The sequence below is a fragment of the Pseudomonas sp. URIL14HWK12:I5 genome, from assembly GCF_900176445.1.
GTDB classification, from domain to species: Bacteria; Pseudomonadota; Gammaproteobacteria; order Pseudomonadales; family Pseudomonadaceae; genus Aquipseudomonas; species Aquipseudomonas monteilii.
The window spans coordinates 1-115343 of the sequence record NZ_FWXQ01000010.1 but is presented as its reverse complement, the minus strand read 5'-3'; the positions used below and the strand labels follow the sequence as shown (position 1 = coordinate 115343).

Here is a 115343-nt window from a genome sequence, read left to right as displayed (position 1 = left end):
CAGCGTACTGATGTCATAACGGGCGCGGCTGTACGTGGTTTCGTTACTCAGGGTGCTGCGTTCGGTAACCGCCTGGCTCCAGTTGCCGGTCAGCGTATACAGCTTTTGCGTACCGTCGGTGGTGATCACGCCAGTGTCCAGCACGGTTCCCGACAGGGTCGAGCTTTCGTTATAGCGAGCCACCAGGCCAAAACGCCCACGCTCGGTCGTGCGCTGCCAGCCCAGGCTCAGGTCAGGGTCTTCCCGGTCATCGACTATGTCCGTGTCGGATGAGCGCAACACATGCATGCCCAAGCCCAACCTCAGTTCGTCACGGTCGAAGGTACCGATCAGGGTGTAGTCCGGCGCAATGATCGTGCGCGTTATGCCCTTTTCCCCCGACGTGAGCAACAAAGGGTTGCTGTCGTATTCGACGGATGTCGGTACCACCACCGTGGACTGCCAATTTGCCGCCAGGACCGCGTCCGTGAACGGCAACACCAGAATTGCCGTTGCAATGCGTGTTGTTTTAAGAAGATGCATTAAATGTTCTTATTAAAGGCAAGATCAAGGAACGACCAGCGTGTCGCCAGCCTGAAGTTGGATGTTGGTGGACATGTCCCGCCCAGACACCAGGTCCTTATATCGCACGGGCAGGATCTTTTGGGAAGCGCCAGTGCCACGGACCACCTTGATTTCGCTTTCGTCCGCAAACTTGTCCAGGCCGCCCGACATGCTCAGGGCCTGAAGCACCGCCGTAGGGCCTGCCATTTGTACAGGGCCCGGCTTGATCACTTTGCCTTGGACATAGACCAGGTTGCCGGCGATGCTCTTGACGACAACGCTGACGTTCGGGTCGGGGAGGAACTTTTCGAGTTTGGCAGCGACTTGCTTTTCAACCGCCGTGACATCCAGCCCGGCAACATTGATGCGCCCGGCCAGGGGGAAGGTAATACTGCCATCGGGAAGTACGGTGGCTTCTTGACGCAGGCTGTCTTCCTGCCACACCGAAACCATGACGACATCGCCGGGGCTGAGCAGGTAAGTCGCACTGCTCTGGTCGGCGTTGCCCACGCCAGACCACACAGTCAGCATGCAGAATGCGGCAATCAACGAACGCTTCATGAGGGTCCCTCCGGCCAAATGGCCCGACAAAGAGCACTGAATGAGAACAGCACACCAACTCTCGCTCCGCTTCGCGACCGACATCCGCCGCGATGGCCCCTACCTTCCTGGAGGCCTTTACCTTGACGCTGTATACGAGGGCTGCAAGGTGCTGCAACCGTGGGCCTCATGGGCTAATGGGAATATAGCAACGGTTGGGGAATTCACAAGCCAGGCCCAAGGCTTGGGGCAACGCGTTGTACTTTATAAACGTGCCGAGCAGGTTCAAATCTTTCTTCTGTTAGCCACCAGCACAAAACCCACAACAGCAAAAGCCAACAACCAGCCTGCGGTTGAAACAGGAATGATACTGTTTTGATTTACATACGAATCTGCTGCGCGAGCGGCACCACTCAGCAACACCAGCAAAAACATCGATTTGATAATCAGAGTCGTGCGCATACGCCCCTCCAAAAAACAGGAAAATCAATTAGTTATTTGCGTGGTGTGGCGGGAGTTGTTTCGCTGTTGAATTGAGCTTATGGGCACAATGACACTACGTCAATGATCCGACACCATAATAAAATTCAATGGACGATGGGCGCTATCGTCAAAATACCGACATGCAGAATGTGCAACCGTACACTGTCGGAATGGAGGCTGTGCATCACGGTCGAGAAGGCATGGGGCCGTGCCACACGCCCCTGGCTTTTCATTCGTCCGCGTGGTGAACCACGACCAGCAGCTGCGCCGGTTGCGCACCCAACGAGCGCAGTCGGTGGGGTGTCTGGGCGTTGAAATGCAGGGCATCGCCCTGTGCCAGCAGCACCCGCTCGTTCATGAAATCCACCTCGACCTGGCCGGCATGCACGAACAGGAACTCCTCGCCCTGATGCTCCTTGAACGTGGGGTCACTGAATTCGGAAGGCGGCTGGATCAGGAACGGCAACAGGCTGCGCTGCCCCACCTGGCTGGTGAGGGCCGCGTACCCCGGCCCTCGCCCATCGCCGACCAAAGCCTGGCGTTCGCCATGGCGCACCAGACTGTAGCGGCTCGGCCCTGTCTGTTCTTCGGCGAACAGCTCTTCAACATTGACGTTCAGCGCCCGCGCCAGCTTCAGCGCGGCTGCGATCGAGGGTGTGTTGAGACCACGCTCGACCTTGGACAGGTAGCTTTTGGTCATGCCGGTCTTTTCGGCCAGCACTTCCAGAGTCATCCCCAGTTTCTTACGCAGCAGTTTCAATCGGATAGACATGTGACGCGGGTTTCCCAGGCTGAGGCAGCCATGATACGCGTCTGAAAGCTGACGCCAAGCCTGAGAGCCCCTTTAACTACGGCATTACCGGCGGCACATACTGCAGCGTCGTACCTAGCGCCCACAGCAACACCAGCACCAGCGGCACATGCACCAGCAACTGGACGAAGGAAAAACCGATCAGGTCGCGCGCCTTGAGCCCTAGCACGCCCAGCAGCGGCAGCATGTAGAACGGGTTGATCAGGTTCGGCAGGGCTTCGGCAGCATTGTAGATCTGTACCGCCCAGCCCAGATGGTACTGCAGGTCGTTGGCCACCAGCATCACGTAAGGCGCTTCGATGATCCACTTGCCACCGCCCGAAGGGATGAAGAAGCCCAGCACCGCCGAATAAACGCCCATCAGCACCGCATAGGTGTCATGGGTGGCGATCTGGGTGAAGAACAGCGAGATGTGGTGCGCAAGGGTCTGCTCATCCACACCTTTGACCTGGGTAAGGATGGCAGCAATCGAGCCATAAAGCGGGAACTGGATCAGCACCCCGGTGGTGGTCGGTACCGCTCTCGCTACGGCGTCAAGAAAGCTGCGCGGGCGCCAGTGCAACAAGGCACCCAGCATGATGAACAACAGGTTGTAGGTGTTCAGCCCGGAAATCGCCGTGATCGCAGGTTTAGTGGCGAACTCCTGGTACAGCCAGCCAGCAGCCAGGGCCACCAGCAGCAGAATCAGGATCGGGCTGTGCTCCAGCCACTCCCCCGGGCGCGTACGTTGCGGTGCCGGTGGCGCGGTGAAACTGGGGTCGACACCGCAGTCTTCGGCGCTGCGTGCACTGTTTGGCCCAGGGGCCGTGGCGTAGGCAATCACCAGCGACAACACCACCAGCGCCGCCAGCATTACGCCGGATTGCCAGAGGAAAATGGTTTCGGTGAACGGGATGACCCCGGTAATCGACAGGATCGAAGGGGGCAGGCTGGCCGGGTTGGCTTGCAGTTGAGCAGCCGATGACGACAGGCCCAAAGCCCATACCGCGCCCAGGCCCAGGTAGGCAGCAGCACCTGCGGCACGGTAGTCCATTTTCAGCTCGGTGCGCCGTGCCAGGGCGCGTACCAGGAGGCCACCGAATACCAGCGACAGGCCCCAGTTGAGCAAAGAGGCCAACATCGAGATCAGCGCGACCCAGCACACTGCCGAGCGACCATTGCCAGGGATGCGCGCCAGGCGGTCGATCAGCCGTGCAGCAGGCGGCGAGCTGGCCACCACATAACCGCCGATAACCACGAAGGCCATCTGCATGGTGAACGGAATCAGGCTCCAGAAGCCATCGCCAAAGGCTTTGGCGGTGTCGGTCGGCTTGGCCCCCATGGCCAGCGCGCCGATGCACACCAGCAGCACCGCCAGCGCGGCGAACACCCAGGAATCGGGGAACCAGCGTTCCGCCCAGTTGGAACAACGCAAGGCAAAGCGGGCGGAGCGGCTGTCTTGGATTTCAGCGGCCACAGTTGAATTCCTTTTATTGGTTTTATCGGATAAAACAGCAAAAACACAAAACCCCTGTAGGAGCAGCTTTGTGTCGCGAAAGGGCCGCAAAGCGGCCCCTGATCTCAGCGTCGAGGCCGAAATCGCGGGGCTGCTTTGCAGCCCTTTCGCGACACAAGGCCGCTCCTACAGGGGGCGGTGTAAAGCGAGTGATTAGAAGGTCATTTCCTTCACATCATCCGGCACGATCAGCTTGCCGGCGGTTTTCTCGATGATTTCCTCCACGCTCACCCCTGGTGCGGTCTCGCGCAGGATGAAGGCGCCGTCTTCGATTTCCAGGTAGGCCAGGTCGGTCAGCACCTTGCGGATGCAGCCAGCGCCGGTGAGTGGCAGGCTGCACTGCGGCAACAGTTTGGACTCGCCGTCCTTGGAGGCGTGGGTCATGGTGACGATGATGTTATCGGCGCCAGCCACCAGGTCCATGGCACCGCCCATGCCCTTGACCAGCTTGCCCGGGATCATCCACGAGGCGATGTTGCCCTGCACGTCCACCTCGAAGGCCCCCAGTACGGTCAGGTCGACGTGGCCGCCTCGGATCATGGCGAACGACTGCGCCGAATCGAAGATCGAGGCACCGCGGCGGGCGGTGACGGTTTGCTTGCCGGCGTTGATCATGTCGGCATCAATCGTACTTTCGGTCGGGAATTCGCCCATGCCGAGCAGGCCGTTTTCCGATTGCAGCATCACATCCATGTCGGCGGGGACGTAGTTGGCCACCAGGGTCGGAATGCCGATACCCAGGTTCACGTAGTAGCCGTCCTTCAGTTCGCGGGCAACGCGTTGCGCCATCTGTTCGCGGGTCAGTGCCATGATCAGGATCTCTTTGTTGTTCTGGTGGATGGCACTCAGGCCTTGACGGTGCGCTTTTCGATACGCTTTTCGAAGGTGCCGACGATAACCCGGTCCACATAGATGCCCGGGGTATGGATTTCGCTGGGCAACAGGACGCCTGGCTCGACGATTTCTTCCACTTCGACCACGGTGATCTTGCCGGCGGTGGCTGCCAGCGGGTTGAAGTTTTGCGCCGTGTTGCGGTACACCACGTTGCCGTAGTGGTCAGCCTTCCAGCCCTTGACGATGGCGAAGTCGCCTGTGATGGACTCTTCAAGGATGTACTTGCGGCCCTTGAACTCGCGCACCTCCTTGCCGTCGGCAACCGGGGTGCCGTACCCGGTGGCGGTGTAGAACGCCGGAATACCGGCACCTCCTGCGCGCATTTTCTCGGCGAGGGTGCCCTGCGGAGTCAGCTCCACCTCCAGCTCGCCGCTGAGCAGCTGGCGTTCGAACTCGGCGTTTTCGCCCACGTAGGAAGCGACCATCTTGCGGATCTGCCGGTCTTCCAGCAGCACGCCCAGACCAAAGCCGTCGACGCCGCAGTTGTTGGAAACCACGGTCAGGCCCTTGACGCCGCGCCGCTTGATTTCGCCAATGAGGTTTTCCGGGATGCCGCACAGGCCGAAACCACCGGCCAGTACCGTCATGTTGTCGGTCAGGCCTTCAAGGGCCTGTTCATAGGTTGCAACGCGCTTGTCCAGTCCGGCCATGCTGATCCGCCTTTTGTAGTTGTTGAACCGACGAAGCTGTCGGTGAGCGTGTGCAGACATCTTCACCGCAAGCGACTGATTTGTTAATTTTGTTTTCGTCATCGATTGATAACTTTTACAAAACAAAAAATAGGCCCGTCATGAACGTCAAGCAACTGCGTGCTTTTGTCGCCGTGGCCAAGTACCAGAGCTTTGCCCAGGCCGGAGAGCACCTGCATGTCTCACAGCCCGCCCTCAGCCTGACTATCAAGGCCCTGGAAGAAAACCTCGGCGGTGCCCTGCTCAGCCGCACCACGCGCAGTGTCAGCCTGACCGCCGAAGGCGAAGTGCTGCTGCCACTGGCACGGCGGCTTCTGGCCGATTGGGACGACACCGAGGAGATGCTCCGCCAGCGCTTCACCTTGCAACTGGGCCGCGTGGCGGTGGCAGCCATGCCGGCCTTCGCCGGCAACCTGTTGCCCCACTCGCTCAAGGTGTTTCGCCAACGCTACCCCAAGGTCAACGTCACCGTGCATGACGTGATCAATGAACAGGTGCAGGAACTGGTGCGCCATCGCCGCGTCGAACTGGGCATCGGCTTCGAGCCGGACAACATCGACGGGCTGGACTTCCACCCGTTGTACATGGACCGTTTCGTTGCGGTGGTACCTGCCGACTCGCCCTTGGCACTGCTGCCGGAGGTGAGCTGGGCACAGCTGATGGCCGAAGACTTCGTCGCCCTGCAACGTCCTTCGGCAGTGCGCCTGCTGATGGAGCAGAATGTGGCCCCCCAGCACGGCAAACTGGCCGTGGCCTTCGAAAGCCACCAGTTGGCGACCATCGGCCGCATGGTCGCCAGCGGCCTGGGAGTCAGTGCCGTACCGGCGCTGTGCATCAACCAGATGCAAGAGCTGGGCGCCCGTTGCGTGACCTTGGTGGAGCCCACGGTCGAGCGGCGTATCGGCGTGATTGCCCTTAGCGAACACAAGCTTTCCACCGCAGCGCAGGCGCTGCTTGAGGTTCTGCATTCCAATACCCGGATCCCGGAGGTGACATGCGTTACGTGAAACTGGCAGGTTCGAGCGTTCCGGCCATTGGCCAAGGCACCTGGTATATGGGGGAAGACCCTGGCCGCAAAGCGGCAGAAGTGGCGGCCTTGCAACAGGGCATCGAGCTGGGCCTGACCCTGCTCGACACGGCAGAGATGTATGCCGAAGGCGGGGCAGAAGCCGTGGTTGGCCAGGCCATTGCGGGGCGTCGCGATCAGGTGTTTCTGGTCAGCAAGGTATACCCGCACAATGCGAGTGCGCGCGGTATGGCAGCTGCCTGTGAGCGCAGCCTCACTCGTTTGGGGACTGACTGCATTGACCTGTACCTGCTGCACTGGCGTGGCCAGCACCCACTGGAAGAAACGGTCGATGCTTTCGAGCGCTTGCGCGAGCAAGGCAAGATCAAACGCTGGGGCGTGTCCAATTTCGACGTGGACGACCTGCGCGAACTGCACAACCCTGACTGTGCCACCAACCAGGTGCTGTACAACCCGGCTCAGCGTGGCATCGAGTTCGACCTGCTGCCGTGGTGCGAAAAACGTGCGCTGCCGACCATGGCCTACTGCCCGCTGGCTCAGGCCGGGCGCCTGTTGCAGCACCCCGTGCTGGCAGAAATCGCCGAGCGCCATGGTGCTACACCCGCCCAGGTCAGCCTGGCCTGGGTGACCCGCAACGACGGGGTGATCGCCATCCCCAAAGCCGTGACACCTGAGCATGTGCGGCTGAATGCTGCTGCGGGTTTATTGACCTTGAACAGTGAAGACCTGCGAGCGATAGACCGGGCGTTCCCGACACCGACGCGCAAGCAGCGGTTGGCGATGGTGTAAGCAGCCAGCCTTGAGCATCCTGGGGTTGCTTTGCGGCCCCGATCATTCAATGGAAGTCGCGGCTGCGCACATCCAGCCCCTGCAACAGTGGGCTCACATCCTCCAGTCGCCGCGCAATCAGGTGCCTCACGCCCTCCTCCTGCTCCAGCCGCCCACTGACCTTCAGTAGCTGCGACCCCACCAGCGCCCGCCGTTGCCGCTCGGCGAGCTCCCGCCACACGACCACGTTGACCATCCCGTGCTCATCCTCCAGCGTGACGAAGGTGACCCCACTGGCCGTCTGCGGCCGCTGGCGCCCGACTACCAACCCGGCTACGGCAATCGTGTCGCCATGCGCGACACCTTGCAGCTCACTCGAACTGCGACACCCCAACGCCCTCAGGCGTGAACGTAACAAGGCCAGCGGATGCGGCCCGAGCGTGGTGCCCAAGGTTTGGTAATCGGCCATCAGGTCCTCCCCCACGCTTGGCACAGGCAAATCAACTGCGGCTTCAGGCGCCGCTTCCACCTCTGCGAACAAGGGAAGCTGCGGCTGCACCGCCGCCACCTGCCAGCGTGCCTGATGGCGGTCGCTGGCCAAGGTACGCAACGCCCCGCCATCAGCCAGACGGGCACGGGCGCGTTGGTCGAGGCCAGCACGCAGGCAAAGGTCTTCGACGTCGCGCCACGGCCGTTGCGCCCTCGCCTGCTGCACGCGCCTGGCATCGGCTTCGGCCAGGCCACGCACCAGCCGCAAGCCCATGCGAATGGCCAACGCACCTTGAGCATCAGGTTCGAGGGTGCAGTCCCAGTCGCTGTGGCAAACGTCGACGGGTCGCACCTCGATACCTTGGCGGCGCGCCTCCTGCAGCAACTGGTCCGGGCTGTAGAAGCCCATGGGCCAGCTGTTGACCAGCGCGCAGGTGAAAATTGCCGGCTCATGGCACTTCAGCCAGCTGCTGGCATAACACAGCAAGGCAAAACTGGCCGCGTGCGACTCCGGGAAACCATAACTGCCAAAGCCCTTGATCTGTTCGAAGATGCGCTCGGCGAACGCCAGTTCGTAACCATTGCGCAGCATGCCTTGCAGCAGCCGCTCGCGGTGCGGCTCCAGGCCACCGTGGCGTTTCCAGGCCGCCATGCTGCGACGTAGCTGGTCGGCCTCGCCCGGCGTGTAGTCGGCTGCGACCATGGCCAGTTCCATCACCTGTTCCTGAAACAACGGCACGCCCAAGGTCCGTTCGAAAACTGCCTTGAGCTGCGGCGACGGGTAGGTCACGGGCTCCTGCTTCAGGCGCCGGCGCAAGTAGGGATGCACCATGTCACCTTGGATCGGCCCGGGGCGAACAATGGCCACTTCGATGACCAGGTCATAGAACGTTCGGGGCCGCAGCCGAGGCAGCATGGCCATCTGCGCACGCGACTCGATCTGGAACACCCCCATGGTCTCGGCGCGGCTGATCATCGCGTAGGTGGCCGGGCATTCGCTGGGGATGGTCGCCAGGGTCAGCTGCCGGCCACGGTGGTGTTGCAGCAGGTCGAAGCAACGGCGCAAGGCACTGAGCATACCCAGTGCCAGCACGTCGACTTTGAGCAAACCGACCATGTCCAGGTCGTCCTTGTCCCACTGGATCACCGTGCGTTCGGCCATTGCCGCATTCTCCACCGGCACCAGCTGGTCGAGCGGCTGCTGGGAAATGACGAAACCACCCGGATGCTGCGACAGGTGCCGAGGGAAGCCGATCAGCTCACCCGCCAGCACCAGCACCCGGCGTAGCGAAGGGCTGCCGGCCTCGAAGCCGGCTTCCGCCAGTCGCTGGTCGTCGGGTATGCGGTCGCTCCAGCGGCCACAGCATTTGGCCAGGGCATCCACCTGATCCATCGGCAAACCCAGCACCCGCGCCACATCCCGCACCGCACCCGCTGCATGGTAAGTGTTGACCACCGCAGTCAGCGCGGCACGGTGCCGGCCATAGCGGCGGAATACGTACTGGATCACTTCTTCGCGCCGGTCGTGCTCGAAGTCCACGTCGATATCGGGTGGCTCGTTGCGCTCGCGCGACAGGAAACGCTCGAACAACAGGTGGTGCTCCATGGGGTCGAGCTCGGTAATACCCAGCACGAAACACACCACCGAGTTGGCAGCAGAGCCACGCCCTTGGCACAAGATGCGCTGGCTGCGGGCGAAGGCGACGATGTCGTGCACGGTCAGGAAGTAACTCTCGTAACCCAGCGCTTCGATCAGCGCCAGTTCCTTGGCCAGCACATCACGTACCTTGTCACTGGGCCCCTGCGGCCAGCGCAACGGCAGGCCCTGCTCGCACAGCGCGTGCAACCAGCTTGCCGGGGTGTGGCCCTGGGGCACCAATTCCCGGGGGTACTGGTACTTCAACTCGCTGAGGTCGAATTGGCAGCGCTGGGCAATGGCCAGGGTTTCGGCCAACAGGTCGAACGGGTACAGCTCGCCCAGTTGCGCCAGGCTACGCAAGTGCCGCTCGCCATTGGCAAACAGAAAACGCCCGGCTTCGGCCACCTGGCAATGCTGGCGGATGGCAGTCATGCAGTCCTGCAAGGCACGGCGGCCGCGCACATGCATGTGCACGTCGCCACAGGCCACGGCGCGGATCCCCACATCAGCCGCCAGTGCCCGCAAGCGTTGCAGGCGCATGGCATCGTCGTGGCCCCGGTGCAGGTGCACCGCCAGCCACAGGCGCTCATCGAACACATCGCGCAGCCACTTTCCGGTGGCCGTATCGTCACTGTCATCGGCCACCCACAAGGCCAGCAGGCCCTGACCGTGCAGCTGCAGGTCGTCACGAAAAAGCTGGTACTCACCCTTTTCTGCCCGCCGACGGGCACGGGTGATCAGTGCGCACAAGTTCTGGTAGCCGGCCAGGTTTTCGACCAGCAGCACCAGCTTGGGGCCGTCGTGCAACTGCACCTCGCTGCCGACGATCAGCCGCAACCCATGCGCCTTGGCGGCCTGCCAGGCGCGCACGATACCGGCCAGGGTACATTCGTCAGTGATCGCCAACGCCTGGTAACCCTGTTCAGCTGCGCGGCGGAACAGCTCCTCGGCACTCGAGGCACCGCGCTGGAAGCTGAAGTTGGACAAGCAATGCAGCTCGGCATAACCCGGCGTGCTCATGCAAACCAGCCCTGCAACCACAGCGGGCCGGCCTGGCCCAAGTCACGGTAGGCCCAGCCACGCAGGCCCTCACGGGTTTCGATGCGGTAGTAGTCGCGGCGCACATCGCCGCCATCCCACCAACCCGATTCGATGCGTTCGGCATGCCCCTGCATCCGATAGCCGGCATCATCCAGCGCCATCGGTGCAGGCAGTAGCCAGCCTGGGCGGCTGCCCGGGGCAACCGGCATGTTGCCTTGTGCGCCCTGCTCTGCCAGTTGCCAGGCGCATTCAGGGCGGTGATCTGCAGCCGCGCTCAGCCCCTTGACGGCCTCATCACCCAGGCGGGCGCGCAGCCGCTCACGCAATTGCGCCCAGGGCTGCGCCTGTTGAGCACGCGGGTCGAACAAAGGCTGATGCTGCGGCACGAAGGGCGGCAGGTCTTCGGCGACCAACCGCAGGTTGCGCACCGGTGCAGGTATACGCAGTGGCTCCAGGCGCCCACGGGCCAGCTCGAACAGCATCGCGGCATCGCGCTCAGCCGCCAGCAGGCCCACCTTGAGCAGGGTATCCGGCCCTTCGGCATGTTCCAGATGCAGGCAAAAGCGCTGTACGCCACAGTCGCGCCCGGCGAGAAATGCAGCCAGGTCGTTGAGCATGCGCCGCAGCGGGAACAGCAGCGCCTGGTGTGATTCAACGTCGAAATTCAGTTCCAGCCGGGTTTCGAAACGGTCCGGTGGCTGGTAGAAGTCCAGCCCCAGGTTGCGCAGGCCGAGCAACTGGTCGAGGTGCAGTTGTACCTGGGCCGGAAAGCGCCTGGCCAAGGTATCGCGCGGCAAGGCCAGTACCTGGCCCAACTGACGCAAGCCCATGCGGGCAAAGGCTTCGGCAGCCTCTGCCGGCAAGCCGATTCGCGTGATGGGCATGGCCAGCAACGCTGCGCGAGTTGCTTGGGCATCACTCACCGCCAAACCGTCGTGGCCATTGGCGAGCATACGCGCCGCCACCGGGTTGCTGGCCAGGACAATGCGTTGGCGCAAGCCCAGGTTTGCCAGTTCCTGGCGCAGACGCGCCTCGAACAAGGGCCACGGGCCGAACAGTTGCAGGCTGGAGCCTACTTCCAACAACAGCGCCCGAGGGTAATGCACGCTGACCTGGGCGCTGAAACGGTAGGCCCAGGCCGCCAGCAACTGCTGCACCTGCTCGATGCGCTTGGGGTCGCTTTCGACACAGATGAAGCCATCCGCCAGGGCACGCGCTGCGGTCAGGGTTTGCCCGGCCCGCAAGCCAAGTGCCGCGGCAGCCGGATTGACGGCCTGCACCACACGCCGCTGGGTAGGCCCGCCAACAAGCACCAGCGGCGTATCAGGGTCGTCACGCTCACGCAGGACGGTGTCCAGCGCCAGCTGCGGCAGCAGGATGCAGGCCCAGAGCATGGTGCATCAGCCCCGGCCCGGGCAGGCGATGGGCAGCGCTGGCGGCATGCCGCCACGGCTCTTCAGCACACGCCATTGCGCCGGGCGCGTGTCAACGGCAATGCGCAATGCTGCAGGTGAAGGGTTGTGCGCCGCCTGCTGCGGCCTGCAGGCGAATGCCAGTGCCTGACCGGTTTCAGCAGCCACCTGCAAGCGCCTCAGGGCGCGGTCATCGGCACGTTCAGGCCAGCATAGCACCGCCGCACAACTGCCCGAGCGCAGGCACTGTTCGGCGGCCCACAGGGCATCGGCGGGCTCGGCATCCACCTGTACCAGCCAGCGCAGGTCCACCCCCGCCGCCTGCCAGGCCGGTGCATACGGAATGAACGGCGGTGCCACCAGCACCACGCGGCTGGCGTCAGCGCTTAGCCGGGCCAGGGTTGGCCACAGCAACTGCAATTCGCCACAACCGGGGCTGGCCAGCAACAGCTCGCTAAGTGCGGCCGCTGGCCAGCCACCTTCCGGCAAGCGCTCGTCGAGGGCCGCATGGCCGGTGGGCTGCAACCCGAGTGGCCGCGCCTGGGCCTGCCGCCCGCGCCATACCCGGCGTTGGTCGAGCAGCCTGTCGAGGTCGACCACCGCGCCCATCAGTCACGCCTCAGCAGGCCGCAGAACACGCCTTCGATGAAGAACTCCTGTTCAGGCTTAACATCGATGGGCGCGTAGGCCGGATTGCGGGGCAACAGCCGGTAATGGCTACCTTTGCGTTGCAGGCGCTTGATGGTGACTTCACCGTCCAGGCGTGCAACCACGATCTGGCCATCGCGGGCGTCGGCCTGCTGAAGAATGCCGACCAGATCACCGTCGAAAATGCCGTCGTCGATCATCGAGTCGCCACGCACCTTCAGCAGGTAATCCGGTGTACGGCGGAACAGGCTGGGGTCGAGCAGCAATTGTTCGTGAATGCCCAGGTCCGGGCCGATGGGAGCACCTGCTGCCACCTGGCCCAGCACCGGTACTTCGAGGATTTCGGGCCGGCGCAACGGTTCAGCCAGGCGGATGCCCCGCGCCTGGTTCGGCGTGACATCGATATAGCCGGCCTGGCACAGGGCAGTGATGTGCTTGCGCGCAACGCTGCGCGAGGCAAAACCGAAGCGCGTGGCGATATCGGCCAGGCTTGGCGGCTGGCCATGGTCGGCAATGCGCTCACGAATGAATTCGAAAATGGCGCGGCGTTTGGGGGTTAGATTGTCCATGGAGCACATTTGTACTCCTTTCGGAGCACGCTGAACAGCCCCCTTTGTCGCCAGCTTTGAGTGACCTGAACAGAAAAGCCGCCCGAAGGCGGCTAGCCAGTGATTTATGAGCGCTTCCCCAATTCATTGGGCGCTTCAATCAGCTCAAATGTTCTACTTCACGACTTTCGCGGATCATTTTTGACATCTTTCTCAGCAACCTTGTCGTGCCGACTATAGAGCTCTGCCTTTGAAGCCCGCTCGGTGTTGGCACCCTTACTACCCTCCGTCCTTGGGCCTTGGGGAGGTGTATTTTCGCCAGAACTTCTTTCACCTTGGTGCGATGTTTTATCTGTCATATAAACCTCTGATGAGCCCGGTATCCGAGCTCAAATAAATGAATTACTCAGCGAATGATCCATCATGTGTACGCCTCTGCCTCCGGTCACTCTCCGGACCTTTATCAAGGCCTGGCTCGTCATCATCTGGGGTGTAGCCCAGAGGATCATCAGCTTCAATGCGCGTATGGGGCGGAAGAGCGGTCTTTGGTTGGGCGCCTCTACCAACGACGCCCAGGATAAGTCCAACCAGCCTGCTGATTACTGAACGTTTCCTTATTTGAAGCTTTTTGACGTTCAGGGGGCTCAGGATTTTGTTCAGGCGTAGCGTCGGGATCGATATAATCGTCCCTATCCTCTGGGCTAGCTTTATCCAACCCCTCACGCTTTTCTGTACCTGATTCAACTTCCCATTCAAGCCCCGGAGATCCATCTGGCTTGGTAGTGTCACTAGACATAAGTACCTCTCAATAACTCAGAAAATCTGAGCTAAATCGAGTATGCGCCCTAAGTTTGCCACAGGGTGAAATACCAGACCACCGGGACAATTAATAAGACTGGCGCAGCGTTGGGACGCTTGAGCCCCTCTTCGGGCAAAAAAACCGGCTCGGTGGCCGGGTTTTGTTTATCACGCCTCAACATGCGCAGGAATGACAGGATGAACGCACATTGGCTTATTGGTTCAGTCGCAGTCAACCGACATTTGCGACCCAATGGCCTTCATGGTCGAGAATGTGCTGCGCTTCCAGCAACGCGGCCTCTACCTCAAGCTCCAGAGCGCGCAGGATGTCTCTCCTCCAGCGCTCCTGAGTTTTGATTGGGTGCGCGTCAGCTGCTCGATAGAGAGATTTCACTCATCGTCCTCATTCAGGATGAAGAAAGCGTGCGACACACGCTGGGTAAAGCATCTAGCCACGAGGGTTAGCGTCGTTACGCTGACGTGTATCCGTTATCAGCGCTGTGAAGCTGCCGGTAAAGCCATAACGAAGCTCCCTGGGCATTTCATAGGAAAAGTGAACAAGCCAGGCGCCCTCGTTAAGTCGAACCGTTTCCCTTCGGTACCGCTCAACTTGAGCCTCGCCAATTCCAACTGCTGCAGCGACTTCTTGATTGGTCGGTTCGGTATTCAAGGGTTTTTCTCCAGCCCCAGTAAGGGGTGAGCCGCATCATTACGCTCGTTAATTGCAAATAGCCATGCAAATTGTGATTAACACGCCCTCCAGGCATGCCCGTTCGTGGCTCGTCACGACCTGCTCGGCCATCCCCCATAACTCCGGATACAAGGCTATCGGCTCGGCATCTACGCCAACACCTGCGTAGTACTGGGCATCTGTAGCACAGGCTAGGGCGAGGTTCTGGGCATGTGAGATCGAACCCACCACGCCGAGCGGAACACCTTGCGAAGCTTTTGCATCTGCGGTTTCGATGGCAGCTTGCGTCGCTTATGCTTCTCCGTATGCCCCTCACTGTCGCGGTGAATCATCTGGCCTTCGAGAAGGTAGCTGAGCGTCGATAGGCCTAGCTGGTCGGTCGCGCTTGCGCCTTCAGAAAGTCCAAAGCGCAAGCAAAGGTGTTTGATAGAGGGTGATCTGGGTTCGTGCCTGCATAGATTTGAGAAAATGTCACACTGAAAGTGGTGCCATCCTGTTGTGTCGAAATGACTGATACGCCTCCCGCGTGGGCCTTTGCTATTTGGCTGACTATGAATAACCCAAGCCCTGCATGACGCATTTCAACAGGCTGTTTCTGCCCACGTACCAGAGGCTCGAATAAACGCTCTAAAAGTTCAGCGGGAATTGGAGCGCCCATATTGTGGACGGTGATGACGACGATCTTATCTTGGTTACAAGATTTCACACTCACCGGTGACTGTGGGTCGCCATACGCAATGGCGTTGGCGACAAGGTTTCCAATGACTTGGAAAAGGCGGTCCTTATCGAACAGGGCGAGACGCTGGCCAACGTGATTGTATGTTAATTGATGACGGGGAAATACCAGACGTAATTCCTCCAGGCATCCTTCCACGGCGCTCGGTAGATCCGAGACTGTAGGGTGAATGGGAACACCTCGCCCAGACTGGATAAGCCAGCAGCCGGGCAGTGAGCAGCTCACGTATGTACCTTTGCTCCTCGGTGTTGAACAAGGTCAGCTCATGAACGATGGCCTTTGAATGCGTGCAGGTAATGGCACTCGATATCATCGGCAGTATGAAGCCCGCATGGTGCACGAGATCGAACTTGACATTCGCCACCGCCCCCTGGAGCGCCATCAAGGGTAGCCAGTACATCTGATGAAAGGTCCTGGCCTCCACACTCAACAGTTGCTGAATTCGCATACCGTGGAGTTCTTCGAATGTGTAACCGATCCACCGACAAAACGTAGGGTTGGCGCTCTCGATGCGCCCGCTTTCTGCCGTCAACAGCACGCCATGATCGGATTCGTCCAAATATATTTGCGAAGCAAGGTCAGGGCTCTTTCTGCAGGTCGATATAGCGGTAGGGTTCCAAAGAGTGTTCAATACTCAAGCTCCTGCGATCAAACACCACGCCCCTGCCGGATAGGGAGGGGTGATAGCACCCTTCCAGGTTTTGGAGCGGTGCATAGGAGCAGGATGAGCGCGATGCCATGACAGGTCTGTTCGCTACCGAACAGACCTCCTTTGCGCCTCCCCTCAAACTGAGTGCTGACCGGCCAGATCTCGGTACTCCAGGACACCATGGACAATCCTTGGCTTCGCGCGCTCGCCTTCGTTAAACGCCTGCCTGGCCATGCGCGACCCTGGCGATCGCCCCGCCATTCGTTCACCTACGAGAGCCTGCTCCGGTCTGAGCTGTATAGCGCCAAGCAAATGGCGGAACACGGCACCTGGCTTGCTAGCCAGCATCGTTTGAGCCAACTGCCCGCAGATGATTCGCTGCTCGACCGTCTGGCTGACAACGAGCGGATGCTCTCCACCTGTTGTACCTCCCTTGCTGGCGCTCTGCCCAGCTCGCGCCCAGCGCTGCCAGCGGCGCAATGGTTGCTCGACAACTTCTACCTGGTCGAGACCCATATCCGCATCGCCAAACGTCATCTGCCGACAGACTACAGCCTGCAACTGCCGCGGCTGGACAACGGCCCCTCGGCCGGCCTGCCACGGGTCTACGACATCGCGCTGGAAACCATCTCCCACGGCGATGGCCGGGTCGACGCCGAGAGTCTCAGCCTTTTTGTCGAGGCCTATCAGCAGGTCGGGACACTGACCCTTGGAGAACTCTGGGCAATCCCGATTATGTTACGGCTGGCGCTGATTGAAAATCTGCGCCGGGTGGCAGCACGGGTCATGGCCAACTTGGCTGACCGCGATCTGGCCAATGCCTGGGCCGACCAGCTCGGGGAAACCGCCGAGCGCGACGCCAAGAGCGTAGTGCTGGTGGTGGCGGACATGGCCCGCTCGGAACCACCGATGACCCCCGCCTTTGTTGCCGAACTGGCAAGGCGTCTTCAAGGCCACAGCACTCTACTGACGCAACCGCTTGCCTGGGTCGAACAGATGCTCAGCGAGTCAGCACTCAGCATCGAACGCAATGTGCAACTCGATGCCCAGCAGCAGGCCATCGACCAAGTGTCCATCAGCAACAGCATTGGAAGCTTGCGGCTGTTGTCGACCATCGATTGGAAGCTGTTCGTCGAAAACCTGAGTCATGTCGAACAGATCCTGCGTCAGGACCCGGCCTCGGTATACCCAGCGATGGACTTTGCCAGCCGTGATCACTATCGGCATGTGGTCGAACAGGTGGCACGCCATAGCGCATTCAATGAGAAAGAAGTGGCGCAGGCGGCTATCGAGCTCGCTCAGGCCGCAGCCCCCCGGCCTGGAGACCAGGCCGAGCATGTTGGTTTCTACCTGGCAGGGGGCGGCCTGCCATCGCTGGAGCGACGGCTCGCGGCCCATATTCCACTTGCCGAGCGGTGGCAACGCCTGTTGCACCGAGCGCCGCTGGTATTCTACCTGGTGCCTGTGATTCTGCTGTCGTGCCTGTTGGCCTGGGGCTTCATACGGTCCATTGACGTTGAGGGCTGGCCCACATGGGTACTCACGGTCATGGCCCTACCGATAGTGCTGACGACCAGCCGCCTGGCCATTGGCCTTGTTAACTGGCTGGTGACCCTGACCGTGAAACCTTCCTTCCTGCCACGGCTGGACTACTCGTCCGGGATTCCTGCTGACGCCAGGACATTGGTCGTGGTGCCCACCATGCTAGCCACTGCCAGCGATGCAGAAGAACTGGTCGAGGGGCTGGAAGTGCGCTTTCTGGCAAACCGTGATGAGCACCTGCATTTCGCGCTGTTGAGCGATTTCATGGATGCCCCTGAACAGACATGCCCTGAAGACATGGCCCTCCTCGACCTGGCCAGCGAAGGTATCCGGGCGCTGAACCACAAATACCCAAGCCCAGGCTGCGAACGCTTCTTTCTGTTGCATCGGCCACGCGCGTGGAACGGAACCGAACAGTGCTGGATGGGGCGTGAGCGCAAGCGCGGCAAACTTGCCGAACTCAATGCCCTCCTGCGTGGCCACGGGGACGGGTGCTTCATGCGCATCGTCGGCGATCTGCAAAAGCTCGAGCGCGTGCGCTATGTCATCACCTTGGACACTGACACCCAGTTGCCGCGCGGTGTAGCCCAGAAGCTCGTCGGGGCCATGCAGCATCCATTGAACCGCGCACGCTTCGACGCACAGACCGGTCGCGTGCGCTCTGGGTACGCGATCCTGCAACCGCGGGTAGGTATCAGCCTACCCAGTGTGTCGCGCTCGACCTACGCTCGGCTGTTCGGCAGCGAGGCCGGTGTCGATCCCTATACCCAGGCCGTTTCTGACGTCTACCAAGACCTGTTCTTGAGCGGTTCCTTCATCGGCAAAGGCATCTACGCGGTGGATGCCTTCGAACAGGCACTGGATGGCCGCTTTGCCGACAATCGCGTGCTCAGCCATGACCTGATCGAAGGCTGCTATGCCCACTCCGGCCTGCTCAGCGACGTGCAGTTATTCGAAGCATATCCGGCGCGCTACAGCGTCGATATCAAGCGCCGCCACCGCTGGATACGGGGGGACTGGCAACTGCTGCCGTGGCTTGTACCGTGGCTGCGCACAGGCACCCACGGTCTCGCGCAAAGTCCGCTAAGCGCACTGTCGCGCTGGAAAATCCTCGACAATCTGCGCCGCAGCCTGGAGCCGGCAGCCCTGTTAACGGTGCTGCTGTGGGGCTGGCTGGCCAGCGCCTCGGCATTGCCCTGGACGCTTGCACTGCTGGGGTTGCTGCTGACTCGCCCACTGTTGGATTCATTGCTCGAGGTGTTGCGCAAAACTACCGATGTACCATTTTCCGAACACTTGCTTGCGGCCCTGCGCACCTCGGGCACCTTCTTCGTTCGTGCCGGCCTGTCACTGGCCTGGTTACCGTTCGAGACCAACTACAGCCTGGATGCCATCCTGCGCACCCTTTGGCGGTTGGTCGTCAGCAAACATCGACTGCTTCAATGGAACCCCTCGCGGGAGGAGGAGCGCACAAGCGCCGATACGCTCCAGGCGGTTTATCGCGAGCAATGGATGCAACCAGCCCTGGTACTGGTGCTGGCCAGCGTGTTGTCGATGCAGCCTAGGGTGTTGCTGCTTGCATCACCCATCCTCGCCCTCTGGCTGCTCGGGCCGGCACTGGCCTGGTGGCTCAGCCGTCCGCGTGGTCAGGTCACGTTCACACCGTTGGCTGAGGATCTGCGCTTTCTGCATCGGCTGGCCCGCAGCAACTGGGCGTTCTTCGACCGTCATGTCGGCCCTGAGGATAACTGGTTGCCGCCCGATAACCTCCAGGAGCCGCCCTTCGCCAGCATCGCTCACCGCACGTCGCCGACCAACATGGGCATGGCCCTGCTCTCACACCTGGCGGCCCATGACTTCGGTTATCTGAGTGCCGGCCGCCTGTTCGAACGCCTGGCGCATATACTCGACAGCATGAGCCGCCTGGAGCGCTACAGGGGGCATTTCTACAACTGGTACGACACCCAGACCCTCAAACCACTGTCACCACAGTATGTTTCGGCGGTGGACAGCGGCAACCTGGCCGCTCTGCTCCTGACGCTGAGACCCGGGCTTCTGGAAATGGCAGATACCCCCATGCTGGACCAGCGCCTGACCCTGGGGCTGCTCGACACCTTCGACACCCTGCTCGACGCCTTCAGCCGCTCAGGCCGTGACGCAAGGGAGATAGAAGCTTTGCGTGAACAGGTGCAGCAAGCCCATGAGCGATCAGGCAACCTGCCAGTCACCCAGATGTCGCTGCTGGCCGAGCAACTGCCAGGTTTGATTCCCCCATCACCTGGGGCCGAGGAAACCGATGACTGTGTGTTCTGGTTGCAGGCCCTGCATACGCAGTGCCTCGACCTGTGCACGGAGTTGCAGGGTTTCCAATTACCCCCTGGCAACAACCTAGCGCCCCAGACACCGTTGAGTTGGCGACAATTGGCAGAGCTCGATCCGGGCCAATGGCCGCTCTCCGAACAGCTGGCAGTGACCAACGTTCGAGCGCTGGCCCGCCAGCGCATCGCTCAAGCGCAAGCCTTGGCAAGGCGCATTACAACCTTGGCCACCATGGACTTCACCTTTCTCTACGACACCCACCGGGATCTTTTCGCCATCGGCTACAACGCCGATGAGCATCGACTGGATTCAGCATTCTACGACCTGCTGGCGTCGGAGATGCGCCTGACCAATTTCGTGATCATCGCCCAGGGACAGGTACCCCAGGACAGTTGGTTCGCCCTTGGCCGACTACTCACCAGCAATGCTGGCGTACCGGTTCTGCTGTCCTGGTCCGGTTCGATGTTCGAGTATCTGATGCCTCTGCTGGTGATGCCCAGCTATGAGGGGACCTTGCTCGACCAAACCTGCCAGGCCGCCGTCGACCGGCAAATCAAACATGGCAACCTGTTGGGCATTCCTTGGGGGGTTTCAGAGTCGGCCTACAATGCGCTGGATGCTCACTTCAACTACCAATACCGTGCATTCGGTGTTCCCGGCCTTGGCCTGAAGCGCGGTCTGGGCGAAGAGCACGTGGTTGCCCCTTACGCCAGCGCGCTCGCCTTGATGGTGGCGCCCACTGCCGCCTGCCATAACCTGCAGCGCCTTGGCAGGCTCGGACTTGCCGGACGTTTCGGGCTGTACGAGGCGGTGGACTACAGCGAGACACGGCTACCCCCCGGGCAGGACTCTGTGGTGATCCGCTCGTTCATGGCCCATCACCAAGGCATGAGCTTTCTCGCCCTGACCTCCCTACTACTTGGCAAGCCCATGCAACGGCGCTTCGCCTCGGACCCACAGTTCCAGGCCAGCATGCTGCTGTTGCAAGAGCGAGTCCCGAAAACGGCAGCCCCGTACCTTCATTCACTTCAGGCATCGGCCGTGGTGGCCGCAGACTGCACCGCCGAAACACGACTGCGCCTATTCAGCGAACCGAACCGGCAACACCCCGCCGTCCAACTGCTCTCCAATGGCCACTACCACGTAATGGTCAATCACGTGGGTAGTGGCTACAGTCGGCGTAACGACCTGGCGGTCACCCGTTGGCGCGAGGACGCCAGCCACGACGACTTAGGAAACTTCTGCTATCTGCGCGACGTCGCCAGCGGCGCGTACTGGTCCAACACCTACCAGCCGACCCACCACCGAACCAGAAACCAGGAGGCAATTTTCAGCGACGGCCGGGCGGAATTCCGCATTCGCGAACGAAACTTCGACTGCCATACTGAAATTGCCGTCTCCCCCGAAGACGACATCGAATTACGTCGCCTGCACCTGACCAACCATGGCGACGAGCGCCGCATCCTGGAACTGACCAGTTATGCCGAAGTGGTGCTGGCGCCGGCACTGAGCGATGCGTTGCACCCGGCCTTCAGCAAGTTGTTCATCCAGACCGAACTGATTCAGCCGTTGCAGGCCATCCTCTGCACCCGGCGGCCCCGCTCGCTGCAGGACGCCGTGCCGTGGATGTGTCATGTTCTGGCCGTGCATGGCGCCGATATCGATGCCGTGTCCTATGAGACAGATCGGGCCCGCTTCATAGGCCGCGGCCGTACCCTCGTGGCACCGGCAGCACTGGACTATGACACTGAGACGTTATCCGGCAGTGCGGGGGCGGTGCTCGATCCGATCGTGGCGATCCGCTGCCGCATAACCCTGACGCCAGGCCAGACAGTAACAGTCGACCTGGTCACTGGCGTCGCCGACAGCCGCGACGCCTGCCTTCAGCAAGTCGCCAAGTACCGCGACCGCCACCTGGCCGACCGGGCCTTCGACCTCGCCTGGCCGCATAGCCAGGTCCTGTTGCGCCAACTCAATGGTTCGGTGGCCGATGCGCGACTGTTCGAGCAAATGGCCGCATCGGTGATCTACCCCAATGCCGGCCTACGCGCTAGCGGGGCCCTGCTGGCCAGCAACGGGCGCAACCAGTCCGGCCTGTGGAGCCAGGGACTGTCGGGGGATCTACCAATCGTGCTGGTACAGATTGGCGACCTCGCCAACCTTCAATTGGTCAAGCAGATGGTGCTTGCCCATGCCTACTGGCGTCAGAAGGGCCTGACACTCGACCTGGTGATCTGGAACGAAGACCAGGCCGGCTACCGTCAGCAGTTGCAGGAGCTGATCATGGGTATTGTCGCCTCCGGCAGCGAGGCAGCCCTGCTCGATCGCCCCGGTGGGATATTCGTACGCCCTGCACAACAGTTGTCCGAAGAGGACAGGATCCTGACGCTTTCGGTAGCGCGGCTGGTGCTCAACGACAGCCATGGCACGCTGGCCGAGCAACTGCATCGGCGCCGTCAGCCTCCTGTACCACCCGCCTTCCAGCCGAACCCGGCCTACACCCGACCCGAGCCCACCAACCACCTGCCAACGGGCCAGCTCGCGCTGATGCTTGCCAACTCCTACGGGGGGTTCAGTGCCGATGGTCGCGAGTACGTCATCCCTCTGATCCCCGACAAGCCGCCACCGGCACCGTGGGTCAATATCCTGGCCAACCCACGGTTCGGCAGCGTGGTCTCGGAGGCTGGCAGCGCCTACACCTGGTACGAGAACGCACACGAGTATCGGTTGACGCCCTGGCACAATGACCCCGTCACCGACCCCAGCGGCGAAACCTTGTACCTGCGTGACGAGGACAGCGGGCACTACTGGTCGCCGACTCCGCAGCCCTGTCCTGGCCCTGGCCGTTATTGCACCCGGCATGGCTTTGGCTACAGCGTGTTCGAGTATACCGAGGATGACCTGCGCAGTGAGCTTTGGGTGCATGTAGCGCTGGATGCCCCGGTCAAGTTCAGCCGACTCAAATTGCACAACCACTCTAGGCGAGTACGACGGTTATCTGTGACCTGCTTCGCCGAGTGGGTTCTTGGCGACCTGCGCAGCAAGTCTGCTATGCATGTGGTCAGCGAGACCGACCCGGTCAGCGGTGCCTTGTTCGCCCGTAATACCTATGCCGTAGAGTTTTGCGGACATGTGGCGTTTCTCGACTGCGACCTGCCTTTTGATAGCATCACCTGCGATCGCAGCGAGTTCCTCGGCCGCAACGGCGATTCTCAAGCGCCGGCCGGCATGCGCCAGGCGCGGTTGTCGGGGCGCACGGGCGGAGGGTTGGATCCCTGCGCGGCGCTGCGGGTCAGCGTGCTGCTGGAGGCCGGCGAAAGCCGTGAGGTGGTGTTCCGCCTGGGGGCCGAGCAGGATGCCAAGACCGCTACCCGGTGTGTGCAGCAATACCGCGGCCTACGGGCAGCCATGGAAGCGTTCGAAAAGGTTCAGATCTACTGGCGCCAGACCCTGGGCGCCCTGCGGATCGAAACCCCCGAACCCTCGTTGGATGTCTTGGCCAACGGCTGGTTGATGTACCAGGTAATTGCCTGCCGTTTCTGGGCGCGCAGCGGCTTCTACCAGTCCGGTGGTGCCATCGGTTTTCGCGACCAGTTACAGGACAGTATGGCAATGCTGCACGCTGCCCCGGCGGCGGCGCGCGAGCACCTCCTTGCGTGTGCCGCGCATCAGTATGTCGAAGGCGATGTCCAGCACTGGTGGCACCCACCCATGCAGCGCGGTGTCCGTACCCGCTGCTCGGACGACCTGCTCTGGCTGCCGCTGGCGACCAGCCGCTACGTGGAGATCACGGGAGACAAAGCGGTACTGGACGAGCCGGTCGGCTACCTGGAAGGGCGTGAACTCAATGTCGGCGAAGAATCCTATTACGACCTGCCAGCCCACTCGCACCTGGTCGAGAGCCTGTACCAGCATTGCCAGCGTGCACTCGGGCACGCCCTACAGTGTGGAGTCCATGGCCTGCCGTTGATAGGCAGCGGCGACTGGAATGACGGTATGAACCGCATCGGCGAACAAGGTCGGGGCGAAAGTGTATGGTTGGGCTTCTTCGGTCATGAGGTGTTGCGGGCGTTCGGCGACCTCGCTCTACGCCATGGTGACACTGGCTTCGCAGTGCACTGCACCAGGCAAGCCGCCGTCCTTGCCGAAAACCTTGAGCAGCACGCTTGGGATGGCGGTTGGTACCGCCGCGCATGGTTCGACGATGGCCAGGCACTGGGATCGGCAAGCAATCAGGAGTGCCGCATAGACTCGCTCGCACAAAGTTGGGCGGTGCTGTCCGGGGTCGCGTCGGCCGAGCGCGCACGCGCCGCCATGGGGGCGCTGGATCACCACCTGGTAAGACGCGATATCGGTATCGTGAAACTGCTCGATCCTCCCTTCGACCAGGGCGATCTGGACCCTGGCTACATCAAGGGCTACCTGCCTGGCGTGCGTGAGAATGGCGGACAATACACCCATGCGGCGATCTGGGCGAGCATGGCATATGCCCACCTAGGAGACGCAGACAGGGCCTGGGAGCTATTGCGCTTGATTAACCCAATACGCCAGGGTTGTAGCGCACTGATCGATACCTACAAAGTAGAACCCTATGTCATGGCCGCCGACGTCTACGCCATAACCCCCCACGCAGGGCGGGGAGGCTGGAGCTGGTACACGGGCTCCGCGGGCTGGATGTATCGCCTAATAACCGAAAGCCTGCTGGGCCTGCAACGTAGCGGTGACACCCTGCGGCTACGCCCGCTGTTACCGGCAGGCTGGCCAGGTTGTGTACTGCACTACCGTTATGGAAATACCTACTACCGCATTGAAGTGCGCAACAGCGCCAGCGCCGAACGGACCCTCCGCCTGGATGGCCAGTTGCTTGCCCATGCCACACTGCAACTGAAGGATGATGGAAAGCTGCATCAGGTAATCGCCCAGTGCCAAAGCTGCCTCTTGCCTACGAACTGAACCGTTCGACAGCGCGCGGACCTGGGTGAGAAACTGCAGTCCTGCTGGGCTAATCTTGTTTTGACAAAACCTGCCCTCGACGGTCCCGAACATGCAACCCTCGCCCCCCCCACAACAGAATCATCTGCTGGCTGCATTATCAGTGCAGACGTTCAGCCGGCTGGAGCCTCACTTGGAACGGGTGAGCCTGCCACTGGGCAAGGCACTCTACGAGTCTGGCGACGCAATGCGCCATGTCTACTTTCCTACCGACTCAATTGTCTCTTTACTTTATGTCATGGAGAACGGCGCCTCGGCCGAAATCTCGGTAGTGGGCAATGAAGGACTGGTCGGGATTGCGGTGTTCATGGGCGGTGAAAGCACGCCCAGCCGAGCGATCGTGCAAAGCGCAGGGCATGCCTATCGCCTGCCGGGGCAGCGACTCAAGGACGAGTTCAATCGCCATGGCGAACTTATGATGCTTATGCTGCGCTACACCCAGGCACTGATTACCCAGATGGCTCAAACAGCGGTGTGCAACCGCCATCATTCCATCGACCAGCAACTGTGCCGCTGGCTGCTGCTGTCGCTAGATCGCCTGCCGGGAGATCGCCTGTGCATGACCCAGGAACTCATCGCCAACATGCTAGGCGTACGCCGTGAAGGGGTGACCGATGCTGCGGGCAAATTGCAGCGTCTAGGTGTGATCGAGTACAGCCGGGGAAACATCAGGGTGCTGGACAGAGCACACCTGGAGCGGCTCAGTTGCGAATGCTATGCCGTGGTGAAGAAAGAAACTGAACGGCTGCTGCCCTACCTGTCGCCCGAGCCCCCTGCCATTTGACAGCCGGCGGTGGGCCTGCGTCTGTGCGCCCGGGCACCGACGCGGCGGCGCGTATTCCTCTGGCACAGCGACGTGAATCGGCTGCTGAACGTTATTCCTTCCGTGACAACAGCGAGGCCGCCGTCGGCAAACCCTGTCCGCGGGAAATCATGCTTGCCTTCTTCTCGCTCGTCTCGGCGGGGTGACGCCTATGCCTTCATCTTCGACCAGCAGGGGCTTATGGCCGGAGTCAGCATCGAGGGAACCAAGATATCCAGAATCAAGCGCTGAGCAGTGTGACGCTTCGTCATGGCTTGCGAGCAAGATCATGGATCCGGGGATTTCGAACTGAGCCGACGTGAAAAGCAAGGTAAGCCAGTACAGCGTAGCCAGGCCTGGCTGCGCTGTACTCATGGACTAGATGTACGGCTGGCCACTGAAGCCTCTTGGGAGACGCTGCAGGCCGGGCATTTTAGCAAGTCTTTCCAACCAAAAAGCACGCCAGCCAAGCTTCTCATGGGGTTTCAGCAACTTCCGGGCGGCTCTGCGCGCAGCGTTTCGCATGTCCTTACGGGCACTCTGGAATACCTCGGTGACTCTGCAGTTGCGGCACTTCACGCGGCCGGGCTGGTCAGTGCAAAGGAGGTTGGTGCCATGGCGGCCGCAGGCCAAGTGGCCGTCGACTTTGAAGTGAGTGATCATGGGCTGATTTCCTGGTCGCTCGGATGTGGCACTGTTGTGCCTCACCAAGCGCGCTATAGGGTGTTTGACGACCTCCGCCCCACAGGGATCATGGGGCGCGGGTCGGAACCTGCTCGTTACCTCATCGCATACCTGCTGGCCTGCTCCTGCCATAAAGTCATGGCTAGCCTCCCTTCTTGATTTCCTCCTTGATGTCACCAGTACATTCCTGGAACTCTCCGATCACCTTTTGCATCTTGCCCTTGTTCTCCAGCGATCTGTTTCCGAGCAGCTTCCCAGTGCTTTCCTTGATTTGGCCGGAAACCTGTTTGACTTTGCCTTTCACTTGATCTTCGTTCATGGGGCACGCGCCAACGGTAACGAGAATGAACGGCCGCTGGATGGTGGAACCGGTACACACCGTACTCGTAGCGGTCGGAGTAGGTACTTTGTCAGCAATTGGGGCAGCCGTCAGTGCGTTAGCGCACCCTTCTTTAGCAATAGCGAAATGGCATTTCGGGTGTTGCGACAGGCTACCGCGCTGCCGATTGCACGAAAGAAGCAAAACTCCGACAGGCAAAGCAAGGTCACCAGAGAGTCGCATGTCAAAAAGAGAGAAATTGGCACCGTCGAAAGCGACAACCAATTCCTGACTTGGAGACATCAAAATGACTGACTTCATCCCAACCCCAAACGAAGTGGCAGGCAAAGTGGTGCTGGTAACCGGCGCGGCTAGCGGCATCGGCAAGGCCATCGCCGAGCTCCTTCACAGCCGTGGAGCGAAAGTCATTGCCGAGGATATCGACCCGAAAGTCAACGCGCTTGAGCGTCCCGGCTTGGTTCCTTTCGTCGCCGATATCACCGTTGACGGTTCTGCCGAGCAAGCGGTGGCGTTGGCGGTAGAGAAGTTTGGCAAGCTGGACGTCCTGGTCAATAACGCCGGTCGCATCCTGTACAAGCCGCTCGTCGAAATGACCCGTGAAGATTGGGAATGGCAGATGCAAACCAACGTGACGGGGGCGTTTCTTCACTCCCGAGAGGCGATGAAGGAGATGATGAAGAACAAGAGCGGCGCGATCGTGAACATCGCCTCCTACGCGTCCTACTTCGCATTTCCCGGTATCGCGGCCTATACCGCGTCCAAAGGCGCCTTGGCACAGTTGACTCGTACCCAGGCGCTCGAAGCGATTGAGCACGGCATCCGGGTCAATGCCATTGGCGTGGGGGATGTGGTTACCAACCTGTTGAACCACTTCATGGAAGACGGTCGAGGGTTCCTGCAAGAGCATGGCAAGTCCGCGCCGATCGGTCGAGCTGCAGCACCGGAAGAGATCGCCGAGATAGTCTCTTTCCTGGCTTCCGAGCGCGCCAGCTTTATTGTCGGTTCGGTGGTCATGGCCGATGGCGGCATGAGCGTCCCGGTAGGTTAATCCTTCGCCTTGTCCGCGTTGTGCTGCATTGGCAGCACAACGCGTTTTCTTGCTACCAGACCTGTTCAACGGAGCCGTCATGACCGCACTTCGAAAATCCGACTTCCCTCTCATCGACGTTCGCCAGCATCTTGAAACCGGGCCCATAGTGCTCGTGACCTCAGCCTGGAACGGCGAAAGCAACATCATGACCATGGGCTGGCACATGATGATGCAATTCGATCCAGCCCTTTTTGGCTGCTACATCTGGTCGGGGAACCATAGCTATGAACTGATTCGCAACAGCCAGCAATGCGTGATCAACGTACCCACTCTGGAGCTGGTTGATCAGGTAGTCGCGGTGGGCAACAGTACGGGCGGTGACGTGGACAAGTTTGGTCAGTTCGGTCTTACCGCGACAGCAGCGACGCGGGTTGCAGCGCCGTTGATAGGCGAATGTTATGCCAGCTTCGAATGCCAGCTGTACGACTCGAAGCTGATTGGCGATTACGGCTTGTTCATCTGGGAAGTCGTCAAAGCGCACGTAGATCGCTCCGTGGAGCAGCCCAGAACGCTGCACTACAGGGGAGGCGGTCAATTCATGGTGGCTGGGGAAACCTTGGATTTTCGCCAGCAATTTCGTCCCCAGAACCTCTGACTGGCGTAGCCCACTCACTATTTACGGTATTGAGTGGGCGTGACGCCAACCTCACGTTTGAACACCTGCGAAAAATGGCTTGGGCTGCTGTATCCGATCTCCAAGCCTATATCGATCACGCTCCGATCCGTTTCGACCAGGAGCTGCCGGGCGCGTGCCATCCTCAGTCTGATAAAGAACTGCGACGGGGAATAACCAGCGGCTTTTTTGAACAGCCGGCTGAAGTGGTACTCGCTCATCCCAGCTATTTCGGCCAAGTGCCCGAGATTGAATTCCTCAGCCAGATTCGCCTCCATCGCCGACAGCACGCGGCGCAGCTTGTAAGCAGGCAATGCGTTGCGGCGCACGATATCGTCCGCTGAGCTGTCCAGGTAGCTGCGGGCAAGGTGAATGGCGATGCACTGGGCCAGACCTTGCAGATAAAGAGGACTAGCCCTGTGCCCCGTCAGCTCCAGGCGAACTTGCTCCAGTAGAACGGACAACCCATCGTCACGCCCGCCTGAGACCTCACGTAGTCGAACCGCTTCCACAGACCCGCCCAAGACCTCATGGATGGCTTTTTCCAAAAGCGGGATGCCGAGGTAGATATGCATGACTTCAAATGGTTCTGCACCGACTACGTTCCAGCGCATCTCGTAAGGCTGTGCCGAGGTAGTCAAGAAGAAATCACCTTTGGACACCTGGCTACATTGCCAGTCGCCGTCAAGCTCACGCTCCTGAACGGCAGCATTCCCGGAGATGATCCACACGAGCAAGGGCTCAGCTACGGCGGGCACGATAAAGCTCTCTTCCTTACGCTCCCGGTTAAAGATCTGCACCAACATATCCCTATCGGCCAGAACGTCCGAGGCGGCAAGCCGCTCACCCCGAATGTAAGCCTCCAAACCGTGGGCTGAAGTCCGCTCTATGACATCCATGGGAATCGTCACCTCAGTTAGTACGTCGGCACACACGAGCCATCTCGGGCATTGGTCTCACAGGGTGGACTTGAAGTTCAAGCCTGGGCTTTCAACAGTGAAGGCCGTTCGCGGCCCCGTAGGGGATGTAAAAATCCGCTCTGGCTGCGTGCTCTGAAAGGTAAATGTCGAAAAAAAAGCCGGAATGTCTCCATTCCGGCCGGCCCCTCAACGCTCGGGATAGAGAATCATCCCTGCGTGATACAGCACGTTGCTTCTAAACTCCCCGTCGGCAGTAAATCCGGTGTCATCCACATACTCGATGTGATCACCCTCTAGCCAGTATCGACCTTGGTACGCGCTTTGTTGTGCTCCGCGGGCTTCGTCATAGCGGCCGCCAGGCAGGAGCTCATGGCGAATGCGTCCGTCAGCCGTCACCCACATGCCAACGTATTTGTCCTGATCTCCAAGTGGTTCACCCATGGTATTTCCTCGCTGTCGACCGGACATTCAGAATGGACTTGCGGTTGGACGCACGATCAGTTCGCTGACATCGACATCCGCAGGCTGTTCTACGGCGTAGGCGATCGCCCGGGCAATCGCCGAGGCTGGAATCGCGATCTCGCGGAACTCGCGCATCTCGGCACGCCCGCCCTCATCGGAAATGCTGTCGGCCAGTTCGGACTCGGTGACGCCTGGGGCAATGACGGTGACCCGGATGTCACCGCCCACCTCCTGACGCAAGCCCTCGGAAATGGCTCGTACGGCATATTTGGTGGCGCAGTACACCGCAGCGGTCGGGCTCACCGCGTAGGCTCCAATCGAGGCAATATTGATGATCTGACCGGCGCGCTGTTCTTGCATGAGCGGCAGCGTTGCGGCAATGCCGTGCAGGACGCCGCGAATGTTCACATCGATCATCCGATTCCACTCATCTACCTTGAGCGCTTCGAGTTTCGAAAGCGGCATGACGCCGGCATTGTTGATCAGCACGTCGACGCGTCCGTGCAGTTCGACAGCGAAGTCGATAAAGGACTGCATGTCATCCAGGTTGGTAACATCCAGCGCCAGGACATCAGCGACACCGCCTGCTGAACGAATCTCCCTGGCCAGCGTTTCCAGGCGATCGGTGCGGCGGGCGCCCAGGACCACGCGAGCGCCTTTGCTGGCAAGCAGGCGGGCTGTCGCTTCGCCGATACCACTGCTGGCGCCGGTGATCACGATGACTTTTTGTTCGATGCCGTGCATTTTCGTACTCCTGTTTCTGGCTTGAGGGGGCCACCGCCGACAGGCAGGTGGTGAAGCAAGAGTAAGAAGCCTTGGCTGGGCTGGGTTATCCGATTCCTGCGGTCAACATGCACGATCCTGCGTAAGCGGTCGGCGGTAGAGGTCATGCGATGTCAGCGGGCAAAAGGCAAACATGCTTATCTATCTCATCGAACGTAAACCACCCTACCGAGAGCCCGGCCCGGCGGGCTCTCGCATTTGAAGGGTGTCCATTAGCATCTACCCAAAAGGCTGCAGACCCATTTATTCTCTGCAACAGAACAAGCCTGACGGGAGGTAATGGCAGTGGATGATAGGGACGAAGAGCTGACGCGTCTGAGGGCCGAGCTAGCATCAACCATGCATCGTTATGCTCCCACCTACGGTGTGTTTCAGACGGGCATTGCTCCGCTGCATTTCATACGCAGTGATACACCCACCGATGTGATCCACACTGTACATAAGCCGGGGCTATGCATCGTTGTGCAGGGCCGTAAACAGGTGCAGTTGTGGGAAGAAAGCTATGTCTACGACCCTTTGAACTATCTGGTCGTCTCGGTAACCCTGCCTCTAGCGGGTCAAGTGACAGAGGCATCCTCAGAAACGCCCTATTTCTGCATCCGCCTGGATATCGATCCAGCAGAAATCGCTCAGCTCGTCGCAGACGTCAGTCCTATCGGCGTGCCGAGCCAACAGCCCCACCGAGGACTATATCTGGATAAGATCGACAGCTCGTTGCTTGATGCAGTGCTGCGATTGGTACGTCTGTTGGATGTGCCATCGGATATCCCAGCGTTGGCGCCGCTAGCACTAAGAGAAATTTTCTACCGACTGCTCAAAAGCCAGCAGGGTCAGCGTTTACATGAGATAGCCATTACCGATAGCCAGACCCATCGCGTTACTCGGGCCATTGAGTGGCTGAACAACAATTATGCACAGCCATTGCACATTGATGAGCTAGCGAGCTATGTCAATTTGAGTAATTCGACGCTTCACCACCGATTCAAGGCTGTCACCGCAATGAGTCCTTTGCAGTATCAAAAACAACTTCGCCTGCAGCATGCACGCAGGTTGATGATTTCAGAGGGTCTGGATGTTTCTACAGCCGGATTCAAGGTGGGCTATGAAAGTCCGTCACAATTCAGCCGTGAATACAGCCGGATGTTTGGGGCCCCACCGAGCCGAGATATCGCGAAGCTTCGGTCTCTCGGGTAAGGTGCTGTGAAGGCTTGGCTAAAACAACCCTGATGGCGGACGCCGAGCATCCCAGCCCAGACATTGCAAGATTTAGCTAAGATGACTGCCCTGGCTTGTGTTTTTTGATCTGGATATTTCATGCTGACCGCCCTGCTGTTCGACCTCGACGGAACCCTCACCGACACCGATACCCTGCACCTGCAGGCCTTCCGTCAGCTGCTGCGTGAGCAGGATGGCCGCGAGCTTAGCCAGGCGCAGTTCGATGCCCAGGTCAGCGGCCGCGCCAACGGCGAGCTGTTCGCCGAGCTGTTCAGCGACGCCAGCGCCGAACAGTGCAAGGCGCTGGCCGACCGCAAGGAAGCGCTGTTCCGCAACATGTCGCCTTCCCTTGAACCAATGCCGGGCCTGCTACGCTTGCTGGCACATGCCCAGGCGCGCAGCATCGGCATGTGCGTGGTCACCAACGCACCACGGCTGAATGCCGAGCACATGTTGAATGCCATGGGCCTTGGCCAGCGCTTCGCGCATGTGCTGGTGGCCGAGGAACTGGCGCGGCCCAAGCCAGACCCGCTGCCCTACCTTACCGGGCTGCAGCGGCTGGGCGCCGAAGCCACGCAAGCACTGGCCTTCGAGGATTCATTACCAGGCGTGGCTGCGGCCAGTGGCGCAGGCATCTTCACCGTAGGCGTGGCCACGACGCAGACGCCGGAGCGCTTGTTCGCGGCGGGTGCCAGGCTGGTTGTGAATGACTTCGATGACCCGGCGTTGTGGGCATTGATCGAATCCATGCAGTGACCGCCCAAGGCCGCCCATGCTGATCGACGAAGAACTCACCCTCAAAAAGCTGGAAACCTTCCTCGCCTTCATGCGCAGCGGCAACCTCGGCCGCGCCGCTGCCGAGCTGTCCACCAGTGCGGTCAGTGTGCATCGCGCCATCCACTCACTGGAAAGCGCCCTGCGCTGCCCATTGTTCAAGCACGAAGGCCGCCAACTGATCCCGCTGGAAAGTGCTTACGTGCTGGAAAAGAAGGCCCGACAGCTGATCCAGGACGCTGAGCAGATGGTGCGCCAGACCCGTGAGGCCGCCGGCTTCTATGCAGAGCGCTTCCGCCTGGGCGCGCTCTATTCGCTAACCGTGAAGACCGTGCCCAAGCTGGTCATGGGCCTGAAACTGCGCCGCAGCGAACTGAACATAGACCTGACCCTGGGCTCTAACATCGACTTGCTGCAACGCCTGAAGAACCACGAACTGGAGGCCATTCTGGTCTCCCTTGATGAAAGCGTCAGCGACCCGGCCTGCGAGCAGTTGCCGCTGTTCTCCGACGATATCTTCCTCGCGGTCCCCACTGACTCGCCTTTCGCCGAGCAAGCCGAGGTGGACCTGGCCGACCTGGCCGACTCCACGTTCATTACCCTGACCCAGGGCTTCGCCACCCACCGCGATGGCGCACGGGTGTTCCAGCAGGCCGGCTTTGAACCGAAGGTGGCCATGCAGGTGAACGATATCTTCACATTGCTGAGCATGGTCAGCTCGGGAGTGGGCTTTGCCCTGCTGCCCGGGCGCATCGCCGCGGTATACGAGAACCGCGTCAGGTTGATTGCCTTGAAGCCGCAATATCGCTTGCAGCAGCATATCGGTGTGGTGTTTCTGAAAGCCCGGGAGCGGGAGCCGAACCTGCTGGCGTTGCTGGCGGAGTGCCGGATGTACAGCCTGGAGCGATAAGCCAGTGTGCGGCATGCCGACCTTGCTGCCACGGCACCAACGCCGAAACCTCAAACCGACAATGCCCGCTGCACCTCGCCCACGGTAGTCGCCAGACTGTTCAGGTGCAGGTTCAACACCCGCTCGACCGGCGCCTGGTCCAGTGGCCAGTGCAAGGCAATGCTCCCGGCCAGGTGCCCTTCGGCATGCACCGGCAAGGCGATGGCGCGAATCAGGAACGGCAACCGCACCGGATACTCCCAGTGCCCTTCAGTCCGCTGGCCAAAGCCGTTGTGTGCGTCTTCCTCGATATTGCGCAGCACCGTGTCATCGCGCAGCCGCTCATGGGCCGCCAAGCGCTGCACTTCGTCCTCCGCCAGCTCACCCAGGCAGGCCCGCCCCATCGCCGAATGGAACAGGCTGGCATGGTGCCCAACAATTTGGCAGGTGTGCGGGTAGCGCTTGCGCAACACTTGGGGGATGGCACTCTCCATCACCTCCAGCCGTTCGCCGTCAAAGCACGACAGGTCTGCTACCAGCCCGGTGCGTTCGCTCAGCTCCAGCAGCATGGGCGCAGCGCTTTCCACCAGGCGTCGCTTGAAACGCAACTGGCGGTCGCCGAACAGGCGCCGCGCGCACAGCCGGTAGCGCCGGTCGCTCAGGCCACGGTACACCCAGCCTTGCTCCTGCAAGGTGGCAAGCATGCGCGATACCGTGGCCTTGGGCAGCGCCGTCAGGTAATGCAGTTCCTCCAGGCCCAGCGCCTGGTGTTCGCCCAACAGGTCGACAATGGCCAACGCCCGTTCCACGGAACGCACGCCGCCACTGTCTGCCGTGATGCCCATGGTTTTGACCTCCTTGTAGCGGGATGGTCAGCATAGCCAGCAAGATCCGCGCCTGCCCGGTGCTTTCATGACGCCTGCAGGCACTGGGGTGGGCAACGCTCCACCCACCGGGTGAGCTGTTCGTGGGCATACGCCAACTGCAACACCGCATGGTCAGCCTGGGCCGGGCCTATGATTTGCAGGCCCATGGGCAACCCGGCAGCACTGAACCCGACCGGTACGCTGATGCTCGGCAAGCCGGCCAGGGTCGGTCCGATCACCACCTCCATCCAGCGGTGGTAGGTGTCCATCGCCCGCCCCCCAACCACCGTCGGCCATGGCTGGCGTGCATCGAAAGGGAACACCTGGGCCGATGGCAACAGCAAAAAATCGTAACGTTCGAACAGATGGGCCAAAGCTCGGTACCAGTCGCTGCGGTCCAGCGAAGCCTGGTACAGCGCTGCCGCACTCAGTTGCAAACCCCCTTCCACTTCCCACTGTGCCTCAGGCTTGAGCCGTGCGCGCTTGTTCGGGTCGGCATAGGCCGCGCCGAGGTTGCCGTGCACCAGGAAGTGGCGATGGGTCAGCCAGCATTCCCACAACCGCGCGAGGTCGAATGCCGGCTGGCAAGCCTCCACCCGACAGCCCAGTTCGGCAAAGTCGGCCAGCGCCGACTCGCACAGGCTCATCACCCCGTCATCCATGGGCAGGTAGCCGTTGTAATCACCCAGCCAGCCGCCCCGTACACCCCGGAAATCACGCTGCAAACCGGCAGCAAAATCCCGCCGACCTTCGCTCAGCGACAGGGGTACCCGTGCGTCGACGCCAGCCTGTATCGACAGCAACCGCGCCACGTCAACCACGCTGCGGCCCATGGGCCCCTCGGTGGCCAGCTGCTGCACGAACAGTTCGGGCGCCGGCCCATGGGGCACTCGGCCCTGTGAGGGGCGCAGGCCGAACACATTGTTGAACGCCGCCGGGTTGCGCAGCGAGCCCATCATGTCGCTCCCGTCGGCGACCGGCAGCAGGCGCATGGCCAGCGCCGCTGCCGCCCCGCCACTGCTGCCACCGGCCACACGCTGCGGGTCGTAGGCATTGGTGGTGGTGCCGAACAGGGTGTTGTAGGTTTGCGAGCCGAGGCCGAACTCGGGCACGTTACTCTTGCCCACGATCAGCGCCCCGCTCGCCCGCACCCGCGCAACACTGATCGCGTCCTGCTCGGGTACCTGTTCGGCAAACAAGGGGGAGCCAAGGGTGGTGCGCAGCCCGGCAGTGGCTGCCAGGTCCTTGATCGCCTGCGGCATGCCATGCATCCAACCTCGTGAATGGCCACGGGCCAGTTCACGGTCACGCTCATCGGCCTCGGCCAGCAGCGCTTCGGCCGGGCGCAGTGACACCAGCGCATTGACTACAGGGTTGCAGCGTTCAATGTGCAGCAGGTAGGCCTGCATCACGTCCCGACACGACACCTGGCGGGCATGGATAGCCTGGGACAATGCATCGGCATCGAGGGCTACGATGGGGTCGATGGCTAGCGGCTTCACGGTTTCACTCCAAGGTTGAAGTTGGCAGACTTGGCCACCCGAGGTGCTTCTTTCAGGCAGTAGGTACCCAGCAGTGTCAGCAGGCAGGCGAACAGCACATAGAACGCAGGCGCCACCGGGGTGCCAAGCACCTTGCTCAGCCAGGTCACGATCAACGGGGCAAAGCCGCCGAACACCATCACTGCCACGTTATAGGCCACCGACACACCGGTGGAGCGCACCTCGACCGGGAACTGCTCGGCCAATGCAGTGGGTGCCGGGCCGAAGAAGCCGCCGATGGTGGTGCACAGCAGCAGTTGCATGATCAGCAGGCGCTCCACGGACGGCGCTGCGGCCACCCAAACATACAGCGGGTAGACCATCACGAAGAACGCCAAGGTGAAGGCCATCAGAACCGGGCGCCTGCCCAGCCGGTCCGACAGCGCGCCAGACAACGGAATCACAACGGTCATCAGCCCCACGGCCAGCATCTGCACCAGCAGCACCTGGTCCAGCGGCAGCCCGAGATTCTTGTGGGCGAAGGTCGGCATGTTCACCAGCACCACGTAGAACGACACCGTCGCGCCACAGGCCAGGCCCATCGACACCAGCAGGCTGCGCCGGTGCTCACGCAACACCTGCCACAGGCTGGGCGAGTGGCCCTTGGCCTGGCGGCGCGCTTCGACGAACTCTTCCGGCTCCTCCATATGCTTGCGAATCCACAGCCCCACCGGGCCGATCAGCAGGCCGAGCACGAACGGAATGCGCCAGCCCCAGCTGTCCAGTGCCTCAGGCGAACACAGGTGCGTCACCAGGGCGACCATTGCCGCCCCGGAAAACACCGCCAGGCACTGCCCCACCAGTTGCCACGAACCATACAGACCCTTGCGGTGGGCCGGCGCGCTTTCCACCAGAAACGCTGTCGCGCTGGCGTATTCGCCACCGGTAGCGAAGCCCTGCAGCATACGCGCCACCACGATCAGCATCGGCGCGGCCATGCCAATGGCCAGGTAATCGGGGGCAAAAGCGATCATGGCGATCGACACGGTCATCAGCCGGATGATCATCTGCATGGCCGCCTTGCGGCCCTTGCGATCGGAATACATGCCCAGCAACACACCACCCACCGGGCGCATGAAAAAGCCGACGCCAAAGGTGGCCAGGGCCATCAGCAGCGAGGCGTACTCATCGTCGGACGGGAAAAACTGCCGGGCAATGATGCTGGCCAGAAAGCCATACACGATAAAGTCATACCACTCCAGGGCGTTGCCGATAACGGCAGCGACCACCTGCCGGGTACGCGACACGCCAGTGCTCGAAGTCTGCATAGGGGAACACTCCACACAATGATTGGGTGATCACCCGGGCACGGTCGCACCCGGGTTCCAGCGGCAGTCGTAAATGGGAAAGTCAGGCGGGTGCGAGCCAGCGCTCTGCCAGCGCGCCCCAGTAGGCGGCGCCGGTCAGCAGGATGTCGTCGTTGAAGTCGTAGGCCGGGTTGTGCACCATCGGCCGCGATACCCCATTGCCGATGAACAGGTAGGCACCCGGGCAACGTTGCAGCATCCAGGCGAAGTCTTCGCTGCCCATCAGCTTGCGGGTGTTGGCATCCACCGCCTCGGCACCCAGCAGTTCCACCCCGACCTGCGTGGCGAAGGCGTTCTCTGCGCCATGGTTGACCAGCACCGGGTAAGCCGGACGGTGTTCGATGCTGGCACTGCAGCCAAAGCTTTCGGCCTGGCTGACGATGATCGCCCGCACCCGTTCCAGGGTCTGTGCCCGCACCTCGGCGTTCAGAGCGCGCAGGCTAAGGCGCAGCAACGCCTGCTGCGGGATCACGTTGGCCGCTTCACCGGCCTGCAGCGCACCCACCGTGACAACAGCCGCCTCCTGCGCATCGATATTACGCGCCACCACGGTTTGCAGTGCCATCACCACACTGGCCGCCGCCACCAGCGGGTCGATGGTCAGGTGCGGCATCGAACCATGGCCGCCAACCCCGTCGATTGTCACCGTCAGCAAGTCTTGCGAGGCCATCATCGGGCCCTCGCGAAAACCCAGGTGCCCGGCTGGCAGGCCCGGCATGTTGTGCATGCCGAACAGGGCATCGCAAGGGAAGCGCTCCAGCAGGCCGTCGGCCAGCATCGCCTCGGCGCCGCCCTGGCCCTCCTCGGCCGGCTGGAAGATCAGCGTCAGCGTGCCGTCGAACTGCCGGGTCGCCGCCAGGTACCGCGCGGCGCCGAGCAGCATGGTGGTGTGACCGTCATGGCCGCAGGCGTGCATGCAACCCTGGTGCTGGCTGCTGTACGTCGCGCCCGTGGCCTCGTGGATGGGCAGCGCGTCCATGTCGGCGCGCAGGCCCAGACGGCGTGAGCTGCTGCCATTGCGTAACACGCCGACCACGCCAGTCTTGCCGATGCCGGTGTGCACCTCATAGCCCCACGCCTCAAGCAACTGGGCGACCAGTGCAGACGTGCGGTTTTCTTCAAAACCCAGTTCCGGGTGAGCGTGGATATCGTGACGGATCGCGTGCAGCTCGCTGGCCACATCGTCAAGCCAGGCCAGGATGTGCTGATGTCGGGACATGTGGAGTCTCCTCGCGCGGGTGGTTTCCCGTTCTTGTTGTTCGCCTTGAGGTCACGACGGCTGAGGCAGGTCGTGCTTGCGAACAGATAAGCGCGAGGAGCGATGAAGCACAATCGAATCTGGTTTCACAGCGTGGAACCGAAAGCGCCGATCAGGGCCGCCATTGCTTGCAACGGCAAGCACTACTTCATGGCGGGGAGGCGAACCAATAATATTTGTTCTGGCAAGGGTTCGAGAATGGCCGATTCCCGGCCGCGTAATCGGTTCCAGCCGGTGGCTTCCTTGATGGACTCTATTACCAACTTGCCAAGTGGCAATCTATTCGCTGTGGCTTCCTGATAAGTCGATTTTACATCGTTGAACAGCTGCCTCAGCTTGCCCACTCCGGCGAGAGACCCTGCGGCTATTCCGGCCCCGGTCACCAGTTCAGCCCCCACTGACTCAAAGGGCGCTGAAAAAGCGAACACCGCACTGGGTGCCTTGACGATGGTACCCGCCAGGCCGCCCATAAATATCATTGCATTATTGGTACGGCTTGAATTGTTGAACTCCTTGGGTATTGGCGTTCCGTTAGCCTTGGCAATTGAACGTTTGACGATTGCTTTGGATGCCTTGTTCAGTGAAGACAACATGCCTACCGTTCCCCAAACAAGTCCTGTTGCTTGCCCGACTACCCGTGTGGGCGAATGACCATCACGGTCGACCTTGTTAATCGGGTCCCCCATGCAGTAGGCATAGGCATTAAGCCCTCCATGACCAAACGGGCTGAATACGTCCGGGCTGTGAAAGCGCATTGTCCCGGTGTGATAGGCACGCTTGCCGTTGCCAAGTAGATAACCCTGCGGCAGAAGCGCGCCGGCCTCTCCGGCAAAGGCCAACAGCGGGCAGCCCTTGCCCCCCTGATAGCCATAGGGTGTATAGGGCTGTAACGGGAAGTTATTACTTGCGTGCACGGAGGCCTGTTGGTCAATGGCCAATAAATATGAAGTTCGCATGTTTTTCAGTTCCTGTTAGTGTTACTTGCCCCTTCACACTAACCCCATCACCCTTAATCAATAACTCGCAGATTTGCTGAGCGGAAACATTACCCACACACGATGGCTGCAATTGCTGTTACCTTGGGCGCACTGTTCCGAAACAGCCAAGGACTGCGTCATGCCTCCACGCCCAACCACCCCAAACGGCTTCGTCCGTGTGCGGGGTGCCCGCGAGCACAACCTGAAGAACATCGATGTCGATATCCCCCGCGATGCGCTGGTGGTGTTTACCGGCGTATCCGGCTCAGGCAAATCGTCACTGGCCTTCTCCACGTTGTATGCCGAAGCCCAGCGCCGCTATTTCGAATCAGTGGCACCCTATGCCCGGCGCCTGATCGACCAGGTTGGCGTGCCAGACGTAGATGCGATCGAAGGCCTGCCTCCAGCCGTGGCCCTGCAGCAGCAACGTGGCACACCCAGCGCGCGTTCCTCGGTGGGCAGCGTGACCACCTTGTCCAGCTCGATCCGCATGCTCTACTCACGCGCCGGCCACTACCCGGCCGGGCAAGCGATGCTGTATGCCGAAGACTTTTCGCCAAACACGCCCCAGGGCGCATGCCCGGAGTGCCATGGCATGGGCCGGGTCTTCGAGGTGACCGAAGCGACCATGGTCCCCGACCCGTCACTGACCATTCGCGAACGCGCGGTGGCAGCGTGGCCGATGGCCTGGCAGGGCCAGAACCAGCGCGACATTCTGGTAACGCTGGGCTATGACGTCGATATCCCTTGGCGCGACTTGCCCCAGGCGCAACGCGACTGGATCCTGTTCACCGAAGAAACGCCCACCGCGCCGGTGTATGCCGGCCTGACGCCCGCGCAGACCCGCGCCGCACTCAAGCGCAAGCAGGAGCCTAGCTATCAAGGCACGTTCATGGGTGCCCGGCGTTACGTGCTGCATACCTTCATGCACTCGCAGAGCGCACAGATGCGTAAACGCGTGGCCCAGTACATGCGCCCCAGCCCCTGCCCGCTGTGCCAAGGCAAGCGCTTGAAGCGCGAGTCGCTGGGCGTGACCTTCGCCGGCATGGATATCGCCGAACTGTCGCACTTGTCGCTGCAGGCGCTGGCCGAGGTGTTCCGCAAAGTGTCGGCAGCTGACTATCTGGCGCACCCGCAAGACGACCTGACCCTGGAAAAGCGCCTGGCGGCACAACGCATCGCCAAGGAATTGCTGGAGCGCATCGACACGCTGCTCGACCTTGGCCTCGGTTACCTGGCCCTGGAGCGCAGCACCCCCACCTTGTCTTCGGGTGAGCTGCAACGCTTGCGCCTGGCCACCCAGCTCAACTCACAGCTGTTCGGTGTGATCTACGTGCTTGACGAGCCCTCGGCCGGCTTACACCCGGCCGACAGCGAGGCGTTGTTGGAAGCCCTGCAACGCCTGAAGCACGCGGGCAACTCGGTATATGTGGTGGAGCACGACCTGGACACCATGCGCCGCGCCGACTGGCTGGTGGATGTAGGGCCGGCTGCCGGCGAGCATGGTGGCACCATACTCTACAGCGGGCCGCCCGCAGGCCTGGCCGAGGTCGAGCCATCTTGCACCCGCACCTATCTGTTCAATGCACAGTCCCGGGCCACACGTGCGCCACGCCAGGCCCGAAACTGGCTCACGCTTGAAGGCATTACCCGTAACAACCTCAACAACCTTAGCGCCGCATTCCCGCTGGGCTGCTTTACCGCCGTTACGGGCATTTCCGGCTCGGGCAAGTCCAGCCTGGTCAGCCAGGCCCTGCTGGAGCTGGTCGGTGCGCACCTGGGCCATGCCGAGCAACGCAGCGAGCCCGAAGAACCAAGCCTGGAGGACGCGCCTGAGCAGACCGGCAGTGGGCATGTCAGCGCTGGCCTGGATAGCATCAAGCGCCTGGTACAGGTCGACCAGAAGCCGATCGGTCGCACGCCTCGCTCCAACCTGGCCACCTACACCGGCCTGTTCGACCACGTGCGCAAGCTGTTCGCGGCCACTGAGCAGGCCAAGGCACAGGGCTTTGACGCGGGGCGCTTTTCCTTCAACGTTGCCAAGGGCCGCTGCGCCAATTGCGAAGGCGAAGGCTTCGTCAGCGTTGAGCTGCTGTTCATGCCCAGTGTCTACGCCCCCTGCCCCACCTGCCATGGCGACCGCTACAACCCTGAAACCCTGGGGGTGAGCTGGCAAGGCATGAACATTGCGCAAGTGCTGCAGCTGACTGTCGAGCAAGCCCTGCAGGTCTTTGCCGAACAGCCACCGGCGCGGCGTTGCCTGCAAGTGTTGCAGGACATCGGCCTGGGCTACCTTCGCCTGGGCCAACCGGCTACCGAACTGTCCGGTGGTGAAGCACAACGGATCAAACTGGCGACCGAGCTGCAACGCACGGCCCGCGGGGCAACGCTGTATGTGCTGGACGAGCCCACCAACGGCTTGCACCCGCAAGACATCGACCGATTGCTGGTGCAACTGAACCGCCTGGTCGACGGCGGGCACAGCGTGGTGGTGGTTGAACATGACATGCGTGTGGTAGCGCAAAGCGACTGGGTGATCGATATCGGGCCGGGTGCCGGCGATGCCGGGGGCAAGGTGGTGGTCAGTGGCACGCCGCAGGTGGTGGCTGGGTGTGCGGTAAGCCGTACAGCAGCGTTTTTGGCCAAGGCCCTGTAAAAGCGCGCATTGCCAGGCTCCAGTCAGGGCCACAGATTGCGATCAATTCTTGATTGCACCCCTCTCCCGGAACCTCGCGCCTGCCATGCCGCCCGCCGACCTACCCTCAACCTGCAGGTCCAGACGCTGTGCACCGAGCACCACGGCTGGCTGCAGGGTTGGCTAGGGCAGTTGCAGTAGGGCACCGCTGACCGTGGGCGTACGGCGGCAATCGATCAGCGTCGACAGCTGGGCGACCGGCACCGGTGCGCGCAACACGCCTTACGACGAATCCATCACTACCCCGGTGTATGGCCTGGTGATCAAGCCCTGGGAACATGTGTCGTTCGCAGCAGGACACCTTCAACATGGACGGCGAACAGGTCAACAAGGGGGTGGAGCTGAATGTGTTCGGTGAGCCGGTGGACGGCCTGCGGCTGCTGACCGGTGCGATGTTCATGCACACGATCTCAATGCCACCACAAAAACCAAGGCATGCACCTAGCAGCAGCAACCGCCGCTCAAGTACAGTCTGCCCATGGACAAGTACGCCCCACGCCAGTGGCTTCCCCACGAAAAACCCAGCCTGCCGGGCTCCCCCTCCACGCCCCTGCATTCGCCAGCCAAGCGCCTGGCCTATGGCGTGGTCGGCCTGCTGGTCGCAATCACCGGCGGCCTTGGCAACGCGTTGGTCACCGCCAACCTGGTGTTCCTGCAAGGCGCCTTGGGCGCGACCACGGCAGAAATGGCCTGGCTGCCTGCCGCCTACGTCATGACCAACGTGTCCATCAACCTGCTGCTGGTGAAGTTTCGCCAACAGTTCGGCCTGCGGGCCTTCACCGAGGTGTTCTTGGTGCTGTATGCCCTGGTCACCTTCGCCCACCTGCTGGTCAACGACCTCAACTCGGCCATCGCGGTACGGGCGGCCCACGGCATGGTCGGCGCCGCGCTCAGCTCGCTGGGGCTGTATTACATGATCCAGGCGTTCCCGGCGCAATGGCGGCTCAAGGCGATGGTGCTGGGCCTGGGCGCCTCGCAGCTGGCACTGCCGCTGGCACGCATCTTTTCCGAAGACCTGCTGCAAATCGCCGAATGGCGTGGCCTGTACCTGTTCGAGCTGGGCCTGGCGCTGGCCGCGCTGGGTTGCGTGTTGATGCTCAAGTTGCCACCCGGTGACCGCTTCAAGACCTTCGAGCCCCTGGACTTCCTCACCTTCACCCTGATCGCCAGTGGCACAGCCCTGCTTTGCGCCGTGCTGTCGCTGGGGCGCATCGACTGGTGGCTGGAGGCGCCGTGGATCGGCGTGGCGCTGGCGGCCTCGATCGGTCTGCTCTTCAGCGGCCTGGCCATCGAGCACAACCGGCGGAACCCGTTGTTGATGACCCATTGGCTGGGCAGCGGTGCAGTCATTCGCCTGGCGCTGTGCGTGGTGTTGATCCGCATGGTCACATCCGAACAGTCAACGGGCGCAGTCGGCTTTTTGCAGGCGCTGAACATGGGCAGCGAGCAAATGCGCACGCTGTACTGGGTCATGCTGCTGGGTGCCGTGGCAGGCCTGGCCAGCAGCGCCCTCACCATCAACCCCAACCACCTGGTGATTCCGCTTTTCGTCTCGTTGCTGGCCATGGCTGCCGGCGCCTTCATGGACAGCAGCTCCAGCAACCTCACGCGTCCGGCACAAATGTACTTCAGCCAGTTTCTGCTGGCTTTTGGCAGCACCTTCTTTCTTGGCCCGTCGATGGCCTTGGGCATCAGCCATGTGCGCGCCAACCCACGCAACCTGGTGAGCTTTTCGGTACTGTTCGGCATCTGCAACAACCTCGGCGGCCTGATTGGCGCGGCGCTGCTGGGCACCTTCCAGATCTGGCGGGAAAAATTCCATTCCAGCCACCTGATGGACCGCCTCAGCTACCTCGAACCCCTGGTCAATGCGCGTGTGCAGAGCGGCGGCAGCGGTTACGGCGGCATCATCGCCGACCCGGCCCTGCGTAGCGAAGCCGGCATGCGCCTGCTGGCCAGCGCCGCCACCCGCGAGGCGAACATCATGGCGTACAACGACGTGTTCGTGCTGATTGGCAGTATCGCTATCCTGACAATGGTCTGGATCTGCATCCGTAGCACCTGGCTCTGGTACGCAAAACGCCAGGCCACCCTCACCGACTCCACCCCCGGCGCGCCCAACCGATGACCGACGACACCCGCACCACGACCACCACTGCCATTGCCGAAACCCCGGAAGGTGCCACACCGCCCAGCGAGCCGACCAGCCCGGTACGTTCGCGGCGGGTACGCATCCTCTCGTCAATCAGTTTCGCCTGCGTGGCCCTGGCCGGCATCCTGCTGGTGCTGTATGCCTGGCGCCTGCCACCGTTCGGCAGCGCCATCGAAAGTACCGAGAATGCGCTGGTACGCGGCCAGGTGACTATCATCGGCCCACAACTGAGTGGCTACATTGTCGACGTGCCGGTGCACGACTTCCAGTTCGTCAAGGCCGGTGACCTCTTGGTGCAACTGGACGACCGCATCTACAAACAGCGCCTGGCCCAGGCCATCGCCCAACTGCAGCAACAACAGGCAGCCCTGGCCAACAACCTGCAGCAGCGCAACAGTGCCGAAGCCACCATCGCCCAGCGCCAAGCGGCCATCGGCGATGCGATGGCCCAGGCGATCACGGCCAAAGCCGACCTGAGCCGCAACCAGGCGCTGGTCAACGACGGCTCGGTGTCGCGGCGCGACCTGGACCTGGCCCGTGCCAGCGAAGCGGCAGCGGTCGCCAGCCTGGCCCAGGCCAAGGCAGCGCTGGAAATCGCCCGCCAGGACCGTGAAACGGTGGTGGTCAACCGGGCAGCGCTGGAAGCATCGGTAGAGAATGCCAAGGCGGCCGTGGAACTGGCGCGCATCGACCTCGACAATACCCGCGTCACTGCCCCGCGCGACGGCCAGCTGGGGCAAATCGGCACACGCCTGGGGGCTTATGTGAACTCTGGCGCGCAGTTGATGGCGCTGGTACCCGACACCTTGTGGGTCATCGCCAACATGAAGGAAACCCAAATGGCCAATGTACGCATCGGCCAGCCGGTGACGTTCACCGTGGATGCCCTGAACCACCTGAAGTTGCAGGGGCACGTGCAGCAGATATCGCCAGCCACCGGCTCGGAGTTCGCCCTGCTGCAGGCAGACAATGCCACTGGCAACTTCGTCAAGATCGCCCAGCGGATTCCGGTGCGCATTACTGTGGATGCCGGCCAGGACGACGCCAGGCGACTGCGCCCAGGCATGTCGGTGGTCGTCAGTATCGATACCCGAGGTGAGCCATAGCGATGCCGTCTTGCCACGATTGCGCCGCTCTAACCCGTGGGTTCTAATCTGCAGCCATCGGTTTTATCTTCGCCATTCAAGGACGTTTCACCATGTACAGGAAGATCATGCCGCTGGCGCTGCTGGCAACCCTGGCAGGTTGCTCCGACAGCAACGACACCTCCGAGGCCAGTTTCAAGAAAGCCGCCCAGGCCTACCTCGACACCCAGTATCCGCACTGCTTCGTCATCAGCTCCTTCCCCACCAAGACACAGGACTTCGACCTGCACGGCACCAACAAGGCGCTGCATGCCTTGGCTAAGGTGGGCGTGGTCAGTGAGAAGGAAATCTCGCGCACCGAGGTGCCTGCCCGTCTGTGGCAACCGGCACGTACGGACATCTACTATGCCTATGCGCTTACCGACGAAGGCCGCAAGTATTACAAGGCGGACCACGGCCTTTGCTTTGGCAAGGCGCAGGTAACAGCGATCGAACAGTTCAGCGCGCCAAGCGAAGCCGCGGGACAAAAGACATCGAATGTGACCTATGCCTACACAATTACCGGGCTACCGGCATGGGCCGGTGATGAACAGGTCAAAGCCAGCATTGCCGAACTGGGCAAGGCTGTGGCCAGTCATGCTACGCCGCTCAAAGATACCCGGGCCATGGTGCTGACCCATCAAGGATGGCAACTGCGGGACAGATAGTGGGTTACCGGGTTTGCCCTGCAGCACTGGCTTGTCTGCCAAAGACACATTCATGTCGCCCACAGACTGCGGCGTCTCGTCGCACGCCAATGCCCCTTGGGCAAAACCGCGCAAGCCCGTAGAATCGCGCCTCCTTTTCGCCCGTCGCCTTGAACGGTGGCAACCGGCAGCAATGACAGAGTCCGTGCCTGAACACATGAACGCACATGTGAAATAGGCTCAACCCTCCCCGCACGGCCCATTTCCCAAAGGGCCCAGCGGTTGAGTCTTGCCCAGGTCGCATCCGTGTAGCCACTCGCCCCTTGCCGGGTCGGGCCGGCGTGCGCGTCCGAGAAGGCGCTCATTCCGCTCATCCAACTAGAGGTACGTATGTCTCCGCGTTTGCTGGCCATGGCGCTGGCGCCCCTGCTCGGGTTGTTCATCATTGCCCTGGGCAACGGCTTCATGTCTTCCCTGACCACCCTGCGCCTGGGCGCTGCCGGTGAATCAGCCACCACCATCGGCATTGTCTCGTCGACCTACTTCATCGGCCTGACCCTGGGTGCAATCTTCAACGACCGGCTGATCTTGCGCATCGGCCACATCCGCGCCTACACCAGCTTCGCTTCGCTGATCGCCGCGACCATCCTGCTGCAAGGGTTGTTCTACGACGTCACCTGGTGGTCTGTGCTGCGCCTGATCAACGGCTGGGCAGCGGTCGGCGTGTTCCTGGTGATCGAAAGCTGGCTGCTGCTGGCCGGCGACGCCAAGATTCGCGGCCGCCTGCTCGCGCTGTACATGATCGCCTTCTACGGCGCCGGGGTAATCGCCCAGGCAGGCCTGGGCGAAATCACCCAGCTGGGTCACACCGCCCCCTTCATGCTGGCTGGCGTACTGGCTGCACTGTCGGTGCTGCCTATCGTGATCTTGCCGCGGGTATCGCCCCTGCTGGACCAGGTCGAACCGCTCAAACCCCGCCAGCTGCTGGGTGTGGCACCGTCGGGCCTGGTGGGCTGCTTCGGTTCGGGTGTGGCCATTGCCGGGATCTATTCCCTGCTGCCGCTGTACCTGCAACGCATCGGCCTGGAGGTGGGCGAGGTCGGCAACATGATGGCTTGGGTGATCCTCGGCGCCATGCTGCTGCAATACCCGGTCGGGCGCTGGTCCGACCGCAAGGACCGCCAGGATGTGCTGATCGCCCTGGCTGCGCTGTGTGTGGTGCTGTCGCTGGTCACGGTGTTCCTGCCGTCGGACTCGTTCCTGCTGCCAGCCATGCTGTTCCTGCTGGGTGGTGGCGTGTTCACCCTGTACCCGGTGGCGGTCAGCCATGCCGCCGACCGGGCGCCGTCCGATGCGCTGGTACCGATGATTCAGGGCCTGCTGCTGATCAACTCGCTGGGCTCTGCCATGGCGCCGGTCGCCATGTCGCCGATGATGACCGAGTTTGGCGAAGCCGGCCTGTTCTGGGCCTTTGCCGTGGTCAACCTGGGCATGGTGTGCTTCTTCATGTGGCGCCGTGGCAAACGCCCGGCGGCGGAGCACCCGGCACCGTTTACGGCTTCGACCACCTTCTCGCCAACCGGCGCCGAGCTGCGCGTGACCGAAGACCTGATGCACGCCGCGCAGGAGCATCCGCCGCTGGAGCCGGTAGAAAACCCTGCACCAGCACAGCGCTCGGAATCTCATTGATCCCAGGGGCCGCAGTGCGGCCCCTGAAGTTACCGCTCGTCGCCCAAAGCGCACCCCGCTCCCCGCACTTGGCCAAACGAATGACAGATCATCCGCAAAGGAGACTTCCCATGATCCGCATTCGTCCGCTTTCCCTGTACCTCGCGCTGGCCCTGACCAGCCTCACCGGCACCGCCTTCGCTGCCACCAACACCGACACACACACCAACACCGACAGTCGCCCACAGACCGATCAGTCTGGCGGCAAGACGGCTGGTGAGGGCAGCAGCGTCAACAGCCCCGGCAGTGGTAAAAGCAACGACAGCAACGACGCCGGCAACAACACCGATGCCGCCGACGGCGCCAGCGGCGGCTCCAACAGCACCGGCGAGGCTACCGGCTCCGGTGCGGGGCACACCGGAGGCACTGCAGAGGACCAAGACAGCCACTAGGTCGGGCGTTACGGTCATTGAACCAGCCAGTACAAAAACAAATGATCAACCCTATAGCATTTATCCATTGAATGGCCCGGCCGAACTGAAGTAAGCTCGGGCTCATTCACTGGAGAGCAACATGCCGAAACACACCCGCAACCACGCCAACCACACCGGTCGCACCCTGCGCCCTGTGCTGGCCGTTGCCGGCTGCGTGGCACCTGCCAGCTATTACTTTGGGTATTGGTTTAGCCACTAGGCGCCGATACCCACACGGCGCCCACCTTCGAGGGGCCGCCGAACATGAGAATACTCAAACCCCCGGTCGGCTCCCCGACCGGGGGTTTTGCTTTTCAGGCCTTTGAACAACACCGATTCACATTGAGGACAGATTCATGAACTACGCCACTTATTACTACGCAAACACCTATGCCTGGCGATTTAGCCAATCCCGTTCGGGCCAGCCTGCCGCCTCCGTCCGGTCTTCCACAGGTGGCAATGCAACAGCCAATACGAATTCAACGATCTGTCGAACACCTCGATAGGGCCGACCTCGCGGGCCAGAACCCGCCGTCCGCCCAGGGAAAAACGCCATGCAAGCTTCCAGCCTCGCCCTGCCCCTGACCCAGCCGCAAGCGGCCAACACCACCGTCAGCAAGCGCCTGCCCAGCCCGCACCTGCTCAAGCAGCAAATGCCGCTGTCCAGCGAACTCACCCAGCAAGTCCATGCCCACCGTCAGGCCATCCGCGACATCCTCGAAGGCCGCGATCCGCGCCTGTTGGTGATTGTCGGCCCCTGCTCGATCCACGACCCTCGTTCAGCCCTGGAGTACGCCGACCGCCTGGCCGCTCTCAGCCGTGAAGTCAGCGACAAGCTGCTGCTGGTGATGCGCGCCTACGTCGAAAAACCCCGTACTACCGTGGGCTGGAAAGGCCTCGCCTACGACCCGCACCTCGATGGCAGTGACGACATGCACTCGGGCATCGCGTTGTCCCGTGGGTTGATGCTGAGCATGATCGAACGCGGCCTGCCGATCGCCACCGAGCTGCTGCAACCGATGGCCGCCGGCTACTTCGACGACCTGCTGGCCTGGGCCGCGATTGGCGCACGCACCACCGAATCGCAGATTCACCGGGAAATGGTCAGCGGCCTGGAGCTGCCAGTCGGCTTCAAGAACGGCACCGACGGCGGCATCGCCATCGCCAGCGACGCCATGCGCAGCGCCGCCCACCCACACCGCCACTTCGGTATGGATGCGCAGGGCCACCCGGCGATCATCGAAACCCTGGGCAACCCGGACACTCACCTGGTACTGCGCGGTGGCCACAAAGGCCCCAACTACGATGCCAACAGCATCGCCATGGCCCGCCAGGCACTGGCCAAGGTTGGCGTGCAGGCGCGAATCATGGTCGATTGCAGCCACGCCAACAGCGGCAAGGACCCGGCTCGCCAGCCAGCGGTGTTCAACGATGTGCTGGCGCAACGCCTGGCCGGCGACCGCTCGCTCGTTGGCGTGATGATCGAGGGGCATTTGTTCGATGGCTGTCAGGCGCTGGGCAAGGGTGTACTGAAGTACGGCGTGTCGATCACCGACGGCTGCCTGGGCTGGACCTTGACCGAAACCCTGTTGCGCGAAGCGGCACAAAAACTGTAAGACGAAGGATGCAAGCCTGGCGAGACATACCCCAAGCAAGTGCGCTAGGCTTGCCTTTTTACCCCAAGGAGCAGTACCCATGGCCCGTGCAACCGCCCGCCACATCCTGGTCAGCAGCATCGATAAATGCAACGAACTCAAAGCCCAGATCGAAGCAGGCGCCGACTTCGCTGAAATCGCCAAAGCCAACTCCACCTGCCCGTCCAGCCGTCAGGGCGGTGACCTGGGCTCGTTCGGCCCAGGCCAGATGGTCAAGGAATTCGACACCGTGGTGTTCAGCGCTCCGGTCAACACCGTGCAAGGCCCGGTGAAAACCCAGTTCGGCTACCACCTGCTGGAAGTGACCAGCCGCCAGGACTAAGTCCTCGCAGCCGATGAAAGTCCGTGTGGGAGCGGGCGTGCCCGCGAATAGGCCAGACCAGACAACCTCGTTGCCTGAGCCGACGCATTCGCGGGCACGCCCGCTCCCACAGGGTTTGTGGGGCCTGCTCTTGCTTTGTCTGGCCTTCAATGCCCAAGCCGCCCCCACCCACGCACTCACCGTCTACGGTGAAGCTCCCCGCTACAACGCCAGCTTCCAGCACTTCGACTACGTCAACCCTAACGCCCCCAAGGGCGGCATCCTGCGCCGCTCGGCCATCGAGATCGGCCAGTTCGACCATATCCTGCCGTACATTGACAAAGGCATTGGCGTCAGCGAAGTCGATGGCCTGTTGTATGCGCCACTGGCCGTGCGCTCGTTCGATGAACCCTATACCGTCTATGGCCTGATCGCCCACAGCATGGAGCGCGGCCCCGACGATGCCTGGCTACGTTTCAATATCGACCCGCGTGCCACCTTCGCCGATGGCAAACCGGTGCGTGCCGAAGACGTACGTTTCACCTTCGAGCTGCTGATGAACAAGGGCAGCCTCAAGTACCGCACCCAGTTCGCCGACGTCACTGGTGTGACCGTGGAAAACCCGCACAGCGTACGCTTCGACTTCAAGCCCGGGCACGGCCGCACCCTGACCCTTGACCTCGCCAGCCTGCCGGTAATGCCCGAACACGACTGGCAGCAACGCGACTTCGCCAACGGTGCCGGTTTTGACAAGCCAGTCGGCAGCGGCCCGTACCGCATCGGGCGCATCGACAACGGCCGCAGCATCACCTTCGAACGCGACCCCACCTGGTGGGCGCGCGACCTGCCCGCCAGCCGTGGCCGCTACAATTTCGACAAGCTGCGCATCGAGTACTTCGGCGATACCGAGGTGGCCCGGCAGGTGCTCAAAGGCGGGGGGTACGACTACAACCGTGAGTTCTCCGCCACCGCTTACACCCTGGGCTACAACGGTGCGCAACTGGAGGATGGTCGCCTGCAACGCGCCCACCTTGGCCCGGCCAAACCGCAAGTGGCCCAAGGCTTCGTGTTCAACCTCGACCAGCCGCAGTTCAAGGACCGCCGGGTGCGCCAGGCGCTGGGCATGTTGTGGGACTACGAGTGGAGCAACCGGCAGATGATGCGCAATATGTACATCCGCCAACAAAGCGTGTTCTCCAACACCCCGCTGGCGGCCCGCAAGTTGCCGGATGCCGGCGAGCTGAAGCTGCTGGAGCCGTTGCGCGGCCACGTACCAGGCGAAGTTTTTACCACGGTGTTCAGCGCCCCGGTCACCGACGGGTCCGGGATCATCCGCAAACAACAGTTGCAGGCCCTGGCCCTGCTTGAACAAGCCGGTTGGCACCCCGAAGGCGACCGCCTGGTGAACAGCGACGGCACACCGCTGGCCTTCACCTTCCTCAACGGCCAGGCGGGCATGGAGCGCCTGCTGCTGCCGTGGAAGCGCAACCTGGCCCAGATCGGCGTCACCCTGAACATCCGCAATGTCGACGCTGCCCAGTACGTCAACCGGCTGATGGCGCGCGACTACGACATGATCGTCACCGGCTACCCGGTTACCCTGTCGCCGGGTGCCGAGTTGTACAACTACTTTGGCTCGGCAGCCGCCCACGACCCCGGCTCGAACAACCTGATGGTGCTGCAAGACCCGGCCGTGGACCGCCTGATCGACGGCCTGGTGCGGGCCGACACCCAGGCCGACATGCTGCAGCACGCCCGCGCCCTGGACCGGGTGCTGCAATGGAACTACTACTGGATTCCCAACTACTACCCGCCAGGTAGCTCCACCGCCTGGTGGAACCGCTTTGGCCTGCCCAAGGTCCAGGCGGCCTATGACGAAGGCCTGGACACCTGGTGGGAGATCAGCCCCACTCCGCTGACCAACGCGCAAATGGCCGAACGCCAGAAGGCCTTGCGATGACCACCTACATCTTGCGCCGTCTGTTGTTGATCATCCCGACCCTGCTGGCGATCCTGCTGGTCAACTTCGCCATCGTCCAGGCTGCGCCGGGTGGCCCGGTAGAACAGGCCGTGGCGCGTCTGCAAGGCCTTGGCGGCGGTACACCCGGCGCGCGGGCCGAAGTGGTGCACGGTGAGTCCCGCGCCACACGAGGCCTGGACCCGAAACTGATCGAGGAGATCAAGCGCCAGTACGGTTTCGACAAATCCGCCCCCGAGCGCTTGTGGCTCATGCTGGGCCAGTATGCCCGGCTGGACTTCGGCAACAGTTTCTTCCGCGGTGCCAAGGTCACGGACCTGATCCTGGACAAGTTGCCGGTCACCCTGTCGCTGGGTTTCTGGGCCACGCTGATCACCTACCTGGTGTCGATCCCGCTGGGCATACGCAAGGCGGTGCGCCACGGCAGCCGGTTCGATGCCTGGAGCAGCGCGCTGATCGTGGTCGGCTATGCCCTGCCCTCGTTCCTGTTCGCCTTGCTGCTGATCGTGCTGTTCGCCGGAGGGACCTCGCTCAACTGGTTCCCGGTGCGTGGCCTGGTTTCGGACAACTTTGACGAACTCAGCCTGCTGGGCAAGGTTGCCGACTACTTCTGGCACCTGGTGCTGCCAGTCGGCGCCTTGGTCATTGGCGGTTTCGCGACCCTCACGTTGCTGACCAAGAACGCCTTCCTCGACGAGATTTCCCGCCAATACGTCGTCACCGCCCGGGCCAAAGGCCTGAGTGAACGCCGGGTGCTGTATGGCCATGTATTGCGCAATGCCATGCTGCTGGTGGTAGCGGGCTTGCCGCAGGCACTGATAACGGTGTTTTTCGCCGGTTCCTTGCTGATCGAAGTGATCTTTTCGCTCGATGGCCTGGGCCGCATGAGCTATGACGCAGCAGTGTCGCGGGATTACCCGGTCGTGTTCGGCACACTGTTCATCTTCACCCTGGCGGGCCTGTTGATCCGCCTGATCGGGGACCTGTCGTACACGTTGCTCGACCCTCGCATCGACTTCGATACGAGGGCGCACTGATGCTTTCCCCCGTCTCGCGCCGTCGCCTGCAACGCTTTCGCCGCAACCGCCTGGGCTGGGTCTCGCTGTGGCTGTTTGCCGGCCTGTTGCTGTTGAGCATGGGCGCAGAGCTGGTGGCCAACGATAAACCCCTGCTGCTGGGCTACAAGGGCGAGCTCTACATGCCGGCACTCAAACGCTACACCGAGCAGCAGTTTGGTGGCCAATTGCCGTTCCAGCCCGATTACCGCAGTGCGTATGTGCGCCAACTGATCGCGGAACAAGGCGGCTGGATGCTGTTCGCGCCCATCCCGTTCAGCGCCGACACCCCCAACTACGACCTGCAAGTCCCCACCCCCAGCCCGCCAAGTGCAAGCAACTGGTTGGGTACCGACGATCAAGGGCGCGATGTGCTGGCGCGGGTACTGTACGGCACGCGGGTATCGCTGCTGTTCGCTTTTGCCCTGACCGTCGTTAGCGTGCTCATTGGCGTGATAGCCGGCGCGTTGCAGGGCTACCACGGCGGTTGGGTCGACCTGCTCGGCCAGCGCCTGCTGGAAGTGTGGTCAGGCTTGCCGGTGCTGTACCTGCTGATCATCCTCAGCGGCTTTGTCGAACCGGATTTCTGGTGGTTGCTGGGGATCATGGCGCTGTTCTCCTGGCTGACGTTGGTCGATGTGGTACGCGCCGAGTTTCTGCGTGGGCGCAACCTGGAGTATGTAAAGGCAGCCCGGGCGTTGGGCCTGCCGGACAGCCAGGTGATGCTGCGACATATTTTGCCCAACGCCATGAATGCCACGCTGACCTACGTGCCATTCATGCTGACCGGGGCGATCACGACCCTGACCGCACTGGATTTCCTCGGGTTTGGCATGCCGGCCGGGAGTGCTTCGCTGGGTGAGTTGGTGACCCAGGGCAAGCAACACCTGGAGGCGCCATGGCTGGGCTTTACCGCGTTTTTCGCGCTGGCGGTGATCTTGTCGTTGCTGGTGTTTATCGGGGACGCCTTGCGCGAAGCATTCGACCCCAGAGGTTAGGTTTTACAGGCCCGGCCTTCACATGATTCGGAATTTGCCCCATGCACGACAGCGACAGCCTCAAGAACTACCCCCAGGTACGGCAACTGGCAATTCACTCGCTGTTCGAGATTATCGAGCAGTCCAGCGAAGGCACGGTCATCGTTGACCGCAATGCACGTATCGTCTGGATGAACGAACGCTACGCCCGGCGCTTTGGCCTGGCCGATGCCGCCAGTGCCATCGGCCAGCCGTGCGAAGCGGTGATCCCGGGCAGCCTGATGCGCGAGGTGGTGAGCAATGGCCGGCCAATCCTGCTGGACATGCTCGACACCCCGAACGAGCCCTTGGTGGTGATGCGCCTGCCGATCCACGACGACCAGGGCGCTCTGATCGGTGCCATCGGCTTTGCCCTGTTCGACGAACTGCGCAGCCTGTCGCCACTGCTTAAACGCTACGCCAGCATGCAGCAGGAACTGGCCTCGACCCGCTCGCAACTGCGCGCCCGCCAAGCCAAGTACAGCTTCGCCCAGTTCGTGGGCAGCAGCGCTGCCAGCCTGGAAGCCAAGCGCCGCGCCCGGCGCGGTGCGGGCAGCGATTCGCCGGTGTTGTTGCTGGGCGAAACCGGTACGGGCAAAGAGCTACTGGCCCATGCCATCCACGCGGCTTCGGCGCGGGCGCACAAAGCCTTCGTCAGCATCAACAGTGCAGCGATCCCTGAAACGCTGCTGGAAGCCGAATTTTTCGGCACCGCGCCGGGTGCGTTTACCGGCGCCGACCGCAAGGGCCGCAGTGGCAAGCTGCAGTTGGCCGAAGGCGGCACGCTGTTCCTCGACGAGATCGGCGACATGCCGCTAGCCCTGCAGAGCAAGCTGCTGCGCGTGCTGCAGGAAAAGGAATACGAGCCGGTTGGCTCGAACCAGATGCTGCGCAGCGACGTGCGCATCATTGCCGCCACCTCCATCGACCTGCAGGCGGCCATGGCCCGTGGGGCGTTTCGCGCCGACCTGTATTACCGGCTGAATGTGCTGCCGATCGACGTGCCGCCGCTGCGGGAGCGACTGGAGGATTTGCCAGCGCTGTGCGAGACCATACTGGGTGAACTGGGCAGCCAGTACGAGCTGGAGGCCGACGCGCAACAACTGCTGGCGCGGCATGCATGGCCGGGGAACATTCGCGAGCTGCGCAATGTGCTGGAGCGCGCGACATTGCTGGCGGATCAGCCACGGTTGGGGGGGGCGGACTTGCGTGCGGCATTGGGGCCGTTGAGCCCGGTAGCGGGCGGGCCGGTGCGACAGACATACCGGGAGGCCTGCGAGGCATTCGAGCGCAAGCTGATTGGCGAGGCACTCGCAGAATGCGAGGGCAATGTACCGCAGGCTGCTAAGGCGTTGGGGCTAGGACGGTCGACCCTGTACAAGAAGATGGTTGCACTCAGTCTCTGATTAGAGACTCTAGTTTCTATATTGAGACTATGGCAAGGGCTTTGCCCTTGTGCCTCGAAGTGACGCAAAGCGAAAAAAAATCTCGAATTAGAGACAAATATTTTAGAAAAAACAAAAAACATCTATAAATCAATGACTTAAATGTTGGCACGATTCCCGCTATCTCCTGCACACCGATAAAAACAAGACTTACCCAGGAGACCCACCCCGATGACCGTGCTCATCGCCCTCGCCGCTCTGGCCCTGCTGATGCTGGCTGCCTATCGCGGTTACAGCGTAATTCTCTTTGCCCCCATCGCCGCCCTCGGCGCCGTCCTGCTCACCGACCCCTCTGCCGTGGCCCCCGCGTTCACCGGGGTGTTCATGGAGAAAATGGTGGGCTTCATCAAACTCTATTTCCCGGTGTTCCTGCTGGGCGCAGTATTTGGCAAGCTGATCGAACTGTCCGGCTTTTCCCGATCGATCGTCGCCGCCGCCATCCGCCTGCTTGGCACCCGTCAGGCGATGCTGGTAATCGTGCTGGTCTGTGCCCTGCTCACCTATGGCGGTGTCTCGCTGTTCGTGGTGGTGTTCGCGGTGTACCCGTTCGCCGCCGAAATGTTCCGCCAGAGCAACATCCCCAAGCGCCTGATCCCCGCCACCATCGCCTTGGGCGCGTTCTCGTTCACCATGGACGCCCTGCCGGGCACCCCGCAAATCCAGAACATCATCCCCAGCACCTTCTTCAACACCACCGCCTGGGCGGCGCCATGGCTGGGCCTGATCGGCACGTTGTTCGTGTTCTTTACCGGCATGGCCTACTTGCAACGCCAACGCAACAAAGCCCAGCGTGCGGGTGAAGGCTATGGCACCGACCTGCGCAATGAGCCGGAAACCGCTGCCGACCTGGCCCTGCCTAACCCCTGGCTGGCCTTGGCGCCACTGCTGCTGGTGGGGGTGATGAACCTGCTGTTCACCCACTGGATCCCGCAGTGGTACGGCCCCAGCCACAGCCTGCAACTGCCCGGCATGAACGCGCCAGTGCAAAGCGACGTGGCCAAGCTCACGGCCATCTGGGCAGTGCAGGCGGCATTGCTGGTGGGCATCCTCATGGTGCTGGTGTGTGCCTTTGGCGCCATCCGCACGCGCCTTGCCGAAGGCACCAAAAGCGCGGTGGGTGGTGCCTTGCTGGCGGCCATGAATACCGCTTCTGAATATGGCTTTGGTGCAGTGATCGCCTCGCTGCCAGGCTTTCTGGTGCTGGCCGATGCCCTGCGTGGCATCCCCAACCCGCTGGTCAACGAAGCCATCACCGTGACCTTGCTCGCCGGCATCACAGGCTCCGCTTCGGGCGGCATGAGCATCGCCCTGGCGGCCATGGGCGACACGTTCATCGCCGCCGCCCATGCCGCCAACATCCCGCTCGAAGTACTGCACCGGGTGGCCGCCATGGCCAGCGGTGGCATGGACACCCTGCCACACAACGGCGCGGTGATCACCTTGCTGGCGGTGACCGGCCTGACCCACCGCGAGGCTTACAAGGACATTTTCGGTATTACCCTGATCAAGACCCTGGCGGTGTTCGTGGTCATCGCCACGTTCTACGCCACTGGCATCGTCTAAGGAGCTATGCATGACCCTCAAAGGCAAGACTGCACTCGTCACCGGTTCCACCAGCGGCATCGGCCTGGGCATCGCCCAGGTGCTGGCCCGCGCGGGCGCCGATATCGTGCTCAACGGCTTTGGCGACCCGGCACCGGCGCTGGCCGAGATCAGCCGGCACGGGGTGAAGGCCGTTCACCACCCGGCCGACCTGTCGGACGTGGCCCAGATCGAAGCGTTGTTCGCCTTGGCCGAACGCGAATTCGGTGGTGTCGACATTCTGGTCAACAATGCCGGCATCCAGCATGTAGCGCCGGTGGAGCAGTTCCCGCAGGAAAGCTGGGACAAGATCATCGCCCTCAACCTGTCGGCCGTGTTCCATGGCACGCGGCTGGCGCTGCCGGGCATGCGCGCGCGCAACTGGGGGCGCATCATCAACATCGCTTCGGTACATGGCCTGGTCGGTTCGACTGGCAAGGCAGCCTATGTGGCGGCCAAACATGGTGTGGTCGGCCTGACCAAGGTGGTCGGGCTGGAAACGGCCACCAGCAATGTCACCTGCAATGCCATCTGCCCAGGCTGGGTGCTGACCCCGCTGGTGCAGAAGCAGATCGACGACCGTGCTGCCAACGGTGGCGATCCGCTGCAGGCACAGCATGATCTGCTGGCCGAGAAACAACCATCGCTGGCGTTCGTCACCCCCGAACACCTGGGTGAGCTGGTACTATTCTTGTGCAGCGAGGCCGCAAGCCAGGTTCGCGGCGCCGCCTGGAACGTCGATGGTGGCTGGTTGGCCCAGTGACGGGCAGCCTGGGCCTGGCGGTGGTCTCGCATTCGATTATTTGCAAGGAGGCCTTATGCGCCCTACCCCGATGACCGCGATTCTGGCCCTGACCCTGGCTGCCGCAGCCCCTGTGATGGCTGCCAGCCTGAAGGACGTCGCCCCCTACCCCGAGGCAGAAAAAGGCTTCACCCGGCAGGTGATCCACCTGCCGGCACAGGCCGATGAGTCGGCCTATAAACTGGAAATCCTCGCCGGCAAGACGCTGCAGGTGGACTGCAATCGCCAACGCCTGGGCGGCAACCTGGAAGAACGCACCCTGGAAGGCTGGGGCTACAACTACTACCGCCTGGACAAGGTCAGCGGCCCGGCCAGCACGCTGATGGCCTGCCCGGATGGCAAAAAGACCGAGGCCTTCGTGCCGGTGGTCGGTGACGGCTTCCTGCTGCGCTACAACAGCAAATTGCCAGTGGTGGTGTATGTGCCCAAGGATGTCGAAGTCCGCTACCGCGTGTGGTCGGCATCGCAGGACGTGCAAAAGGCTAAAGTAGAGTAAGCACGGCCTTGCTCGGCATCTGAAAGCTTGCGCTCCCACAGGGGATAGCAGATACCTGTCCCACAAAGAACAAGCCCGCAGTTGGCAGTAACGGGAGGAACCGCATGAACGATGTGCTCTGGCGCCCCTCCACGGGGCAGATCGAGGCCAGCCGGATGGATGCCTTCCGCCGACGGGTCAACCTGCGCTACAACCTGCAACTCACCGACTACCAGGCGCTGCACCGCTGGAGCATCGAACAGCGGGCCGCCTTCTGGCAGACCCTTGCCGACTATTTCCACGTGCGCTGGCACACCCCGCCGAGCCAAGTGCTGAGTGAAGGGCCACAAATGCCCGAAGCGCAGTGGTTCGCCAACGCCAGCCTGAACTTCGCCGAACACCTGCTGCGCCGTCGCGACGACCGCCCGGCCGTCGTTTCCATACGCGAGGATGGCCACCGCCAGGCGGTCACCCACGCCCAGCTGGCCGCCCATGTAGCGGGGTTGCAAGCGGCGTTCAAGGCCGCAGGCATCGTCGCAGGCGACCGTGTGGCTGCCGTGATGCCCAATACCTGGCAAACACTGGTGGCCATGCTTGCCTGCACCAGCCTCGGCGCGATCTGGTCGACCTCTTCGCCCGAGTTCGGCGTGCATGGCATCATCGACCGTTTCGGCCAGATTGCGCCCAAACTGCTGATCGTCTGTGCCGGCTATCAATACGCTGGAAAAGACATCGATCAGGTGGCCAAGATCAACCAGGTGTGCGAGCAGCTGCCGAGCCTGGAGCAGCTGATCGTAGTGCCTCATACCCGCAGCGGCACTCGCCCCGACGAGTTCCACGCGGCCCGGGTGAGCCTGTGGGATGACGTCTACCAGCCCGGTGGCGAACCGCGCTTCACCCCGCTGCCGTTTGACCACCCGCTGTACATCCTCTACTCCAGCGGCACCACCGGCGTGCCCAAGTGCATCGTCCACCGCGCCGGTGGCGTGTTGCTGCAGCACCTCAAGGAACACGGCCTGCACAACGACCTGAAAGCCGATGACGTGTTGTTCTACTACACCACCTGCGGCTGGATGATGTGGAACTGGCTGGCCAGCGGCCTGGCAATAGGCGCCACGCTGGTGCTGTACGACGGCTCGCCGTTTCACCCCGGCCCCGAACGGCTGCTGGACCTGATCGACGCCGAGGGCATCCACGCCTTCGGGACCAGCCCCAAGTACCTGGCAGCGCTGGAACAGGCGGGCCTTGAGCCTGCAGCCAGCCACAACCTGGCCAGCCTGCGATTGCTGCTGTCTACCGGCTCGCCGCTGTCACCCCACAGCTATGACTACGTGTACAGCAAGATCAAGGCTGACCTGTGCCTGGCGTCCATGTCCGGCGGTACCGACATTGTCTCGTGCTTCGTGCTGGGCAACCCGACCCTGCCAGTGCGCCGTGGCGAAATCCAGTGCAAGGGCCTGGGCATGGCGGTGGAAGTGTGGAATGAGCACGGCCAGCCGGTGCAGGACGAAAAAGGCGAGCTGGTGTGTACCCGCAACTTTCCCAGCATGCCTTTGGGGTTTTGGCACGACCCGGACGGCAGCCGCTACCGCGACGCCTATTTCAGCCAGTACCCGGGGGTTTGGGCCCAAGGCGACTATGCCGAACAGCGCACCCATGGCGGCCTGGTGATTCACGGCCGCTCGGATGCCGTGCTCAACCCGGGCGGCGTGCGCATTGGCACGGCGGAGATCTACCGCCAGGTGGAGAAAGTCGAACAGGTGCTGGAAAGCGTGGCCGTCGGCCAGGACTGGCAAGGCGATGTGCGCGTGGTGCTGTTCGTACGCCTGCAAGACGGCCTGCTGCTCGATGAAGCCCTGCGTCAGCGCATTCGCCAGGTGATACGCCAATTCACCACCCCCCGCCACGTGCCGGCGGTGATTGCCCAGGTCAGTGACATACCACGTACCATCAGCGGCAAGCTTGTGGAGTTGGCGGTTCGCAATGTGGTGCATGGGTTACCGGTGAAGAACACCGACGCGCTTGCTAACCCGCAAGCGCTGGAGCAGTTTCGAGATCGCGTGGAGTTGCGCGAGCAGGCATAATGCCGCCCTTTTCCCCGAAGCACAGGTACCCCATGAAAGCCCAAGCCCGCCACATCCTGGTCAAGACCGCTGACGAAGCCGAAAAGCTCAAGCAGCGCATCGCCAACGGCGAGGCTTTCGACGTGCTGGCCAAAAAGTTCTCCATTTGCCCATCAGGCAAGCGCGGTGGCGACCTGGGCGAAATCCGCCCGGGCCAGATGGTCGGCGCCATCGACCAGGTGATTTTCAAAAAGCCGCTGCGCGTGGTGCACGGGCCGATCAAGAGCAAGTTCGGCTACCACCTGGTGCAAACCTTCTACCGCGATTGATGGCAGCGGGCCACCTGACATTTCTGCCAGTTGTCCCGTCACTGCGCATTACATAAAACACAGGCAGGGCCGAAGCGACGCTTCAGGTAGTGGACCCTTCAATGGACACGGAGACCTGCCTATGCGCTGCCCTCGCCTGCTGCTGCCTGCCGCATTCCCCCTGCTTACCCTGCCTTTGCTGGCTCACGCTGAATCCCTGACCGTTTCACCCGGTGACAATCTGGGTGCCCTCGTGCAGACAAATGCGGCTGACACGTTCACTATCGGTGGCGGCACGGTTCTGTCATTGCAGCAAGGCAATGGCCAAGACACGTACACCATGTCTGGCGGTACGTTGGGCTCGCTGAACCAGGGCGGTGACATGGACACGTTCACCATGACCGGCGGAACTATTACGGGCGCGTTTGAAGATGGTGACATCGCCGACTTCCAGGGCGGCAGCATTGGCCGGATAGATCTCAAGCTTGCTGACAACATTCTCAATATTTCCCAAAATCTCGGGATTGAAACCCTCGTTGTCGGCAATGTCGTCAGTGGGCTTGGCAATGACACGATCACCATGACCGGTGGCACCATCGGCGGTGACATCAGCACCAGTAGCGGCGTAGACAAGATCACCCTCAGTGGCGGCACGCTCAAAGGCGAAATACGCACTGGCAATGACGATGATGTGTTTACCTGGACTGGCGGTCAGATCGGCAAACGAGTCATCCTGGAGAATGGGAATGACACGGCTACTGTCCGCACCCTCGACCTCGGCAACTCGGCCGTTATCCTGGACGGCGGCACCGGCACGGACACGCTTTCGTTCGAGCAGAGTCAGGTCGGCAAAGGTGCCTTGTACGCCAACTGGGAGCGCATCAACCTCACACAGGGCAGCCAGCTGACCCTCGACGACACCCTTACCCTGGGAGATCTGGGCGCCGACCTACCACGCGTAATCCCTGCCACGGGCACCGGCACCTTGCAAATTGATGCAAGCAGCTCGCTGATCAGCCGCCAGGGCAGCATCGTCAGTATCCAGAGTGGCAACATGGTATCGGTTGTAAACGCCGGCACCATCGACCTGAGCCGTGGCAACGACGCCCAGGGCCGCCTGACCATACAGGGCGATTACACCGGCAACAACGGTAACCTGCGCCTAAACAGCGTGCTGGCGGGTGATGGCGCCGCCTCCGACCGTTTGGTGGTCAGCCGTGGTGCCATCAGCGGTTCTACCCAATTGCTCATCAACAACCTCAATGGCGCGGGTGCAGCGACCGCTCTGAATGGTATCCAGGTCGTCGAAGCCCGTGACGGCGCCACCAGTACCGCCACTGCCTTCGTGCAGACACAGACGCTGTCGGTTGGCGCCTACGACTATCGCCTGTTCAAAGGTGGCGTGACCGCTGGCAGCGAAAACAGCTGGTTCCTGCGTTCAACCGTGGTCGCGCCACCCGCTCCGGCCCCTGTACCGCAACCAGGCGAGCCGACGCAGCCAACCGAACCTGGCGAGCCGCCAGTCATTGCCCCGGCTGCAACCCCACCTGTTGCGGCACCGGCACCCGGTCAGGTGGATCTGCCGGCCCCGGTGCAAGGTGAAAGCCTGCCGCTGTATCGCCCGGAAGTTCCCGTATATGCCACCGCTCCACGTGGCGCTGCGATCATCGCCCGCCAGGCACTGGGCACATTCCACCAGCGCCAGGGCGACCAACTGCTACTCAAAGGTGAAGGCGCCCTGCCCGCCAGCTGGGGCCAGGCCTACGGCGGCGCGCTACGCCAGCAATGGAGCGGCACGGTCAGCCCGAGCCTGGATGGCGATCTATACGGTTTCAAGGTTGGCCAGGACTTGTACGCCAAGGTTGGCGACCACGGTTATCGGCAGCATGTTGGCCTCTACGCCAGTCACAGCCGCCTGGAGGCCGACGTCAAGGGGTTCGCTTTGGCCGAGGAGAACCGAAGCGTCGGCGATCTGAGGCTTGATGGCGATAGCGTCGGCACCTACTGGACGCTGGTCGGGCCACAAGGTGCTTATCTGGATACCGTGTTGCAGTACACCCGCCTCGATGGCCGTGCCCGTTCGGACCGTGGCGACAAGCTGAACATCGACGGCCATGCCTGGACGGCTTCGCTGGAGTCCGGCTACCCCATCGCCCTGTCCGAGCGCTGGACTCTGGAGCCACAAGCCCAGCTGATTGCACAGAAGGTCTCGCTCGACAGCGCAAGCGACAGTGTCTCGCGCATCCGTCATGACGCACAGGTTGAACTGACCGGCCGGCTGGGGGTACGCCTGGAAGGTGCGTTTACGGGTAGCAGCGGGCGCTTGTTGCAGTCCTATGCACAGGTCAACCTGTGGCACGGCGACGGTGGCCGCGATACGTTGACCTTCGATGATGTCGACAAGATCAAGACCGACTACCGCTACACCTCGGCACAACTGGAAGGCGGCGTGGTGGCGCAGGTCAGTGGGGCGCTGAGCCTGCATGGCGGCGTGCAGTACACCGCCAACCTGGACAGCCGCCAGCAGGAAGCCAGCGGCGTGAACCTGGGCGTGCGCTGGCAGTTCTAGCGGCGTGCCGCCAGCAAGCCGAGGCCGGCGCAGCCCAGCAGGGAGGCACTGACCCGGTTGAACAGGCGGCGCGGGCCAGGCTGGCTGAACCAACGCTGCATGTAGGCGCCCAGGCCTGAATAAATGGCAATGGCCGCCCACTCCAGCAGCAGGAACAACACGCCCAGCCAGAGGAACTGCTCGCTCACCGGGGTGGCGCTACCGACCGTGACGAACTGCGGCAGGAAGGCGGTGAAGATCAGGATCGCCTTGGGGTTGCCGGCCGCCACCCAGAACTCCTGGCGCGCCAGGCGCCACGTGCCACTGGGGTGGTCAGTTGCCACCACGGCTTCGCCCACCGGTGCGCGCCACAATTGCCAGGCGATGTAGAACAGGTAGGCCGCGCCCACCACCTTGATGGCCAGGAACAAGTATTCGCTGGTGTGCAGCACCACCGCCAGGCCCATGGCCGCCAGGGCGATCATACCGCTGAAGGCCAGGATACGCCCGCCACCCGCCACGCAGGCGGTGCGCAGGCCGTAGCGGCTGGCGTTATGAAGCGACAGCAGGTTGTTTGGCCCGGGTGCCATGTTCAAGGCGAAGCAGGCAGGTATGAAAAGCAGCAGGCTGGAAAGGTCCATTGTTGTTTTCCTTTGGTAACAGGCGTCTATTTCGGCGGCTGCCGGGCCTTGCGGTCAAGTTACAGTCAGCGTTAAAAACTGTACGGGTACGCAGCAATTGTTACCCTGCTGGCAAAACCGAGGACCTTGTGATGCCCCGCCCCTACACCGCGCTATGGCGCGACCCGGCACTTGCGCATGTGGAAAGTCGCCGCGCCTGCCATAGCCGGGCTTGCTACAAGGCCCACAGCCACCCCACGTTTTCCATCGGCGCGGTGGATGCTGGCCACAGCCATTTCACCGGGGCTGCGGACGGGCAGGAACGCCTGAGGCCCGGCACGCTGGTGTTTGTCCCGGCCCACCGCGTACATGCCTGCAACCCCGCACCCGGGCAAGCCTGGAGCTACCAGATGCTGCATGTGGACGCCGACTGGCTGACGCAGTTGCGCCTGGAGTCGGGGCTGAGCGGTGCCGGGGCAGGCGAACCGGCGCGTATCTGCCGGGCACCACAGGTGTATCGGCAATTCTGCGAGTTGAACAGCCTGTTGTTCTCCTGCGCCAGCAACGGGGAGAAGGATGCAGCGCTGATTGCCTTTCTGGGGGACCTGGACTACTCGGCACAGCCGCCACTATTTGCAGCCCCCGCCCTGGAGGCAAGCGCGCTGAGCGGGTTGGTCGCACGCATCGAAGGCCAGGACCCGGCGCACTTGAACCTGAAAGCACTGGCCCATCAGGCCGGGCTTGGGCGCTATCAGCTGATCCGTGCGTTTCGTTCGGCCACCGGGTTTACACCACATGCCTACCTGCTCAATGCCCGGGTCAATCGCGGGCGGCAGCTGTTGGCTGAAGGGGCAGCGCTGGCGGAGGTGGCCTACCAGCTCGGGTTTGCCGATCAGAGCCACTTCCAGCGGGTGTTCAAGGCCCATGTGGGGGTGACGCCGGGGCAGTACCGAGGGCGTTGAACGCCCGCCGCCTGGGCTTGCAATATTGTTCAATACGCCTGACAGGCCCTGCAGCAGACTGCGGTTTTCCGCAGAGCAGCCCCACCCATGCAACAGTTCCTGATCATCGCCCTCGCCCACTTCCTCGCATTGCTATCACCTGGCCCGGACTTCTTCCTGGTGGCGCGTACCTCGATCAACAGCGGCTGGCGCATCGCCAGCGGTGCCTGCCTGGGCATCGCCCTGGCCAATGGCGCGTTCATCGCCATGGCGTTCACCGGCCTGTCGGTGCTGCAGGAAGGCAGCCTGCTGTTCACCGCCCTGCAACTGGCCGGGGCCAGCTACCTGCTGTACATCGGCGTACTGTTCTTACGCCATGCCGGGCGAACCCGCCTGGGCGCAGTCGCGGGTGAGTCGGCGGTACCGGGTTGGTGGCGGGGCTTGGGCATGGGTTTCTTGTCCGGCATCCTCAACCCCAAGAACGCGCTGTTCTATGCCAGCCTGGCCAGCATGGTCGCCAGTGCCAGCGGCAGCTGGAAAACGGCGTATGCCTTGTGGATGTTCAGCATCGTGCTGCTCTGGGACTTGCTGGTTGCCGTGGCCATCGGTAACCAGCGGGTACTGCGGCGTTTCGCCCGTAGCCTGCCGTGGCTGGAGCGAGCCTCGGGCGTCATGCTGGTGGCATTGGCGTTGGCGTTGCTGCTGCATCTGGCGCGGCGCTGAGCAGTTTCAGCGTCCGCATGTCCATCAAGCTGAAGTGGCCGCTGGCCCAACCGCCGGTATCCAGGTGCCACACATTGCCCAGCAGCTTGGGCTCCAGCACCGGCGTGTGCCCCACCAGCAAGGCCCGCAGGCCTTGCACCGGCTGGGTATTGCCTTCCTTCAGCCGCCGCCGCGACCACTGGCACACTTCCCGCACTTTGGGGTCGTCATCCAGTTCCAGCTCCAGCCAACGCCTCAAGGCTGCCCAGTCGGCAAACGGGCTGTCGGCATGCAGCAGGCCTACCAGGCCATCTGCGCTTTCCACTTCTATCGCAATCGGCAACTGCTCGAAGCGCTCCACGTAGCGAAGTTGCTCGGCCCGCGGCAGGTCGAGGAACCAGCTCCCACCCGCTGCACGGTACATTTCCAGGTCAAGCCGCCCCCCTCGCACGCGGGTGATTGCCAGCGCCTCATGGTTGCCTTGCACCGCATGAAACCATGGTTGCGCAAGCCATTCCAGAGCAGCCTCGCTGTGCGGCCCACGGTCCACCAGGTCACCTACGCTGAACAGGCGGTCCACGGCCGGGTCGAACCCTACCGCTTCCAGGCACTTCTCCAGCCGCTGGAAGTGACCATGGATATCGCCCACTGCCAGGTCCCGCCCCCGGATGTTGGCGAGCAACCGCCGAAACCGTCCCATTACAATCTTCCTCTGCTGGTGGCGCCATGGCAGGCGTAAAATGGAAACACCCCCACTCTACCCAGGAGGTGCATCATGCGTACCGCCCTCGTGTGTGCCGTGCTCATGGCGCTGTCACTGGACAGCATGGCACAAGGTGCCCCGCCCGCGCAGGTCAAGGTGCGTTTCGACCACCCGGAAAAATTCCGCGATGCCAGCCTGGACAGCCACGGTTATGAGCGTGGCGCCGATGACTATGTGATGAAAACCCTCACCCAGTACTTGCAGAAGCTCGGCCAACGCTACCTGCAACCGGGCCAGCAACTGGTCATCGACATCCGCGACATCGACCTGGCCGGGCGCTTCGAGCCTTGGCACAGCCAGGCCTACGATGTGCGCTTCATGCGCGAGATCACCTGGCCGACGATTGACCTGACCTACACCCTCAACCAGCCAGGCAAACCCGCCCGGCAAGCGGAGGAACGGGTCAGCGACAAGATGTACCTCAGCCGCCCGGGCCGGGTCGCCAGCAGCAACGACCGCCTGTATGCCGAGAAGGCCATGCTCGACGACTGGTTCCGCCAACGCTTCGCCGCGCACCCCGCAACCTGAAAAACCCTTCACTGGTACAGGTGTTGGTGCCGGTAGTATGCTCGGCCCTTCAACCTTTACCAGGGAAGGGTTTAGATGAAACTGTGTGCCGTACAACTGGCGTCGCTCAAGGGCGATGTACCAGGCAACGTCCAACGTCACCTGGCCTGCATCGAGCAGGCGGCGGCACTGGGTGCCGAGCTGGTGGTCTTCCCCGAACTCTCGCTGACGGGCTACGAGCCCACCCTGGCGCGCCAGGCCGCCCTGCCGGTCAGCTCCGCACGGCTGGACCCGCTGCAAGCCGCCTGTGACCGCTTGGGCATCACCATTGCGGCTGGCTTGCCGTTGCCGACACCCGAAGGTATCCGCATCGGCATGCCGATTCTCAGCCCCATGGCTGCGCGCCAGGCCTATGCCAAACGGCGCCTTCATGAAGACGAGCTGCCTTACTTCACTCCGGGCGATCAGGCATTGCTGCTGCAGGTCGGTGAGCACCGAGTGGCACCGGCAATCTGCTACGAGTCGATGTTCATGGCCCACGCTGCCGCCGCCCGCGAGCACGGCGCCGACCTGTATCTGGTCAGTGTGGCGAAAACCGCCAAGGGCATCCGCGAAGGCTACCTGCATTACCCGGCAGTGGCGCGTGAACTGGGCATGCCGGTGCTGATGGCCAACTGCGTGGGGCCGGCCGACACGTTCATCGGCGCCGGCGGCTCGGCGGCGTGGGACAGCCAGGGGCGCTTGCTGGCGAGCCTGGATGACCACAGTGAAGGGCTGATCCTGCTGGACACCGGCAACACCAGCGCCGTGGCCCTGCCCTTGGACCTACACCCGGCATGATCTACCTGTTACTGGCGCTGCTGAGCTACGCCTGCACCTACTACCTGGTCGGCCTGCTGATCCAGGGCCAGCTTGCCGATGTGGCCGAAGGCTTACGCCATAGGCCGCACGCGCCGACACCCGGCGAATACCTGCGCGAGGTCAAGCCCCATGCACGGCGGGCCCACCGGCACTACACCCTGATGGCTGGGTCGGTGTTGGCCATACTGGCCTGCGTGGTCGCCAGCTGGTTCAGCTGACGCGTTACAGGTCCAGTGCCAGGCTTTGCCGGCCCTCCAGCGCCAGCAGGTACTGCTTGGCCGCCAGGCCGCCGGCAAAGCCGGTAAGGCTGCCTGAAGCACCGATCACGCGGTGGCACGGTGCAATGATCGAAATCGGGTTGCGGCCGTTGGCGGCGCCTACTGCGCGCACCGCGTCGGGGTTGCCGATCTGCCGGGCGATGTCACTGTAGCTGCGGGTTTCACCGAAGGGTATCGCCAGTAACGCAGCCCATACCTGGCGCTGGAACTCGGTGCCGGCAAAATCCAGCGCCAATTCGAAGCGCTGCCGCTTACCCGCAAAGTACTCACCCAGCTGTCGTGCAGTTTCCCGCAGCACCGGGCACTGGTCGTCACGGTACACCTCGCCGAGGCGAACGCGGTTTTCCCGCTCCTCTTCCCACAATACGGCTGCCAGGCATTCGCCGCGCGCCACCAGGGTCAAGGTGCCGACGGGCGACTGCATGAGGGTGAATGCGCTGGACATAAGCGTGAACCTGCCTGTTTGCGATGGGCGTACTGTACGCATCCACAGCCCCGTGCGCATCCGCTTTCTTGCTCAGGTAATGGCACAACCGGCAATCCGCCGCGCTTCGTTGAGGTTGACCTTGGGGATCAGTTCGGCGGGGATGCGTGAGGTGGCCGACAGGTTGTAGACGTGAAAATGCGCGCTCACCACCTCCCGCGCCATCAGCGTCAGCGACGGCAGGATGCGGCTGTCCCAGTGCTGGTCGAGCCCGCACGGCGAACACTGGCCCTGCCCGTTTTCATAGAAGCGCCCCACGGTCTGGTCCAGGTCCACCCCGACCAGCAGCACTTCTTCAAAGCCCAGGTGATACGCCAGCTGCAAGGCCACATAGGCCACTGTGCGGGCATCGAAAAAACCATGTGTCAGGTCTTTGCTGAAGGCAATCGAGCGGCTGCGCTTGCTCCACAGCGCGCGGTTGCACACGCAACTGTCACCATGGCCGCGCAAACCGTCCAGCAGGCCCGGTGTGTCGGCTTTGTGCAGGGCATAACACTCGGTACTCGCCGGCACATCGGCACCTTCGTACTGCTCGGGCCAGAGTGCCAGGCGTTCGCTGTCGCGCAAGGCAGTGGCAAACAAGGCCGGCTGCTGCTGGCTAAAGCTTTTGTCGGTGCACACGTAGAAGAAGGGGTGGATACCGTGTTCGGCGGTCATGGCGACCGAGCCGTTCATGGCAATGATGGGCAAATGTGCGAACTCGCCCAACGGAAAATGCCTGGCAGAAGCGCCGGAGGCAAGGATCACCACGGGGCCCTGCTGGGTGTTGCGACACGCCTCGAAACTGGAGAACGCCCCGCGTTCAGCGCTTGGCTGCGACGGAAGTGTGTTCATCTTTGGCATCTTTGACCGAACAGTACAAACCACAATACTGATCCGTGTATATGCCGTGGCCGCTTTTACCTAACTTTACCTGGCTGAACATGAGCAAACCGCCGTTCCCTTGCCTGGCGGGGATTTGGGGCGCTTTGCGCCCCTGAAAGTCGCACGCCAAACCTAGATTTCAGCCTGGCGAATGCGCTTCTTGTCGATCTTGCCGACACTGGTCCTGGGGATCTCGTCCACACAACGAAGCTGCCGTGGTATCGCCCATTTGTTCAGGTGCCCGCTGTCGACATACGGCTGCAGGTGCCTGGCCAATGCTGGCTGGTCCAGTTGCACACCGTCACAACAGACCACCAGCGCCAACGGTTGTTCCCCCCACTGTGGGTCAGGAATACCGATGACCGCCACCGAGGCGACGGACGGGTGCTGGCTGATGAGGTTTTCCAGCGCCACCGAGCTCACCCACTCGCCACCGGTCTTGATCACATCCTTGATCCGGTCACGGATGCGCACCACGCCGGCTGCGTCGATGCAGGCCAGGTCACCGGTGTGCATCCAGCCCCCCAGCCACAGCGCCGCGCCTTGCTCCGGTTCGTGCAGGTAGCCCTGGGTGAGCCACGGCGCGCGCACTACCACTTCGCCCAGGCTTTCGCCATCGTGCGGCACCGCCCTGCCCTCATTGTCGACGATACGCAGGTCCACCAAAGCAATCGGCACGCCGGCATCGATGCGCAGAGGCAGTTGTTGCGCCATGGGTTGTGCCAGCAGGTCGGCGCTCAGATGGGTGATGCTCAGCAGCGGGCAGCTTTCCGACATGCCGTAGCCACAATGCACGCTGATGCCCCGCTCGCTGGCCCGCTGGGCCAGGCCCAAGGTCAACGCGCTGCCGCCCAGCAGCATCTTCCAGCCAGCCAGGTCGGTGCAGCGCCCTTGCTCGCTGTCGAGCATCATCTGCAGCACCGTGGGCACACAATGGGAGAAGGTCACACCCTCGTCGCGATAAAGGCGCACCAGGCGATTGGGCTCGTAGCGCCCGGGGTAGACCTGCTTGATGCCCAGCGCGGTGGCCACATAGGGCACGCCCCAGGCATGTACGTGGAACATGGGCGTGATCGGCATGTACACATCGCCCGTTCGCAGCAGCGGTAGGTCGCCGCACGCGGCCAGGGTGCCCTGCTCGACCAAGGTGTGCAGCACCAGTTGCCGGTGGCTGAAGTAAACGCCTTTGGGGTTGCCGGTGGTACCGCTGGTATAGAACAGCGTGGCCAGGGAATTCTCGTCGAAGTCCGGGAATTCGAACTGGGGCTCGGCAGCCGCCAGCATGGCTTCATACTCGCCCAGCATAGGCACCACCTGCGCGGCAGGGGCGCCATCGCTGAGGCGGATGAAGCCATCGACTGTCGGCAGGTCGGCCTGTAGCTGCTGCATCAGCGGCAGGAAGTCGTCATGCACCAGCACCCACCGGTCCTCGGCATGGTTCATGGTGTAGCGCACCTGCTCGGTGGACAGCCGCACGTTTACCGTATGCAGCACCGCCCCCAGCATCGGTACGGCAAAGAAACACTCCAGTGCGCGATGGCTGTCCCAGTCGAGCAAGGCCACGGTATCGCCGGGTTTCACCCCGGCGGCGGTGAGCGCATTGGCCAGCCGCTGAATGCGCGCCAGCAACGTCGTGTAGGTGTAGCGCAGCCGGTCGGCGTAGACGATTTCCTGATTGGGCTGGTAGCGCACCCCCGACAGCAGCAGGCGCTTGATCAGCAGCGGGTAGGCATACGCCTGCTCGGCCGCAGGCATGATGCGGGTCGTGGTCATGTTCGCGGCCATCACAGTTGCCCGGCCTCGAGCAGGTACAGGCTGTCGCTGCCGGCCCTGACACTGGCACTGAGCGAATGGATGCGCGGCAGCAGGCGTGCAAAGTAGAAGCGCGCGGTACCGAGCTTGCTCACGTGGAACGGCTCTAGTGCCGCTTGGCGCTGGCACACCACGGCCATGCGTGCCCACAGGTAGGCGTAGAAGGTGTAGCCAAACACCTGCAGGTACTCGACCGCCGCCGCGCCAAGCTCGCGCGGGTTGCCTTGGGCACGGTCGAGCAGCCAGGCACTGAGTTCGTCAAGGTTGCGCACGGCAGCGAGCAACGGTGCGCTGAACTCGGCAAATGCGGCCGGCAGCGCCTCGGCGAAGGTGGTGAGTTCAGCGGACACAGCAAGGTACGCTTCGCCACCATCGGCAAACAGCTTGCGCCCCACCAGGTCGAGGGCCTGGATGCCATTGGTGCCTTCGTAGATCTGGGTAATGCGGCAGTCGCGGATCAACTGCTCCTGGCCCCATTCACGGATGTAGCCGTGGCCACCCAGCACCTGCTGGCCGTGCACGGTGGTCTCCAGCCCCATGTCGGTGAGGAAGGCCTTGGCCACCGGCGTGAGCAACGCCACCTTGGCGTCGGCCTGGGCGCGCGCAACCGGGTCGCCGCTGTATTTGGCCATGTCCAACTGCAATGCCACGTAGGTGGAAAATGCCCGGCCACCTTCGTTCAGCGCTTTCATGGTCATCAGCATGCGGCGTACGTCCGGGTGGACAATAATCGGGTCGGCATGCTGCGCCGGCTCTTCAGCCCCCGTTGGTGCGCGGCCTTGCTGGCGATCGCGGGCATAGGCGATGGCCCCCTGATACGAACGCTCGCCCAAGGCCAGGCCTTGGATACCCACGCCGAGGCGCTCGTAGTTCATCATGGTGAACATCGCATTGAGCCCCTTGTTCGGCTCACCGACCAGGTAGCCGATGGCACCGTCAAAGTTCATCACGCAGGTGGCCGACGCCTTGATGCCCATCTTGTGCTCGATCGAGCCGCAGCCCACCGCATTGGCCTGGCCCAATGTGCCGTCGGCGCCAACCAGCACTTTGGGTACCAGGAACAGCGAGATACCTTTGGGGCCAGCAGGGGCATCCGGCAGCCTCGCCAGCACCAGGTGGATGATGTTCTCGGTCAGGTCCTGCTCGCCGCCGGTGATGAAAATCTTCGTGCCGCTGATGCGGTAGCCGCCATCCGCAACGGGCTCGGCGCGGGTGCGGATCAGGCCCAGGTCGGTGCCGGCGTGGGGCTCGGTCAGGCACATCGATCCGCTCCACCGCCCTTGGTACATCGGCGGCAGGTACAGCGCCTTCAACGCCTCGCTGGCATGGTTCAGCAGTGCCAGGCAGGCGCCGGCCGTCAACATCGGGTACAAACCGAATGACAGGTTGGCGGCATTGAGCATTTCTTCGAGCTGGGCGCCGATCACTTTCGGCATGCCCATGCCGCCGTATTCCGGCGCACCGGACACCCCGACCCAGCCGTCAGCGGCGAATGCCCGGTAGGCATCGGCGAAACCGTCGGGTGTCCGAACCTGGCCAGCCTCCCAACGGCATCCCTGCTCGTCGCCACTGCGGTTGAGCGGCGCCACCTGCTCGGCAATCAGTTTGCCGGCCTGCTCGAGTATGGCCCGGGCAGTGTCGCCATCGACCACGTCGGCCAGTGCGGGCGTTTGCGCCCACCAGGCGGGGATGTCGAACACGTCGTTGAACAGAAAATCCATGTCGCGCAGTGGCGGAAGGTAATCAGACATGAGACGAACACTCGGTTTCTTGGGTTTGCGAAAGTGCTACGGCCCGGGTTCCGGCAGCCGCCGGGGCGCCCTGGCCACGCAGGAGGAAGTGCGACAGCGCGGGTATCAGCACCAGCGCGCCGAGCATGTTCCACAGGAACATGAAGGTCAGCAGCAGGCCCATGTCGGCCTGGAACTTGATGGGCGACCAGGCCCAACCAACCACACCGGCGGCCAGGGTAATGCCGACCAGCCCCACTACCCGGCCGGTGAAGGCCACGGCGTTCTGGTAGGCCTGAGCCAGGCTCAGGCCGGCGCGCTGGTAGTGCAGCTGCACGCTAAGCAGGTACAGCGCATAGTCCACGCCAATGCCCACGCCAAGGGCGATCACCGGCAAAGTGGCAACCTTGACGCCAATACCCATGGCCACCATCAGCGCCTCGCACAGCACCGAGGTGAGCATCAGCGGCAGGATCGCCACCAGCGTTGCGCGCCAGCTGCGGAAGGTGACCAGGCAGAACAACGTGACCGCCAGGTACACCAGCAACAACATACGGTGGTTGGCCTCGCGTACCACCACGTTGGTGGCGGCCTCGATACCGGCGCTGCCGGCGGCCAGCAGGAACTGGTGCTCGGCACTGCTGTTGGCCTGGGCAAAGCGTTCGGCCACGGCAGCCACCTCGGCCAGCGTGTCGGCGCGATGGTCTTTGAGGTAGGCGATCACCGGCATCAGCGAGCAGTCGTTGTTGAACAGCTCCGGGGCGTTGACCGAAGCCTGCTGGGCGGCGTAATTGAGCACGTCCTGGTTACGCTGCAGACTGTTCAGCCGTGGGTTGCCTTCGTAGGTACCAGCGGTGATCTGGCGCACAGCGTTGGCCAGCGACACAGTGGTCTGCACACCCGGCAGTTGCTGCAGCTCCCAGGCGAGGCGGTCGGCAAGAATCAAGGTCGGGTACTGCAGGCAGCCTTCGGGAGCGGTCTTGACCATGACCGCGAAGGTGTCGCTGGACAGTGCGTAATGCTGGGTGATGTAGGCATTGTCGAGGTTGTAGCGCGAATCAGCGCGAAGCTCGGGGGCGCCACTGTCGAGGTCGCCGATTTTCAGCTGCAAGCTGCCCCAGATGCCCAGGGCGGCCAGGGCAAGGGCTGCCAGCACAGCGGCGCTGGCCCATTTGCGTTCAGTGAAGCGGTCGAGCAGGTCCCACAGCCGACCGAAGCCTCGGTGCCGAGCCGCGCGGGCATCGATACGCAGCGCCCGGTCGGCGGCCTTGCGGCCTACCCCGACATAGGACAGGGCCACCGGCATCAACAGCAATGAGGTAAAGATCAGCACTGCCACGCCAATGCTGGCGGTAATCGCCAAGTCCTGAATCACCGGAATATCGATGATCATCAGCACGGCAAAGCCCACTGCATCGGCCAGCAAGGCGGTCACCCCGGCCACGAACAGGCGGCGGAAGGTATAGCGAGCGGCGATCTGCCGATGAGTACCGCGACCGATGTCCTGAAGGATGCCGTTCATCTTCTGCGCCGCATGCGACACGCCGATGGCAAAGATCAGGAAGGGCACCAGGATTGAATACGGGTCGATGGCATAGCCCAGCCAGGCGACGATACCCAGTTGCCATACCACCGCCGTCAGCGAACACAGCACCACCAGCAAAGTGCTGCGTATACAGCGGGTATAGCAGTAGATGATCACCAGGCTGGTCAACACCGCCAGGGCAAAGAACGCCATTACCTCGATCAGGCCGTCGATCAGGTCGCCCATCAGCTTGGCAAAGCCGATCACATGAATACGGTACTGGCCGCTGGCCTGGTACTGGCTGCGCAGCTGTTCGAGCTTTTGCGAAAAGGCATGGTAGTCCAGGCCTTTGCCGGTGGCCGAATCCTGGTCGAGCAGCGGCACCACCAGCATGCTCGACTTGAAGTCGCGCGCCACCAGGCTGCCGACGATGTTGGCACGTTCGATGTTCTGCCGTAGCTGCTCGATGTCGCCGGCTGCACCCTGATAGCCGTCAGGCATGACCGGGCCACCCTGGAAGCCTTCTTCGGTGACCTCGGTCCAGCGCACCGCCGGGCTCCACAGCGACTTCACCCAGGCCCGGTCCACCCCCTGGCTGAGGAACAGCTCGTCGTTGATGTGACGCAGGGCCTGCAGGTAGCCCGGGTCGAAAATGTCGCCCTGAGTGTGCTCTACCACTACCCGCACCGCATTGCCCAGGCCGCGCAACGAGGCGCGGTTTTCCAGGTAATGCTGGATGTAGGGGTGGCTCTGCGGCAGCATCTTGTCGAAGCTGGGCCGCAGTTCCAGGCGTGTCAGCGCCATGAAGCCCAGCACCAGCGTCGCCACCAGCATGCACAGCAGAAATGGCAGGCGGTGGTTGAACACAAGGCGCTCCAGGCCGTTGCCCGAATGTGGATCGAAGTCGGCAAGGTTGCGGATTACCGGAAGGGTATCTTGGCGGGTAGCGGCCATCAGGGTCTTCTCTTGTTATGGGTGTTGCGTGGGGTTACCGGCCTGGTTGCGCACGCCCCGCTCGCCCACCAGCACCAGGCCATTGCCGGTGTCGCTGACGAGCGCGGTCACGGGGCCACGGGCGCTTTGCGGCACCTGACTGAAACTGGCACCGTCATCCCGACTGAGCAGCAGGTCGCCGGCCTGGCTGGCCAGCCACAGCTGGCCGTCACGGTCGATGCCGGCGGCGGTGAGGCTGGTGTTGATACCCGTATTCACCGGCTGCCACTGCTGGCCGCCATCGGTGCTGCGGTAGGCGTGGCCGCGCAGGCCGTAGACCAGCAGCACACCGGGTTTGCCGACGGCACCGAACAGGGTGCCGGCATAGGGCGGGTCGACGCGACTGAAGCGTGCGCCGCTCCACTTCAGCAGCAGGCCCTGCTCGCCGGTGATGTACAGGTCGTCACCCACCGCCGCCAGGCTGGTCAGGTGCAGGCCTTGCGGGTTGTCGCTGTGGTCGAGCCAGGGTTGCCAGTGCTCGCCGCCGTCTGTGGTGCGCAACAGCAGGTTGAACACGCCCACCGCATAGCCGTTGCGGGTATCGCTGAACCACACGTCGAGCAAGGCATTGTCGGTGGCCGCCGCGGGCAACTGCTCGGCCAGCGCGCGGCCATCCAGCTGTTTGTGCCAGTGCACGCCACCATCGCGGCTGTGCAGCACCACACCGTCATGGCCGACCGCCCAGCCCAGTTCGGGCGTGGCGAAGCTCACCGCATTCAGGTCGGCGCTGACGGGCACCTGGGCTTGCTGCCAGTGTGCGCCGTGGTCATCGGAATACAGGATGTGCCCGCGCGGGCCGACCGCGACCAGGCGCGGCCCGGCCAAGGTCACGTCACGCAGGGCGCTACTGCTGGCCAGGGCACTGGGCATGGCGGGCACCTCCAGTACGTCGGTGAAGGGCACGGCGTGCGCCGTGCCCTGCAGCGCCGCCAGGGCCAGCATCACTGCGCTGCATCGTTTGAAGACAGACATTGGCAACCTCTGCTCCGTGCGCTCAGCGAATGCCATTGCCGGCCAGCGACTCGGGCGACCACTGGGTTTTCGACAATGGGTCGATGTAGCGGATACCGCCGTAGGCACCCACAACGCCGTTGAGGTTGTAGGTGCCGCCGATCAGGTCGTAGATCATGAAAGGCGTGGCGTCCGGGGTCTGTTTGTCGTAGCTCTGGGTGAGGAAGGCGAACGAGCCGCGATAAAGCTGGCCACGGGCGTCGTACTGGTCCGAGGCCAGGGCGATCCAGCTGTCTTCGTCAAGGTAGAAGCGGCGCTTGTGGTAGATGTGGCGTGCGCCGTCCTTGAGCTTGCCCTCCACCACCCACACGCGGTGCTTTTCCCAGCGCACGAACTGCGGGGCCAGGTGGTTGGGGGTGATCAGTTGCTTGACGTCGGTGTTGTAAGTGAGCGGGTAGGTGTTGTACGGCACGTACATCTCCTGCTTGCCGACCAAGGTCCAGTCGTAGCGGTCCAGGGCGCCATTGAAGACGAACACATCATCGTAGGTGCCCGAGCCCGACGTGCCCGGGTTGGGCGTGTCGTAGGCCAGGTTGGGTGCCAGCTTGACCCGGCGCTGCCCCGGCAGGTACTGCCAGGCGCTGCGTGGCTGCACCAGCGGGTTGGCGGCATCGCGCAGCATCATGGCTTCGCCGGCACGGCGCGCAGGCCCGGTGTACACCAGCTTCATCTGGTAATAGGTGTCCTTGGCACCGATCGGCTTGGCCATGTCTTCGTAGATCGGGTAGCTGATATTGGCCTGGCCGGTGGTCGACAGTGACGCTTTGCCGGCGGCATCGACGTTCCATGAGTCGTACTTGGCGGTCATGCTCACGCCTTGGTAGCGCAGCAGGAAGTTCCACATGGCCTCGGCGCCGTTTTGCGGAATGGGGAACGGGATGCCGGGCAGCACGTTGTCCACGGCCGTGCCACCCTCCAGGCTTTTGGCAGCGGTGGCGTTCTTGCGGGTGTTGTCCAGCACCGCCTGCGGCAGCGCTACGCTGCGATGAGTCGGGTACACGTCGACACGGTAACTGGGATAGCGCTTGAGCAGTTCCAGGGTGGTTGCAGTCAGCAGGCCCTTGTACTGGTCGGCGTTCTTGCCATCGATGACCAGCAGCGGCTTGTCGCTGGCAAACGGGTCGGGGCGCATGCTGGCACCGCTCTGGAAGTTGGCAGGCGGCGTCTGCAGGCCCCCCTGGTAAGCCGGGATCGAACCGTCGGTATTGCCGGCCTTTTCGGCACCGATGGCGGTCAGGTTGGTGCCCAGGCGGGCAGCCTGGTCAGGGGAAACGGCGGCTTGGGCGGCGTTGAGCGCGGCCAGCGACAGGCACGAGGCCAGCAGGGTACGTACGAAATTCATGATGGTTGTCTTCCTGTGTAGGCGGTAGGAAACATGAGTCAGAAGGTCGTCTTGACGGTCAGGTACAGGGCGCCACGGTCCTCGGTGGTGGCACCACCACCGGAGAAGGAGGCATAGCCGCCGCCGTAGCAGGTGTAATCCTGTTCGCCGTCCAGGGCATTGGGGGTGCTGCCGTCGGTCTGGCCATCCTTGCAGGCCTTGGTCTGACCGAAGCTGTCGACGTACTTGAGGTCGACGAAGTACTGGTTGTAGATCGCGGCGCTTACGCCCAGCGCATAGTTGCCGGTGTTTTCGGCACCGCCGCCCTGCACCGGCGACACACCGTCGATGCCGACGTTGACCGACAGCGGCATACTCAAGTCCATGCCCGGTACCACCTGGTACCAGGTGGGGGTGAAGTTGACGGCAATGCCCCAGTTATCGCGGGTGGCCTTGTCGATACCGCGGTAGCTGCTCTTGCCCTTGTACAAGGCCTCGTTGTGGCCATCGAGCTTGAGCAAGTTGCTGTAGAACAGCTCGCCGAGCAGGGTTGCCGAGTCGAACAGCGGCGTGTCGCCGATGGTCATCAGCCCGTTGAGGGTGAAGTGCAGGGTGTCACCAGTGGCGCTCAGGCTGTCGCCATCCTTGGGCACGTCGTAGATGACCCCGCTGCTGGGCAGGCGCGCCGGCAGCAGGCCGAAGCCGCCCCCCAGGCCTGCCTGGCCGGGGGCACTGACGATTGCCGGGATGCTCGCCAGCGGCATGTTGTGGCGGATGTTCAAGTCGCTGCCGACGCTGATGCCCGCCACATCCTTGGACAGGCTCAGCCCATAGATGTCGATGTTGTCGGCATAGGCGAACTGGTAGGTGGTGCTTTGCAGTGAGTTGTAGAGGTTGCCGACCGCGCCCTGGCGGCTGCCCGGCGGGTTGCCGAACGGACCGTTGGCCACGGTCATGCCACGCGCATCGAGCCAGGCCTGGGGCAGGATTTCGGAGGTCTTGCGGTAGTAGAAACCCAGGGTGCCGCCCAACCACTCCGGCGACCACTTGGCCATGACGCCCCAGTCGCCGCTTTTGCCAGGGGTAAGGTCATGACCGCGGCGCAGGGTGGTCAGCGCACCACGCACCGGGATCAGCCCCGGGGTGCCGGTATGGCCCAGCAGTAAGCTCTGCGCGCCCTCGCCTACCACGTCGGAGCCGCCATAGTAGGTACCCGCCTCGGGCAGTCGGGCCGCGTCCCAGTCGAAGAAGTACTGAGCGCCCAGGGTGAGCTCGGAATTGACCAGAAACGAAGTGGACAGCTGGTTACGGGGCACGAACAGCTCCTTGGCCTCGGTGCCCGGCGATGCCGCCAGCTTGGCCAGGTCCAGGCCGGACTGGCCGTAGCTCAACGAATGCACCGGGTTGAGCAGGGTTTCACCCCAGAACAGGTTGTGCTGGCCCAGCTTGGCGCTGACCTGTGATGCTTCGCCCACGTCACGGCTCATGAACACGAAGGCATCCAGCACTTCGCCCGAGGGGCCGCTGTAGTAACGCTGGGCGTAGTTACTCAGGTGCGGACTGCCCAGCGGTATGCCGGTGCCCGGCAGGCCATTGAGGCTGGGGTTGATGCCTGACTGGTCACCATTACCGTTGACGAACGGGTTGCTGTTGGAGCCGGTGTTGTCGTAGGCCTTGTCGTACCAGCTGGCAGTGCTGACGCGAAAACCGGTGTTGCCCTGGTACACCACGTCCAGCTCGGTCAGCAGGTCGACCCGGTTGGTGACGTTGGTGCCCGCCTTGCGGAAGTTGTAGTCGCCGTCGTTGCTGTTGGGCGTGCCCAGCAAGCGCTTGTCGGCACTTTCAGTGCGCACGCCGTAGTTGTACTTGACGGTATTGTCGAAGCGCACGGCCCAGTTTTCGTTGCCGGTATCGACTTCGAAGGCTTGGGCGGCAGGCAGCGTGAGCAGGCCGATGGCACAGGCAAGCAGGCAGCGCTGTGGCTTCACAGCACGGTGAATGCGGTGTTCTGGCATTACGATGGCTCCACGTATTGTTATTGTTTTTTACGCCGCCCGTCTGCTGCGGGCGTGGCTGGGGCGTCCATGCGTTACTGCAAGTTTGCGCCGTCCAGTCGGCGGATCAGGGCCTCGGCCAGCGGCCAAGGGCCGAAACCGGAAGCCGGATTAAGGTGGCCAACAGCGCCCAGGCCAACCAGTTCGCTGCCCCAACGCCGGGCCAGTTCACCGGCGGCGGCGTAGCTGGCGAGGTGGTCGTTACTGCTGGCCGCGACAATGCTTGGGAATGGCAGCGACGTCGGCGGAAGCGGTGACCAACCCTTCTCGGCCAGGCTGGCCGGGCTTGGGTAATGCGCCGGCCAGTGGGCATTGAGGTCTGGCGGGGCCGCCAGCAAAGCCCCCTTGATCGGCCGCCGGTAGCGTGCCGCCCAATGGGCGACCATCAGTACGCCAGCGCTGTGCGCGACCAGGATTACCTCACCTTCGAGCTGATCGAGCTCGCGCTGGATCGCCTCGACCCGGGCGTTGCAACACAGGCCGTCAACCTGCAACGGCGGTACGCTGCGCACCTTGGCCAGACGGCCGGCCAGCAGGGTTTGCCAATGTTCGGCGACGTGGTCACGCAGGCCAGGGACAATCAGCACGGTGGCTGTGGTTTGCAATTTTTCCACGGTGAACCTCATGTGCGATGTAGCGCTTGAAGGTCACAGTAAACAGGCCTCCCCCCGGGTGCTTTACATTGGGCGTCAGGCGCTTTTCATTTGATGACAACGGTCAAAACAGGGCTTTGCTTTTCAATTGATGACACGCACGCTATAAAACCAGTGGACCTGCAACCCCCGTACTTCAGGGACAACAATAAAAAATGCCTGCTCTAGTCCGTGCCGCCAGTTTGACCAACTACCTGGAAGTGTCCCGCCACCTGGGCCTCAATCCCCATGCACTGCTGGCACAGGTTGGCCTGAGCGCCGCGCTGCTCGACGACCCCAACCGGCGTATCCCGGTGGCCAGCGTCATCAGCTTGCTGGAGGCCTCTGCCAGCGCCACGAAGTGCGAAAGTTTCGGTTTGCGCATGGCCGAATTGCGTCAGTTGTCGGACTTCGGCGAAATCAGCCTGCTGCTCAGCCACCAACGCAACCTGCGCGATGCGCTGCAAGTGATCGTGCAGTACCGCCACCTGCTCAACGACGCGCTGGCCATCCATATCGAGGAAGCCGGCAAGACCGTGGTTATTCGTGAGGAGGTGATCAACGAGCGAGCGCCGTGCAGCCGCCAGGCCACCGAGTTGGCCATCGGCGTGATGATGCGCCTGTGCGCGGCACTGCTGGGTGCCCATTGGCACCCGATCAGTGCCAACTTCACCCACGCGGCCCCTGCCGACCCCGCCATTCACCGGCGCATTTTCGGTTGCACACTGGTGTTCGGTAGCGAATTCAATGGCATCGTTTGCCCCGCTGCCGACCTCGACAGCGCCAGCCCGCAGGCCAACGAGGCCATGGCCCGGCTGGCGCGGCGCTACCTGGACACGCTGCCGGCCAGCGGCGTGCCGTCGCTGGAACTGGAGCTACGCAAGACCATCTACCTGCTGCTACCCATGGGCCGTGCCACCATCGAGCAAGTGGCGCAGACCCAAGGCATGAACGTGCGCACCCTGCAGCGGCGGCTGGAAGAGAACGCGCTGACCTTCAAGGACCTGATCAACAGCGTGCGCCGTGACTTGGTGATGCGCTACCTGGAAAACCCCAGCTATTCGCTGGGGCGCATTGCCGACATGCTCGGTTATTCGATGCCCAGCTCATTCACCCGCTGGTTCATTGCCCAGTACGGCATGCCGCCGGCAAACTGGCGCGCACAGCACAATGGGCAGTTGCATTAACCGCCCGTTGCGGGCTCATCGATGACGATAAACACCTCACCCTTCTCGTGCTCGACAGGGTACGTGTTCAGCTTGAGCGCGGTGGAGTTCTGCAGATAACCGCTGGCCAGGTCGAAACGCAATCCGTGGGCACAGCACTGGATGACGCGACCCTCCAGGCGACCACCGCACAGCGATGCCCCCTGGTGCGGGCAACTGTCATCGACGGCATAGAACGAATCGGCAATGTTGAACAAGGCCACACTGTGGCCTTCAAGGTCCAACAGCACCCGCCCGTTGCGTTCGGGTACTTGATCGGGGGCCAGTGCCATACGTCGTTTCATGCCTGCACCACCTCCTGCAAGGCGTCTTTCATGGCCGCGAACAGTGCCTCGGCCGGCCGCACGCCTGCAATCAACGGCCCCTGATTGAAGCGGTAGCGCGGCACGGCACTGCCTGCGCGCCCTGCCCCATCGAGAAACGGGCTACCGTCGTCACGCAGGCAGTCGACCACTTGTGCGGCCTGCAGCCCGCAGCTCTGGGCAATACCGAGCAAGGTGCCGCTGTCCCCCAGGTCACGGCCCTGATGGAAATAGGCAATGAACAACTGCGCCAGCAACGCCTCCTGTTGCGGTGCACCGAGCAGGCTGCCGGCCCGTTGCATCAACCGGTGAGCATTGCCGGTATTGGGCATGCGGCGTATGCGCGAGAAATCGATATCCTCGCCCACCACGCTGGCAGCGGCGCGCACCTGGGCCTGGCGCTCGCGTACGGCTTGTTCACTGCCCAGGCGTTGCAGGTAAAACGTACTGAACGACACCCCATTGGCAGGCAGCCCAGGCAACAGCTGCACGCCCTGCCAGTGCACCTGCACCTCTACCTGAGGTTGCTCACGTTGCAACCACAACAGGGCCGCCTGCAGGTGCCGCTGCCCAATCAGGCACCAAGGGCAGACAAAATCGAAGAACACCTCGACGGACAACAGCTGTTTCACGGTTTCAACTCCTGGAGCGCAGACAGTCCATGTCGCGGTGGTAATGACGTTTAGCGAAAAAGAACACAGCCGCCGCCGCGATGCTTGTCAGCGGTACCAGCTGTAATGCGGCCTGCAGGCCGATCAGGTCGGATACCCGGCCAGTAATCAGCGGCCCGGTCGCCAGGCCCAGCAGGTTGTTGGCCAGGGTCAGGGTGGCGAAAGCGGTGCCATGTACCGAGGCGTGGGTAAGGTTGGCAACCATGGCACTGGACGGGCCGTTGGTGCCGGCGGCAATCATCATGCCCAGGCAGATCAGCACCAGTTGTGCGGTGCCAGCGGGCAACGCGAAGGCCATGCTCAGCAGCACGCAGCTGCCCAGGCAGTAACCGATGGCCAGGCTGATCTTGCGGTCCGGGCGCTGCCGGCCCAGGCGGTCGCAGAGCATGGCGCAGAGGATCATGCCGACGCCGCTGCACAACACGATAACAGCGGCGACCGCACCGGCGCGGTCAGTGCCCATGGCGTAATAGCGGTTCAGGTAGCTAGGCATCCACACAATCAAGGTGCCGCCAACAAACAACTGCAGGCCGCTGCCGACATAGGCGGCGATGACCGAGCGGCTGCTGTACAAGCTGCGCAGCGGGCGGCTGACTTTGCCCAGCGCCTGCTGCGCGCACTTGGGCGCAATGCGTGCCTCCTTGACGATCATGGGGTACAGCATCGCCAGCACCAGGCCGAACAGTGCCATGCCGGCGAATGCCCAGCGCCAACCCAGGTGCTGAGCCAACACGCCGCCCAGGGCCATGCCCAGCACCGAGCCGAACATGCCACCGGCCATGAATGCCCCGGCCAGGGTCGAGCGCATGTCGCGGGGGAACACGGCGACCACCACGGCAATGCCGACACTGCCGTAAGCGGCCTCTCCGACCCCGACCAGAAAACGCGCAATGAACATTTGCGGGTAATTTTCTGCCAAGGCGCAGCCGAGCGTCGCCAGGCTCCACAATACCGCCATGAACACCAGGCTGCGTACCCGGCCGAAACGGTCGGCCAACAGTGACAGCGGGAACGTCAGCAGGCCGACCATCAGCGCGACGATGCCGCTGAGCAGGCCCAACTGGCTGTCACTGAGCGCCCATTCGCCCTTGAGCAGCGGGAACACCGCGTTGAGTACCTGGCGCGACATGTAGTCGGAGATCAACAGACCAAAGGTCAGGGCAAAGACCACCCAGGCATAACGCCGGGGCACGCTGTGGGCGGATTCGCTGCCGGCGTCTTCGGCGCTGGCGAGGTAGGTGGCCATGTTGCCTCCTTGGGTGTAGGGCTTGGGTGTTGTTTTTGTTGTTATGGGTAACAGCCAGAACTGATGTTGCTCTTGCGGGCCGCTTCGCGGGCAAGCCCGCGAAAGGGTCGGGCCTGCCTTTCAGGTACGCTGCGGCACCCCCTTCACACCCGACTGGCGGTTTGGCGCCATGCCGTTGGCCTTCAGCGTCTGCTCGATGCTGTCGTACTGCTGGCCGATGCGGTAAATGGCGCGGGCCTCTTTGCCAGTGGCAATCTCACGACCCAGTTCATGCGCCACGCGCACGGTCTGCCGGACCTGCTGCACCGAGGTGAAGCGTTTGCCGTGCTGGTCGATGATGGTGTCTTCGTTGCCACAGCGCGGGTGCAGGCCCATGGCCAAGGCCATGGTATTGAACGGCAGCACGTTCTTCAGCAACGACTCGGCGGTCAACGTGCAGCCGTCCGGTGCGCGGTGGATGAAGTTGAAGAAGTTGAACGGGTTGGGGCCGTCAAAACCGCCGCCAATGCCGATCCAGGTCAGGTTCAGCGGGCCCATGTAGTCACCCCGGCGCACAATGCGCTCAAGGGTTTCCAGGGCATGCATGCCGGTCAGCTGGAAATGCGGCTGGATATTGCTGGCCTGCAGGCGGCGCAGGTGTTCGCGGACCCAGGCCGGGCCGGCCGGCACGGTCATCTCGCTGTAAGCTGCATGGATTGCGGGGCTGGCCAGCGAGGTGCCTTCGAGATACTCAGGGTACAACAGCTCCATGATGTTCATCTGTGTGGTGTTGATCGCCACGGTCACCTGGTCGGGGCGCGGCGTCAGTTCGGCGAGCATGTGTCGGGTATCGTCCGACAGCCACTTGGCCGCCTCGCCTTCGCCCTCCGGCGCGAAGGAAATAGACCCCCCCACCTGGATGATCATGTCCGGAACCGCCTCACGCACACCGGCGATCAGCTCGTTGAACTTGGACAAGCGCTTGGAGCCTTTGCCGTCCAGTTCACGCACATGCAAGTGCAGCACGGTGGCGCCTGCCTCGTAACAGTCGACGGCCTTCTGCACCTGCTCGTCCATGGTCAGTGGAATGTCTTCAGGGAAGTCTTCGGGCATCCACTCCGGGCCATAGGGGGCCACGGTGATCACCACCTTTTCCATGTTTTCCGGGTGCAACGAATCGTCGAAGAATTGCATGCTGTAGTCCTCGCTATTGTTATTGTGCGGTTGCCGCCAGTGCCGGCAACAGGCTTAGAACGTGCGGCTGCCCTTGATCCCGGCGCGCTCCATCTTGCGGTGGCACGGCGGGTAGTCCATGACGGCGTAATGCTGAGTGCTGCGGTTGTCCCAGATCGCCACGCTGTTAGGCTTCCAGCGCCAGCGCACCTGGTACTCGGGCAGGTACGCCTGGCTGATCAGGTAACGCAGCAGGTCGCTGGCACCTGGGTTGGCGTCCTGGCCGAAACGCACCCGTTGCGGGGTGTGGTAGTTGCTGAAATGGGTGGTGAAGGCGTTGACGAACAACACCTGCTCGCCCGTTTCCGGGTGGGTGCGCACCACCGGGTGCTCGGCATCGGGGAACTGCGCCTTCAGTGCCAGGCGTTTGTCCAGCGGCATGGCGGCGCCGAAGCTGGCCTCGATGCTGTGGCGGGCGCGCAGGCCTTCGATTTTGGCCTTTACGTCGCTGGGCAGGTTTTCATAGGCCAGCACCATGTTCGCCCACATCGTATCGCCGCCCACCGGAGGGCATTCGACGCAGCGCAGTACGCAGCCCATGGGGGGCGCCTCGCGCCAGGTGGCGTCGGTGTGCCAGGCATTTTCATAACGGTCGTTGGGCTGGTCCGGGCGCTTGTAGATCTGCACCAGCCCTGGGTGCTCAGGATCGCTACCGGCCACCGGGTGGTCTTCCAATTCGCCGAAGCGACGGGCGAAGGCCACATGCTCGGCACGGCTGAAGTGCTGGTCGCGCAGGAACAGCACACGGTGTTGAAGCAGCTGCTGGCGCAGTTGGGCGAACAGGTCATCATCGTGAATCGCGTCGGCCAGGTTGACGCCACTTACCTCGGCACCGATCGCGCAGGTCAGTTGTTCGATGTGCATGCTGTTGCCCTCTTCAGATGACGAAGATCGACGAGCCGGTGGTTTTGCGAGCTTCCAGGTCACGGTGGGCCTGAGCGGCATCCTGCAAGGCGTAGTGCTGGTTGATTTCGATCCGGATGCGCCCGCTGCTGACGTGGTCGAACAGTTCACCGGCCAGGTCGGCCTTTTCTGCCGGGTCGGCAATGAAGTCGGCCAGTGCCGGCCGGGTGAGCTGCAGCGAACCCTTGATCGCCAGCAATTGCGGGTCGAATGGCGGGATGGTGCCCGAAGCCGTGCCAACGCATACCATCAGGCCACGGCGTTTGAGCGCATCGAGCGAGCCCATGAAGGTGTTCTTGCCAACGCTGTCAAACACCACGTTCACCCCTACCCCGTCGGTCAGCTCACGCACGCGGCTGGCTACGTCCTCGACGCTGTAGTTGATGATGTGGTTACAGCCATGGGCGCGGGCCACTTCAGCCTTGGCCTCGGTGGATACGGTGCCGATCACGTTCAGCCCCAACAGCCTCGCCCACTGCGCGACAATCAGGCCAACCCCGCCAGCAGCGGCATGCAGCAGCACGCTGTCACCGGGCTTGAAGTCATAGAGCCGGCGTAGCAAGTAGGCCGAGGTCAGGCCGCGCATGGTCATGGCGGCAGCGGTCTCGAAGGCAATGGTTTCCGGCAGTTTTATCAGTGCCGCGGCGGGTATGAGCCGCTCGGTGCAATAAGCACCCAGGGTATTGAGGAAGCCGGTATAGGTGACACGGTCACCGACCCTCACCTGCGTCACGCCCTCGCCCACGGCCTCTACCACCCCGGCAGCTTCCACGCCGATACCATTGGGCAACGGAATCGGGTAGGTGCCATTGCGGAAGTAGGTGTCGGCGTAGTTCAGGCCCACCGCCACCTGGCGCAAACGCACCTGGCCCGGGCCAGGCTCGCCCACCTCGGCATCCTCGTAGCGCAGCACTTCGGGGCCACCGGTCTGATGGAAACGTACGACTTTGGACATGCTTGTCTCTCCACTCATCGATCTGGACGCCTGGCGTCAGTTCTGGATGACTGGACTGTATGCCCTTGGCTTTCAGGATGCTTCGCATCGGACGACAGCGGGTTTTCATTTGATGACAGCGCGATCGGCACCCTGCCCTGCATGAACGCTGTTTTATTGATGAGCCTGCTTGATGCTTATCCATGGCGAGACTAATACTTAAGTCTCTGCCTGGGGAGGCACGAAACATGCAACCAAGATTCGTTATCGTTCCCGCTGTGCCGATCGAAAAGGAGTCGTTCCGCATGGGCAGCCGCTATTACGCCGCTACCGTTTGTGGAGGGTTCGACATTTACGATAACCAGGTGAAGGAGCGGCTCAAACCGAGCTACCCGAGCAGGACGGATGCGCAGGTTCAGTGCGAGCAGATGAACAAGCGCGGGGACGTGGGTTGATCAATATGCCAAGCCCTAAGCGGTCTCCGTGGCAGTGACCCTGCTTCGCGAGCACAAGGCCCGCCTGCCCAGCATGGGCGGTTCGAGCGGCTCGGGTTACTGACTCAGTCCAGGCACTCTCTGGCAGCCTGGCGCAACTTGTCGCCCGACAGGAAGCTGCCCTTGTAGAACGTAGCGCGGCTGCCATCGCGAGAATCGACCACGTCCAGCACATCGTCGCTCGCTACGGCACTGGGCGCCGTCAGCCGATAACCGTGGGCTATCGACTTCTGCGTAGCCTGGGGCGCTAGTGCCTGCCACTTAGGCAGGACGCACGCGGCGTACTGCTGCGGCGATTTTTTGGTCAGTTTACTGGCCGTGGGTTTGCCGGGGGTTGCGCAGCCGGCAAGGCTGGCAACTAACGCAGAAGTGATAAGGATACGAAAGGTAGGCATTTGCAATTGGCCATTAGGGATACGCTGCATTCTAACGGGGGTTGCGCCGAGTTACTAATCAACCAAGGTCTGGCTGCAGTTTTCGCGCAATTGACACGGCCATAGGCGCTGGGGCACCTGATAATTCTGCCAGTAGCGTGAGCAGGTGGAGGCTGCGACAGTAAAGGTGTCAACCCACCAGTCGGCAAGGAATTCCACAATGCAAAATAACGCCAACAAAACCCTTCTTTTCTACCAGAATGGCAAACTCATCACCCTTAAAACCGGTGAACAGAACCGTAGCATTTTTCGCCACTCGGACGTGCCACTTGCCGAGCAACAATCAGACGGTAACCAGTCCATCGGATTGTTGGTAACGGACGATAAAGGTTCGGTACTTCAGGTGGAAACAGACCGCTGAAAAACCTGGGCACTCTCCGGCGCCCGAGCAATGATCGCGTAAGCTCTTCCGGGTTTGGGCGAGAAAGCGCCTTCTACAAATCGGTTGCGTTTCACCCTGCCCTGCGGCGATGCTCACAGGCCCGTTGAAGCAACTGACAAGGAAGGCCTTTAACACCATGGAAACGCTTCATAGCATCAAGTCAGACTTGGTCAGAACAGCCGATCACCTGGACCAGCTCAGTCAGGCCATGAGTGGTCATGCCAGGTTCATGGCGGCGCGCGGTAGTTCGCAAAGCGAGGTGGATGTTGCTGCGCACATCAAGTCCATCGATGTGGTTGCGGACGAGTTGCGCTCTGTCGCCGCAAGAATCGACGACATGGAAGGCGCTTGTTGACTGACTTCACGGTCTGGAAATCGCCTTGGTTTGCCTAGCTAATCCATTCCTGACCGCGACTATATACCCGGTTCAGGGTGCCAGCCCCCCCAAACGGGGGTCAGGGTTTGGCTCCCCGGTACAGCACGATGGCCGCTACATCGAGGGCCAGCACGATGGCGACAAACAGAAACATGACATACAGGTCTTCAGGAAGCATTGCCGTATCCCCCAAATGCGCCGGTTTGAAAGGGTAAGAGCAATATGCGTTCCAGTCGGCGCATCAGATATTCGGGCAGCGACTCAGCTGAACTTGAGCTTCACCACTTTGCTCAGCGCCCACCCCCCGAAGACGTAGAACACATCCAGGTAGAGGCGCCCTGCATAGTTGGGCAACGGCGCGTTATTCAACAACACATCCGGGTCGGGCGCCGGGGGAAACAGCGCATAAAAACCGTTGGGCAGCACCGCCAGCGCCAGCAGCAACAGGTAAGTCAAGGTTTGCAGTAAGGTAGCGCGATTCCTGGATTTGGCAGACCACTTCAAGCCGTAGTACGCAACCAGGCCGGCAACGGGCAACACCCAGAAATGCGTCGGGATCCCAATGAACATTTCGGCGACAACGCTTCTTGCTTGCACCCGAGATTCTCCTTCTAAATAGGCGGATTATTGCGGCCGTGGCCAGCAAATGCAAAAAGCCCGCTCTCAACAGCGGGCTTTTTGTGTTTTCCAGTGCTAACCCTCATGCCTTGGAACACATCAGTGCGGCGTCCAGCAACCTCGTGTGCCCATGTTACTGCTTGAAGGCAACCCGGTATCAGGCTTATTGGCTATATGGACCTCGGGGCGCCTTCTCGCGCCCGCCATTAGTAGCGACGATACTCCTGCCCACCATGATCACCGTCGTAATAATGGCGATGATGCCGCCCGTCATGCCAGTATGGCCAGCAGCCACTGAGCAGCAGCGAACCGGACAACACCACAACCCATGCAGTCTTGCGTTTCATGTGCGCACCTCCGACAAGCGAAGCCAAGGCTTGCTTACGTTGGACCGCACTCAATCGGGATGTTCAGGCTGGCGCACGCCGCTGGTCATCTTCCCCGCCAGGTTTCATGTAGCGGCTGGCCCGATTACGCGTATGGCGTGCCCCACAATCGGGGTCAGGATATGGCATTGAGAAACACATAAGTCGCCGCCAGGTCCAGTACCAGCACAGCCACCACGCTGAAAATCATGTAATAGCGGTCATCCTGAGTCATTTCTGCGTACCCCGCATGATCAATGTCTCAGGGCTTCAGCAATTCCTGTTCCAGTGCAGAGGTAAAGCCATGCTGCGTTGGTTGCTCGTACCTTACTGGCGGTACCCGGTAGGCAAGCGGGGAACGAGAGGAACAAGGGGAAGGCAGTGGTAATACCGATAATCCACGAAAACACTCAGGGTCAGCTAGAGTTTTATTGGGTACAAGCACCGCGAGATAACGATCATGCTAAAACAAGAAGCAGACGACGTGATTGAGCGTATACGGGACGATCTGAAAAGGCACGGTGTGCTGATCGGCTACGACCCGGAATTTACCAGTGCAGACTTTGGCTGCGACCTGGACTACCACATTGCTCAGGTCAGAGAGGATCCGAACAACCGTGTGTTGCGGATTGCGATACATGACGAAGGCTTGTGGGCCCAGCTCCGGCAGGGGACAGTCTATCGCTGTGTTGTCAGTGATTGCCGGGGGAAGCTCTTTGGCATTCCGATTGCGATAGAGCCGAGGACCGATGCGTCCTACACCATTCAGTACAAGCTCTGAAGCACCCGGTGGGTAGCCTGCCTGGCAGATTACCTTCCCTGCAGACCGAAGGCTGGATTATTCAGAAGCCACATCAGGGTTCGCAGTGTGGGCGTACCCATCAACAACTTGACGCGCTCGGTCAATGCCCCAGGCCTGCGACCGGTACATCGATTCGCCGGGCCTGGCTTCACGACCAAAAGCTCCATTTTTCTTTGTGTTCATCGACGCATGATGATTGCGTCATACCGGACGGCTCGAAGGCTCAACATCTGACCGTCCACAGCTGGTCAATCCGCGTCGTATAGGATTGACTCATCATCTCCCTCCTCATACCCCAGTCCGGTGTAGCCGGCACGCTGGCGGCGCGCATTGTCCCCCTCCCCCAGCGCACGTTGATGTCATCCATCACCTGCATCAGTCGGTCACATGCCACCGATTGCTTCAGCGCAAACAAGTCCTCTGAAAACTCACCTGGCTGCCGCAAGTCCATCAGCAGCACCTCAGCCTTGCTGTACCGAAAACCGGGCCTGAAGATTCGGTCGACCGCTTCTGCGGCCAACCGGGTCATCAGCAGCGTATCGCAGGTAGGGTATGGCAGTTCTACCAATGCGCCCTGGGCGTGGTGTGACTCGTCCGGGTTGAACATGCCGGTGCGGATGCTCACGCGCATACGCTTGCATACTGAGCCCTGGGCCCGAAGCTTTTCTGCAGCCCGGCCAACGTAGGTGGCCACTGCCTGTTTGATGGGCGCCAGCTCAGTGAGGCGCTTGCCGAACATCCGGCTGCAACAGATCTCCTGTTTCGCAGGCTCGGCCTCGTCCAGCTCCAGGCATGGCGTGCCAGCCAGTTCGCGGGCAGTCTTCTCGATCACCACACTGAATTTCTGCCGCAGCGTCCAGGCATCCGCCTTGGCCAGATCCATCGCCGTGTGAATGCCCATCGCTTCGAGGTGGGCAGTCATACGGCGGCCCACACCCCACACCTCTTTCACTCCAGTATTGCGCAGCACCCAATCGCGCTTGAACGGATCGGTAATGTCGACCACCCCGCCCGTCTGCGCCTGCAGGCGCTTGGCGGTGTGGTTGGCCAGCTTGGCGAGCGTCTTGGTGCCGGCGATCCCGACACCCACGGGGATGCCGGTGCATTGAAAGATTCTGGACCGAAGTTTCCGCCCGAACTGGGTCAGGTTTTCCTGAATACCGGACAATTCAGCGAAGCATTCGTCGATGCTGTAGATCTCGGTGGCCGGAACCATTGATTCGATCAAGGTCATGACGCGCTCACTCATGTCGCCGTACAGCGCGTAATTACTACTGAAGGCCCTGATACCATGGCGGCGTAGCTTGTCCTTCGCCAGGAAGTACGGCTCGCCCATCTTCACAAAGGGCTTCGCGTCGTATGACCTGGCGATCACGCAGCCGTCGTTGTTGCTCAACACAACAATAGGGGTCTTGGCCAGGTCGGGCCGAAAGACGCGCTCGCAGCTCGCGTAGAACGCGTTGCAATCGATCAGCGCGAAGACCTGGTCACTGCGCATGGTCGCGAACGCTGTAACGGACAACGCCCCAAACGACGAGCTCATCGCCTTCCATGATGTACCGTGGTGGATATGCCGGGTTCTCCGACTTGAGAATCACCACCCCTTCACGGCGGTGCAGACGCTTGCAAACGGGCTCGCTGTTGACCGCAGCGATGACAATGTCCCCATGCTCCGCTTCACGCCCGCGGTCTACGATGACGATGTCACCCGAGTAGATCCCTGCCCCTTGCATGCTGTCGCCCTCCACTTTCACCAGATACACATGGGGCGCGCGGAGGTCGAATAGCTCATCAAGGGAGATATGACCTTCCAGATGGTCCGCAGCGGGTGAAGGGAAACCGGCCGGAACGTGAAACGAATACAGAGGAAGTAGTTCGGTTCCGCCGGTTGGCGCGCCCAAAAATGTGATGGTCATGATGGAATGTCCAATGCAAGCTGTATGCATATACAGTAGATCTGGCATCGGTTGCCCGGTCAATCCTGACCGGTAAAAATTCTGACGGGCGAGAGGTGGAAAATGTGCGGACGGTACTCGATCTACGCGTCGATGGATCACTACTTGCGCCAGCTGTCGTTGGATCTGGTCGTGATAAATGGCTATGACCACGAGCCAATAAACCGATACAACGTGGCGCCATCGACCCGAGTCGAGGTCATTCGCCAGAGCGGTGATGAGCTGACTGTGGATAGGGTCAAGTGGGGATGGTCGCCGTTATGGGCGAAGGGGAAACGTCCTGATCCAATCAATGCTCGGGCCGAGACAGTGGTGACGGGAAAGTTCTTCAAGGGGTTGTGGCCAGGAGGCAGGGCTTTAGCGCCTGCCAATGGCTGGTTCGAATGGATACCTGACCCAACAGATCCAAAGCGCAAGCAGCCGTATTACATCACAGGCGGCGACGGAGCCCCGCTTTACTTCGCCGCACTTGCTGAGGTGCACCAGAGCCTCGAACCGGATGAGCGCGACGGGTTCGTGATCATCACAGCGCCGGCGGACGAGGGGCTGATCGACATCCATGACAGAAAGCCCTTAGTGCTCACGCCACAGACCGCTCTAGAGTGGTTGGCCCCTACCACATCGCCTGAGCGCGCTGCAGCGATCGTGGAAACGGGATGCCGCCAGGCTGAGGATTTCAGGTGGTACCCGGTGGGCAAGGCAGTGGGGAATGTACGCAATCAGGGGGCCGAGTTGATAAGGCCGATTCGGTGAAGAGGCAGCAAATCCTTTCTGCGGGCGCACCAGGCCGAGCGAATGTCGAAAATTCGGCGCATGGCATCAAGGTCTGCGCACCCTGTGAGCCCTTTTGTGTTCCAGCCGAGCAAAGGTGGGCTGTGGATCAACGAGCCAAGTGTTACAATCCGCCACTTCAAATCGGCGCTCAAGGCGCTGAACATCCGTGAACGCCGGCAGTACGACACCCGACACACCTACGCAACCATGTGCTTGATGCCTGGGATGAACCCCGCGTTCATCGCGAACCAGCTCGGCCACAGCGTTGAGATGTTGCTCTCTACCTACGCGAAATGGATCAGCTCCTCCTCGGACTGGAGGGAGCTGGAGAAGCTGCCGCCCCGCGTCGAATTGGTCCAAAATTGGCCCAAGAATGACGAGAGGGCCTAAATACACCTCTGGAACCCCCGCAGGACAAGCACTTGATCTCCACAGCTAACATCACCATGCAGTTCGGCTCCAAGCCGCTGTTCGAAAACGTTTCCGTCAAATTCAACAACGGCAACCGCTACGGCCTGATCGGCGCCAACGGTTGCGGCAAGTCGACCTTCATGAAGATCCTCGGCGGTGACCTGGAGCCATCCGGTGGCCAGGTCATGCTCGAGCCGAACACCCGCCTGGGCAAACTGCGCCAGGACCAGTTCGCCTACGAGGAATTCACCGTGATCGATACGGTGATCATGGGCCACGGTCAACTGTGGAAGGTCAAGGCCGAGCGCGACCGCATCTACTCGCTGCCGGAAATGACCGAGGAAGACGGCATGGCCGTCGCCGAGCTGGAAACCGAGTTCGCCGAAATGGACGGCTACACCGCCGAATCCCGCGCCGGCGAACTGCTGCTGGGCCTGGGTATCCCACTGGAGCAACACTTCGGCCCGATGAGCGAAGTGGCACCAGGCTGGAAACTGCGCGTGCTGCTGGCCCAGGCGCTGTTCTCGGACCCGGACGTGCTGCTGCTCGACGAACCGACCAACCACCTGGACATCAACACCATCCGCTGGCTGGAAACGATCCTCACGGCGCGTAACAGCACCATGATCATCATTTCCCACGACCGACACTTCCTCAACAGCGTCTGCACCCACATGGCTGACCTGGATTACGGCGAACTGCGCCTGTTCCCGGGCAACTATGACGAGTACATGACCGCAGCCACCCAGTCGCGTGAGCAACTGCTGTCGGACAACGCCAAGAAGAAAGCCCAGATCGCCGAGCTGCAGACCTTCGTCAGCCGCTTCTCGGCCAACGCCTCGAAGGCCAAGCAGGCGACTTCGCGCGCCAAGCAGATCGACAAGATCCAGCTGGCCGAGGTCAAGCCGTCCAGCCGTGTCAGCCCGTTCATTCGTTTCGAACAGACCAAGAAACTGCACCGCCAGGCCGTGGTCGTCGAAAAAATGGCCAAAGCCTTCGACGACAAGGTGTTGTTCAAGAACTTCGACATCACCGTCGAAGCGGGCGAGCGCGTCGCCATCATCGGCCCCAACGGCATTGGCAAGACCACGCTGCTGCGCACCCTGGTCGGCGAGATGACCCCGGATGCAGGTTCGGTCAAGTGGACCGACAGCGCCGAAGTGGGCTACTACGCCCAGGATCACGCCCACGACTTCGAAGACGACATGACCCTGTTCGACTGGATGGGCCAGTGGACCTCTGGCGAGCAGGTAATCCGCGGCACCCTGGGGCGCATGCTGTTCTCCAACGACGAGATTCTCAAGTCGGTGAAGGTGATTTCCGGTGGTGAGCAAGGCCGCATGCTGTTCGGCAAGCTGATCCTGCAGAAGCCGAACGTACTGGTGATGGACGAGCCGACCAACCACCTGGACATGGAATCGATCGAAGCGCTGAACCTGGCGCTTGAAAACTACCCGGGCACCCTGCTGTTCGTCAGCCACGACCGCGAATTCGTATCGTCGCTGGCCACGCGCATCATCGAGCTGTCGGCCGATGGCGTGGTGGACTTCAGCGGTACCTATGACGACTACCTGCGTAGCCAGGGTGTGCTGGTCTGACTGATGGGGCGGCATGGCCATCTATATGGCTGAGCCGGCCTCTTCGCGGGCATGCCCGCTCCCACAGGTACTGCGCAGGCCTTGAGTACTGTGCGGTAGCTGTGGGGGGGGGCGAGCCAGCGAAGAATCCACCGCCAGTCTCTCAGGCTGGCATTCCCCGACGAATAATTCGTTAGCCTGCTTTCATTTCCCTCCTGTAACAGCCATCATGGAACTACGCCCAACCGCCCGCCCGCGAAAGAGCCCATGACCGCGCAACAACCCGCCCCCACCCGCAATACCCTGCATATCACCCTGCAGATCCTGTCGATCGTTTTCTACACCTTCATTGCCTTCCTCTGCATCGGCCTGCCGATTGCGGTACTGCCCGGCTATGTGCACGACCAGCTGGGCTTTGGCGCGGTGATCGCCGGGGTGACCATAGGCCTGCAATACCTGGCCACCTTGCTCAGCCGCCCGTTTGCCGGGCGCGTTGCCGATACGCTTGGGGGCAAGCGGGCCATCCGCTTCGGCCTGCTGGGGATTGCCAGCTGCGGGGTATTGACCCTGCTGTCGGCCTGGACCCTGACGCTGCCGCTGCTGAGCCTCGCGTTGCTGCTCGCAGGCCGTTTGCTGCTGGGCATCGCCCAGGGGTTGATTGGTGTAGCCACCTTGAGCTGGGGCATCAGCCAGGTCGGCCCCGAACACACCGCCAGGGTGATCTCGTGGAACGGGATTGCGTCTTATGGTGCTATCGCGATAGGCGCCCCCTTGGGCGTACTGGCCGTGGACGGGCTGGACTTCAGCGTACTGGGGCCCGCCTTGCTGGTGCTGGCCGTGGCTGCCCTGCTGGTGCTGCGCAAACGTCCTGACGTGGTGGTGGTGCGCGGCAAGCGCCTGCCCTTCTGGTCCGCGTTCGGCCGTGTCGCCCCGTGTGGCCTGGGCCTGACCCTCGCCTCGATCGGCTATGGCACCCTGACCACCTTTGTCACCCTCTACTACCTGGAGCGCGGCTGGGCCGGTGCTGCCTGGTGCCTGAGTGCGTTTGGTGTGTGCTTCATCATTTCGCGGCTGCTGTTCGTCAATGCGGTCAACCGCTTTGGTGGCTACAACGTGGCGGTCGCCTGCATGGCCACCGAAGTGCTTGGCCTGAGCTTGTTATGGCTGGCACCTTCCCCGGCCTGGGCGCTGGTCGGCGCTGGGCTTACCGGTTTCGGGCTGTCGTTGGTGTACCCGGCGCTGGGCGTAGAGGCAATCAAGCAGGTCCCCAGCAGCAGCCGTGGCGCGGGGCTAGGCGCCTATGCGGTGTTCTTTGACATGGCCTTGGCCATCGCCGGGCCGGTAATGGGCGCAGTGGCCGTGCACTTCGGCTATGCCTCGATCTTCTGCGTGGCGGCCCTGTTGGCCCTGGCCGGGGTGGGCCTAACGCTGTTGCTGTCGCGGCGCGCCCGCCTCGGCTGACCGCTCGCCCGGTTGCGGTGCACCCAGCGCCTGGCTGAAGAACGCCGCCGTTTCGCGCTCCAGCGAATGATGAATATGGCGTCGATCCACGCCCTCGGCATCTTTGCACAGTACGGGCATTCGCGTGTATTGCTCGGCGTCGCAATGGGCCATGAACACAAAGTGGCCGGCGCCGGCCAGCAAGCGGTAATCCGGTGTGACCGGCAGTTTGCGGGCCAGTGCTTCGGCGTTGCGGTCCACGGCCACCAGTTGATCGCTGTCTCCGCTGTAGATCAGGGCGGGTACCTGCACTCCGGCCAGGGCATGGCGCCCGAACAGCAAGCTTAACGGGGCCATCAGCATCACCGCCCCCACCCGCTGGTCTGCCTGGGGCGCCAGCTCGCTGCGGTCGGCAATCAGAATCCCGTGGGTTTTGCAGGCGTCGGCGTCGTTCGGACGTTCCAGGCAGTACTGGCGCAGGCGGTCCAGGTCGGGGCGCGCGCCAGACAGTATCAACGCGGTTTCGCCGCCGGCCGAATAGCCGATCACACCGACCTTGCCTTCATTCAGGTAAGGCCCGAGCAATGCATCGTCACGGGCAGCACCAATGGCAGCGCTGACTTGCAGTGGCCGGCCATAAAGATTGCTCAGGGTACCCAGGCGAGTGTGGTCGCGGGCGTTGTCCCCCGGGTGCACGACAGCTACCACCACGAACCCCTGGCGCGCCAGGGACGTGGCCAGGTAATGCAAGGCCAACGGGCTGCCGGTGTTGCCGTGAGACAACACCAGTAACGGGAACCGGCCCATGGCAACGGGTGCCTCTTCAGCCACCTCGACTGGGTAGCCGTCTATACGGCTGCGATGGGTTGACCCAACGGCCGGATAAAAAGCCAGGGCTTGCATTGGCCGGTTATCGACCGGGTCGGCCAGTGTCATGTGGTGCAGGCCGGCCACCCATGGCGCAGCCTCGGCGTGGGCCAGCAGGCCGGCGAGCAGGGCCAGTGCCAACATGCAGCGTGGAAGGGTCATCGGCCGGCGGTTCCTTGCAGGGCGAAGTGATAGCCCAGCATAGAACCGGCCTGGCCGGCACAGCATGAAAACTGGATGAAACCGTCGTCATGCATGTGGCGTGCGCGCCCTATGCATTTGCGCATGGCATCGAACCCGTGGCATAGATGCAGGTCCACGTCTTTACGTGACCGTTTCGCGCCATTGAAGGAGATTCATGCATGAGCAAGCCCGCCTATGTGCCACCTAAGGTCTGGCGCAACGACGCAGCATCCGGCGGCCAGTTCGCCAGCATCAACCGCCCGGTTGCAGGCCCGACGCACGACAAGGACCTGCCGCAGGGCCAACACCCGCTGCAGTTGTATTCCCTGGCCACGCCCAATGGCGTCAAGGTCACCGTTGCCCTTGAAGAGCTGCTTGCTTTGGGCCACAGCGGTGCCGAGTACGATGCCTGGCTGATCCGCATCGGCGAGGGCGACCAGTTCTCCAGTGGCTTCGTCCAGGTAAACCCCAACTCGAAGATCCCTGCCCTGCTCGACCGTAGTGTCGAGCCACCTGTGCGGGTGTTCGAATCGGGATCGATCTTGCTGTATCTGGCGGACAAGTTCGGTGCCCTGCTGCCGAAATCGCCGGCTGCACGCACCGAAAGCCTGAACTGGTTGTTCTGGCAGATGGGCGCAGCGCCTTACCTGGGTGGTGGCTTTGGCCACTTCTACGTGTATGCACCAGAGAAGGACGAGTACGCCATCAACCGCTTCACCATGGAAGCCAAGCGCCAGCTGGATGTACTCGACCGCCGCCTGGCCGAAAGCCGCTACCTGGGCGGCGACGAGTACAGCATTGCCGATATCGCCGTGTGGCCATGGTATGGCCAGTTGGTGCGCGGCAACCTGTATGGCGCGGCGGAGTTCCTGGCGGTTGACGAATACCCCAACGTGCAGCGCTGGGCCGAAGAAATTGCCCAGCGCCCGGCGGTGCAGCGCGGCACCCGGGTGAACCGGACCTGGGGAGATGAAGACAGCCAGGTGCCCGAGCGGCATTGCGCGGCGGACCTGGATTGAGGGCTAGCCGGGGTCGCTACGCGACCCCAACAATGCCCGCCTGCATAAAACCGTTTGCCCCCGCGCAAACCTGCGTCCGTCAAGCCCTTCTTGTACACTCCTCGCATTAGCCCCCACCTGCACATTTTTTTGGTGAACGCATGATCGAGGTAACCGAGGTTTCCATTGCCGAGCTGCGCGACGCGCTCGAATCGGGCCGCACGACGGCGGTCGAGCTGGTCAAGGCCTACCTGGCGCGTATCGACGCCTACGATGGCGCCGACACCGCCACGGCCCTGAACGCCGTGGTGGTGCGCAACCCGGAGGCGCTGAAAGAAGCCGAGGCCTCCGACGCCCGCCGCGCACAGGGCCAGGTGCTGAGCCCGCTGGACGGCATCCCCTACACCGCCAAGGACAGCTACCTGGTCAAAGGCTTGACCGCTGCTTCCGGCAGCCCTGCCTTCAAGGACCTGGTCGCCCAGCGCGACGCCTTCACCATCGAGCGCCTGCGCGCCGCCGGTGCCGTGTGCCTGGGCAAGACCAACATGCCGCCCATGGCCAACGGTGGTATGCAGCGCGGCGTGTATGGCCGCGCCGAAAGCCCGTACAACGCCAACTACCTGACCGCGCCGTTCGCCTCGGGCTCCTCCAACGGTGCCGGCACCGCCACCGCCGCCAGCTTCAGCGCCTTCGGCTTGGCTGAAGAAACCTGGTCCAGTGGCCGTGGCCCGGCGTCCAACAACGGTTTGTGCGCCTATACCCCATCGCGCGGGGTGATTTCGGTGCGTGGCAACTGGCCGCTGACCCCGACCATGGACGTGGTGGTGCCTTACGCCCGCACCATGGCCGACTTGCTGGAAATCCTCGATGTGGTGGTAGCCGATGACGCTGACAAGCGCGGCGACCTGTGGCGCTTGCAGCCTTGGGTGCCGATTCCGGCAGCGTCGACGGTGCGCCCTGCGTCTTACCTGGATCTGGCCGTGGATGCCGGTGCCCTCAAAGGCAAGCGCTTTGGTGTGCCACGCATGTACATCAATGCGGATGCCGAAGCTGGCACCTCCGAAAAGCCGGGCATCGGCGGCCCGACCGGCCAGCGCATCAACACCCGCGCCACGGTGATCGCCTTGTGGCAGCAGGCGCGCCAGGCCCTGGAAGCGGCCGGTGCCGAAGTACTGGAAGTGGACTTCCCGCTGGTGTCCAACTGCGAGGGCGACCGCCCGGGTGCCCCGACTGTTTACAACCGTGGCATTGTCAGCAAGGAATTCCTGCACGACGAACTGTGGGAGCTTTCGGGCTGGGCCTTCGACGACTTCCTGCGCGCCAACGACGACCCCAAGCTCAACCGCCTGGCCGATGTCGATGGCCCACAGATCTTCCCCCACGACCCGGGTACCCTGCCCAACCGTGAAGACGACCTGGCTGCCGGCATGGACGAATACGTCAACATGGCCAAGCGTGGTCTGAAAACCTGGGACCAGATCGAGACCCTGCCTGACGGCCTGCGCGGCCTGGAAAAGACCCGCAAGCTGGACCTGGAAGACTGGATGGACAATCTGGGCCTGGACGCGGTGCTGTTCCCGACCGTTGCCGATGTGGGCCCGGCCGACGCCGATGTCAACCCGGCCTCGGCCGACATCGCCTGGAGCAACGGTATCTGGGTGGCCAACGGCAACCTGGCGATCCGTCACCTGGGTGTGCCAACCGTCACCGTGCCGATGGGCGTGATGGCCGACATCGGCATGCCGGTGGGGCTGACCTTTGCCGGGCGGGCTTACAGCGACAATGCGCTGTTGAGCTTTGGTGCAGCCTTCGAGGCGACCGGCTCACGCCGCATGATCCCGCCACGCACCCCAGCCCTGAGCTGATTATTGGGGCTGCTTTGCAGCGAAGATCGCACAATTCAACTTAATGTGTAAAAATACACAAAAAGTTGAATTGTGCGATCTGCCATGCCCATCTGCCCCAGCGAAGAACGCCACCTCACCCTCTCTGTGCTCAAGGCCGCCATCCAGGCCTTGGGTAGCGTTGCCGCACGCAACATGGAAATCCTCCTGCACGACCTCGACCACCCGGAGCACTCCGTGGTGGCGATCGTCAACGGCCACCTGTCCGGCCGTAGCGTCGGCAGCCCGATTATTGCAGCCCCGGAACAGGACCAAGGCTTCAAAGCATTGATGCAGGCCTCGGCCGATCAGCGCGGCTGCGAGCCCGTGGTACTCCCCGACTACCCCACCACGCTCAAGGGCCGCACCCTGCGCAGCGCCACCGCTATCTTTCGAGACAGCACCGGCCACCCCTTCGCCAGCCTCTGTGTCAACACCGACATCACCGGCCTGGACGCAGCCATGAGCTTTCTCCAGCAGTTGCAACCGTTGGGTGCCACACCCGCGGTAAGCGAGCCTGCCGACATGGAACTGCTGATGAGTGAAATCATCCAGGCCTCGCTTCAGCGCAGCGGCCAGGGGCGAATGAACAAACAGGCCAAAGTCGAGGCTGTTCGAGTCATGCAGGAGCGTGGCTTGTTCATCGTCAAAGGCGGCGTGGAAAAGGCTGCCAGTGCCCTCGGCGTGACCCGCTACACCATTTACAACTACCTTGAACAATTGCGCGGAGCCAGCCAATGACCTTGCATATCCAAACACCCCTGATCGAATCCCGACCGCTGTCGTTGGCCGCCGGCTGCAATGTCTGGCTCAAACTCGATGCCCTGCAACCTTGCGGCTCGTTCAAGCTGCGCGGGGTGGGCCATGCCTGCGAAGTGCATCAGGCCCGCGGCGCCAAACAGTTCATCTCGTCCTCGGGGGGCAACGCCGGCCTGGCGGTGGCATACGCCGGGCGCAAGCTGGGCGTACCGGTAACCGTAGTAGTCCCCGAAACCACCACTGAGCGAGCCAAGGAATTGCTGCGTCTGGAAGACGCCAAGGTGGTGGTGCATGGCAGCTCCTGGCAAGAAGCCAACGCCCTGGCACAGACCCTCGTCGGCCCGAATGACGCCTTTATCCACCCGTTTGACGACCCGCTGTTGTGGACCGGGCATGCCAGCCTGATCGATGAAGTGGCCGAAGCCGGCGTGAAGCCCGACGCTGTGGTGCTGTCGGTAGGTGGCGGCGGCTTGCTCAGCGGCGTGGTCGAAGGGTTGCAGCGCAACGGGTGGGGCGAGGTACCGGTGCTGGCAGTGGAAACCAACGGTGCAGCTTCGCTGCATGCGGCCATGCAGGCGGGGCATTCGGTTGAACTGGAGCGTATTGCTTCCGTGGCAACGTCGCTGGGGGCAAAGCGCGTCGCAAATCAGGCGCTGATCTGCGCGCAGCAGCACGCGGTGCACAGCCACTTGGTCAGCGATCGCGCAGCGCTGGAGGCCTGCGAGCGGTTCCTGCTGGACCATCGCCTGCTGGTCGAACCGGCGTGCGGGGCCGCGTTGGCATTGGCGTATGCGCCGGGCGCACTGGCGCAATACCAGAGCGTGCTGGTGGTGGTTTGTGGCGGTGCTACCGCAACGCTGGCGCAGATTAAGGCGTGGTTGCAGCAAGCTGATTGAGGCTGCCACCTGTCGGTGGTGATTACGATAGTCACATGCGTCTGTTCTACTGAGCCCGCCGCAACCGGAAAAATGCCCTCGCAACGGCGTCACCCCTGACGAAATGCGTATCGCACCCTTTCGGTCTGCGGCAAGTGAAGGCACAATGCGTGTCCTTTTTTTGGCCGGCCTGGCCGGGGGCCTTTAAATGATCAAGACGCCGTATTACCTCATCGACAAAACCAAGCTGCTCAGCAACATGGAGAAGATCGCCTACGTGCGTGAACACTCCGGTGCCAAGGCGCTGCTTGCCCTCAAGTGCTTCGCCACCTGGTCGGTGTTCGACCTGATGCAGCAGTACATGGACGGCACCACCTCGTCCTCCCTCTTCGAGCTCAAGCTCGGCCGCCAGAAGTTCGCCGGTGAAACCCACGCCTACAGCGTGGCCTGGGCCGACGATGAGGTCGAGGAAATGCTGGAGAACTGCGACAAGATCATCTTCAACTCGATCGGCCAACTGCAGCGCTTTGCCGAACAGTCCGAAGGCAAAGTACGCGGCCTGCGCGTCAACCCGCAAGTCAGCAGCTCCGACTACCTGCTGGCCGACCCGGCGCGCCCGTTCAGCCGCCTGGGCGAATGGGACCCGGCCAAGATCGAACAGGTGATCGAGCAGATCTCCGGCTTCATGTTCCACAACAACTGCGAGAACGGCGACTTCGGCCTGTTCGACAAGATGCTCACGCATATCGAAGAACGCTTCGGCCACCTGCTGCACAAGGTCGAGTGGGTCAGCCTGGGTGGCGGCATTCACTTCACCGGTGAAGACTATGCGGTAGACGCCTTCTGCGCGCGCCTCAAGGCCTTCTCGGAGAAATACGGCGTACAGGTGTACCTGGAGCCGGGCGAAGCGGCCATCACCAACAGCGCCTCGCTGGAAGTGACCGTGCTCGACACCCTGTACAACGGCAAGCACCTGGCCGTGGTCGACAGCTCCATCGAAGCGCACCTGCTCGACCTGCTGATCTACCGCCTCAACGCCAAGATGGCCCCGAATGACGGCGAGCACACCTACATGGTCTGCGGCAAGTCGTGCCTGGCCGGCGACATTTTCGGCGAGTACCAATTCGATCGTCCGTTGGCCATTGGTGATCGCCTGTCGTTCGTCGACACGGCGGGTTACACCATGGTCAAGAAAAACTGGTTCAACGGTCTGAAAATGCCTTCCATCGTGGTCAAGCAACTCGACGGCAGCGTCGAAGTCGTCCGCGAGTTCGGTTTCGAAGACTACGTTTCCAGCCTGTCGTAAGACTGGCTACTCAAGTAAGGAGCAAAGGGTAAATTGAAGAAGAACGTTCTTATCATTGGTGCAGGAGGTGTCGCCAAGGTGGTGGCCCACAAGTGCGCGCAGCATAACGACGAACTGGGTCGTATCGCTATCGCGTCACGGAACATCTCCAAATGCCAGGCCATCATCGACAGCGTCAAGGCCAAGGGTAGCCTCAAGGTACCCGCCGACATCCAGGCCTTCTCGCTCAACGCCCTCGATGTCGAGGCAACCAAGGCACTGATCCGCGAAACCGAATCGCAGATCGTGATCAACGTGGGGTCCGCCTTCCTCAACATGTCGGTGCTGCGCGCCTGCATCGATACCGGTGTCGCCTACCTGGACACCGCCATCCACGAAGAGCCGGGCAAGATCTGCGAAACCCCGCCGTGGTACGGCAACTACGAGTGGAAACACCTCGAAGAGTGCCAACAAAAGAACATCACTGCCATTCTCGGCGTCGGTTTCGACCCGGGTGTGGTGAACAGCTACGCCAAACTGGCGCAGCAGCAGTATTTCGACAGCATTGATTCGATCGACATTCTCGACGTCAATGCCGGTTCGCATGGCAAGTACTTTGCCACCAACTTCGACCCGGAAATCAACTTCCGCGAGTTTACCGGGCAAGTGTGGAGCTGGCAGAACAGCCAGTGGACCAGCAACACCATGTTCGAGGTCAAGCGTACTGACGACCTGCCGGTGGTAGGTTCGCAAAACCTGTACCTGACCGGTCACGATGAAGTTCACTCGATCTCGAAGAACCTCAACGTGCCGAACGTGCGTTTCTGGATGAGCTTCGGCGAGCACTACATCAACGTGTTCACCGTGCTGAAAAACCTGGGCCTGCTCAGCGAGCAACCGGTGAAAACCGCCGAAGGCCTGGAAGTGGTACCGCTGAAAGTGGTCAAGGCCGTACTGCCGGACCCAGCCTCGCTGGCCCCAGGCTACACCGGCAAGACCTGCATCGGTGACCTGGTCAAAGGCACCAAGGATGGCCAGCCGCGCGAAGTGTTCATCTACAACGTGGCTGACCACGAAGAGGCCTACGCCGAAACCGACAGCCAGGGTATTTCCTACACTGCCGGCGTACCGCCAGTGGCTGCCGCCCTGCTGGTAGCTCGTGGCGAGTGGGATGCCAAGCGCATGGTCAACGTCGAGGAGCTGCCAGCCGAGCCGTTCCTCAAGGCGCTGGACGTGATGGGCCTGCCGACCCGCGTTAAAGATGAAAAAGGCGATCGTCCCTGGGACGCTGAAGCCTAAGTAGCAAACAGAAGGGGTGCCACATGGCGCCCCTTCTGCTTTTCCAGGCCAGGCCTCTACTTCCGGGCCTCCAGAATCAGGTTGAACGGCGTTTGCGTCGCCCGCCGGAACCGGCTGAACCCCGCCGCTTCGAACACCGCCCGCAACCGCCCCTCCCCGGCCTGCGCGCCCAGCCCCAAGCCCACTTCCTGCGACAACGAATTCGGCGTGCAGATAAATGTCGACGCGGCATAAAACAACCGCCCGACCGGGTTCAGGTTGCCGTCCAGCGAATCCTCGGCATAAGGCTCTACCAGCATCACCGTACCGTCAGGCTTCAATGCACGGTAGGCGTGCCTGGCGGCCCCCACCGGGTCGCCCATGTCGTGCAGGCAGTCGAAAAAGCACACCAGGTCATGGTCATGCCCCGGGTAATCCTTGGCACTTGCCTGCTGGAAATTCACCCGCTCCGACAGCCCCGCTTCGCGCGCCCGTTCGTTGGCGGTGGTGATAGAGGGACCGTGGTAGTCATAACCTACAAAAGTCGACGCCGGAAATGCCTGGGCCATGACCAGCGTGGAGGCGCCGTGCCCACACCCCACATCCGCCACCTTGGCGCCCGCCTGCAGTTTGGCCACCACACCCTCCAGCGCCGGCAGCCACTCAGCCACCAGGAACGTCCGATAACCCGGCCGGAAGAACCGTTCGGTACCGCTGAACATGCACGGGTGGTGGTCGCCCCAGGCCAGCCCGCCATCGCCGCGCATGGCCGCGACCAGCTTGTCCTTGTCATGGAACAATGCCGCGATCACTGCAGCACCACCCGCCATGTAAGCCGGGGAGTCCTCCAGCGCCAAAGCCATGGCCTGCTCTTCGGGCAACACAAAAAGGCCCTTGTCGTGCGTCATGTAGCCCGATGCCGCCTGGGCGTTCAGCCATTCGCGCACCAACCGAGGGTGGCAGCCGGTTTTGGCCGCCAGCGCCTCGGGCGTGGTCGGCTGGCTGTCGGCCAGGGCCCGGTACAGGCCCAGCTCGTCACCCAGGATGACATTTGCCAGCGTCGCTGCGGCGCCCATGTCGCCCACCAGCTTGCCCATGAAATCATGAAGCCTTGCCTCGTCCATGACCTGCCCTCCTCTGCAAGAAGGCCATCGCCAGCGAGGGACATCCGCTCCGGGGAGGCGGTGGTCGGGGTTATTGGATGGGCCTGCCATAACGCTCGCAAAACAGACCCTGTGTAAGTCTAGTTGGCTTGCTCAGCGCCTTGGGCCTGCTCAGTAAGCTTTTCCAGTAGCGCTTTGGCCAGCAGCTTGTCCGAAAATGGGTTTTGCCCCGTGATCAGTTCGCGGTCCACTACCACATTGGGCTGCCAGGCCTTGGCGTAAGCCATATCGCCACCGGCCGTCGCCATGGCCTTGGCCGGGTAGAACAACAGCCGCTGGCCCTTGAGCGAACCTTCGAACACTTGCTCTTCCGGGTCGGAGAAAATAGTCATCCTGTACCCCTTGTACAACCAGTCGGTGGCGGCCGGTGTTTCACCACGAGCCAACATCCGTTGATAGCTTCCCGGGTCCCGCTGCGCCGAGAGCAAGGCGATGGGGCCATGACAAATAGCGGCCGTAGGCTTGCCAGCCTCATGAAAATGCCGCAGCAAGGCACCGACGTCCGGGTTGTTGGCCAGGTCGATCAAGGGGGCGTGGCCGCCGGGAATGAACAAACCGGCGTACCGCCCCATGTCACTGGCGAGCACCTCTTTCACCGACAAGGTATCGCCAATGTCCGCCAAGCCTTGGACCACCTTCTCGATCCTCCGCATTTCGCTCGCATCACCCGCAAAGTACTGAGGATCGATCGAAAGTGGGTCAACGCTCGGGGCGTTACCCTTGGGAGTCACCAGCACCACCGTGTAACCGGCCTGGAGCAACTGGTCGGCAGGCACGCCGAACTCATTGAGGTAATAGCCGGTGGAATAGGGCTTGCCGTCCTGTAGCGCCAGTTGGTTCTCGCTGGAGAGCAGCACAAGAACTTCACCCTTGGACGAGCCATGGGCGCCACTGGTCAGTAAGGCGGTGGCAATAGTGAGGGCAAGCGAGGACAGCCTGGTCATGCATCAATCTCCTGATCTAAGCGCCGTCTAACATTGGCGGGATGGGCACATCCTAACGACCAGGCTAGAATTCGATAATTCGAATGCTCGCATACCTGTGATCCATAAAATGAATATCACCCGCAAGGATCTCAATCTGCTGCATCTGTTTCATGTGCTTTATCAAGAGCGCAACCTCACCCTCGCCGCGCAGCGCATGGCCCTGAGCCAGCCTGCACTCAGTCACAAGCTCAACAAGCTGCGCCATCAGTTCGGTGATCCATTGTTCATACGCGCCCCGAGGGGCTTGACGCCCACGCCACGCGCTCACGAATTGGCTGCCGAAGTCGAGCGCTTGATCATGGGCCTGGAAAGTTTCTACGAACGCTGCGAAGGGCAGGATTTTCTTTTACGCCCTGCCCGCCTGCACCTGTACAGCACTGATTATGTAGAGCAGACGCTATTACCTGGGCTGCTCCCGATCCTGCGTAACCAGGCGCCAAACTTGACACTGGTCACCCATAACACCCGTGGCCAGCTCCCGCGGGAAGCCTTGGAGAAAGGTACTTGCGACCTTGCCGTCGCCGGATTCTTCACTGACCTGGCGGATAGCTTCCACCAGCAGCGCCTGCTCAGCGATGACTTCGTAGTACTGGCCTCTCGCAGTCATCCTCGCCTTGGAAATGGCCTGGACCTCAACACCTTCCTGGCATGCGACCACCTGCTCACCACCCTCACCGGCGACCTTGATGGTTTGGTCGACCGCGCCTTGCGCGCCCAAGGAAAGCACAGGCGAGTAGTGGCAGGCCTGTCGAGTTTCATAGCCCCCATGCGCATGATACAAGGCACAGACCTTCTGCTTACCTGCCTGCGCTCGCTGGCTATTGAAGCAGTCAAACGTGATGACGACCTGCTCATGTACCCACTTCCGCTGGTACTGCCTGCAATCGAGGTAATGCAGATCTGGCACGAACGCACCCATGCCGATCCCTTGCGCCAGTGGTTCCGCCAGCAACTATGGGCAGTCGCGCAGGAAGTAGCAGCCCGTTCAGGTAACAAAATCTAAATACCACTGTGACATTTTTCGTCAGCGTTCTTGCCAAGGAGCTGTCAGATGAAAGTCACGGTTTTCGGTACTGGCTATGTCGGCCTCACCCAGGCAGCGTGCCTGGCCCATGTGGGACATTCGGTGTTGTGCATGGACGTCGACGCCGAGCGTGTCGCCACACTCAATGGAGGCCATTGCCCTATCTTCGAGCCAGGCCTTGCACCGATGCTGGAAAAAAACCTGGCCTGCGGACGCCTGCGCTTCACCACCGATACCGACGAAGCCACCAATTTCGCAACGGTGCTGTTTATCGCGGTCGGAACCCCTGCACAGGCCGACGGCAGTGCTGACCTGAAACAGGTTTTCACCGTGGTCGACAACATTCTCAAACATGCCGAAGGTGCCAAGTTAATCGTCAACAAATCTACCGCGCCAGTTGGCACCGTGCACCGTATAAAGGAGCGTATTGCACAGGCTGTGGCCGACACCAACCGCTTTCAGGTAATCAGTAATCCCGAATTCCTCAAGGAAGGCTCGGCCGTGGACGATTGCATGCGCCCGGAGCGCATCATTATCGGTGGCGCCACGCCAGCCGAGGTAGAGTTGCTGCGCGAGCTATACCTGCCGTTCAACCGAAATCGCGAAAAATTCATGGTCATGGATGCGCGTAGCGCCGAGCTCAGTAAATACGCAGCCAACTGCATGCTGGCCACCAAGATTTCCTTCATGAACGAAATCGCCAATCTGGCCGAGCATTTAGGTGCCGACATCGAAATGGTACGTCGCGGGATCGGCTCAGACTCGCGCATTGGCTACGACTTCATCTACGCCGGCTGCGGTTTCGGCGGTTCGTGCTTCCCCAAGGATCTGCAAGCCCTGCGCCGCAGCGCCGAAGCCGAAGGCTTCGAGCCGCAGCTGCTGCGCGCGGTAGAGTCGATCAACGAACAGCAAAAAGGCCGGCTGTTCAACAAGATCCAGCGTCACTACTCACGCGGACTGCGTGGCAAGGTCTTTGCGTTGTGGGGACTGTCGTTCAAGCCCAATACCAACGACATTCGCGAAGCCTCCAGCCGGGTGGTACTTGAGGCGCTGTGGGCTGCCGGGGCACGAGTACAGGCGCACGACCCTCAGGCGATGCCGGAAATTCTGCGGCATTACGGCCCACGCGCCGACCTGCAGCTTGTGCCTTCCAAGGAAGCTGCCCTGCAAGGCGCTGATGCCTTGGTGATCGTGACGGAATGGCAAGACTACCGTGTGCTCAACCTGGAGACGGTGCCCCAATTGCTTGCAGACCGAGTGGTATTCGATGGCCGCAACCTTTACGAGCCTGACCACATGGCCTCTGCAGGCCTGACATACTACGGTATTGGACGTGGCCAAGTGCCGCCAGCCAGCAGTGAACCTTGGCCGGCCGCTTTCAAGCAGCCGGCCATAGCCACTTACGGTGCAGCATTACTGCCTGGCGGATTGAGCTGCAGCACCTCATTGGTGTATGCCCATTCCTTCTGTACCTGGTCCGGGTGGTCATTGAGGCGAATGCCATAGGACGGGATGATCTGCTTGATCTTGGCCTGCCATTCCGGCGTTGCCACCTTGTCCTTGAACACCTTGTTCAGCACATCGAGCATGATGGGTGGTGCGGTCGAGGCACCCGGCGAAGCCCCCAGCAAGCCGGCGATACTGCCGTCCTTGGATGTCACCACCTCGGTACCGAGCTTGAGCACGCCACCCAATGCTTCGTCCTTCTTGATGATCTGCACCCGCTGGCCGGCCTGCCACAGCCGCCAGTCTTCCTTCTTCGCCCCGGGGAAGTAGGTGCGCAGCGCTTCGAAGCGGTCATTGTCGGATTGCAGCACCTGGCCGATCAGGTACTGCACCAGGTCAAACTCGCGTACGCCCACCCGCACCATCGGCCAGGCGTTGTGCACACTGGTACTGGCAAGCAGGTCAAGCAGCGAGCCCTGTTTGAGGAACTTGGTCGAGAACGTGGCGAACGGCCCGAACAGAATCATCCGCTTGCCATCGAGCACCCGGGTGTCCAGGTGCGGCACCGACATCGGCGGTGCACCGGTCGCGGCAATGCCATAGGCCTTGGCCATGTGGCGCTGGGCGATGGCCGGGTTGTCGGTGACCAGGAACGAGCCGCCGACCGGGAAGCCGGCATAGTCCTTGGCTTCGTCGATACCCGACTTCTGCAGCAGCGGTAACGCCGCACCACCGGCACCAATGAACAGGAACCTGGCGTCAGTGGCCGCCTTGCTGCCGTCTTTCAGGTTCTTGTATTCGACATGCCAGGAGCCATCACCGTTGCGGGTAATGTCCTGCACCTCGGTGGACAGTTTGAGGTCGAAGTTGGGCCGAGTCTGCAGGTAACCCACGTACTGCCGGGTGATCTCGCCAAAATTCACATCGGTGCCGATTGGCGTCCAGGTCACGGCCAGTTTCTGGTTGGGATCGCGCCCTTCCATCATCAACGGCACCCACTTGCGGATCTGCTCGTGGTCTTCGGAGTACTGCATGGGCTTGAACAACGGGCTGGCCTGCAGCGCCTCATAGCGCTTTTTCAGGAAGCGGATGTTGTCGTCCCCCCACACGAAGCTCATGTGCGGCGTGGTATTGATGAAGGAATGCGGGTTCTTCAACACGCCCTGCTTCACCTGCCAGGCGAGGAACTGGCGGGTGACCTGGAACGACTCGTTGATCTCCACGGCTTTGCTGATGTCGATCTTGCCGTCTTTTTCCGGCGTGTAGTTGAGTTCGGCCAAGGCCGAGTGGCCGGTGCCGGCGTTGTTCCAGCCGTTGGAACTTTCTTCGGCCACCTTGTCCAGGCGCTCGACCATCTCCATCGACCAGCCTGGCTCCAGCTCGTTGAGCCAAACGGCCAGCGTGGAACTCATGATGCCGCCGCCCACCAGCATCACGTCCACCTTTCTGGTTTCCGCTGCCTGGGCATTGAGCATGCTCAATGCCAGCGCCAGCCCGGCCAGCGCCAGTTCCGGCTTGATGGTGATCTTCATAACCTCTCCCGTGCCTCGTTGCTGTCCGTTAGTCCGGCACAAGCTTAGCTGATGGATTTACTCGGGTATGTTCAAGGCGGAGCTTCGTGCCCCTTGCAATTCATGAATTCTCAAAATACTGTATGAATATTCAGTATCGCGAGTCAGTCACATGCAGCTCATCGCCAAACTCGGCATCCTCGCCGACGCCGCCAAGTACGACGCCTCCTGCGCCAGCAGCGGCGCGCCCAAGCGTAATTCACGCGGCGGTGATGGCCTGGGCGCCACCAACGGCATGGGCATCTGCCACAGCTACACCCCCGACGGCCGCTGCGTCTCGCTGCTCAAGGTGCTATTGACCAACTTCTGCCTGTACGACTGCCAGTACTGCGTCAACCGCCGCTCCAGCAACGTACCTCGCGCGCGCTTTTCCCCCGAAGAGGTGGTCCGCCTGACGCTGGACTTCTACCGGCGGAACTGCATCAGCGGCCTGTTCCTTAGCTCCGGCATCATCCGCTCGGCGGACTACACCATGGAGCAGTTGATCCGCGTAGCCCGGTTGCTGCGCGAAGAACACAACTTCCGCGGTTACATTCACCTCAAGACCATCCCGGATGCCGACCCCCTGCTGATCGAAGAAGCCGGCCGCCTGGCCGACCGACTCAGCGTCAACATCGAGCTGCCCACCGACGCCAGCCTCAAGCGCCTGGCACCGGAAAAACAGGCGCATACCATCCGCCAGGCAATGGGCGTGATTCACCTGGGCCAGCAAGCGGTGGCCAACGAACCCAAAGCCCCGCGCTTCACCCCTGCCGGCCAAAGCACCCAAGTGATCGTCGGTGCCGACAGCACCGACGACAGCACCCTGCTGCGCAATGCCGAGTCGCTGTATCAAGGCTATGGCCTCAAACGCGTGTATTACTCTGCGTTCAGCCCGATCCCAGACAGCCCGGGCAGCGTACCCTTGGCTGCCCCGCCGCTACTGCGCGAGCACCGCCTGTACCAGGCCGACTTCCTGCTGCGTGGCTACGGCTACAAGGCGGGTGAACTGCTGGGCCAGAGCGGCAACCTGGCGCTGGACATCGACCCAAAGCTGGCCTGGGCGCTGGCCAACCGGGAGGTATTCCCGCTGGACGTGAACCGCGCCGAGCCCGCGCTGCTGGCGCGTATTCCCGGCATTGGCCTGCGTAGCGTGCAACGCCTGGTCGCACTGCGCCGAGAGCGGCGCATTCGCTATGACGACCTCATTCAGCTGCGCTGCGTGCTGGACAAGGCACGGCCGTTCATCGTCACCAGCGATTATCGCCCGGCCCAGGCCGAGCTGCGCAGCGGCCTGCTAAGGGCGCGTTTGCGTGAGCCGCAGGCGCCCGTGCAGATGGGGTTGTGGGGATGATCGCGCTCGATTGTGATGACCAGTTCGCCACTTGGCGGGATCAGGCCCGGGTGTTGCTGGGGCATGGCATCGACCCCGCCGAGGTCACCTGGTCGCAAGGCCCGATGGCCGACCTGCTGGCAGCACCGGCAGCGCCCCCGGAAGGCCCAGGCCCCTTTCGTGCCAAAGTCCCGGCCGTGCTGCTGAGCCAGTTGGAGCAGGCTGCCCGTTATCGTGGCGAACAGCGCTGGAACCTGCTGTATGAAGTGCTCTGGCGTGTTGCCCATGGCGACCGCACGGCGATGCTGGCAGGTGACCGATTGGGCAGTGAGTTGCAACGGCGCATCAAGCAAGTCACCCGGGAGGCGCATCACCTGCATGCCTTTGTGCGCTTCGTACCGCTGCCAGAGGCGTTGGCCGATCGCCTGCAACTTGATCTGGTGGCTTATCACGAACCGGCGCATGACGTTCTGGAAAGTGCCAGCCCCCATTTTGCCGACCGTCTGGGGCGTTTACGCTGGTTGATCGCCACCCCACAGGATGGCATTCGCTTTGACGGCCAGCAGTTCGATTACCAACGCCATTGCCCTGAGGATTGGCAGCAATGGGCACGCAACGCCGACGACCCTGGCGCCGAACTGTGGCGCACCTATTATCGCCATACCTTCAACCCTGCCCGCCTCAACCCGGATGCCTTGCGCCTGCACATGCCCGGGCGTTTCTGGCGGCATTTGCCGGAAGGCATGCTGATACCGCAGCTTGAAGGCCTTGCTCGCCAAGGCAAGCAACGGGACGGCCAAGCCCTTGAAGTGGCCTCCCAGGCCGGCAAACAGATCAGTAAACCCACACAGTCCTACAGCAACCACCCGACATCGCCCTCATCCAGCACACCGCCATGATCCGTTCGGTCGCCTTTGCGCGCCACCGCCGCGCCTTCGATCAGGAAATGCTCTGCCCCACTCTCGATAACCGCACCACACGTGGTGCGGTCACCTACCCTCGCAACTGCCCTGCCGTTGAAGGTATAGGTGGCACTGCCGCTCTCTACCTGATTGACGCCATGCAGCGGGCATTCATGTCGGTGGCCTACAAGTACAACCGGGTTCATTGGGTTTCTCCTTCAGACGGTGCTGTACGGGATTCACGGTCAATGTCTGCTGGCCACACAACCTTTGGGGCCAAGCAATGCATGTGGCTGAGGCCGTCGTCGTCGTTCCAGTCGCGGGGTGGGTGCACGAATTTTGGCAAGGCTTCGGGGCCTTGTTGCATGAACAGACGGGCGATGGCCCAGTAGGCTTCACCTCGATATAGGTTGGAGGTGAACACCACCCGGTCAATGACTTCGTTGGTTTCCGGGTTGCGGACAGACAGCTTTACGTTTTCGATAACACCGCCATGGCCGGGGGCGTAGACGCGGTAGACCTCGGCTGTCACGTCGTCCCAATCGTAGGCGATTGGTTTGACGCCCCAGTGCTTATGGCTGAACAGGTAGATGTAATGGAATTTATATTGATAGAGATATATCTTTCTCCGATGGCGGTTGAAACGTATTGGCTCGTCTCTTGGGAGCGTCAAGTCAATCTTTACAATAGCTGCAACAGCCCACACGCCGACCAAAGGTGCCAGAATCATAACAAGAGCAACATGCCAGTCACGCGACCAACTAATATGAAACATATCCCAATACAAAGAGATAAGCGCCAAAACCGATATCACCAAGCCTGGAACCCCAAGAAGAACTGCAACACCACGCAAACCGACCGTAGATCGAGAGAGCTCTAGATACACATCATCCAAATAGTTTGGTGATGGATTTATATTATCTAAATTAAAGCACGGAACCGCTTGCGAACTGACTTGGGGAAGATCATAGCTCCAGCACATGGCGCGCTTCCAAAGCCCCTTGGATCTAACCATCATTCGTTCTCCTCTTGGACGCAAACCTCAGCATAAGCCTCCGATAGTGCTTTATCTGGCCAGTACATTACAAGTAACGTCACTGCACGAATAGTATGTAACCCAATAGCTGCCATGAGTTCTACAGCGCCTGTGATTTCCATCCAAGACATAGCCTGACGCTCTGACCCCGACGACCTTCTCTTTCTCTTCACTGAAAAATCAGGTTTATAGTCTGGATTTTTCGGCTTGGAAAATTCAGAGAATAATTGAGTCTTATTCAGAGCATCGACTGGGAGAGCTTGATACTCATCGATAAGCAGGGTCTCACCGCCATTGAAATCGGGGAACTTTCCGTCACCGTAACGATGCACAACCAGGGTCCAGCGAAAGGCCGAGCGCTCATCACTGAACGCAGGAAGTACAACTTGAAACCTAATTTTATGTTCTAGCTCCAAGCTTACCAAACCTCCTATTTTGGAAGCTGTCGAATCGCTTGTGCGCTTGGATTCAAAATCCACCGCCGCTTGGACGCCGAGCGTAGCTGCATTAAGCTCCGCAAATGCAATGTCTGCATACTCGGGAACGCGCCAATGCACTGCCGACTTTTCATTAGCCTTTCCAAAATAGCATCGCCGAGCCCAAAGCTCCAATGCGGTAGATTCATTTCCTTCAGCCCACTTGCCAAGTGCGTAGGCTGTGAGTGCCAGCGCTATAGCTAGACCCAAAGGTCCTAATAAAAAAGTATCAAACGCTGCGTAGGCAAATAGCCCGGTTGAGAAACCATATACAAAACCTGCGCTAAAATATATCCTCCCTGCTCTGTCATCTCCTTTTGCCGAAGCGCGCTCTGACGCGACAAATGCTTGTGCCGTATCAAATATTCCAGCCATTGCACTTACCATGGCACCTAATTTCATTAACGAAACGCCCGAAGCTCCCTTAATCCCCGATATACCCATTCGGCCAGCACTTGACTTCATCACGAGCCCAACCAGCTCAATTTGCCCTCCCAGCAATCCCAATTGCGACCCTTGCAGCGCCAGCTTGGCCTCATGTGCCTTGGGCCCAATCTCGGTTTCTGCTTTATCCTGGTTTCTGCTCAGGCTGTCGTGTTGCAAATACAACCCGCCTATCGCGAGCAATACTTCCCAACTGCCTGCCACACCCCGCAAGCCGCTAAAGCCAGTTCGCACCAACTGCGCCGCCTGCTGCGAAGTAATGCGCACTTCCTCCAACACCTTGCGCGCATTCGCCTCCAGCGTCCCCGCCGCCACCGAGATATCCACCAAGGCAATCTGTGCCGCACTGCTCGCCTGGGTCACCTTCATGCTGG

The 115343-nt window shown here is 61.9% G+C and carries 102 protein-coding genes and 4 pseudogenes (1 of these 106 running past the window's edge); 53 read left to right on the top strand and 53 right to left on the bottom strand.

The genetic code is table 11. The annotated features are described in order from the left end of the window. From B9A31_RS21840 to B9A31_RS21815, 7 genes are all read right to left on the bottom strand, one after another. On the bottom strand, positions 1–522 hold the 5' end (the start) of the coding sequence (locus B9A31_RS21840) for a hypothetical protein (protein WP_019096226.1). 594 nt of this gene lie to the left of the window's left edge; only the first 522 of its 1116 coding nucleotides appear in the window; its start codon is at positions 520–522; its stop codon lies beyond the left edge, outside the window. A gap of 24 nt (positions 523–546) precedes the next feature. Further along, a complete protein-coding gene (locus tag B9A31_RS21835; protein WP_019096225.1) occupies positions 547–1104 on the bottom strand; it encodes a polysaccharide biosynthesis/export family protein in 558 nt (185 codons plus the stop codon). A 264-nt stretch (positions 1105–1368) separates the two neighbouring features. Next, positions 1369–1545 (bottom strand): EPS-associated small membrane protein EppA, encoded by a 177-nt coding sequence (gene eppA, locus B9A31_RS27340; RefSeq protein WP_016487266.1) that lies wholly within the window; start codon positions 1543–1545, stop codon positions 1369–1371. A 250-nt stretch (positions 1546–1795) separates the two neighbouring features. After that, positions 1796–2338 carry a helix-turn-helix domain-containing protein gene (locus B9A31_RS21830; RefSeq protein ID WP_084297358.1) on the bottom strand — a complete coding sequence of 181 codons (543 nt, stop codon included), beginning with the start codon at positions 2336–2338 and terminating at the stop codon, positions 1796–1798. Between the two features lie 76 nt (positions 2339–2414). After that, positions 2415–3833, bottom strand: a complete 1419-nt coding sequence (locus B9A31_RS21825) for a short-chain fatty acid transporter (protein ID WP_084297357.1) — start codon at positions 3831–3833, stop codon at positions 2415–2417. A 192-nt stretch (positions 3834–4025) separates the two neighbouring features. Further along, on the bottom strand, positions 4026–4682 hold the full coding sequence (locus B9A31_RS21820; protein WP_012272371.1) for a CoA transferase subunit B: 657 nt from the start codon (positions 4680–4682) through the stop codon (positions 4026–4028). 35 nt (positions 4683–4717) lie between these two features. Then, positions 4718–5416 carry a CoA transferase subunit A gene (locus tag B9A31_RS21815; protein WP_016715303.1) on the bottom strand — a complete coding sequence of 233 codons (699 nt, stop codon included), beginning with the start codon at positions 5414–5416 and terminating at the stop codon, positions 4718–4720. 140 nt (positions 5417–5556) lie between these two features. On the opposite strand from B9A31_RS21815, the gene B9A31_RS21810 reads away from it, so the two are divergent. Beyond that, entirely contained in the window at positions 5557–6462 is a 906-nt protein-coding gene (locus tag B9A31_RS21810; protein ID WP_019099075.1) for a LysR family transcriptional regulator, read from the top strand. Continuing rightward, the gene (locus B9A31_RS21805; protein ID WP_019099076.1) at positions 6450–7271 is read left to right on the top strand and encodes an aldo/keto reductase; all 822 of its coding nucleotides are present in this window, start codon (positions 6450–6452) and stop codon (positions 7269–7271) included. Before B9A31_RS21810 ends, B9A31_RS21805 begins: the two co-directional genes overlap by 13 nt. A 46-nt stretch (positions 7272–7317) precedes the next feature. Here the strand turns inward: B9A31_RS21805 and B9A31_RS21800 are convergent, their stop codons facing one another. The 7 genes from B9A31_RS21800 to B9A31_RS27825 form a co-directional block, all read right to left on the bottom strand. Continuing rightward, a complete protein-coding gene (locus B9A31_RS21800) occupies positions 7318–10398 on the bottom strand; it encodes an error-prone DNA polymerase (RefSeq protein WP_019099077.1) in 3081 nt (1026 codons plus the stop codon). After that, entirely contained in the window at positions 10395–11813 is a 1419-nt protein-coding gene (locus B9A31_RS21795; RefSeq protein ID WP_019099078.1) for a Y-family DNA polymerase, read from the bottom strand. The genes B9A31_RS21800 and B9A31_RS21795 overlap by 4 nt, the downstream gene beginning before the upstream one ends. Positions 11814–11819: 6 nt before the next feature. Beyond that, positions 11820–12440, bottom strand: a complete 621-nt coding sequence (imuA, locus tag B9A31_RS21790) for a translesion DNA synthesis-associated protein ImuA (RefSeq protein ID WP_019099079.1) — start codon at positions 12438–12440, stop codon at positions 11820–11822. Beyond that, the gene (lexA, locus tag B9A31_RS21785; protein WP_019099080.1) at positions 12440–13057 is read right to left on the bottom strand and encodes a transcriptional repressor LexA; all 618 of its coding nucleotides are present in this window, start codon (positions 13055–13057) and stop codon (positions 12440–12442) included. Before lexA ends, imuA begins: the two co-directional genes overlap by 1 nt. Positions 13058–14057: 1000 nt before the next feature. Next, on the bottom strand, positions 14058–14219 hold the full coding sequence (locus B9A31_RS27210) for a hypothetical protein (RefSeq protein WP_155951173.1): 162 nt from the start codon (positions 14217–14219) through the stop codon (positions 14058–14060). Between the two features lie 664 nt (positions 14220–14883). Next, positions 14884–15390 (bottom strand): sensor histidine kinase, encoded by a 507-nt coding sequence (locus B9A31_RS27830; protein WP_233454263.1) that lies wholly within the window; start codon positions 15388–15390, stop codon positions 14884–14886. Continuing rightward, positions 15299–15790, bottom strand: a complete 492-nt coding sequence (locus tag B9A31_RS27825; protein WP_371851098.1) for a PAS domain-containing protein — start codon at positions 15788–15790, stop codon at positions 15299–15301. Before B9A31_RS27825 ends, B9A31_RS27830 begins: the two co-directional genes overlap by 92 nt. Positions 15791–16081: 291 nt before the next feature. On the opposite strand from B9A31_RS27825, the gene B9A31_RS21760 reads away from it, so the two are divergent. The 3 genes and pseudogenes from B9A31_RS21760 to B9A31_RS27595 all read left to right on the top strand — a co-directional run. After that, the gene (locus B9A31_RS21760) at positions 16082–24715 is read left to right on the top strand and encodes a GH36-type glycosyl hydrolase domain-containing protein (RefSeq protein ID WP_084297355.1); all 8634 of its coding nucleotides are present in this window, start codon (positions 16082–16084) and stop codon (positions 24713–24715) included. Between the two features lie 91 nt (positions 24716–24806). Beyond that, positions 24807–25538 (top strand): Crp/Fnr family transcriptional regulator, encoded by a 732-nt coding sequence (locus B9A31_RS21755; RefSeq protein WP_025754158.1) that lies wholly within the window; start codon positions 24807–24809, stop codon positions 25536–25538. Positions 25539–25715: 177 nt separating this feature from the next. Next, positions 25716–25808, top strand: a pseudogene (locus B9A31_RS27595) (twin-arginine translocation pathway signal protein); the annotation flags it as partial. Positions 25809–25934: 126 nt separating this feature from the next. Here the strand turns inward: B9A31_RS27595 and B9A31_RS27590 are convergent. Further along, positions 25935–26219: a hypothetical protein gene (locus tag B9A31_RS27590; RefSeq protein WP_019099085.1), complete on the bottom strand. Its 285-nt coding sequence runs from the start codon at positions 26217–26219 to the stop codon at positions 25935–25937. A gap of 163 nt (positions 26220–26382) precedes the next feature. Continuing rightward, a complete protein-coding gene (locus B9A31_RS27585) occupies positions 26383–26880 on the bottom strand; it encodes a CsbD family protein (RefSeq protein WP_256576279.1) in 498 nt (165 codons plus the stop codon). Between B9A31_RS27585 and B9A31_RS21735 the strand changes: the two genes are divergently transcribed. Together B9A31_RS21735 and B9A31_RS21730 are read left to right on the top strand one after the other, a co-directional pair. Beyond that, positions 26867–27628, top strand: coding sequence for an SDR family NAD(P)-dependent oxidoreductase (locus B9A31_RS21735; RefSeq protein ID WP_027609281.1), 762 nt, complete (start codon positions 26867–26869; stop codon positions 27626–27628). The genes B9A31_RS27585 and B9A31_RS21735 overlap by 14 nt on opposite strands. 79 nt (positions 27629–27707) lie before the next feature. Continuing rightward, the gene (locus tag B9A31_RS21730; RefSeq protein ID WP_019099088.1) at positions 27708–28265 is read left to right on the top strand and encodes a flavin reductase family protein; all 558 of its coding nucleotides are present in this window, start codon (positions 27708–27710) and stop codon (positions 28263–28265) included. Between the two features lie 17 nt (positions 28266–28282). On the opposite strand, the gene B9A31_RS21725 is transcribed toward B9A31_RS21730, so the two are convergent. The 3 genes from B9A31_RS21725 to B9A31_RS21715 form a co-directional block, all read right to left on the bottom strand. Next, positions 28283–29182, bottom strand: a complete 900-nt coding sequence (locus tag B9A31_RS21725; protein ID WP_027615534.1) for a helix-turn-helix domain-containing protein — start codon at positions 29180–29182, stop codon at positions 28283–28285. Positions 29183–29389: 207 nt separating this feature from the next. After that, entirely contained in the window at positions 29390–29644 is a 255-nt protein-coding gene (locus tag B9A31_RS21720) for an Atu4866 domain-containing protein (RefSeq protein ID WP_019099090.1), read from the bottom strand. Positions 29645–29671: 27 nt separating this feature from the next. Continuing rightward, the gene (locus B9A31_RS21715; RefSeq protein WP_084297354.1) at positions 29672–30409 is read right to left on the bottom strand and encodes an SDR family oxidoreductase; all 738 of its coding nucleotides are present in this window, start codon (positions 30407–30409) and stop codon (positions 29672–29674) included. 318 nt (positions 30410–30727) lie between these two features. Between B9A31_RS21715 and B9A31_RS21710 the strand changes: the two genes are divergently transcribed. The 3 genes from B9A31_RS21710 to B9A31_RS21700 all read left to right on the top strand — a co-directional run bounded on the left by B9A31_RS21710 (position 30728) and on the right by B9A31_RS21700 (position 33347). Beyond that, positions 30728–31642 (top strand): AraC family transcriptional regulator, encoded by a 915-nt coding sequence (locus B9A31_RS21710; protein ID WP_084297353.1) that lies wholly within the window; start codon positions 30728–30730, stop codon positions 31640–31642. Between the two features lie 120 nt (positions 31643–31762). Beyond that, entirely contained in the window at positions 31763–32419 is a 657-nt protein-coding gene (locus B9A31_RS21705; protein ID WP_019099093.1) for an HAD family hydrolase, read from the top strand. 16 nt (positions 32420–32435) lie between these two features. Next, entirely contained in the window at positions 32436–33347 is a 912-nt protein-coding gene (locus tag B9A31_RS21700; protein ID WP_025754161.1) for a LysR family transcriptional regulator, read from the top strand. Positions 33348–33397: 50 nt separating this feature from the next. Here B9A31_RS21700 and B9A31_RS21695 read toward each other — a convergent pair whose 3' ends face one another. From B9A31_RS21695 to B9A31_RS21675, 5 genes are all read right to left on the bottom strand, one after another. Continuing rightward, positions 33398–34171: an IclR family transcriptional regulator gene (locus B9A31_RS21695; RefSeq protein WP_084297352.1), complete on the bottom strand. Its 774-nt coding sequence runs from the start codon at positions 34169–34171 to the stop codon at positions 33398–33400. Between the two features lie 65 nt (positions 34172–34236). Further along, positions 34237–35694 carry an amidase gene (locus B9A31_RS21690; RefSeq protein WP_084297351.1) on the bottom strand — a complete coding sequence of 486 codons (1458 nt, stop codon included), beginning with the start codon at positions 35692–35694 and terminating at the stop codon, positions 34237–34239. Further along, entirely contained in the window at positions 35691–37001 is a 1311-nt protein-coding gene (locus tag B9A31_RS21685) for a citrate-proton symporter (protein WP_019099097.1), read from the bottom strand. The genes B9A31_RS21690 and B9A31_RS21685 overlap by 4 nt, the downstream gene beginning before the upstream one ends. An 82-nt stretch (positions 37002–37083) precedes the next feature. Further along, positions 37084–38259: a M20 aminoacylase family protein gene (locus B9A31_RS21680; protein ID WP_084297350.1), complete on the bottom strand. Its 1176-nt coding sequence runs from the start codon at positions 38257–38259 to the stop codon at positions 37084–37086. 182 nt (positions 38260–38441) lie between these two features. Further along, complete coding sequence (locus tag B9A31_RS21675; protein WP_084297349.1) at positions 38442–39254, bottom strand: RHS repeat-associated core domain-containing protein; 813 nt, start codon at positions 39252–39254, stop codon at positions 38442–38444. A 160-nt stretch (positions 39255–39414) separates the two neighbouring features. On the opposite strand from B9A31_RS21675, the gene B9A31_RS21670 reads away from it, so the two are divergent. From B9A31_RS21670 to B9A31_RS21580, 19 genes and pseudogenes are all read left to right on the top strand, one after another. Further along, positions 39415–41931 (top strand): excinuclease ABC subunit UvrA, encoded by a 2517-nt coding sequence (locus B9A31_RS21670; RefSeq protein WP_027609286.1) that lies wholly within the window; start codon positions 39415–39417, stop codon positions 41929–41931. Positions 41932–42109: 178 nt separating this feature from the next. After that, positions 42110–42377 (top strand): annotated as a pseudogene (locus B9A31_RS27580) (TonB-dependent siderophore receptor); the annotation flags it as partial. Positions 42378–42448: 71 nt separating this feature from the next. After that, the gene (locus B9A31_RS21660) at positions 42449–44098 is read left to right on the top strand and encodes an MFS transporter (protein WP_019098700.1); all 1650 of its coding nucleotides are present in this window, start codon (positions 42449–42451) and stop codon (positions 44096–44098) included. Beyond that, entirely contained in the window at positions 44095–45228 is a 1134-nt protein-coding gene (locus B9A31_RS21655; protein WP_084297348.1) for an HlyD family secretion protein, read from the top strand. The genes B9A31_RS21660 and B9A31_RS21655 overlap by 4 nt, the downstream gene beginning before the upstream one ends. A gap of 92 nt (positions 45229–45320) precedes the next feature. After that, positions 45321–45914, top strand: coding sequence for a hypothetical protein (locus tag B9A31_RS21650; RefSeq protein WP_084297347.1), 594 nt, complete (start codon positions 45321–45323; stop codon positions 45912–45914). Positions 45915–46283: 369 nt separating this feature from the next. Continuing rightward, positions 46284–47582 carry an MFS transporter gene (locus B9A31_RS21645; RefSeq protein ID WP_027609287.1) on the top strand — a complete coding sequence of 433 codons (1299 nt, stop codon included), beginning with the start codon at positions 46284–46286 and terminating at the stop codon, positions 47580–47582. 110 nt (positions 47583–47692) lie between these two features. Then, positions 47693–48013, top strand: coding sequence for a hypothetical protein (locus B9A31_RS21640; protein ID WP_084297346.1), 321 nt, complete (start codon positions 47693–47695; stop codon positions 48011–48013). Positions 48014–48588: 575 nt separating this feature from the next. After that, positions 48589–49650, top strand: a complete 1062-nt coding sequence (locus B9A31_RS21635; RefSeq protein ID WP_027609289.1) for a 3-deoxy-7-phosphoheptulonate synthase — start codon at positions 48589–48591, stop codon at positions 49648–49650. Between the two features lie 79 nt (positions 49651–49729). Continuing rightward, the gene (locus B9A31_RS21630) at positions 49730–50011 is read left to right on the top strand and encodes a peptidylprolyl isomerase (protein WP_016715592.1); all 282 of its coding nucleotides are present in this window, start codon (positions 49730–49732) and stop codon (positions 50009–50011) included. Positions 50012–50150: 139 nt separating this feature from the next. Continuing rightward, complete coding sequence (locus B9A31_RS21625) at positions 50151–51950, top strand: extracellular solute-binding protein (RefSeq protein WP_084297390.1); 1800 nt, start codon at positions 50151–50153, stop codon at positions 51948–51950. Continuing rightward, positions 51947–53005, top strand: coding sequence for a microcin C ABC transporter permease YejB (locus B9A31_RS21620; RefSeq protein ID WP_027609291.1), 1059 nt, complete (start codon positions 51947–51949; stop codon positions 53003–53005). Before B9A31_RS21625 ends, B9A31_RS21620 begins: the two co-directional genes overlap by 4 nt. Continuing rightward, complete coding sequence (locus tag B9A31_RS21615) at positions 53005–54021, top strand: ABC transporter permease (RefSeq protein WP_016715595.1); 1017 nt, start codon at positions 53005–53007, stop codon at positions 54019–54021. Before B9A31_RS21620 ends, B9A31_RS21615 begins: the two co-directional genes overlap by 1 nt. Before the next feature lie 41 nt (positions 54022–54062). Beyond that, a complete protein-coding gene (locus B9A31_RS21610) occupies positions 54063–55445 on the top strand; it encodes a sigma-54 interaction domain-containing protein (RefSeq protein WP_027609293.1) in 1383 nt (460 codons plus the stop codon). A 210-nt stretch (positions 55446–55655) separates the two neighbouring features. Then, on the top strand, positions 55656–57047 hold the full coding sequence (locus tag B9A31_RS21605; RefSeq protein WP_016715597.1) for a GntP family permease: 1392 nt from the start codon (positions 55656–55658) through the stop codon (positions 57045–57047). A 10-nt stretch (positions 57048–57057) separates the two neighbouring features. Continuing rightward, entirely contained in the window at positions 57058–57828 is a 771-nt protein-coding gene (hbdH, locus tag B9A31_RS21600) for a 3-hydroxybutyrate dehydrogenase (RefSeq protein ID WP_019098693.1), read from the top strand. Positions 57829–57883: 55 nt separating this feature from the next. Continuing rightward, the gene (eco, locus tag B9A31_RS21595; RefSeq protein WP_025754168.1) at positions 57884–58363 is read left to right on the top strand and encodes a serine protease inhibitor ecotin; all 480 of its coding nucleotides are present in this window, start codon (positions 57884–57886) and stop codon (positions 58361–58363) included. A gap of 104 nt (positions 58364–58467) precedes the next feature. Further along, positions 58468–60426, top strand: coding sequence for an acetoacetate--CoA ligase (locus B9A31_RS21590; RefSeq protein WP_084297345.1), 1959 nt, complete (start codon positions 58468–58470; stop codon positions 60424–60426). 32 nt (positions 60427–60458) lie between these two features. Further along, positions 60459–60734 (top strand): peptidylprolyl isomerase, encoded by a 276-nt coding sequence (locus tag B9A31_RS21585; protein WP_016715601.1) that lies wholly within the window; start codon positions 60459–60461, stop codon positions 60732–60734. Positions 60735–60855: 121 nt separating this feature from the next. Then, entirely contained in the window at positions 60856–63282 is a 2427-nt protein-coding gene (locus B9A31_RS21580; RefSeq protein WP_084297344.1) for an autotransporter family protein, read from the top strand. Here B9A31_RS21580 and B9A31_RS21575 read toward each other — a convergent pair. Further along, positions 63279–63902 (bottom strand): LysE family translocator, encoded by a 624-nt coding sequence (locus B9A31_RS21575; RefSeq protein WP_019097533.1) that lies wholly within the window; start codon positions 63900–63902, stop codon positions 63279–63281. The two genes, B9A31_RS21580 and B9A31_RS21575, sit on opposite strands and share 4 nt — an antisense overlap. 131 nt (positions 63903–64033) lie before the next feature. On the opposite strand from B9A31_RS21575, the gene B9A31_RS21570 reads away from it, so the two are divergent. Continuing rightward, entirely contained in the window at positions 64034–64843 is an 810-nt protein-coding gene (locus B9A31_RS21570; RefSeq protein WP_084297343.1) for a helix-turn-helix transcriptional regulator, read from the top strand. A gap of 87 nt (positions 64844–64930) precedes the next feature. Further along, complete coding sequence (locus B9A31_RS21565; RefSeq protein ID WP_019097535.1) at positions 64931–65545, top strand: LysE family translocator; 615 nt, start codon at positions 64931–64933, stop codon at positions 65543–65545. On the opposite strand, the gene B9A31_RS21560 is transcribed toward B9A31_RS21565, so the two are convergent. Next, entirely contained in the window at positions 65493–66224 is a 732-nt protein-coding gene (locus tag B9A31_RS21560) for a metallophosphoesterase (protein ID WP_019097536.1), read from the bottom strand. The two genes, B9A31_RS21565 and B9A31_RS21560, sit on opposite strands and share 53 nt — an antisense overlap. Positions 66225–66299: 75 nt before the next feature. On the opposite strand from B9A31_RS21560, the gene B9A31_RS21555 reads away from it, so the two are divergent. The 3 genes from B9A31_RS21555 to B9A31_RS21545 all read left to right on the top strand — a co-directional run bounded on the left by B9A31_RS21555 (position 66300) and on the right by B9A31_RS21545 (position 67873). Next, positions 66300–66815 (top strand): DUF3016 domain-containing protein, encoded by a 516-nt coding sequence (locus B9A31_RS21555; RefSeq protein ID WP_025754171.1) that lies wholly within the window; start codon positions 66300–66302, stop codon positions 66813–66815. 75 nt (positions 66816–66890) lie between these two features. After that, the gene (locus tag B9A31_RS21550) at positions 66891–67634 is read left to right on the top strand and encodes a carbon-nitrogen hydrolase family protein (protein ID WP_027609297.1); all 744 of its coding nucleotides are present in this window, start codon (positions 66891–66893) and stop codon (positions 67632–67634) included. Then, the gene (locus B9A31_RS21545) at positions 67631–67873 is read left to right on the top strand and encodes a hypothetical protein (RefSeq protein WP_025754172.1); all 243 of its coding nucleotides are present in this window, start codon (positions 67631–67633) and stop codon (positions 67871–67873) included. The genes B9A31_RS21550 and B9A31_RS21545 overlap by 4 nt, the downstream gene beginning before the upstream one ends. Positions 67874–67877: 4 nt before the next feature. Here B9A31_RS21545 and B9A31_RS21540 read toward each other — a convergent pair whose 3' ends face one another. The 9 genes from B9A31_RS21540 to B9A31_RS21500 form a co-directional block, all read right to left on the bottom strand. Then, positions 67878–68378: a methylated-DNA--[protein]-cysteine S-methyltransferase gene (locus tag B9A31_RS21540; protein ID WP_016715610.1), complete on the bottom strand. Its 501-nt coding sequence runs from the start codon at positions 68376–68378 to the stop codon at positions 67878–67880. A gap of 72 nt (positions 68379–68450) precedes the next feature. Next, a complete protein-coding gene (locus tag B9A31_RS21535; RefSeq protein WP_016715611.1) occupies positions 68451–69251 on the bottom strand; it encodes an LPS biosynthesis protein in 801 nt (266 codons plus the stop codon). A 162-nt stretch (positions 69252–69413) separates the two neighbouring features. Then, positions 69414–71054, bottom strand: coding sequence for a fatty acid--CoA ligase (locus B9A31_RS21530; RefSeq protein WP_026020369.1), 1641 nt, complete (start codon positions 71052–71054; stop codon positions 69414–69416). An 11-nt stretch (positions 71055–71065) separates the two neighbouring features. Then, on the bottom strand, positions 71066–72844 hold the full coding sequence (locus B9A31_RS21525; RefSeq protein ID WP_019097540.1) for an acyl-CoA dehydrogenase C-terminal domain-containing protein: 1779 nt from the start codon (positions 72842–72844) through the stop codon (positions 71066–71068). Next, a complete protein-coding gene (locus B9A31_RS21520) occupies positions 72837–75302 on the bottom strand; it encodes an efflux RND transporter permease subunit (protein ID WP_084297342.1) in 2466 nt (821 codons plus the stop codon). Before B9A31_RS21520 ends, B9A31_RS21525 begins: the two co-directional genes overlap by 8 nt. A 15-nt stretch (positions 75303–75317) precedes the next feature. After that, complete coding sequence (locus B9A31_RS21515; RefSeq protein ID WP_084297341.1) at positions 75318–76313, bottom strand: WD40/YVTN/BNR-like repeat-containing protein; 996 nt, start codon at positions 76311–76313, stop codon at positions 75318–75320. Positions 76314–76335: 22 nt separating this feature from the next. Next, entirely contained in the window at positions 76336–77694 is a 1359-nt protein-coding gene (locus B9A31_RS21510) for a DUF1329 domain-containing protein (protein ID WP_027609300.1), read from the bottom strand. Positions 77695–77732: 38 nt separating this feature from the next. After that, positions 77733–79688: a DUF1302 domain-containing protein gene (locus tag B9A31_RS21505; RefSeq protein WP_084297340.1), complete on the bottom strand. Its 1956-nt coding sequence runs from the start codon at positions 79686–79688 to the stop codon at positions 77733–77735. 74 nt (positions 79689–79762) lie between these two features. Next, positions 79763–80341, bottom strand: a complete 579-nt coding sequence (locus B9A31_RS21500) for an RBBP9/YdeN family alpha/beta hydrolase (protein ID WP_019097544.1) — start codon at positions 80339–80341, stop codon at positions 79763–79765. Between the two features lie 194 nt (positions 80342–80535). Here B9A31_RS21500 and B9A31_RS21495 point away from each other — a divergent pair, with 194 nt between their 5' ends. After that, positions 80536–81546 (top strand): AraC family transcriptional regulator, encoded by a 1011-nt coding sequence (locus B9A31_RS21495; RefSeq protein ID WP_016715618.1) that lies wholly within the window; start codon positions 80536–80538, stop codon positions 81544–81546. Here B9A31_RS21495 and B9A31_RS21490 read toward each other — a convergent pair. From B9A31_RS21490 to B9A31_RS21465, 6 genes are all read right to left on the bottom strand, one after another. Then, entirely contained in the window at positions 81543–81869 is a 327-nt protein-coding gene (locus B9A31_RS21490; RefSeq protein WP_026020371.1) for a Rieske (2Fe-2S) protein, read from the bottom strand. The two genes, B9A31_RS21495 and B9A31_RS21490, sit on opposite strands and share 4 nt — an antisense overlap. Beyond that, positions 81866–82519: a DsbA family oxidoreductase gene (locus tag B9A31_RS21485; protein ID WP_019097546.1), complete on the bottom strand. Its 654-nt coding sequence runs from the start codon at positions 82517–82519 to the stop codon at positions 81866–81868. The genes B9A31_RS21490 and B9A31_RS21485 overlap by 4 nt, the downstream gene beginning before the upstream one ends. 4 nt (positions 82520–82523) lie before the next feature. Continuing rightward, positions 82524–83804, bottom strand: coding sequence for an MFS transporter (locus B9A31_RS21480; RefSeq protein ID WP_084297339.1), 1281 nt, complete (start codon positions 83802–83804; stop codon positions 82524–82526). 120 nt (positions 83805–83924) lie between these two features. Next, a complete protein-coding gene (locus B9A31_RS21475) occupies positions 83925–84977 on the bottom strand; it encodes a beta-keto acid cleavage family enzyme (RefSeq protein WP_019097548.1) in 1053 nt (350 codons plus the stop codon). A 54-nt stretch (positions 84978–85031) separates the two neighbouring features. Then, on the bottom strand, positions 85032–85880 hold the full coding sequence (locus B9A31_RS21470; protein ID WP_019097549.1) for a TauD/TfdA dioxygenase family protein: 849 nt from the start codon (positions 85878–85880) through the stop codon (positions 85032–85034). 13 nt (positions 85881–85893) lie between these two features. Next, the gene (locus B9A31_RS21465; protein WP_016715624.1) at positions 85894–86874 is read right to left on the bottom strand and encodes a quinone oxidoreductase family protein; all 981 of its coding nucleotides are present in this window, start codon (positions 86872–86874) and stop codon (positions 85894–85896) included. Positions 86875–87101: 227 nt separating this feature from the next. Between B9A31_RS21465 and B9A31_RS21460 the strand changes: the two genes are divergently transcribed. Then, positions 87102–87308 carry a hypothetical protein gene (locus B9A31_RS21460; protein WP_020371287.1) on the top strand — a complete coding sequence of 69 codons (207 nt, stop codon included), beginning with the start codon at positions 87102–87104 and terminating at the stop codon, positions 87306–87308. A 104-nt stretch (positions 87309–87412) separates the two neighbouring features. Here the strand turns inward: B9A31_RS21460 and B9A31_RS21455 are convergent, their stop codons facing one another. After that, positions 87413–87772 carry a hypothetical protein gene (locus B9A31_RS21455; protein ID WP_019097550.1) on the bottom strand — a complete coding sequence of 120 codons (360 nt, stop codon included), beginning with the start codon at positions 87770–87772 and terminating at the stop codon, positions 87413–87415. Positions 87773–87941: 169 nt separating this feature from the next. On the opposite strand from B9A31_RS21455, the gene B9A31_RS21450 reads away from it, so the two are divergent. Together B9A31_RS21450 and B9A31_RS21445 are read left to right on the top strand one after the other, a co-directional pair. After that, positions 87942–88142 carry a hypothetical protein gene (locus B9A31_RS21450; protein WP_019097551.1) on the top strand — a complete coding sequence of 67 codons (201 nt, stop codon included), beginning with the start codon at positions 87942–87944 and terminating at the stop codon, positions 88140–88142. Between the two features lie 157 nt (positions 88143–88299). After that, positions 88300–88518: a hypothetical protein gene (locus tag B9A31_RS21445; protein WP_019097552.1), complete on the top strand. Its 219-nt coding sequence runs from the start codon at positions 88300–88302 to the stop codon at positions 88516–88518. Positions 88519–88800: 282 nt separating this feature from the next. Here B9A31_RS21445 and B9A31_RS21440 read toward each other — a convergent pair whose 3' ends face one another. Beyond that, positions 88801–89109 (bottom strand): hypothetical protein, encoded by a 309-nt coding sequence (locus B9A31_RS21440; protein WP_019097553.1) that lies wholly within the window; start codon positions 89107–89109, stop codon positions 88801–88803. 254 nt (positions 89110–89363) lie between these two features. Beyond that, positions 89364–89504, bottom strand: a complete 141-nt coding sequence (locus tag B9A31_RS27335; protein WP_019097554.1) for a hypothetical protein — start codon at positions 89502–89504, stop codon at positions 89364–89366. Positions 89505–89982: 478 nt separating this feature from the next. Between B9A31_RS27335 and B9A31_RS21435 the strand changes: the two genes are divergently transcribed. Next, positions 89983–90303, top strand: a complete 321-nt coding sequence (locus tag B9A31_RS21435) for a hypothetical protein (protein WP_019097555.1) — start codon at positions 89983–89985, stop codon at positions 90301–90303. Between the two features lie 244 nt (positions 90304–90547). Here B9A31_RS21435 and B9A31_RS21430 read toward each other — a convergent pair whose 3' ends face one another. Both B9A31_RS21430 and B9A31_RS21425 read right to left on the bottom strand, forming a co-directional pair. Then, a complete protein-coding gene (locus B9A31_RS21430; protein WP_019097556.1) occupies positions 90548–91822 on the bottom strand; it encodes a Y-family DNA polymerase in 1275 nt (424 codons plus the stop codon). After that, a complete protein-coding gene (locus tag B9A31_RS21425) occupies positions 91812–92240 on the bottom strand; it encodes a LexA family protein (protein WP_019097557.1) in 429 nt (142 codons plus the stop codon). Before B9A31_RS21425 ends, B9A31_RS21430 begins: the two co-directional genes overlap by 11 nt. Positions 92241–92342: 102 nt before the next feature. Here B9A31_RS21425 and B9A31_RS21420 point away from each other — a divergent pair, with 102 nt between their 5' ends. From B9A31_RS21420 to B9A31_RS21405, 4 genes are all read left to right on the top strand, one after another. Then, positions 92343–93032: an SOS response-associated peptidase family protein gene (locus B9A31_RS21420; protein ID WP_019097558.1), complete on the top strand. Its 690-nt coding sequence runs from the start codon at positions 92343–92345 to the stop codon at positions 93030–93032. Between the two features lie 42 nt (positions 93033–93074). Continuing rightward, on the top strand, positions 93075–93443 hold the full coding sequence (locus B9A31_RS21415; protein ID WP_019097559.1) for a site-specific integrase: 369 nt from the start codon (positions 93075–93077) through the stop codon (positions 93441–93443). 32 nt (positions 93444–93475) lie between these two features. Beyond that, positions 93476–95062, top strand: a complete 1587-nt coding sequence (locus B9A31_RS21410; RefSeq protein ID WP_016715632.1) for an ABC-F family ATPase — start codon at positions 93476–93478, stop codon at positions 95060–95062. A 246-nt stretch (positions 95063–95308) separates the two neighbouring features. Next, positions 95309–96502, top strand: coding sequence for an MFS transporter (locus tag B9A31_RS21405; protein WP_019097582.1), 1194 nt, complete (start codon positions 95309–95311; stop codon positions 96500–96502). Here the strand turns inward: B9A31_RS21405 and B9A31_RS21400 are convergent. After that, entirely contained in the window at positions 96464–97510 is a 1047-nt protein-coding gene (locus B9A31_RS21400) for an alpha/beta hydrolase family protein (protein WP_027609382.1), read from the bottom strand. The two genes, B9A31_RS21405 and B9A31_RS21400, sit on opposite strands and share 39 nt — an antisense overlap. Positions 97511–97710: 200 nt before the next feature. On the opposite strand from B9A31_RS21400, the gene yghU reads away from it, so the two are divergent. From yghU to B9A31_RS21370, 6 genes are all read left to right on the top strand, one after another. Continuing rightward, on the top strand, positions 97711–98550 hold the full coding sequence (gene yghU, locus B9A31_RS21395; protein WP_019097584.1) for a glutathione-dependent disulfide-bond oxidoreductase: 840 nt from the start codon (positions 97711–97713) through the stop codon (positions 98548–98550). A 140-nt stretch (positions 98551–98690) separates the two neighbouring features. Next, entirely contained in the window at positions 98691–100394 is a 1704-nt protein-coding gene (locus B9A31_RS21390) for an amidase (RefSeq protein ID WP_025754184.1), read from the top strand. 84 nt (positions 100395–100478) lie between these two features. Continuing rightward, positions 100479–101153 (top strand): helix-turn-helix transcriptional regulator, encoded by a 675-nt coding sequence (locus B9A31_RS21385; RefSeq protein ID WP_084297338.1) that lies wholly within the window; start codon positions 100479–100481, stop codon positions 101151–101153. After that, positions 101150–102067: a pyridoxal-phosphate dependent enzyme gene (locus B9A31_RS21380; RefSeq protein ID WP_084297337.1), complete on the top strand. Its 918-nt coding sequence runs from the start codon at positions 101150–101152 to the stop codon at positions 102065–102067. The genes B9A31_RS21385 and B9A31_RS21380 overlap by 4 nt, the downstream gene beginning before the upstream one ends. 187 nt (positions 102068–102254) lie before the next feature. Next, complete coding sequence (nspC, locus tag B9A31_RS21375; protein WP_016715639.1) at positions 102255–103352, top strand: carboxynorspermidine decarboxylase; 1098 nt, start codon at positions 102255–102257, stop codon at positions 103350–103352. 33 nt (positions 103353–103385) lie between these two features. Beyond that, positions 103386–104630 carry a saccharopine dehydrogenase family protein gene (locus B9A31_RS21370; RefSeq protein ID WP_016394970.1) on the top strand — a complete coding sequence of 415 codons (1245 nt, stop codon included), beginning with the start codon at positions 103386–103388 and terminating at the stop codon, positions 104628–104630. A gap of 56 nt (positions 104631–104686) precedes the next feature. Here the strand turns inward: B9A31_RS21370 and B9A31_RS21365 are convergent, their stop codons facing one another. Together B9A31_RS21365 and B9A31_RS21360 are read right to left on the bottom strand one after the other, a co-directional pair. After that, positions 104687–105733 carry a class I SAM-dependent methyltransferase gene (locus tag B9A31_RS21365; RefSeq protein WP_019096777.1) on the bottom strand — a complete coding sequence of 349 codons (1047 nt, stop codon included), beginning with the start codon at positions 105731–105733 and terminating at the stop codon, positions 104687–104689. A gap of 119 nt (positions 105734–105852) precedes the next feature. Beyond that, positions 105853–106716: a type 1 glutamine amidotransferase domain-containing protein gene (locus B9A31_RS21360; protein WP_025754187.1), complete on the bottom strand. Its 864-nt coding sequence runs from the start codon at positions 106714–106716 to the stop codon at positions 105853–105855. Between the two features lie 109 nt (positions 106717–106825). On the opposite strand from B9A31_RS21360, the gene B9A31_RS21355 reads away from it, so the two are divergent. Further along, positions 106826–107761, top strand: a complete 936-nt coding sequence (locus B9A31_RS21355; RefSeq protein WP_084297336.1) for a LysR family transcriptional regulator — start codon at positions 106826–106828, stop codon at positions 107759–107761. Positions 107762–107809: 48 nt separating this feature from the next. Beyond that, positions 107810–109135 (top strand): annotated as a pseudogene (locus B9A31_RS21350) (UDP-glucose/GDP-mannose dehydrogenase family protein); the annotation flags it as partial. A 47-nt stretch (positions 109136–109182) separates the two neighbouring features. On the opposite strand, the gene mqo reads toward B9A31_RS21350, so the two are convergent. Then, complete coding sequence (mqo, locus tag B9A31_RS21345; RefSeq protein ID WP_025754189.1) at positions 109183–110760, bottom strand: malate dehydrogenase (quinone); 1578 nt, start codon at positions 110758–110760, stop codon at positions 109183–109185. A gap of 151 nt (positions 110761–110911) precedes the next feature. Here mqo and B9A31_RS21340 point away from each other — a divergent pair, with 151 nt between their 5' ends. Further along, on the top strand, positions 110912–112132 hold the full coding sequence (locus B9A31_RS21340; protein ID WP_019096772.1) for a putative DNA modification/repair radical SAM protein: 1221 nt from the start codon (positions 110912–110914) through the stop codon (positions 112130–112132). Further along, positions 112123–113010, top strand: coding sequence for a TIGR03915 family putative DNA repair protein (locus B9A31_RS21335; RefSeq protein WP_025754190.1), 888 nt, complete (start codon positions 112123–112125; stop codon positions 113008–113010). Before B9A31_RS21340 ends, B9A31_RS21335 begins: the two co-directional genes overlap by 10 nt. Here the strand turns inward: B9A31_RS21335 and B9A31_RS21330 are convergent. From B9A31_RS21330 to B9A31_RS21320, 3 genes and pseudogenes are all read right to left on the bottom strand, one after another. After that, positions 112965–113219, bottom strand: a complete 255-nt coding sequence (locus B9A31_RS21330; RefSeq protein WP_025754191.1) for a PAAR domain-containing protein — start codon at positions 113217–113219, stop codon at positions 112965–112967. The genes B9A31_RS21335 and B9A31_RS21330 overlap by 46 nt on opposite strands. Continuing rightward, positions 113216–114031, bottom strand: a complete 816-nt coding sequence (locus B9A31_RS27575) for a DUF6708 domain-containing protein (protein WP_256576277.1) — start codon at positions 114029–114031, stop codon at positions 113216–113218. The genes B9A31_RS21330 and B9A31_RS27575 overlap by 4 nt, the downstream gene beginning before the upstream one ends. Further along, positions 114028–115343 (bottom strand): annotated as a pseudogene (locus B9A31_RS21320) (hypothetical protein); the annotation flags it as partial. The pseudogene B9A31_RS21320 and the gene B9A31_RS27575, both read right to left, overlap by 4 nt.

Coding starts and splice junctions, on each gene's coding strand:
- B9A31_RS21590 (WP_084297345.1), top strand. CDS start 58,468: ATGAACGATGTGCTCTGGCGCCCCTCCACGGGGCAGATCGAGGCCAGC.
- B9A31_RS21565 (WP_019097535.1), top strand. CDS start 64,931: ATGCAACAGTTCCTGATCATCGCCCTCGCCCACTTCCTCGCATTGCTA.
- B9A31_RS21435 (WP_019097555.1), top strand. CDS start 89,983: ATGCTAAAACAAGAAGCAGACGACGTGATTGAGCGTATACGGGACGAT.
- B9A31_RS21695 (WP_084297352.1), bottom strand. CDS start 34,171: ATGGGCATCACGGCAGACAGTGGCGGCGTGCGTTCCGTGGAACGGGCG.
- B9A31_RS27335 (WP_019097554.1), bottom strand. CDS start 89,504: ATGAAACGCAAGACTGCATGGGTTGTGGTGTTGTCCGGTTCGCTGCTG.
- B9A31_RS21715 (WP_084297354.1), bottom strand. CDS start 30,409: ATGCACGGCATCGAACAAAAAGTCATCGTGATCACCGGCGCCAGCAGT.
- B9A31_RS21465 (WP_016715624.1), bottom strand. CDS start 86,874: ATGTCCAAAGTCGTACGTTTCCATCAGACCGGTGGCCCCGAAGTGCTG.
- B9A31_RS21735 (WP_027609281.1), top strand. CDS start 26,867: ATGACTGACTTCATCCCAACCCCAAACGAAGTGGCAGGCAAAGTGGTG.
- B9A31_RS21760 (WP_084297355.1), top strand. CDS start 16,082: ATGGACAATCCTTGGCTTCGCGCGCTCGCCTTCGTTAAACGCCTGCCT.
- lexA (WP_019099080.1), bottom strand. CDS start 13,057: ATGTGCTCCATGGACAATCTAACCCCCAAACGCCGCGCCATTTTCGAA.
- eco (WP_025754168.1), top strand. CDS start 57,884: ATGCGCCCTACCCCGATGACCGCGATTCTGGCCCTGACCCTGGCTGCC.
- B9A31_RS21835 (WP_019096225.1), bottom strand. CDS start 1,104: ATGAAGCGTTCGTTGATTGCCGCATTCTGCATGCTGACTGTGTGGTCT.
- B9A31_RS21670 (WP_027609286.1), top strand. CDS start 39,415: ATGCCTCCACGCCCAACCACCCCAAACGGCTTCGTCCGTGTGCGGGGT.
- B9A31_RS21420 (WP_019097558.1), top strand. CDS start 92,343: ATGTGCGGACGGTACTCGATCTACGCGTCGATGGATCACTACTTGCGC.
- B9A31_RS21700 (WP_025754161.1), top strand. CDS start 32,436: ATGCTGATCGACGAAGAACTCACCCTCAAAAAGCTGGAAACCTTCCTC.
- B9A31_RS21365 (WP_019096777.1), bottom strand. CDS start 105,733: ATGGACGAGGCAAGGCTTCATGATTTCATGGGCAAGCTGGTGGGCGAC.
- B9A31_RS27575 (WP_256576277.1), bottom strand. CDS start 114,031: ATGATGGTTAGATCCAAGGGGCTTTGGAAGCGCGCCATGTGCTGGAGC.
- B9A31_RS21585 (WP_016715601.1), top strand. CDS start 60,459: ATGAAAGCCCAAGCCCGCCACATCCTGGTCAAGACCGCTGACGAAGCC.
- B9A31_RS21480 (WP_084297339.1), bottom strand. CDS start 83,804: ATGGCCACCTACCTCGCCAGCGCCGAAGACGCCGGCAGCGAATCCGCC.
- B9A31_RS21575 (WP_019097533.1), bottom strand. CDS start 63,902: ATGGACCTTTCCAGCCTGCTGCTTTTCATACCTGCCTGCTTCGCCTTG.
- B9A31_RS21720 (WP_019099090.1), bottom strand. CDS start 29,644: ATGGGTGAACCACTTGGAGATCAGGACAAATACGTTGGCATGTGGGTG.
- B9A31_RS21815 (WP_016715303.1), bottom strand. CDS start 5,416: ATGGCCGGACTGGACAAGCGCGTTGCAACCTATGAACAGGCCCTTGAA.
- B9A31_RS21470 (WP_019097549.1), bottom strand. CDS start 85,880: ATGCACATCGAACAACTGACCTGCGCGATCGGTGCCGAGGTAAGTGGC.
- B9A31_RS21560 (WP_019097536.1), bottom strand. CDS start 66,224: ATGGGACGGTTTCGGCGGTTGCTCGCCAACATCCGGGGGCGGGACCTG.
- B9A31_RS21685 (WP_019099097.1), bottom strand. CDS start 37,001: ATGCAGACTTCGAGCACTGGCGTGTCGCGTACCCGGCAGGTGGTCGCT.
- B9A31_RS21730 (WP_019099088.1), top strand. CDS start 27,708: ATGACCGCACTTCGAAAATCCGACTTCCCTCTCATCGACGTTCGCCAG.
- B9A31_RS21820 (WP_012272371.1), bottom strand. CDS start 4,682: ATGGCACTGACCCGCGAACAGATGGCGCAACGCGTTGCCCGCGAACTG.
- B9A31_RS21445 (WP_019097552.1), top strand. CDS start 88,300: ATGGAAACGCTTCATAGCATCAAGTCAGACTTGGTCAGAACAGCCGAT.
- B9A31_RS21605 (WP_016715597.1), top strand. CDS start 55,656: ATGACCGTGCTCATCGCCCTCGCCGCTCTGGCCCTGCTGATGCTGGCT.
- B9A31_RS21630 (WP_016715592.1), top strand. CDS start 49,730: ATGGCCCGTGCAACCGCCCGCCACATCCTGGTCAGCAGCATCGATAAA.
- B9A31_RS21675 (WP_084297349.1), bottom strand. CDS start 39,254: ATGCGAACTTCATATTTATTGGCCATTGACCAACAGGCCTCCGTGCAC.
- B9A31_RS21330 (WP_025754191.1), bottom strand. CDS start 113,219: ATGAACCCGGTTGTACTTGTAGGCCACCGACATGAATGCCCGCTGCAT.
- B9A31_RS21520 (WP_084297342.1), bottom strand. CDS start 75,302: ATGGCCGCTACCCGCCAAGATACCCTTCCGGTAATCCGCAACCTTGCC.
- B9A31_RS21545 (WP_025754172.1), top strand. CDS start 67,631: ATGATCTACCTGTTACTGGCGCTGCTGAGCTACGCCTGCACCTACTAC.
- B9A31_RS21680 (WP_084297350.1), bottom strand. CDS start 38,259: ATGTCCCGACATCAGCACATCCTGGCCTGGCTTGACGATGTGGCCAGC.
- B9A31_RS21510 (WP_027609300.1), bottom strand. CDS start 77,694: ATGAATTTCGTACGTACCCTGCTGGCCTCGTGCCTGTCGCTGGCCGCG.
- B9A31_RS21405 (WP_019097582.1), top strand. CDS start 95,309: ATGACCGCGCAACAACCCGCCCCCACCCGCAATACCCTGCATATCACC.
- B9A31_RS21390 (WP_025754184.1), top strand. CDS start 98,691: ATGATCGAGGTAACCGAGGTTTCCATTGCCGAGCTGCGCGACGCGCTC.
- B9A31_RS21635 (WP_027609289.1), top strand. CDS start 48,589: ATGCAAGCTTCCAGCCTCGCCCTGCCCCTGACCCAGCCGCAAGCGGCC.
- B9A31_RS21705 (WP_019099093.1), top strand. CDS start 31,763: ATGCTGACCGCCCTGCTGTTCGACCTCGACGGAACCCTCACCGACACC.
- B9A31_RS21810 (WP_019099075.1), top strand. CDS start 5,557: ATGAACGTCAAGCAACTGCGTGCTTTTGTCGCCGTGGCCAAGTACCAG.
- B9A31_RS21550 (WP_027609297.1), top strand. CDS start 66,891: ATGAAACTGTGTGCCGTACAACTGGCGTCGCTCAAGGGCGATGTACCA.
- B9A31_RS21490 (WP_026020371.1), bottom strand. CDS start 81,869: ATGAAACGACGTATGGCACTGGCCCCCGATCAAGTACCCGAACGCAAC.
- B9A31_RS21495 (WP_016715618.1), top strand. CDS start 80,536: ATGCCTGCTCTAGTCCGTGCCGCCAGTTTGACCAACTACCTGGAAGTG.
- B9A31_RS21455 (WP_019097550.1), bottom strand. CDS start 87,772: ATGCAGCGTATCCCTAATGGCCAATTGCAAATGCCTACCTTTCGTATC.
- B9A31_RS21460 (WP_020371287.1), top strand. CDS start 87,102: ATGCAACCAAGATTCGTTATCGTTCCCGCTGTGCCGATCGAAAAGGAG.
- B9A31_RS27590 (WP_019099085.1), bottom strand. CDS start 26,219: ATGATCACTCACTTCAAAGTCGACGGCCACTTGGCCTGCGGCCGCCAT.
- B9A31_RS21380 (WP_084297337.1), top strand. CDS start 101,150: ATGACCTTGCATATCCAAACACCCCTGATCGAATCCCGACCGCTGTCG.
- imuA (WP_019099079.1), bottom strand. CDS start 12,440: ATGGGCGCGGTGGTCGACCTCGACAGGCTGCTCGACCAACGCCGGGTA.
- yghU (WP_019097584.1), top strand. CDS start 97,711: ATGAGCAAGCCCGCCTATGTGCCACCTAAGGTCTGGCGCAACGACGCA.
- B9A31_RS21580 (WP_084297344.1), top strand. CDS start 60,856: ATGCGCTGCCCTCGCCTGCTGCTGCCTGCCGCATTCCCCCTGCTTACC.
- B9A31_RS21360 (WP_025754187.1), bottom strand. CDS start 106,716: ATGACCAGGCTGTCCTCGCTTGCCCTCACTATTGCCACCGCCTTACTG.
- B9A31_RS21450 (WP_019097551.1), top strand. CDS start 87,942: ATGCAAAATAACGCCAACAAAACCCTTCTTTTCTACCAGAATGGCAAA.
- B9A31_RS21355 (WP_084297336.1), top strand. CDS start 106,826: ATGAATATCACCCGCAAGGATCTCAATCTGCTGCATCTGTTTCATGTG.
- B9A31_RS21640 (WP_084297346.1), top strand. CDS start 47,693: ATGATCCGCATTCGTCCGCTTTCCCTGTACCTCGCGCTGGCCCTGACC.
- B9A31_RS21540 (WP_016715610.1), bottom strand. CDS start 68,378: ATGTCCAGCGCATTCACCCTCATGCAGTCGCCCGTCGGCACCTTGACC.
- B9A31_RS27585 (WP_256576279.1), bottom strand. CDS start 26,880: ATGAAGTCAGTCATTTTGATGTCTCCAAGTCAGGAATTGGTTGTCGCT.
- B9A31_RS21385 (WP_084297338.1), top strand. CDS start 100,479: ATGCCCATCTGCCCCAGCGAAGAACGCCACCTCACCCTCTCTGTGCTC.
- B9A31_RS21515 (WP_084297341.1), bottom strand. CDS start 76,313: ATGTCTGTCTTCAAACGATGCAGCGCAGTGATGCTGGCCCTGGCGGCG.
- B9A31_RS21570 (WP_084297343.1), top strand. CDS start 64,034: ATGCCCCGCCCCTACACCGCGCTATGGCGCGACCCGGCACTTGCGCAT.
- B9A31_RS21430 (WP_019097556.1), bottom strand. CDS start 91,822: ATGCGCAGTGACCAGGTCTTCGCGCTGATCGATTGCAACGCGTTCTAC.
- eppA (WP_016487266.1), bottom strand. CDS start 1,545: ATGCGCACGACTCTGATTATCAAATCGATGTTTTTGCTGGTGTTGCTG.
- B9A31_RS21340 (WP_019096772.1), top strand. CDS start 110,912: ATGCAGCTCATCGCCAAACTCGGCATCCTCGCCGACGCCGCCAAGTAC.
- nspC (WP_016715639.1), top strand. CDS start 102,255: ATGATCAAGACGCCGTATTACCTCATCGACAAAACCAAGCTGCTCAGC.
- hbdH (WP_019098693.1), top strand. CDS start 57,058: ATGACCCTCAAAGGCAAGACTGCACTCGTCACCGGTTCCACCAGCGGC.
- B9A31_RS21645 (WP_027609287.1), top strand. CDS start 46,284: ATGTCTCCGCGTTTGCTGGCCATGGCGCTGGCGCCCCTGCTCGGGTTG.
- B9A31_RS21710 (WP_084297353.1), top strand. CDS start 30,728: ATGGCAGTGGATGATAGGGACGAAGAGCTGACGCGTCTGAGGGCCGAG.
- B9A31_RS21505 (WP_084297340.1), bottom strand. CDS start 79,688: ATGCCAGAACACCGCATTCACCGTGCTGTGAAGCCACAGCGCTGCCTG.
- B9A31_RS21610 (WP_027609293.1), top strand. CDS start 54,063: ATGCACGACAGCGACAGCCTCAAGAACTACCCCCAGGTACGGCAACTG.
- B9A31_RS21425 (WP_019097557.1), bottom strand. CDS start 92,240: ATGACCATCACATTTTTGGGCGCGCCAACCGGCGGAACCGAACTACTT.
- B9A31_RS21650 (WP_084297347.1), top strand. CDS start 45,321: ATGTACAGGAAGATCATGCCGCTGGCGCTGCTGGCAACCCTGGCAGGT.
- B9A31_RS21655 (WP_084297348.1), top strand. CDS start 44,095: ATGACCGACGACACCCGCACCACGACCACCACTGCCATTGCCGAAACC.
- B9A31_RS21830 (WP_084297358.1), bottom strand. CDS start 2,338: ATGTCTATCCGATTGAAACTGCTGCGTAAGAAACTGGGGATGACTCTG.
- B9A31_RS21615 (WP_016715595.1), top strand. CDS start 53,005: ATGCTTTCCCCCGTCTCGCGCCGTCGCCTGCAACGCTTTCGCCGCAAC.
- B9A31_RS21440 (WP_019097553.1), bottom strand. CDS start 89,109: ATGTTCATTGGGATCCCGACGCATTTCTGGGTGTTGCCCGTTGCCGGC.
- B9A31_RS21530 (WP_026020369.1), bottom strand. CDS start 71,054: ATGACCACGACCCGCATCATGCCTGCGGCCGAGCAGGCGTATGCCTAC.
- mqo (WP_025754189.1), bottom strand. CDS start 110,760: ATGAAGATCACCATCAAGCCGGAACTGGCGCTGGCCGGGCTGGCGCTG.
- B9A31_RS21800 (WP_019099077.1), bottom strand. CDS start 10,398: ATGAGCACGCCGGGTTATGCCGAGCTGCATTGCTTGTCCAACTTCAGC.
- B9A31_RS21725 (WP_027615534.1), bottom strand. CDS start 29,182: ATGGATGTCATAGAGCGGACTTCAGCCCACGGTTTGGAGGCTTACATT.
- B9A31_RS21535 (WP_016715611.1), bottom strand. CDS start 69,251: ATGAACACACTTCCGTCGCAGCCAAGCGCTGAACGCGGGGCGTTCTCC.
- B9A31_RS21795 (WP_019099078.1), bottom strand. CDS start 11,813: ATGCTCTGGGCCTGCATCCTGCTGCCGCAGCTGGCGCTGGACACCGTC.
- B9A31_RS21805 (WP_019099076.1), top strand. CDS start 6,450: ATGCGTTACGTGAAACTGGCAGGTTCGAGCGTTCCGGCCATTGGCCAA.
- B9A31_RS21525 (WP_019097540.1), bottom strand. CDS start 72,844: ATGTCTGATTACCTTCCGCCACTGCGCGACATGGATTTTCTGTTCAAC.
- B9A31_RS21620 (WP_027609291.1), top strand. CDS start 51,947: ATGACCACCTACATCTTGCGCCGTCTGTTGTTGATCATCCCGACCCTG.
- B9A31_RS21475 (WP_019097548.1), bottom strand. CDS start 84,977: ATGCAATTCTTCGACGATTCGTTGCACCCGGAAAACATGGAAAAGGTG.
- B9A31_RS21755 (WP_025754158.1), top strand. CDS start 24,807: ATGCAACCCTCGCCCCCCCCACAACAGAATCATCTGCTGGCTGCATTA.
- B9A31_RS21415 (WP_019097559.1), top strand. CDS start 93,075: ATGTCGAAAATTCGGCGCATGGCATCAAGGTCTGCGCACCCTGTGAGC.
- B9A31_RS21400 (WP_027609382.1), bottom strand. CDS start 97,510: ATGACCCTTCCACGCTGCATGTTGGCACTGGCCCTGCTCGCCGGCCTG.
- B9A31_RS21660 (WP_019098700.1), top strand. CDS start 42,449: ATGGACAAGTACGCCCCACGCCAGTGGCTTCCCCACGAAAAACCCAGC.
- B9A31_RS21555 (WP_025754171.1), top strand. CDS start 66,300: ATGCGTACCGCCCTCGTGTGTGCCGTGCTCATGGCGCTGTCACTGGAC.